General features: G+C 65.0%; 94 protein-coding genes, 1 tRNA gene, 1 other RNA gene and 4 pseudogenes (2 of these 100 cut by a window edge). 42 read left to right on the top strand and 58 right to left on the bottom strand.

The genetic code is table 11. From position 1 onward, the window contains the following. Positions 1 to 85: the 5' portion of a translation elongation factor 4 gene (gene lepA, locus XI08_RS38110; protein WP_271578355.1), read on the bottom strand. 1,727 nt of this gene lie to the left of the window's left edge; the window shows 85 of its 1,812 coding nt (coding positions 1-85); it begins with the start codon at positions 83 to 85; its stop codon lies beyond the left edge, outside the window. 114 nt (positions 86 to 199) lie between these two features. Between lepA and XI08_RS38105 the strand changes: the two genes are divergently transcribed. Further along, positions 200 to 1,825, top strand: coding sequence for a glycosyltransferase family 39 protein (locus tag XI08_RS38105; RefSeq protein ID WP_271578354.1), 1,626 nt, complete (start codon positions 200 to 202; stop codon positions 1,823 to 1,825). 115 nt (positions 1,826 to 1,940) lie between these two features. On the opposite strand, the gene XI08_RS38100 is transcribed toward XI08_RS38105, so the two are convergent. The 5 genes from XI08_RS38100 to XI08_RS38080 form a co-directional block, all read right to left on the bottom strand. Further along, positions 1,941 to 2,258 carry an HPr family phosphocarrier protein gene (locus XI08_RS38100; RefSeq protein ID WP_271578353.1) on the bottom strand — a complete coding sequence of 106 codons (318 nt, stop codon included), beginning with the start codon at positions 2,256 to 2,258 and terminating at the stop codon, positions 1,941 to 1,943. Continuing rightward, positions 2,255 to 2,656, bottom strand: coding sequence for a PTS sugar transporter subunit IIA (locus XI08_RS38095; RefSeq protein WP_011090868.1), 402 nt, complete (start codon positions 2,654 to 2,656; stop codon positions 2,255 to 2,257). Before XI08_RS38095 ends, XI08_RS38100 begins: the two co-directional genes overlap by 4 nt. Positions 2,657 to 2,789: 133 nt before the next feature. Then, the gene (locus XI08_RS38090) at positions 2,790 to 3,314 is read right to left on the bottom strand and encodes an HPr kinase/phosphorylase (protein WP_027547511.1); all 525 of its coding nucleotides are present in this window, start codon (positions 3,312 to 3,314) and stop codon (positions 2,790 to 2,792) included. Beyond that, positions 3,311 to 5,116, bottom strand: coding sequence for a sensor histidine kinase (locus XI08_RS38085; RefSeq protein ID WP_027547510.1), 1,806 nt, complete (start codon positions 5,114 to 5,116; stop codon positions 3,311 to 3,313). Before XI08_RS38085 ends, XI08_RS38090 begins: the two co-directional genes overlap by 4 nt. 116 nt (positions 5,117 to 5,232) lie before the next feature. Then, entirely contained in the window at positions 5,233 to 5,934 is a 702-nt protein-coding gene (locus XI08_RS38080; protein ID WP_008542552.1) for a response regulator transcription factor, read from the bottom strand. Between the two features lie 241 nt (positions 5,935 to 6,175). Between XI08_RS38080 and XI08_RS38075 the strand changes: the two genes are divergently transcribed. The 3 genes from XI08_RS38075 (at position 6,176) to XI08_RS38065 (ending at position 11,485) form a co-directional block, all read left to right on the top strand. Further along, positions 6,176 to 6,925 (top strand): HugZ family pyridoxamine 5'-phosphate oxidase, encoded by a 750-nt coding sequence (locus XI08_RS38075; protein ID WP_271578352.1) that lies wholly within the window; start codon positions 6,176 to 6,178, stop codon positions 6,923 to 6,925. A 64-nt stretch (positions 6,926 to 6,989) separates the two neighbouring features. Next, positions 6,990 to 9,584 carry a CHAT domain-containing tetratricopeptide repeat protein gene (locus XI08_RS38070; protein ID WP_271578351.1) on the top strand — a complete coding sequence of 865 codons (2,595 nt, stop codon included), beginning with the start codon at positions 6,990 to 6,992 and terminating at the stop codon, positions 9,582 to 9,584. A 284-nt stretch (positions 9,585 to 9,868) separates the two neighbouring features. Continuing rightward, positions 9,869 to 11,485: a phosphoenolpyruvate carboxykinase gene (locus XI08_RS38065; protein ID WP_271578350.1), complete on the top strand. Its 1,617-nt coding sequence runs from the start codon at positions 9,869 to 9,871 to the stop codon at positions 11,483 to 11,485. A gap of 252 nt (positions 11,486 to 11,737) precedes the next feature. On the opposite strand, the gene XI08_RS38060 is transcribed toward XI08_RS38065, so the two are convergent. Both XI08_RS38060 and XI08_RS38055 read right to left on the bottom strand, forming a co-directional pair. Further along, the gene (locus XI08_RS38060; protein ID WP_271578349.1) at positions 11,738 to 12,553 is read right to left on the bottom strand and encodes an acyl-CoA thioesterase; all 816 of its coding nucleotides are present in this window, start codon (positions 12,551 to 12,553) and stop codon (positions 11,738 to 11,740) included. A 223-nt stretch (positions 12,554 to 12,776) separates the two neighbouring features. Further along, complete coding sequence (locus XI08_RS38055) at positions 12,777 to 15,293, bottom strand: glycogen/starch/alpha-glucan phosphorylase (RefSeq protein WP_271578348.1); 2,517 nt, start codon at positions 15,291 to 15,293, stop codon at positions 12,777 to 12,779. Between the two features lie 207 nt (positions 15,294 to 15,500). Here XI08_RS38055 and XI08_RS38050 point away from each other — a divergent pair, with 207 nt between their 5' ends. Next, the gene (locus XI08_RS38050; RefSeq protein WP_027547504.1) at positions 15,501 to 15,734 is read left to right on the top strand and encodes a hypothetical protein; all 234 of its coding nucleotides are present in this window, start codon (positions 15,501 to 15,503) and stop codon (positions 15,732 to 15,734) included. Between the two features lie 64 nt (positions 15,735 to 15,798). Here the strand turns inward: XI08_RS38050 and XI08_RS38045 are convergent, their stop codons facing one another. Then, positions 15,799 to 16,092, bottom strand: a complete 294-nt coding sequence (locus XI08_RS38045; RefSeq protein WP_271578347.1) for a GIY-YIG nuclease family protein — start codon at positions 16,090 to 16,092, stop codon at positions 15,799 to 15,801. A 182-nt stretch (positions 16,093 to 16,274) separates the two neighbouring features. Between XI08_RS38045 and XI08_RS38040 the strand changes: the two genes are divergently transcribed. Next, positions 16,275 to 16,706, top strand: a complete 432-nt coding sequence (locus XI08_RS38040; RefSeq protein WP_271578346.1) for a hypothetical protein — start codon at positions 16,275 to 16,277, stop codon at positions 16,704 to 16,706. Between the two features lie 153 nt (positions 16,707 to 16,859). Here the strand turns inward: XI08_RS38040 and XI08_RS38035 are convergent, their stop codons facing one another. Continuing rightward, positions 16,860 to 17,636 (bottom strand): DUF2865 domain-containing protein, encoded by a 777-nt coding sequence (locus tag XI08_RS38035; RefSeq protein ID WP_271578345.1) that lies wholly within the window; start codon positions 17,634 to 17,636, stop codon positions 16,860 to 16,862. A gap of 248 nt (positions 17,637 to 17,884) precedes the next feature. Further along, positions 17,885 to 18,448: an orotate phosphoribosyltransferase gene (pyrE, locus tag XI08_RS38030; protein ID WP_027547500.1), complete on the bottom strand. Its 564-nt coding sequence runs from the start codon at positions 18,446 to 18,448 to the stop codon at positions 17,885 to 17,887. 184 nt (positions 18,449 to 18,632) lie between these two features. On the opposite strand from pyrE, the gene XI08_RS38025 reads away from it, so the two are divergent. Next, positions 18,633 to 19,259, top strand: coding sequence for a glutathione S-transferase family protein (locus XI08_RS38025; protein ID WP_135179291.1), 627 nt, complete (start codon positions 18,633 to 18,635; stop codon positions 19,257 to 19,259). 140 nt (positions 19,260 to 19,399) lie between these two features. On the opposite strand, the gene XI08_RS38020 is transcribed toward XI08_RS38025, so the two are convergent. The 3 genes from XI08_RS38020 to XI08_RS38010 all read right to left on the bottom strand — a co-directional run bounded on the left by XI08_RS38020 (position 19,400) and on the right by XI08_RS38010 (position 24,601). Next, complete coding sequence (locus XI08_RS38020) at positions 19,400 to 20,035, bottom strand: LysE family translocator (protein ID WP_271578344.1); 636 nt, start codon at positions 20,033 to 20,035, stop codon at positions 19,400 to 19,402. Positions 20,036 to 20,279: 244 nt separating this feature from the next. Continuing rightward, complete coding sequence (gene polA, locus XI08_RS38015; RefSeq protein ID WP_271578343.1) at positions 20,280 to 23,345, bottom strand: DNA polymerase I; 3,066 nt, start codon at positions 23,343 to 23,345, stop codon at positions 20,280 to 20,282. Positions 23,346 to 23,533: 188 nt separating this feature from the next. Beyond that, positions 23,534 to 24,601 carry an acyltransferase family protein gene (locus tag XI08_RS38010; RefSeq protein ID WP_271578342.1) on the bottom strand — a complete coding sequence of 356 codons (1,068 nt, stop codon included), beginning with the start codon at positions 24,599 to 24,601 and terminating at the stop codon, positions 23,534 to 23,536. 193 nt (positions 24,602 to 24,794) lie between these two features. Between XI08_RS38010 and XI08_RS38005 the strand changes: the two genes are divergently transcribed. The 4 genes from XI08_RS38005 (at position 24,795) to XI08_RS37990 (ending at position 31,041) form a co-directional block, all read left to right on the top strand. Next, positions 24,795 to 26,111, top strand: a complete 1,317-nt coding sequence (locus XI08_RS38005; RefSeq protein ID WP_271578341.1) for a UDP-glucose dehydrogenase family protein — start codon at positions 24,795 to 24,797, stop codon at positions 26,109 to 26,111. A 123-nt stretch (positions 26,112 to 26,234) separates the two neighbouring features. Next, positions 26,235 to 28,709 carry an ATP-dependent helicase HrpB gene (gene hrpB, locus XI08_RS38000; protein ID WP_271578340.1) on the top strand — a complete coding sequence of 825 codons (2,475 nt, stop codon included), beginning with the start codon at positions 26,235 to 26,237 and terminating at the stop codon, positions 28,707 to 28,709. Positions 28,710 to 28,838: 129 nt separating this feature from the next. Beyond that, complete coding sequence (locus XI08_RS37995; protein ID WP_027547491.1) at positions 28,839 to 29,351, top strand: TIGR02281 family clan AA aspartic protease; 513 nt, start codon at positions 28,839 to 28,841, stop codon at positions 29,349 to 29,351. Between the two features lie 190 nt (positions 29,352 to 29,541). Beyond that, positions 29,542 to 31,041, top strand: coding sequence for a phosphomannomutase/phosphoglucomutase (locus tag XI08_RS37990; RefSeq protein ID WP_271578339.1), 1,500 nt, complete (start codon positions 29,542 to 29,544; stop codon positions 31,039 to 31,041). Positions 31,042 to 31,217: 176 nt separating this feature from the next. On the opposite strand, the gene XI08_RS37985 is transcribed toward XI08_RS37990, so the two are convergent. From XI08_RS37985 to XI08_RS37945, 9 genes and pseudogenes are all read right to left on the bottom strand, one after another. Then, positions 31,218 to 31,727: an Lrp/AsnC family transcriptional regulator gene (locus tag XI08_RS37985; RefSeq protein WP_027547489.1), complete on the bottom strand. Its 510-nt coding sequence runs from the start codon at positions 31,725 to 31,727 to the stop codon at positions 31,218 to 31,220. A gap of 67 nt (positions 31,728 to 31,794) precedes the next feature. Then, positions 31,795 to 32,742: a sugar kinase gene (locus tag XI08_RS37980; RefSeq protein ID WP_271578338.1), complete on the bottom strand. Its 948-nt coding sequence runs from the start codon at positions 32,740 to 32,742 to the stop codon at positions 31,795 to 31,797. A gap of 13 nt (positions 32,743 to 32,755) precedes the next feature. Further along, the gene (gene nudC / locus XI08_RS37975; RefSeq protein WP_271578337.1) at positions 32,756 to 33,700 is read right to left on the bottom strand and encodes an NAD(+) diphosphatase; all 945 of its coding nucleotides are present in this window, start codon (positions 33,698 to 33,700) and stop codon (positions 32,756 to 32,758) included. Positions 33,701 to 33,711: 11 nt separating this feature from the next. Next, positions 33,712 to 34,131 (bottom strand): HIT domain-containing protein, encoded by a 420-nt coding sequence (locus tag XI08_RS37970; RefSeq protein WP_027547486.1) that lies wholly within the window; start codon positions 34,129 to 34,131, stop codon positions 33,712 to 33,714. A 293-nt stretch (positions 34,132 to 34,424) separates the two neighbouring features. Further along, a pseudogene (locus tag XI08_RS37965) lies at positions 34,425 to 35,550 on the bottom strand (muconate cycloisomerase family protein). Further along, a complete protein-coding gene (locus XI08_RS37960; RefSeq protein ID WP_271578335.1) occupies positions 35,547 to 36,302 on the bottom strand; it encodes an SDR family NAD(P)-dependent oxidoreductase in 756 nt (251 codons plus the stop codon). Before XI08_RS37960 ends, XI08_RS37965 begins: the two are co-directional and overlap by 4 nt. After that, entirely contained in the window at positions 36,302 to 37,096 is a 795-nt protein-coding gene (locus tag XI08_RS37955; RefSeq protein WP_271578334.1) for an amino acid ABC transporter ATP-binding protein, read from the bottom strand. Before XI08_RS37955 ends, XI08_RS37960 begins: the two co-directional genes overlap by 1 nt. Further along, on the bottom strand, positions 37,093 to 37,755 hold the full coding sequence (locus XI08_RS37950) for an amino acid ABC transporter permease (RefSeq protein ID WP_027547482.1): 663 nt from the start codon (positions 37,753 to 37,755) through the stop codon (positions 37,093 to 37,095). Before XI08_RS37950 ends, XI08_RS37955 begins: the two co-directional genes overlap by 4 nt. A gap of 148 nt (positions 37,756 to 37,903) precedes the next feature. After that, positions 37,904 to 38,758: a transporter substrate-binding domain-containing protein gene (locus tag XI08_RS37945; RefSeq protein ID WP_271578333.1), complete on the bottom strand. Its 855-nt coding sequence runs from the start codon at positions 38,756 to 38,758 to the stop codon at positions 37,904 to 37,906. Positions 38,759 to 38,942: 184 nt separating this feature from the next. On the opposite strand from XI08_RS37945, the gene ffs reads away from it, so the two are divergent. From ffs to XI08_RS37920, 5 genes are all read left to right on the top strand, one after another. Beyond that, positions 38,943 to 39,039: signal recognition particle sRNA small type (gene ffs, locus XI08_RS37940), an RNA gene on the top strand. Between the two features lie 94 nt (positions 39,040 to 39,133). Next, the gene (locus XI08_RS37935) at positions 39,134 to 40,966 is read left to right on the top strand and encodes a DNA polymerase III subunit gamma/tau (RefSeq protein ID WP_271578332.1); all 1,833 of its coding nucleotides are present in this window, start codon (positions 39,134 to 39,136) and stop codon (positions 40,964 to 40,966) included. Between the two features lie 27 nt (positions 40,967 to 40,993). Further along, the gene (locus tag XI08_RS37930) at positions 40,994 to 41,314 is read left to right on the top strand and encodes a YbaB/EbfC family nucleoid-associated protein (protein WP_092187187.1); all 321 of its coding nucleotides are present in this window, start codon (positions 40,994 to 40,996) and stop codon (positions 41,312 to 41,314) included. 1 nt (position 41,315) lies between these two features. Then, complete coding sequence (gene recR / locus XI08_RS37925) at positions 41,316 to 41,918, top strand: recombination mediator RecR (protein ID WP_025032504.1); 603 nt, start codon at positions 41,316 to 41,318, stop codon at positions 41,916 to 41,918. Between the two features lie 30 nt (positions 41,919 to 41,948). Beyond that, complete coding sequence (locus XI08_RS37920; RefSeq protein ID WP_027547478.1) at positions 41,949 to 42,386, top strand: hypothetical protein; 438 nt, start codon at positions 41,949 to 41,951, stop codon at positions 42,384 to 42,386. Between the two features lie 145 nt (positions 42,387 to 42,531). On the opposite strand, the gene XI08_RS37915 is transcribed toward XI08_RS37920, so the two are convergent. From XI08_RS37915 to XI08_RS37905, 3 genes are all read right to left on the bottom strand, one after another. Next, positions 42,532 to 43,896 carry an AmpG family muropeptide MFS transporter gene (locus tag XI08_RS37915; RefSeq protein ID WP_271578331.1) on the bottom strand — a complete coding sequence of 455 codons (1,365 nt, stop codon included), beginning with the start codon at positions 43,894 to 43,896 and terminating at the stop codon, positions 42,532 to 42,534. A 170-nt stretch (positions 43,897 to 44,066) separates the two neighbouring features. Beyond that, positions 44,067 to 44,369, bottom strand: coding sequence for a GIY-YIG nuclease family protein (locus tag XI08_RS37910; RefSeq protein ID WP_271578330.1), 303 nt, complete (start codon positions 44,367 to 44,369; stop codon positions 44,067 to 44,069). Positions 44,370 to 44,457: 88 nt separating this feature from the next. After that, complete coding sequence (locus XI08_RS37905) at positions 44,458 to 45,660, bottom strand: DNA recombination protein RmuC (protein WP_271578329.1); 1,203 nt, start codon at positions 45,658 to 45,660, stop codon at positions 44,458 to 44,460. Between the two features lie 171 nt (positions 45,661 to 45,831). Between XI08_RS37905 and def the strand changes: the two genes are divergently transcribed. The 3 genes from def to truA all read left to right on the top strand — a co-directional run bounded on the left by def (position 45,832) and on the right by truA (position 48,356). Then, a complete protein-coding gene (def, locus tag XI08_RS37900; RefSeq protein ID WP_027547474.1) occupies positions 45,832 to 46,356 on the top strand; it encodes a peptide deformylase in 525 nt (174 codons plus the stop codon). A gap of 206 nt (positions 46,357 to 46,562) precedes the next feature. Next, a complete protein-coding gene (gene fmt / locus XI08_RS37895; RefSeq protein ID WP_271578328.1) occupies positions 46,563 to 47,498 on the top strand; it encodes a methionyl-tRNA formyltransferase in 936 nt (311 codons plus the stop codon). 120 nt (positions 47,499 to 47,618) lie between these two features. Then, entirely contained in the window at positions 47,619 to 48,356 is a 738-nt protein-coding gene (gene truA, locus XI08_RS37890; RefSeq protein ID WP_271578327.1) for a tRNA pseudouridine(38-40) synthase TruA, read from the top strand. A 169-nt stretch (positions 48,357 to 48,525) separates the two neighbouring features. On the opposite strand, the gene dapE is transcribed toward truA, so the two are convergent. From dapE to rpmH, 11 genes are all read right to left on the bottom strand, one after another. Next, entirely contained in the window at positions 48,526 to 49,692 is a 1,167-nt protein-coding gene (gene dapE / locus XI08_RS37885; RefSeq protein WP_271578326.1) for a succinyl-diaminopimelate desuccinylase, read from the bottom strand. Next, positions 49,607 to 50,326, bottom strand: coding sequence for a DUF805 domain-containing protein (locus XI08_RS37880; protein WP_271578325.1), 720 nt, complete (start codon positions 50,324 to 50,326; stop codon positions 49,607 to 49,609). Before XI08_RS37880 ends, dapE begins: the two co-directional genes overlap by 86 nt. 223 nt (positions 50,327 to 50,549) lie before the next feature. Beyond that, complete coding sequence (gene dapD / locus XI08_RS37875) at positions 50,550 to 51,395, bottom strand: 2,3,4,5-tetrahydropyridine-2,6-dicarboxylate N-succinyltransferase (protein ID WP_092187195.1); 846 nt, start codon at positions 51,393 to 51,395, stop codon at positions 50,550 to 50,552. A 185-nt stretch (positions 51,396 to 51,580) separates the two neighbouring features. Further along, a complete protein-coding gene (locus tag XI08_RS37870) occupies positions 51,581 to 52,276 on the bottom strand; it encodes a pyrimidine 5'-nucleotidase (RefSeq protein WP_271578324.1) in 696 nt (231 codons plus the stop codon). 193 nt (positions 52,277 to 52,469) lie between these two features. Then, entirely contained in the window at positions 52,470 to 53,456 is a 987-nt protein-coding gene (locus tag XI08_RS37865; protein WP_271578364.1) for a DUF1036 domain-containing protein, read from the bottom strand. Between the two features lie 224 nt (positions 53,457 to 53,680). Next, positions 53,681 to 54,568, bottom strand: coding sequence for an acetylglutamate kinase (gene argB, locus XI08_RS37860; protein ID WP_011090823.1), 888 nt, complete (start codon positions 54,566 to 54,568; stop codon positions 53,681 to 53,683). Positions 54,569 to 54,730: 162 nt separating this feature from the next. Then, the gene (locus XI08_RS37855) at positions 54,731 to 55,096 is read right to left on the bottom strand and encodes a DUF423 domain-containing protein (protein WP_271578323.1); all 366 of its coding nucleotides are present in this window, start codon (positions 55,094 to 55,096) and stop codon (positions 54,731 to 54,733) included. Next, positions 55,096 to 55,749: a ribosome biogenesis GTP-binding protein YihA/YsxC gene (yihA, locus tag XI08_RS37850; protein ID WP_271578322.1), complete on the bottom strand. Its 654-nt coding sequence runs from the start codon at positions 55,747 to 55,749 to the stop codon at positions 55,096 to 55,098. Before yihA ends, XI08_RS37855 begins: the two co-directional genes overlap by 1 nt. A 174-nt stretch (positions 55,750 to 55,923) precedes the next feature. Continuing rightward, positions 55,924 to 57,780, bottom strand: a complete 1,857-nt coding sequence (gene yidC / locus XI08_RS37845) for a membrane protein insertase YidC (RefSeq protein ID WP_271578363.1) — start codon at positions 57,778 to 57,780, stop codon at positions 55,924 to 55,926. Between the two features lie 17 nt (positions 57,781 to 57,797). Continuing rightward, the gene (gene rnpA / locus XI08_RS37840; RefSeq protein ID WP_092187202.1) at positions 57,798 to 58,235 is read right to left on the bottom strand and encodes a ribonuclease P protein component; all 438 of its coding nucleotides are present in this window, start codon (positions 58,233 to 58,235) and stop codon (positions 57,798 to 57,800) included. Positions 58,236 to 58,262: 27 nt separating this feature from the next. Continuing rightward, positions 58,263 to 58,397 carry a 50S ribosomal protein L34 gene (gene rpmH, locus XI08_RS37835; RefSeq protein ID WP_008542748.1) on the bottom strand — a complete coding sequence of 45 codons (135 nt, stop codon included), beginning with the start codon at positions 58,395 to 58,397 and terminating at the stop codon, positions 58,263 to 58,265. Positions 58,398 to 58,762: 365 nt separating this feature from the next. On the opposite strand from rpmH, the gene XI08_RS37830 reads away from it, so the two are divergent. Together XI08_RS37830 and XI08_RS37825 are read left to right on the top strand one after the other, a co-directional pair. Continuing rightward, positions 58,763 to 60,262 (top strand): sensor histidine kinase, encoded by a 1,500-nt coding sequence (locus tag XI08_RS37830; protein ID WP_271578321.1) that lies wholly within the window; start codon positions 58,763 to 58,765, stop codon positions 60,260 to 60,262. A gap of 254 nt (positions 60,263 to 60,516) precedes the next feature. Continuing rightward, positions 60,517 to 60,593, top strand: a tRNA-Arg gene (locus XI08_RS37825). 80 nt (positions 60,594 to 60,673) lie between these two features. Here the strand turns inward: XI08_RS37825 and XI08_RS37820 are convergent. Continuing rightward, positions 60,674 to 63,301, bottom strand: coding sequence for a bifunctional diguanylate cyclase/phosphodiesterase (locus tag XI08_RS37820; protein WP_271578320.1), 2,628 nt, complete (start codon positions 63,299 to 63,301; stop codon positions 60,674 to 60,676). Between the two features lie 238 nt (positions 63,302 to 63,539). Between XI08_RS37820 and XI08_RS37815 the strand changes: the two genes are divergently transcribed. Beyond that, on the top strand, positions 63,540 to 64,343 hold the full coding sequence (locus XI08_RS37815) for a PstS family phosphate ABC transporter substrate-binding protein (protein WP_027543496.1): 804 nt from the start codon (positions 63,540 to 63,542) through the stop codon (positions 64,341 to 64,343). Positions 64,344 to 64,390: 47 nt separating this feature from the next. Here XI08_RS37815 and XI08_RS37810 read toward each other — a convergent pair whose 3' ends face one another. The 4 genes and pseudogenes from XI08_RS37810 to XI08_RS37800 all read right to left on the bottom strand — a co-directional run bounded on the left by XI08_RS37810 (position 64,391) and on the right by XI08_RS37800 (position 69,702). Continuing rightward, positions 64,391 to 65,401: a 2Fe-2S iron-sulfur cluster-binding protein gene (locus XI08_RS37810; RefSeq protein ID WP_271578319.1), complete on the bottom strand. Its 1,011-nt coding sequence runs from the start codon at positions 65,399 to 65,401 to the stop codon at positions 64,391 to 64,393. Between the two features lie 96 nt (positions 65,402 to 65,497). Beyond that, positions 65,498 to 67,204 carry an ethylbenzene dehydrogenase-related protein gene (locus tag XI08_RS37805; RefSeq protein WP_271578318.1) on the bottom strand — a complete coding sequence of 569 codons (1,707 nt, stop codon included), beginning with the start codon at positions 67,202 to 67,204 and terminating at the stop codon, positions 65,498 to 65,500. Positions 67,205 to 67,444: 240 nt separating this feature from the next. Next, positions 67,445 to 67,573: pseudogene (locus XI08_RS46485) on the bottom strand (IS91 family transposase); the annotation flags it as partial. A gap of 257 nt (positions 67,574 to 67,830) precedes the next feature. Further along, positions 67,831 to 69,702 (bottom strand): caspase family protein, encoded by a 1,872-nt coding sequence (locus XI08_RS37800; RefSeq protein ID WP_271578362.1) that lies wholly within the window; start codon positions 69,700 to 69,702, stop codon positions 67,831 to 67,833. A gap of 251 nt (positions 69,703 to 69,953) precedes the next feature. On the opposite strand from XI08_RS37800, the gene XI08_RS37795 reads away from it, so the two are divergent. Further along, positions 69,954 to 70,856, top strand: coding sequence for a hypothetical protein (locus XI08_RS37795; protein ID WP_271578317.1), 903 nt, complete (start codon positions 69,954 to 69,956; stop codon positions 70,854 to 70,856). 176 nt (positions 70,857 to 71,032) lie between these two features. On the opposite strand, the gene XI08_RS37790 is transcribed toward XI08_RS37795, so the two are convergent. From XI08_RS37790 to XI08_RS37775, 4 genes are all read right to left on the bottom strand, one after another. Further along, complete coding sequence (locus XI08_RS37790; RefSeq protein ID WP_271578316.1) at positions 71,033 to 71,353, bottom strand: hypothetical protein; 321 nt, start codon at positions 71,351 to 71,353, stop codon at positions 71,033 to 71,035. A 13-nt stretch (positions 71,354 to 71,366) separates the two neighbouring features. After that, complete coding sequence (locus XI08_RS37785; RefSeq protein ID WP_271578315.1) at positions 71,367 to 76,193, bottom strand: NAD-glutamate dehydrogenase; 4,827 nt, start codon at positions 76,191 to 76,193, stop codon at positions 71,367 to 71,369. Between the two features lie 280 nt (positions 76,194 to 76,473). Continuing rightward, positions 76,474 to 78,768, bottom strand: a complete 2,295-nt coding sequence (locus XI08_RS37780) for an MHYT domain-containing protein (protein WP_271578314.1) — start codon at positions 78,766 to 78,768, stop codon at positions 76,474 to 76,476. Between the two features lie 191 nt (positions 78,769 to 78,959). Next, positions 78,960 to 79,523, bottom strand: coding sequence for a TetR/AcrR family transcriptional regulator (locus XI08_RS37775; protein WP_271578313.1), 564 nt, complete (start codon positions 79,521 to 79,523; stop codon positions 78,960 to 78,962). 116 nt (positions 79,524 to 79,639) lie between these two features. Here XI08_RS37775 and XI08_RS37770 point away from each other — a divergent pair, with 116 nt between their 5' ends. From XI08_RS37770 to XI08_RS37760, 3 genes are all read left to right on the top strand, one after another. Continuing rightward, entirely contained in the window at positions 79,640 to 80,296 is a 657-nt protein-coding gene (locus tag XI08_RS37770) for a glutathione S-transferase (protein WP_271578312.1), read from the top strand. Positions 80,297 to 80,534: 238 nt separating this feature from the next. Next, complete coding sequence (locus tag XI08_RS37765) at positions 80,535 to 81,221, top strand: class I SAM-dependent methyltransferase (protein WP_271578311.1); 687 nt, start codon at positions 80,535 to 80,537, stop codon at positions 81,219 to 81,221. After that, positions 81,196 to 82,278, top strand: a complete 1,083-nt coding sequence (locus tag XI08_RS37760; protein ID WP_333929141.1) for a zinc-binding dehydrogenase — start codon at positions 81,196 to 81,198, stop codon at positions 82,276 to 82,278. Before XI08_RS37765 ends, XI08_RS37760 begins: the two co-directional genes overlap by 26 nt. A 278-nt stretch (positions 82,279 to 82,556) precedes the next feature. Here the strand turns inward: XI08_RS37760 and XI08_RS37755 are convergent, their stop codons facing one another. The 4 genes from XI08_RS37755 to XI08_RS37740 form a co-directional block, all read right to left on the bottom strand. Then, positions 82,557 to 83,585: an alpha/beta hydrolase gene (locus XI08_RS37755; protein WP_271578310.1), complete on the bottom strand. Its 1,029-nt coding sequence runs from the start codon at positions 83,583 to 83,585 to the stop codon at positions 82,557 to 82,559. A 265-nt stretch (positions 83,586 to 83,850) separates the two neighbouring features. Continuing rightward, on the bottom strand, positions 83,851 to 84,873 hold the full coding sequence (locus XI08_RS37750; RefSeq protein WP_271578309.1) for an LLM class flavin-dependent oxidoreductase: 1,023 nt from the start codon (positions 84,871 to 84,873) through the stop codon (positions 83,851 to 83,853). Positions 84,874 to 85,060: 187 nt separating this feature from the next. Next, positions 85,061 to 85,474: a hypothetical protein gene (locus tag XI08_RS37745; protein WP_271578308.1), complete on the bottom strand. Its 414-nt coding sequence runs from the start codon at positions 85,472 to 85,474 to the stop codon at positions 85,061 to 85,063. A 276-nt stretch (positions 85,475 to 85,750) separates the two neighbouring features. Further along, positions 85,751 to 86,716 carry a LysR family transcriptional regulator gene (locus tag XI08_RS37740; protein ID WP_271578307.1) on the bottom strand — a complete coding sequence of 322 codons (966 nt, stop codon included), beginning with the start codon at positions 86,714 to 86,716 and terminating at the stop codon, positions 85,751 to 85,753. Between the two features lie 119 nt (positions 86,717 to 86,835). Between XI08_RS37740 and styA the strand changes: the two genes are divergently transcribed. The 3 genes from styA (at position 86,836) to XI08_RS37725 (ending at position 89,258) form a co-directional block, all read left to right on the top strand. Next, a complete protein-coding gene (gene styA, locus XI08_RS37735; RefSeq protein WP_271578306.1) occupies positions 86,836 to 88,086 on the top strand; it encodes a styrene monooxygenase subunit StyA in 1,251 nt (416 codons plus the stop codon). Between the two features lie 24 nt (positions 88,087 to 88,110). Continuing rightward, positions 88,111 to 88,596: a styrene monooxygenase NADH-dependent flavin reductase subunit StyB gene (gene styB / locus XI08_RS37730; RefSeq protein WP_271578305.1), complete on the top strand. Its 486-nt coding sequence runs from the start codon at positions 88,111 to 88,113 to the stop codon at positions 88,594 to 88,596. Between the two features lie 245 nt (positions 88,597 to 88,841). After that, positions 88,842 to 89,258, top strand: a complete 417-nt coding sequence (locus XI08_RS37725) for a hypothetical protein (protein WP_271578304.1) — start codon at positions 88,842 to 88,844, stop codon at positions 89,256 to 89,258. A gap of 43 nt (positions 89,259 to 89,301) precedes the next feature. On the opposite strand, the gene XI08_RS37720 is transcribed toward XI08_RS37725, so the two are convergent. The 3 genes and pseudogenes from XI08_RS37720 to XI08_RS37710 all read right to left on the bottom strand — a co-directional run. After that, positions 89,302 to 90,270, bottom strand: a complete 969-nt coding sequence (locus XI08_RS37720; protein ID WP_245284212.1) for an AraC family transcriptional regulator — start codon at positions 90,268 to 90,270, stop codon at positions 89,302 to 89,304. Positions 90,271 to 90,473: 203 nt separating this feature from the next. Then, positions 90,474 to 90,587, bottom strand: a complete 114-nt coding sequence (locus XI08_RS37715; RefSeq protein ID WP_271578303.1) for an AraC family transcriptional regulator — start codon at positions 90,585 to 90,587, stop codon at positions 90,474 to 90,476. Between the two features lie 314 nt (positions 90,588 to 90,901). Next, positions 90,902 to 91,438 (bottom strand): annotated as a pseudogene (locus XI08_RS37710) (helix-turn-helix transcriptional regulator); the annotation flags it as partial. A gap of 429 nt (positions 91,439 to 91,867) precedes the next feature. Here XI08_RS37710 and XI08_RS37705 point away from each other — a divergent pair. The 4 genes and pseudogenes from XI08_RS37705 (at position 91,868) to XI08_RS37690 (ending at position 96,251) form a co-directional block, all read left to right on the top strand. Next, the gene (locus tag XI08_RS37705; RefSeq protein WP_271578302.1) at positions 91,868 to 92,560 is read left to right on the top strand and encodes a hypothetical protein; all 693 of its coding nucleotides are present in this window, start codon (positions 91,868 to 91,870) and stop codon (positions 92,558 to 92,560) included. Beyond that, positions 92,451 to 93,722 (top strand): annotated as a pseudogene (locus XI08_RS37700) (autotransporter outer membrane beta-barrel domain-containing protein); the annotation flags it as partial. The gene XI08_RS37705 and the pseudogene XI08_RS37700, both read left to right, overlap by 110 nt. A gap of 1,106 nt (positions 93,723 to 94,828) precedes the next feature. Then, positions 94,829 to 95,386, top strand: coding sequence for an autotransporter outer membrane beta-barrel domain-containing protein (locus XI08_RS37695; RefSeq protein ID WP_333929139.1), 558 nt, complete (start codon positions 94,829 to 94,831; stop codon positions 95,384 to 95,386). 49 nt (positions 95,387 to 95,435) lie between these two features. Then, positions 95,436 to 96,251 (top strand): outer membrane protein, encoded by an 816-nt coding sequence (locus XI08_RS37690; RefSeq protein ID WP_271578301.1) that lies wholly within the window; start codon positions 95,436 to 95,438, stop codon positions 96,249 to 96,251. Between the two features lie 470 nt (positions 96,252 to 96,721). Here the strand turns inward: XI08_RS37690 and XI08_RS37685 are convergent, their stop codons facing one another. Continuing rightward, a complete protein-coding gene (locus tag XI08_RS37685) occupies positions 96,722 to 98,743 on the bottom strand; it encodes a YgiQ family radical SAM protein (protein ID WP_271578300.1) in 2,022 nt (673 codons plus the stop codon). Between the two features lie 309 nt (positions 98,744 to 99,052). On the opposite strand from XI08_RS37685, the gene XI08_RS37680 reads away from it, so the two are divergent. Next, on the top strand, positions 99,053 to 99,217 hold the full coding sequence (locus XI08_RS37680; protein WP_271578299.1) for a hypothetical protein: 165 nt from the start codon (positions 99,053 to 99,055) through the stop codon (positions 99,215 to 99,217). Positions 99,218 to 99,223: 6 nt separating this feature from the next. Here the strand turns inward: XI08_RS37680 and XI08_RS37675 are convergent, their stop codons facing one another. Both XI08_RS37675 and XI08_RS37670 read right to left on the bottom strand, forming a co-directional pair. Continuing rightward, a complete protein-coding gene (locus XI08_RS37675; RefSeq protein ID WP_271578298.1) occupies positions 99,224 to 99,904 on the bottom strand; it encodes a GntR family transcriptional regulator in 681 nt (226 codons plus the stop codon). Between the two features lie 7 nt (positions 99,905 to 99,911). Next, the gene (locus XI08_RS37670; protein WP_271578297.1) at positions 99,912 to 101,324 is read right to left on the bottom strand and encodes an FAD-binding oxidoreductase; all 1,413 of its coding nucleotides are present in this window, start codon (positions 101,322 to 101,324) and stop codon (positions 99,912 to 99,914) included. A gap of 175 nt (positions 101,325 to 101,499) precedes the next feature. On the opposite strand from XI08_RS37670, the gene XI08_RS37665 reads away from it, so the two are divergent. The 3 genes from XI08_RS37665 (at position 101,500) to XI08_RS37655 (ending at position 106,182) form a co-directional block, all read left to right on the top strand. Continuing rightward, a complete protein-coding gene (locus XI08_RS37665; RefSeq protein WP_271578296.1) occupies positions 101,500 to 102,384 on the top strand; it encodes a dihydrodipicolinate synthase family protein in 885 nt (294 codons plus the stop codon). Between the two features lie 213 nt (positions 102,385 to 102,597). Further along, positions 102,598 to 104,925 carry a TonB-dependent siderophore receptor gene (locus XI08_RS37660; RefSeq protein ID WP_271578295.1) on the top strand — a complete coding sequence of 776 codons (2,328 nt, stop codon included), beginning with the start codon at positions 102,598 to 102,600 and terminating at the stop codon, positions 104,923 to 104,925. Between the two features lie 63 nt (positions 104,926 to 104,988). Then, on the top strand, positions 104,989 to 106,182 hold the full coding sequence (locus XI08_RS37655; RefSeq protein WP_271578359.1) for a PepSY-associated TM helix domain-containing protein: 1,194 nt from the start codon (positions 104,989 to 104,991) through the stop codon (positions 106,180 to 106,182). Between the two features lie 57 nt (positions 106,183 to 106,239). On the opposite strand, the gene XI08_RS37650 is transcribed toward XI08_RS37655, so the two are convergent. Beyond that, positions 106,240 to 106,857, bottom strand: coding sequence for a hypothetical protein (locus XI08_RS37650; protein ID WP_271578294.1), 618 nt, complete (start codon positions 106,855 to 106,857; stop codon positions 106,240 to 106,242). 237 nt (positions 106,858 to 107,094) lie between these two features. Here XI08_RS37650 and XI08_RS37645 point away from each other — a divergent pair, with 237 nt between their 5' ends. From XI08_RS37645 to XI08_RS37625, 5 genes are all read left to right on the top strand, one after another. Continuing rightward, positions 107,095 to 108,327: a rhodanese-like domain-containing protein gene (locus XI08_RS37645; protein WP_271578293.1), complete on the top strand. Its 1,233-nt coding sequence runs from the start codon at positions 107,095 to 107,097 to the stop codon at positions 108,325 to 108,327. A gap of 350 nt (positions 108,328 to 108,677) precedes the next feature. Further along, a complete protein-coding gene (serA, locus tag XI08_RS37640; RefSeq protein ID WP_271578292.1) occupies positions 108,678 to 109,922 on the top strand; it encodes a phosphoglycerate dehydrogenase in 1,245 nt (414 codons plus the stop codon). Between the two features lie 109 nt (positions 109,923 to 110,031). After that, on the top strand, positions 110,032 to 111,051 hold the full coding sequence (locus XI08_RS37635; RefSeq protein WP_271578291.1) for a patatin-like phospholipase family protein: 1,020 nt from the start codon (positions 110,032 to 110,034) through the stop codon (positions 111,049 to 111,051). A gap of 3 nt (positions 111,052 to 111,054) precedes the next feature. Continuing rightward, entirely contained in the window at positions 111,055 to 112,509 is a 1,455-nt protein-coding gene (locus tag XI08_RS37630) for a GntP family permease (protein ID WP_271578290.1), read from the top strand. A 98-nt stretch (positions 112,510 to 112,607) separates the two neighbouring features. After that, positions 112,608 to 114,269 (top strand): tannase/feruloyl esterase family alpha/beta hydrolase, encoded by a 1,662-nt coding sequence (locus XI08_RS37625; protein WP_271578289.1) that lies wholly within the window; start codon positions 112,608 to 112,610, stop codon positions 114,267 to 114,269. 45 nt (positions 114,270 to 114,314) lie between these two features. Here the strand turns inward: XI08_RS37625 and XI08_RS37620 are convergent, their stop codons facing one another. Further along, positions 114,315 to 115,343, bottom strand: partial view of an ATP-dependent Clp protease adaptor ClpS gene (locus tag XI08_RS37620; RefSeq protein ID WP_271578288.1) — the 3' portion only. The gene runs 681 nt beyond the window's last position; 1,029 of the gene's 1,710 nt are visible here — the last part of the coding sequence; its start codon lies off the right edge, out of view; its stop codon occupies positions 114,315 to 114,317.

Genomic DNA, 115,343 nt, shown 5'->3' with positions numbered 1-115,343 from the left:
GGCGGTCGGCCAGCGTCGATTTGCCATGGTCGATATGGGCGACGATGGAGAAATTGCGGATGTTGGAAATGGGGACGGTCGTCATGGGCGCGGGATACCACTCACATCCCCGTGCGGCAACCATATTGCTGTATTTTCAGGGCCTTTCTTCACGCCAAGCTGATTCCACGGTGGCCCAAAACGCGCTACGCAACGGCTGATGTCGACGACCTCAATCCCATCTGCCCGAGCCCGCGCGAAGACCCGGGTGAGTTTCAACCGCTTCCGGGCCTGGCTGGTTGCCAGCGCGGTCCGGCCGGAGGCCCGCCTGTGGCTGGTGATCCAGCTCGCGATCCTGCATGCGGTGCTCTGGACCTTCATCCTGATCAATCTCAAGGCAGCGCAGGACGTTCACATGGACGTCGCGGAAGCCTATGGCTGGGGCCAGAAATTCCTCTGGGGGTACGGCAAGCACCCGCCGCTGTCGGGCTGGATCGCCGGTCTCTGGTTCAAGGCGTTCCCGGCGACGGACTGGGCGACCTATGCGCTCGCCATGACGACGGTCGGCGTCGGCATGGTGATCTGCTGGCTGCTGAGCTTGCGCGTCGTGGATGCCCGGCGCGCGTTCCTGGTCGTGGTGATGGTCGCGCTCTACCCGATCTTCAATTTCAAGGGCTTCAAGTACAACCCGGACCTGCTCCAGCTCGTCACCCTGCCGCTGCTCGTGCTCGCCTATCTCAACGCCTTCGAGAAACGCAGCTGGCAGTCCGGCATCTGGTTCGGGCTCGCCGCCACGCTGGCGCTGATGACCAAATACTGGGTGCTGACCATGATCGGCGCCATCGGCCTTGCCGCGCTGATCCATCCCGACCGCTTGAAATTCCTGCTGTCGCCGGCGCCGTGGGTGGCGATCGCGACGCTTGTCGTGGCGATGATCCCGCACATCGTGTGGCTGGCGGACGTGCATTTCGTCCCGCTGAGCTATGCCGGCGACACCTACAGCCTCGAGGACGCAGGTCTCGTGCATCAGCTCGTGGCCGGCTACTTCCTGCATAATTTCGCGTTGCTGGCCCTTCCCGTAGCGCTCGCTGCGCTCGCCATGGCGCTGGTGCCGCATTGGTTCAGGCTGCTTTTGCGCGCGCCCTTGCGCATCGTCAAGCGCGCCTGGGCGCGTGGTCCCAATCCGGGGGTCAATTTTTCGCAGGCGCTGAATGTCTGGATCATCCAGACCATCGTCGCCGTCGGCCCGCCGCTCGGCGCGCTCGCCTTCAGCATCTACATGAAGACCGATTGGGGCATCTCGCTGTTCTTCCTGGTGCCCCTGGCGCTGGTCGCGATCCCGACGCTGCGGGTGCAGAGCGCGACCCTGGTCAACATCGCCGCGATCTGGCTCGTGCTGAGCGTCGCGACGCTCGCCGCCTCGCCCTGGATCGCCGCGCGCGAGATGGCCGCCAATGCCGGCAACACCGCGACCTATGGCGCGCGCTCGGACCTCGCACGCGAGCTGACGCAGGCCTGGCACGCGCGCTTCGCCTCGCGCTGGGCGGTTGTCGCCGGCACCATGGAATCGATCCAGCCGATGGTGTTCTACAGCCCGGACCACCCGGTCGCGCTCGTGCCGATCGAAGCCTGGGATTCCGGGCTGATCTCGCGCGATGACGTCAAGACATACGGCTTCATCGGCGTGTTCGATCCGGCCGACGGCCGCCTGCCGGCGTTCGAGAAATGGGTGTCGGAGACCGCGCCGAACGCCGAGCGCATGGTGATGACGACGCGCCGCTTCACCCATGGCAAGGCCGGCCCGTCGATGAGCTGGAACATCTACATCGCGCCGCCGGGGAAGTGACCGAAGGTCATTCCGGGGCGATGCGCAGCATCGAACCCGGAATCTCGAGATTCTCAGGTGCGCAATTGCGCACCATAGTTCGATGCTGCGCATCGCCCCGGAATGACAATCGGGCCTAAATCCCTTCCTCGTTGAACTTGCTTTCAACGAGCTCGGTGATCGCCGCGAGCGCGGCGTCGGCATCGTCACCCGCCGCAGCGACCGTGATCGTCGTGCCGGGTCCTGCGGCGAGCATCATCAGGCCCATGATCGAGGTGCCGCCGACGGTCTCGCCGGCGCGCGTCACCCACACCTGCGCGTTGAAGCGCTCGACCGCCTGGACGAACTTCGCCGAGGCGCGGGCGTGCAGGCCGCGCTTGTTGATGATCAGAAGCTCCTTCGAGATCGCGCCCGCGGGCACGCCCGTCCCGGCTTGCGGCGCGTCGTCGCTCATTTGCCGGCGAGCACGCGGCTGGCGATGGTGACGTATTTGCGACCCGCTTCCTGGGCCATCGCGATCGCGTCGGGCAGCGCGCGTTCCTCGCGCACCTTGGCGAGCTTCACCAGCATGGGAAGGTTGATGCCCGCGAGCACTTCGACCTTCGGCCGGCTCATGCAGGATATTGCCAGGTTGGATGGCGTGCCGCCGAACATGTCGGTGAGGATCGCAACGCCGTCGCCGGAATCGACGCGGTTAACCGCCTCGATGATGTCGCTTCGGCATAGATCGGAATCGTCTTCAGCGCCGATCGTAATCGCTTCGATTTGCTTTTGTGGGCCCATGACATGTTCAAGCGCTGCCTTGAATTCGTCGGCAAGGCGCCCGTGGGTCACAAGTACTAGACCAATCATCGGAAAACTCCTCGCGGGCGCTTTTGGTGCACCGCACGAACGCGCCACTTTGACCATCCAGAGCCCCTGCGCAAGAGGGGATGTTGCGTATCTCCCTGAACTTAGACGGATGGATAAGGGGAGCTGCGCCGGTCTATTCGGTCGCGATAGTGGGGTTCATATGGTTACCATTTCCCTTCAAACAATCGCCTGAGGGATTAACGGAAGATGAACTCTTGGTAGTGGTCAAGGCCGCGACAACCAGTGGGAGGGGCGAATAGTCGCGGCTAACCGGGATTCGCGGTATTTCGACACCTAAAATGCTTGTTTTCAGGGATTCGGCCGGCGGCAGCCGTTCCGCGTCGGCGGCGTCCAGGTCGACCACGAGGCCGACGGTCGCATGCTCCACGAAGTCGCAGCGGCGGATTCCGAGGCCCCGGATTTCGATCAGGCCGGCCAGCGGCGGCGCGGGGCGGACTTCAATTTCATCGCCGACTGTCGCCAGATGGACACGGTCGTCACCGACCAGAACGGCCCTTTCGACCACGCCCGCGCGGCCCGCCATGATCAAATCGAAGGCAAGGCGCGACTTGCCGGAGCCCGACGGGCCGCGGATCAGCACTGCCAGATTCCCGACCTTGACCGCGGAGGCGTGCACGCTGGGCCCGCCGTCGCTCATAGCGCCGGCAACCTCACCACGAAGCGCGCGCCGGCAAACGTCGGCTCGCCGTCGGCGTCCGTGGGGCCGGGGCGGTTCTCCGCCCAGATGCGCCCGCCATGGGCGTCGACGATCTGCTTGGAGATCGACAGGCCGAGCCCGGAGTTCTGGCCAAAGCCCTGATGCGGTCGGTCGGTGTAGAAGCGCTCGAAGATGCGCTCCAGCGCGTCATCGCGGATGCCGGGGCCGTCATCGTCGACCACGATCTCGATCTCGCCGCGCGCGCGGCGGCAGGTGAGGCGCACCTTGTTGCCGGCTTCCGAGAAGGATTGCGCGTTGGAAAGAAGGTTCGAGACCACCTGGCCGAGCCGTGAGTCGTGGCCGGTCACGGCGAACGTGTCGCTTGGCCCGCGGCCCTCGAAGCGCGCCTCGACCGCGACGTCGTGGCCGAGCTTGGTTTCGTTGGCCACGGAGACGAGCGTGCCGAGCAGGCGGCGCAGATCGACAGGAACCGCGTCCTGCCGCTGCAATTCGGCATCGAGCCGGCTGGCGTCGGAGATGTCCGAGATCAGGCGGTCGAGCCGCTTGACGTCGTGCTCGATCACCTCGAGCAGGCGGGCGCGGCTGTTCTCGTTGCGCGCCAGCGGCAGCGTTTCGACCGCGGAGCGCAGCGAGGTCAGCGGGTTCTTCAGCTCGTGCGCAACGTCGGCGGCGAACATCTCGATCGCCTCGATGCGGCTGTAGAGCGCATTGGTCATGTCGCGCAGCGCGCCGGACAGATGGCCGATCTCGTCGCGGCGGCGGGTGAAGTCGGGGATCTCGACACGGGTCTTGATGCGGCGGCGGACGCGCTCGGCGCTGTCGGCGAGGCGGCGCACGGGACCGGCGATCGTGCTGGCGAGCAGCAGCGACAGCATGATCATGACCGCGGCGGCGACGCCGCCGACTTTCAGGATGGCGAGGCGTTCGGCGGTGACCATCTGGTCGATGTCGTCGCCCTGGGTGGACAGCATCAGCGCGCCGTGGATGGCGCGCGAGCGCAGCACGGGGACCGCGACCGAGACGATCACCTCGCCGCGCGGATTGACCCGCACCATCGAGCGCTTCTCGCCATGGAGCGCATCGGCCACTTCCGCATAGCCATTGCCGTTCTCGGGCCCGAGCTCGCGATAGAGCGGCAGGTCGCCGCGGTTCAGCCAGGTCCGCACCGCGACCATGCCGCGCTCGACGATGCCGGGCTTCTCGGCGGAGAGCGACGGCAGGGGCAGGCGCACCACGGTATCGAGGCTGCGGCTGTCGACCAGCAGGCTGCCGTTCGGATCGTAGATGCGGGCGCGCGTCTTGGTCGGCGAGATCAGCGTGCGCAACACCGGCGCCACGCGCTCCGGATTGATCGGAAAATCCAGCGGCGAATAGTCGTCCGATCCGCCATAGGTCTCGCCCGGCTTGAGGTCGAGCAGCCGGTCGGGGTCGATGGTGATGGCGTTGGTCTGCACGGTCGCGGACGCTGCAATCGCGCCGGCGATGATCTCGGCCTGCACCAGGAGGCTCTGCGCGCGCGCGTCGATCAGGCCGGCGCGGAATTGCGACAGGTACAGGATGCTCGCCACCAGCGCGACGAGGCCGGCGAGGTTGAGCGAGACGATGCGGCGGGTCAGGCTCGAGAAGGACAGTGCGAAGAAGAATTGCCCGGCGCGCTTCAGCCAGTTCAGCGGCCGCCAGCCCTGCGCGGCCGGCTTGTCTTCGGCGACGTGCTCCGGAACGCCGTCGGATGCGATATCCTCGGCGCTCTGGTTCGGGTCAGGCTGCGTTCGGTCCAGCAATGCTTACGCCCGCGTTAGGACAGCTCGTGCGAAGGTCCCCGCATCCTAGAGCCATCCCGGTCCCGATGGAACGAGAACCGGCAATGCTCCGGACATTCGTGAAGGCGCCTGCTGCCTCAGGCTTCCTTGAAACGATAGCCGACGCCGTACAGCGTCTCGATCATCTCGAACTCGTTGTCGACCACCTTGAACTTCTTGCGCAGCCGCTTGATGTGGCTGTCGATGGTGCGGTCGTCGACATAGACCTGATCGTCATAGGCGGCGTCCATCAGCGCATTGCGGCTCTTCACCACGCCGGGCCGGGTCGCGAGCGCCTGGAGGATCAGGAATTCGGTGACGGTCAGCGTCACCGGCTCGTTCTTCCAGGTGCAGGTATGGCGTTCGGGATCCATGCGCAAAAGGCCGCGGTCGAGCGCCTTGGCGTCGTTCTCCTTCGGTGCGACGGTCGGGTCCTTCGGCGCCGAGCGGCGCAGCACCGCCTTGACGCGCTCGACCAGCAGCCGCTGCGAAAATGGTTTGCGGATGAAATCGTCGGCGCCCATCTTGAGGCCGAACAGCTCGTCGATCTCTTCGTCCTTGGAGGTCAGGAAGATCACCGGCAGGTCGGACTTCTGCCTGAGACGGCGCAGCGTCTCCATGCCGTCCATGCGCGGCATCTTGATGTCGAGGATGGCAAGGTCCGGTTGGGTGGTGCGAAAACCGTCGAGCGCGGAGGCGCCGTCGGTGTAGGTCATGATGCGGTAGCCTTCGGCTTCCAGCGCGATCGAGACGGATGTGAGAATATTGCGGTCGTCGTCGACCAAAGCGATTGTGGGCATGAGCCTCTGCTTTCTGCTTTCCGTTTGGGTCGTGGCTTGAAACGGCGAGCAATCCAGTGATGCGCCGCATACATGGGTCCCGAACTTGGCGTTCGAACTTTGTCACCGAGCAATGCAAGCTGGGCTGAAGTGTGACCAAGTTCCACGAAACACGGCAGATTCGCCGCATCCCGACCCATAACCGGATCCCCGTTTAGCCGAAAAAAGACCCCCTTTGCAACCACCTGACCAGAGAAAGCCCATGCAACCGACCCCCGATTTCGACCCCGGAAAGCTCGCCAAATCGCTGCTCAGGCGGTCGCGGCAGGGCGCTCTCGCGACGTTGATGGTGGGCAGCGGCGATCCCTATTGTTCCCTGGTCAATCTGGCGAGCCACCCGGATGGCTCGCCGATCCTGCTGATCTCGGGGTTGGCCGTGCACACCAGGAACATCCTGGCAGATGGCCGGGTCTCCTTGATGCTGGACGAGCGTGCCGCCGGCGATCCGCTGGAGGGCGCCCGGATCATGCTGTCCGGCCGGGCGGAGCAGGCCGGCGCCGAGACGGATCTGCTTCAGCGGCGGTATCTGAATGCCCACCCGTCGGCGGAAGCCTTTGTTTCGTTCAAGGATTTTTCGTTCTTCAAGATCCGGCCCACGGGAACCCATCTGGTGGCCGGCTTCGGCCGGATCGTCGACCTCAAGCCGGAGCAGTTCCTCACCGACCTCAGTGGTGCCGAGGACCTGCTGGCGGCGGAGGAGGGCGCGGTGGAGCACATGAATGCCGACCACCGCGACGCCATGGGCCTCTACGCGACCAGGCTGCTCGGCGCGGCCGCCGGCGACTGGCGCTGCACCGGCTGTGACCCTGAAGGCCTCGACATGCAGGACGGCCAGACCGCGCTGCGGCTGGAGTTTCCGGAGCGGGTGACCGATGGCACGGCGCTCCGCAAGATGCTGGTTCGCCTCGCTGGCGAAGCGCGCTTGAAGATGGACCAGAGCGCAACCATTTGAACGCCGCCGCCCATCGCTGCGACCCAAGACCGTGATGGTCTCAAGGCTGGCAGCGAGAGGGTTCATGACGCATCGTCGTTTGGCGTTGGCCGCGGGTCTGGCGCTCGCGATCACCACGTCGCTTGCCACACCCGGTCTTGCCCAGAAAGCGGATCTCGCTGCACAGGGCGCTCGGATCAACGCGCTCAACCAGGCCGGCAAATATGCGGAGGCGCTGCCCCTGGCGCAGGCCATGGTGGCGAGCCTGGAGAAGGGCAACGACGGCCGCGAACTCTCCGCCGCGCTCAACAATCTCGGCCAGGTCTATGCCGGCCAGGGTCGCGACGATCTGGCCGAGCCGATCTACAAGCGCGCCATCGCGCTGATGGAGAAGTCGCTCGGCCTCGACACCACCTTGATCGCGCCCGAGCTGAGCAACCTCGCCGCGCTGTATCAGCGGCAGGGCCGCTTCACTGAAGCCGAGCCGCTGTTCAAGCGCGCGCTCGCCATTCGCGAAAAGGCGCTGTCGCGCGAGCATCCCGATGTCGGCCAGGCCCTCAACAATCTCGCCACGCTCTACGTGAAGCAGGAGCATTTTGCCGACGCCGAGCCGCTGTTCCAGCGGGCGCTCGCGATCTATCAGAAGGCCGCCGGGCCCGAGCATCCCGCGGTCGCCACGGTGCTGAACAACATCGGTCAGGTCGATCGCGACCTCAACCGCGATGCCGAAGCCGAGGCGCCGATCAAGCGCTCGCTCGCGATCCGCGAAAAGGTGCTGGGGCCGGATCATCCCGACGTCGCGCGTTCGCTGAACAATCTCGCCGGGCTCTACGAGCACCAGCAGCGTTATGCCGATGCCGAGCCGCTCTACCGGCGCGCCCTTGCGATCCGCGAGCGTGCGCTCGGACCGGATCATCCTGACGTCGTGACCTCGACCAGCAACCTCGCCTATTTCCTCTACGTCTCCGGGCGCACGGCCGATGCCTTGCCGCTGGCGGAAAGGACGCTTCGCAGCGGCCGCGCACAGCTGCGTGTGGTGCTGCCGATCCTGTTTTCCGCGCGGCAGCAGCATCTCCTCTCCGACGACAAGGCGCTTGACGAGGCGCTGGCCGCGATCCAGCGCGGCACGCAATCTTCCGCCGCCTCGGCCGTGAACAAGCTCGCGGTGCGGCTTGCGGCCGGCAGCGACCGGCTCGCCGAGCTCGTGCGCAAGGAGCAGGATCTCGCGGCCGAGGCCGAGGCGCTCGACAAGGCGATCACCACGGCGGTGTCCAAGCAAGCCGCGCAACGCGACGTCGCGGCCGAGCAGCGCAGCCGCGCGCGGATCGCGGCGATCGCGAGCGAGCGCGCCGTGTTGCAGAAGACGCTCGCCGTCGAGTTTCCCGACTATGCCTCGCTCTCCAATCCACTGCCGCTCGCGGTGAAGGACATCCAGCCGTTGCTGTCGGCCGATGAAGCGATGACGATCTATTCCGTCGTGGACAAGCAGGGCTATGTCATCGCGATCACGCGCGAGGGCGTCGACTGGAAGGAGATTCCGCTCGGCGCGGACGCGCTGGCGCGGAAAGTGTCGGCGTTCCGCAAGGGGCTCGACGTCGGCAAGGCACACGATGCCTCCGGCAAATCCGGCCTGTTCGACCTCGCGCTCGCCAACGAGCTCTATGTCGCGCTGCTCGGCCCGGTCGAGGCGCTGACGAAAGACAAGCGCAGCCTGCTGGTAGTGCCGTCGGCCGCACTGACCGCGTTGCCGTTTCATCTGCTCGTCACGGAGAGGCCGCAAGCTGCGATCCCGGACAAGCTCGAAGGGTATCGCAACGCCGCCTGGCTGTTGCGGCGTCAGGCCGTCTCGGTGCTGCCGTCGGTGATCAGCCTGAAATCGCTGCGGGCCTTTGCGCGCAAGGATCAAGGCGTCAAGCCAATGACCGGCTTCGGCGATCCCGTGTTCAACCCCGCAGTCGAAGGGCCGGCCGATCGTCGCGCCGCGAGCGGCAAGGTCGCCGCGCGCAGCATCGCGACGATTGCCTATACCGACTTCTGGCGCGGCGCCGGCGTCGACCGTGCGCGGCTTGCGCAAGCGTTGCCGCAACTGCCTGACACTGCCGACGAACTCAACGCGGTGGCCAGGGATGTCGGCGCGGGCGAGGTCGACATCCATCTCGGCCGCGACGCCAGCGAAACGACGCTCAAGCGTGCAGCGCTTGCTCAATACAGCATCATCTACTTCGCCACCCACGGTCTTGTCGCCGGCGACGTCAAGGGACTGGGCGAGCCTTCGCTCGCGCTCTCCATTCCCGATCAGCCCTCCGAGCTCGACGACGGTCTTCTCACCGCGAGCGAAGTCGCCCAGCTCAAGCTCAATGCGGATTGGGTGGTGCTGTCGGCCTGCAACACCATCGCAGGCGACAAGCCCGGCGCAGAGGCCCTGTCGGGATTGGCGCGCTCGTTCTTCTATGCCGGCGCTCGCGCGCTGCTGGTCTCGCATTGGGCAGTGGATTCGGAAGCTGCCACCCGCTTGACCACGTCGACATTCGCTCTGCTCAAAAACGAACCAGGAATCGGTCGTGCCCAAGCGTTGCGCCGCGCCATGTTGACGTATCTCGACGACGCCTCGTCGCCGCGCAATGCCTATCCTGCGATGTGGGGACCGTTCGCACTGATCGGCGAGGGTGAGGTACGATAGACCGCCCAAGGGAATTGTGCGTCGCAATAACCCCCGATAACGTCGAAACGCGCATTTGGTTGCGCGATCATTCGTGATTTTTTGATGCGCCTGCTCAGAGCTGACATGCGCGACGTTTGGCGCGGTCCTTGAATAAACCAAATCCTGCGGGATCGGCTTGGCAACGCCAGCGTTCATCAGTATTAGGTCGCCCAACCTAGGCTGGATGGCCTATTATTCACGGTGACCGCGACGGCGCCAAAGCATGACCGCGCTAAGTGTCGCGGGTTCTAGGAGGATATTTCGTGCAAGAGACGGGCGTGCGCAACGGTGCCTTCGGTGCCGACAAATTCGGCTTAAAGAATCTCAAACAGGTTCACTGGAACCTCGGCGCACCGCAGCTTTATCAATACTCACTCTCCGCGGGCGAGGCGGTGCTGTCCGCCGACGGCGCGCTCTGCGCCGACACCGGCGAGTTCACGGGCCGCAGCCCCAAGGACAAGTTCACGGTCCGTGACGCCACCACCGACAAGAAGATGTGGTGGGCCGGCAACCAGTCGATCACCGCGGAGCAGTTCGAGACGCTCTATCAGGACTTCCTCAAGCACGCCGAAGGCAAGAGCCTGTTCGCGCAGGACCTCTACGGCGGCGCTGATCCGGCCTACCGGATCAAGACCCGCGTGTTCACCGAGCTCGCCTGGCATTCGCTGTTCATCCGCACGCTGCTGATCCGCCCCGAGGCGGGCGAGCTGTCGACCTTCACGCCCGAGCTCACCATCATCGACATGCCGAGCTTCCGCGCCGATCCGAAGCGCCACGGCTGCAAGTCGGAGAACGTCGTCGCGATCGACTTCGCCCGCAAGATCGTGCTGATCGGCGGCTCCTACTATGCCGGCGAGATGAAGAAGTCGGTCTTCACCACGCTGAACTACTATCTGCCCGAGCGCGGCGTGATGCCGATGCACTGCTCGGCCAATGTCGGCGCCAACGGCGATGCCGCGATCTTCTTCGGGCTATCAGGCACCGGCAAGACCACGCTGTCGGCCGACCCGAACCGCACCCTGATCGGTGACGACGAGCACGGCTGGGGACCCAACGGCGTCTTCAATTTCGAAGGCGGTTGCTATGCCAAGTGCATCAAGCTGTCGAAGGAAGCCGAGCCCGAGATCTACGCCGCCTCGACGCGCTTCGGCGCGGTGCTCGAGAACTGCGTGCTCGACGAGGACACCCGCGTTGTGGACTTCGACGACGGCTCCAAGACCGAGAACACCCGCTCGGCCTATCCGCTCGACTTCATCCCGAACGCTTCGCGCACCGGCCGCGCGCCGCAGCCGAAGAACGTGGTGATGCTCGCCGCCGACGCCTTCGGCGTGCTGCCGCCGATCGCAAAGCTGTCGCCGGCGCAGGCGATGTATCACTTCCTGTCCGGCTACACCGCCAAAGTCGCGGGCACCGAGCGCGGTCTCGGCAACGAGCCGCAGCCGGAATTCTCGACCTGCTTCGGCTCGCCCTTCCTGCCGCTCGATCCATCCGTCTACGGCAACATGCTGCGCGACCTGATCGCCCAGCACAATGTCGATTGCTGGCTGGTCAACACCGGTTGGACCGGCGGCAAATACGGTGTCGGCTCGCGCATGCCGATCAAGGTGACCCGCGCGCTGCTGACCGCAGCCCTCGACGGTTCGCTTCGCAACGTCGAATTCCGCACCGACAAGTATTTCGGCTTCGCAGTCCCGACCGCGCTGCCGGGCGTGCCGAGCGAAATCCTCAACCCGGTCAACACCTGGAAGGACAAGGACGAGTTCGACAAGACCGCCCGCGCGCTGGTCGGCATGTTCCAGAAGAACTTTGCCAAGTTCGAAGCCCAGGTCGACGCCGAAGTGCGCGCGGCCGCGCCGGACGTGAAGCTGGCGGCGGAGTAGGTTCGCCGCGTTTGAAATGCAAAAGGGCGGCCGCGAGGCCGCCCTTTTGTTGGTGGGGCTTGTGTGAGCCCCGGCGTAAGCCACACACTCGGTGTCGTCCCGGCGAAGGCCGGGACCCATACCGCGTGATCTCTCGAGGGAGTGCGGTGCGAGTACCGGCGAAGAAAACGTCACTACAAATCTTCGCCAAACTGCTCCCTGTGGTTATGGGTCCCGGCCTTCGCCGGGACGACGCGGTGGAGGTAGCCGTGCTCACGCCTTGAAATACGCAATCTGCGTCGTGGTCGCGAGCAGCCGTCCGTTCGGCGACCACAGCTCGGCGTTCTGGTCGGCGTAGCTCTTGTGCATGATCTTTGAATCGGCGGTCGCCAGCACGCGCGTGATGTCCTCGGCCGCGAGCTCTTCGCTGTCGGTGTGGAAATAGGTCGTCAGCGACACCGTGCCGAACGGCACCAGCTCGCGCCGCGCGTGGAAGATGCGGCCGAAGAAGGCGTCCGACATCGACATCAGCGACAGCATGTCGAGCCTGCGCGGGGTGCGGTCGCTGATCCAGATTTTCGAATAGGTGCTGGCAAGCTCGGCCTGCGGCGGGCCGATCCGCATCTCGCCCTCGACGAAGCGGAATTCATACTGGTTGGCCCAGGACGCCGAGAGTTTCGGGAATGGCAGCGTCTCTTCGAACGGCTTTGCGTCCGGGACCGTCGCCACCCTGTGCTCCCAGGACGGCCGCCGCTCGGCGAACACCGCGGTGGCGAGCGTCGCGACCTCGCCCCCGCCCTGCGACAGTTCGACGCTCCAGTGCTGGCTGGAACGGTTGGCCTTCACCAGCCGCAAATCGAGATCGAACGGCCCCTTGGCGATCGGGGCGCAGTAATTGACGGTGACGGCGAGCGGATCGCCGGCGGCTTGCGGATGCTCGATCAGCGCGCGCAAAATGGTCGCGGCGGTGGCGCCGCCGAACGGCCCGACGAAGGCCCAGTAATCGTCGCTGGTGTGCCCCTGCCAGCTGGAGTCACCGGCGGTGATGCGGGTGGCGTCGTCGAACGGGTGCGGGAGCTTGGCGTGCATCGGAGGTCCTCGGTGTCTCCCCGACCGTCATTGCGAGCGCAGCGAAGCAATCCAGAGTCTTTCCGCGGAGACAGTCTGGATTGCTTCGCTGCGCTCGCAATGACGGTGTGGTCACGGCGTCCGTATCGCTGGCGCCGCCTTGGGGATGATGACGATCATATCATCATCCCCGTCCCGAGATGCAATAACCTCGCAGGTAACGCCGATTTCACACTGCGGAAAATCAGCCCGCGACGTCGCGCAGGTTTGGCAGGAGCGGCGTGGTCGGATTGACCGGCACGTTCCAGATCTCCTCGGCATATTCGCGGATGGTGCGGTCGGAGGAGAACCACGCCATGCGCGCGACGTTGAGGATGGAGGCGCGCGTCCAGGCCGGCGCCACCTGCCAGCGCGCATCGACCGAACGCTGCGCCTCGTAATAGGAATCGAAATCGGCGCTGACCATGTAATGGTCGAGATAGCGCAGCGCGTGCGCGATGGATTCGAAGCGGCCGGGGTCGCCGGGCGAGAACTCGCCGGCGCCGACCGCATTGATGGCGCGCTGGAGCTTTGGCGAATTGCGGATCACGTCGGAGGCATCCAGCCCCTGCTTGCGCCGGATCATGACGTCGCCGGCCTCCATGCCGAAGATCGCGATGTTCTCGTTGCCGACGTGGTCGCGGATCTCGATATTGGCGCCGTCGAGGGTGCCGATGGTGATGGCGCCGTTGAGCGCCAGCTTCATGTTGCCGGTGCCGGACGCTTCCATGCCGGCGGTCGAGATCTGCTCGGACAGGTCGGCCGCGGGGATGATCACTTCCGCGAGGCTGACATTATAGTCGGGCAGGAAGACGACCTTCAGCTTGCCGCCGATCGCGGGATCGTTGTTGACGACATCCGCGACGTCGTTGATCAGCTTGATGATCAGCTTGGCGTATTTGTAGCTCGCCGCCGCCTTGCCGGCGAAGATCTTCACCCGCGGCACCCAATTGCCGTTGGGATCGTCCTTGATTGACTGGTACAGCGCGACCGTCTCGATGACGTTGAGCAGCTGGCGCTTGTATTCGTGGATGCGCTTGATCTGCACGTCGAACAACGCGCTGGGATCGACCTTGATGCCGAGCCGCTCGCCGATCAGCCGCGCCAGGGCCGTCTTGTTGTGATGCTTGACGGCACGGAATTTCTTCTGGAATTCCACGTCGCTGGCGCGCGCCTCGATCAGCGAGAGCTGCGTCGGATCGTCGAGCACGGCCTCGCCGCAGGTCTCGCGCAACAGGTCGGTCAGCTTCGGGTTTGCCAGCATCAGCCAGCGGCGGAAGGTGATGCCGTTGGTCTTGTTGGTGATGCGGCCGGGATAGAGATGGTTGAGATCGTGGAACACGGTCTCGCGCATCAGGTCCGAATGCATCGCCGAGACGCCGTTGATGCGGTGCGAGCCGACGAAGGCGAGCTGGCCCATGCGCACGCGGCGGCCGCTCTTCTCGTCGATCAGCGAGACCGAGGCGCGGAAGTCGATGTCACCGGGGGCGCGGGCCTCGGCGAGCGCCAGATGCTGGACGTTGATGCGGTAGATGATCTCCAGATGCCGCGGCAACAGGCGCTCGAACAGCTCGACCGGCCAGGTCTCCAGCGCTTCGGGCAGCAGCGTGTGATTGGTGTAGGAGAGCGTGGCGACCGTGATCTTCCACGCCTCGTCCCAGCGGAAATTGTGCAGGTCGACCAGGATCCGCATCAGCTCGGTGACGGCGAGGCTCGGATGGGTGTCGTTGAGCTGCACCGCGACCTTCGACGACAGGCTGCGGAGCTGGCCGTCGGACGACAGATGCCGCTTGACGAGATCCTGGAGCGAGGCCGAGACGAAGAAATATTCCTGGCGCAGCCGCAGCTCGCGGCCCGCCGGGCTCTCGTCGTTCGGATAGAGGAATTTGCAGATCGCTTCGGCGCGCGATTGCTCGGCGCTGGCGCTGACATAGTCGCCCTTGTTGAAGGCGTCGAGCTTCAGCGGATCGGGCGAGCGCGCCGACCACAGGCGGAGCGCATTGACGTGCTGGCCGCGCCAGCCGACGATCGGCGTGTCATAGGCGATCGCCTGCACGGTCTCGCCCGGATGCCAGATCGCGCGGTCGCGGCCCTTGTCGTCGACATGCTCGACGCCGCCGCCGAAATGAATGTTGTAGATCACTTCCGGCCGCTGCAATTCCCAGGGATTGCCGAAGCCGAGCCACTCGTCCGGATATTCCTGCTGCCAGCCTTGGTTGATGATCTGGCGGAACAGGCCGTAATCGTAGCGGATGCCGTAGCCGATTGCGGGGATCGAGAGCGTCGCCATGCTCTCCATGAAGCAGGCGGCGAGCCGCCCGAGGCCGCCATTGCCGAGCGCAGCGTCCGGCTCGCATTTGCGCAGTTCAGGCAGAGAGACGCCGAGATCGCCGAGCGCGACCTCGAAGATCTTGAGCAGCCCCATATTGTTGAGCGCATCGGTGAAGAGGCGGCCGATCAGGAATTCGAGCGAGAGATAATAGACGCGCTTGCGCCCCGCGTCGTAGCTGTGCTTCTCGGCCGTGAGCCAGCGATGCACGATGCGGTCGCGCAGCGCGAGCGCCGCGGCCTGGTACCAGTCGTGCCTGGTCGCCATGCCGGCGTCCTTGCCAATGGCAAGACGCAGCTTCGCCAGGATCGCGCCCTTGATCTCGGCCAGCGCGAGCTCGTCAATGGGCTGGCCGGAGGCGGCAAAATTGGGCTGGAACGATTGATCTTGCAAGGCCGTCACTTCCTGGTCGACAGAAACACCACTAACCCTACGCGTCTTGCCTCTGCACCGGAACTGTCGCCGGTGCGGCCGTGCACTGCGCCGGCGTAAATTTATGCAAGGAACGGGCCGATTTGGGAACCCGGACGAGCACGGAGAAGCGTGGATTTGGTGCTAGCATGGCGACCAATTCAGCCATCAGTGTGGAGGAGATGCGCCATGAGACTGCTGATCGAAATCGCCGCTGCGGCCCTGCTCGTCGTCTGCATCTCCGCCTCCAGCGCTGCGTTTGCTGCCGGCAAATCCAGCCGCAGCGCCGACGGTTTGAGCTGCGGCTTCACCGTCCCGCAAAACGCAACGCCAGCCGCCCGCTGCGCCGCGATCAAGCGCCAATGCGGCGGCAAGTTTTACGCCAATGCGTGCGGGGACAGGTTGATATCGGCGGCGAATTGAGGCGGCTGACTTGCTAAGAAGATGGTGTCGTCCCGGCGAAGGCCGGGACCCATAACCACCGCTGTCAGAGAAGATGCGAGAGATCGCGCCAATCCGGATTTTCTTGCTCGATCAAGCGAATCTTCCAGTCGCGTCGCCACTCCTTCAGCGCCTTCTCGCGCGCGATCGCTTCGGATGGCGAAGCATAGGTCTCAACGTAAACAAGTCGCGTCACGCCGTACTTGCTGACGAACTTTGAACCGCGTCCCGAGCGATGCAATGACAGGCGATTGCTGAGGTCGTTGCAGATGCCGACGTATAGCGTGCCGTAGCGCCGGCTCGCGAGGATGTAGACGTAGTACGCGTCTGGTGCATTCATTGCTGAGCGCCCATTTCCGAAACGTCGAACAGCGGTGGTTATGGGTCCCGGCCTTCGCCGGGACGACATTGTAGAGGCGTCGGAACAAATTAAGAACACTTTAACAAGTCTTTGATATATCATTGTGATTCGGCGCGTTGCCGATACAACATCTAGCGTCTGTCCGACTTTGCGAGGACTACATGTCCACCATTGCCTTCGACCAGTTTGCCCTCACCCGCATCGCCGATTTCGCGCGCTCGCTGTCGCGGCTGCATCAGGCGGCGCGGCGCCAGAGGATCGATGACGACCAGCTCGACCGCGAGTTCAACGCGGTGTGCCAGTCGATCTGGGGCTACACCATCGACGACATCAGCGACGATCTGTTCGCGGTCGAGGATCATCTGTTCCTCGACACGCTGGACGAAGCGCATGCGCGCATCTTCGCGGCCGAGCAGGGCTATGACCTCGTTGGCGATCAGGGCATGCTGACCGACTGGTGGGGTTTCTGCTGGATGATCCTGGCCGAGAAGCGCGGGCTGCTGACTCAGGAAAACCGCGCCGCCGCCCGCGCGGCGATCGAGGAGAAATATCTGGCGGCGCCGAATGTGATCGGGGTGATTATCGGGAGGTGACTCTCCATCCTCGTCATTGCGAGCCAACGGGTCCGCGCAAAGCGCGGCCCGATGACAGGCTCCGCGAAGCAATCCAGAATCCTTCCGCGGAGGGATTCTGGATTGCTTCGTCGCAAGTGCTCCTCGCAACGGCGGCTTGGTTACAGTCGGGTCCTAATCCAGCCCCGCCCGCTTCGCCGGCTTCGCCTGCGTCTTCGGCACGGTCACATCAGGCAGCGCTTCGCGCACGATCTCGGCCGACGCCGGCGCATCTGCCGCCACCGTCTCTGCGCGCACCGGTGCCACCTTCATCTCGCCGAGCCGCGCACGGACCTGTGCGGTGAGGCCGGGATAGGAGGCGACCGGGGTGAACTCCGCGGTCTGCTCCATGCCGAGGCGGACGCCGGTATAGGCGACGAGGCCATCGCTGGTCGCGATCACGTCGCCAGCTTTCAGCGAAGAATCCAGCGCGAGATCGACCGGGGCGAGGCCGACCGGCTCGCGGCCGTTGCAGGTGCAGTCCGCGCGCAGCGCCTTGCGATAGGCGAATGCGTTCTCGCTGTCGGCGTAACGCTCGCCGGTCTGCGAAGCGGCGCCGTCGATCGAGGAGCCGAAATAGACCTTTGTCGCGGTGGCAGGACAGAACGCCTGACACATCTGGGCGGGCGAGGTGAGGCCGCGCATCAGCGGAAAATATTTGCCGTCGCAGCTGCGCACGCAGAACGCCGGGCCCGAGCCGCCGGCGGCCGCCGCGCGTGTCGGCGGCACATACTGGGCTGCGGGATTCGGCTGGCCGGTGAAGGGATCGGCGTAGGAGTTCGTCTGCTGCGGCACCTCGCGCTGCGGCCGTTGCTGCTGCATGCCGCCGAAGAAGAAGTCGAACAGGCCTTCAGCCGAAACCGGGGCGGGAGCTGCAAGCAGCGGTGCTGCCAGGGTGGCGGCCACAAGCATCGCGCGACGCCGCCGGCGCGCATGGGGCATGACTGTACGCAATGCTGGCTCCACCCGACGCTACTGAACCGGCCGGGACCATCAGGTCTCAGCACATGATCCACCCTAATGCAGGATGGTAAATGAGCAGTTGAGCGGAGGCGGATTCAAGTCGAGGCCGTGACCTCTTCAAGGCCAGGCACAGCTTCCGGCGGATCGTTGCTTCCGGGCCACGCCCGGGCATGGACGGCCGGGACGGTTTCGCGGCCTCAAGCCTTCAAAAACTCCGACGCCTTGTACAGCGAGCGGAACGGCAGGCCGGCCGCGCCGAAGGTGTCGGTGGCGCCTTCCTCGCGGTCGACCATGGTCAGCACCAGCACCACCTCGGCACCGGTCTCGCGCACGGATTCCACCGCCTTCATCGCCGAGCCGCCGGTCGTGGTGACGTCCTCGACGATCACGACGCGCTTGCCTTGAAGCGTCTCGCCCCTGGGCAGGCCTTCGATCGCGAGCTTGGCGCCGTGCTCCTTCGGCTTCTTGCGCACGAAGAACGCCGCGATCGGATGGCCCTTGATCCATGAGATCTGCGCCAGCGCGCCGGCGAGCGGCACCGCACCCATCTCGAGCCCGCCGATGAAATCGAGATTGTCGTCCTTCAGCGCCTCATAGGTCAGCTCGGCGAGCAGCGTCGCGCCTTCGGGGTCGAGCATGGTCGGCTTGAGGTTGAAGTAGAAATCGCTCTTGCGGCCCGACGCGAGCGTCACCTCGCCGCGGCCGAAGGAGCGCCGGCGGATGATTTCGAACAGGCGGGCGCGGGAGGCTGATTTCGACACGGCGGTCCCTCGGGAGCGTTTTTGGAAGTGGCGGAATTTATCCGCGACGGCCGCGACATTCCAGAGGGGACCGGCCCAGTCAACAGGGATCGGCCGACGATCGGCCATCCCGGACCGCCGGTTGTGGGGGCGCAGCCTCCTGGAGTAGGTGAGGGCTCATGCCTTTTGGGGAAGGAAACGACGCATGACCATCGAGCTGCACACCTGGAACACGCCGAACGGCCGCAAGATCTCGGTTGCGCTGGAGGAAATGGGGCTGCCCTACAAGGTGATCCCGGTGAACATCACCAAGGGCGAGCAGATGGCGCCGGAGTTCCTGAAGCTCTCCCCCAACAACAAGATCCCTGCGATCGTCGATCCCGAGGGGCCGGACGGCAAGCCCGTCAGCATCTTCGAATCCGGCGCGATCCTGCTCTATCTGGGTGAAAAGACCGGCAAATTCCTGCCGAAATCGCTTACGGGTCGTATCCCGGTCTACGAATGGCTGATGTGGCAGATGGGCGGCTTCGGCCCGATGCCCGGCCAGGTGCACCATTTCATCGCGCTCGAGAACGAGCAGGACCGCGCCTACGGCCTGAAGCGCTTCATGGCCGAGACCCGCCGGCTCTACGGCGTGCTCGACCGCCGGCTGGCGGACCGCGACTTCGTCGCCGGCGACCTCTCGGTTGCCGATTTTGCCATCCTGGGCTGGGCCTGGCGCCACCCTCGCCACAAGGTTGAGCTGGCGGATTTCCCCAACGTCAAGCGCTGGTACGAGGCCCTGATGGCCCGGCCGGCGGTGAAGCGGGGAATGGACGCGAAGCTGGATTGATCGAGGAAGCTGTCATCGCCCGCCTTGTGCGCACTCGCGCACTGGGGCGGGCGATCCAGTATTCCAGAGGCGGCGGAGATTGAGCCGAGAAGTCTCGGCGTACTGGATGCCCCGGTCAAGCCGGGGCATGACAGTGTGCCTCACACCCTCTTCGCTTCCACCGCCATCCTGACCGCAAGCCCGGCCAGCACCGTGCCCATCAGCCAGCGCTGCACCAGCATCCAGCTCGGCCGGTTCGCCAGGAACAGCGCGATCGAACCTGCCGCGAGCGCGATCATCGCGTTGACGCTGACGCTGATCGCGATCTGGATCGCCCCCAGCACCACCGACTGCGTCAGCACGCTGCCGGCTGCGGGATCGATGAACTGCGGCAGCAGCGCCAGATACAGCATCGCGATCTTCGGGTTGAGCAGGTTGGTGACTAAGCCCATCGCGAACAATTTGCGCGGGCTGTCGATCGCGAGCGTCTTCACCTGGAACGGCGAGCGCCCGCCGGGCTTCACCGCCTGCCAGGCCAGCCAGAGCAGATAGCCGGCGCCGGCAAAGCGCAGCGCGTCATAGGCAAAGGGAATGGCGAGCAGGAGCGCCGTGATGCCGAACGCCGCGCACAGCATGTAGAACACGAAGCCGAGCGCCACGCCGCCGAGCGAGACGATACCCGCGGCGGGCCCCTGCGTGATCGAGCGCGAGATCAGGTAGATCATGTTCGGTCCCGGCGTGAGCACGAGGCCGAGGCAGACGAGGGCGAAGCCGAGCAGGGCTGGGGTGTGGGGCATGGGTGAACCGGTGCGGGAGACGGCACGGTTCTAATCCCCCCCCCCCCGGTGGTGCCATCGCGCAATTGCTCGGAGGACAATTGGATTCCGCCTCACCTCCGGTGTCGTCCCGGCGAAGGCCGGGACCCATAACCACGAAATCGAGTTGGGCGAGGACTGCCAACTAACATCTCGCGCCACAACTTCTCCCTGGGGGTATGGGTCCCGGCCTTCGCCGGGACGACACCTGAGATGAAAGCCGCCTCTAATGCGCCTCGTCCCAGTTGTTCGCCGCGCGCGCATCGACGTGCAGCGGCACCGACAGAAGCACGGCCGGGAACGGCGCGTCCTGCATAACGTGCTGCACAACCGGCAGCGTCGCCTCGACCTCGGCGTCCGGCACCTCGAAGATCAACTCGTCGTGCACCTGGAGCAGCATCTGCGCCGAGAGCTTCTTCTCGGCGAGTGCATCCTCCACGCGCGTCATGGCACGGCGGATGATGTCGGCGGCGGTACCCTGGAGCCGGGCGTTGATCGCGGCGCGCTCGTTGAAGGCGCGCACCGAGGCGTTCGAGGCCTTGATGTCGGGATAGTGGCACTTGCGGCCGAACAGCGTGGTGACATAGCCGTGGCTCCGGCAGAAATCCCGCGTCTCGTCCATATAGGCGCGGATGCCGGGGAAGCGTTCGAAGTACTTCTTGATGTAGGCCGAGGCCTCCTCGCGCGCGATGCCGAGCTGGTTGGCGAGGCCGAAGGCCGAGATGCCGTAGATGATGCCGAAATTGATCGCTTTCGCGCGGCGGCGGATCTCGCTCGGCATGCCCTTGATCGGCACGCCGAACATTTCCGACGCGGTCATGGCGTGAATGTCGAGACCGTCGCGGAACGCCTGCTTCAGCACGGGGATGTCGGCGATCTCCGCCAGCAGCCGCAGCTCGATCTGCGAATAGTCGGCGGAGACCAGCTTGTGCTCGGGCGTCGCGATGAAGGCGCGGCGAATCTTGCGGCCGTCCTCGGTGCGCACCGGGATGTTCTGCAAATTCGGCTCGTTCGACGACAGCCGGCCCGTCGTCGTCGCGGCCAGCGCGTAGGTCGTGTGCACGCGATGGGTGTGCGGATTGACGTAGGTCGGCAGCGCGTCGGTGTAGGTCGATTTCAGCTTGGAGACCTGGCGCCACTCCAGAATCTTCTTCGGGAGGTCGTGGCCCTGCTCGGCGAGCTCGTCGAGTACCTGCGCGGTGGTCGACCACGCGCCGGTCTTGGTCTTGGTGCCGCCCGGCAGGCTCATCTTGCCGAACAGGATGTCGCCGATCTGTTTGGGGCTGCCGACATTGACCGGCTCGCCCGCGATCTCCTGGATCTCGGCCTCGACGCGCGCCGCGGTCTGGGCGAAATCGCCCGACAGCCGCGACAGCACCTGACGGTCGATGGAGATGCCGCGCCGCTCCATGCGCGCGAGCACCGCGACCAGCGGCCGTTCCAGCGTCTCGTAGACCGCGGTCATGTGCTCTGCGATGAGGCGCGGCTTCAGCACGCGCCAGACGCGCAAGGCCATGTCGGCGCCTTCCGCCGACAGCGGCGCGGCCTTGTCGATCGGCACCTGGTCGAAGGTGATCTTGCCCTTGCCGCTGCCGAGCAGCTCGCCCTCCTTCAGCATGGCGTGGCCGAACCAGCGCTCGGCGAGCGATTCCAGCCCGTGCGAGCCGCGGCCGGCGTCGAGCACATAGGAGATCAGCTGAGCGTCGTCGGTGTTGCGCAAGGTAATGCCGTGCTGCGCCAGCATGACGGCGGTGAACTTGACGTCGAAGCCGATCTTGAGAATGCCTGATGATTCTAGCACCGGCCGCAACGCGTCGATCGCGTCGGCATGCTTGACCTGGTCGGGCGCGAGGCCGGCGTCGAACAGGCCGGCGCCGCCGCCGGACTGCTTGTGCGCCAGCGGCACGTAACAGGCATCGTTCGGCGCGAGCGCCAGTGCAACGCCGCAGAGATCGGCCTGCATCGGATCGATGGAGTTGGCACGGATCTCGATCGCGACATGGCCGGCATCGTGGATGCGCGCGATGAAGGCGTTCAATTCGGCGAGCGTCTTGATGGTCAGGTACTTGGCGCGGTCGACCGGAAGCTTGCGTAGCGCCTCCTCGCGCGCGGCGGCGAGCGAGATCGGCGCGCCCTTGACGCTGGCCGACTTGTCGCCTTTGTCGCCGCCCGTCGCCGTCGCGGCGGGGGTGGCGAAGAGATCGCCGGAGGCCTCGGACGGTTTTGCTTTCGCCGCGCCGTCGCCGCCCCTGGCGCCGCTGCTGTTCGACGCATCGGCATCGACATTCGCCGGATCGATCTGCGAATAGTCCGCGACGCGGCGCGTCAGCGTCGTGAATTCCATCGCCTTCAGGAAGGCGATCAGCTTGCGCGCATCGGGCTCGTGGACGGCGAGGTCGTCGAGCGGCACCTCCAGCTCGACCTTGTCGTCGAGCAGCACGAGTTTGCGGGAGATCCGCGCCTTCTCGGCGTTCTCGATCAGCGCCTCGCGGCGCTTGGGCTGCTTGATTTCGGTGGCCCGGAACAGGAGCTGCTCGAGGTCGCCATATTCGACGATCAGCTGCGCCGCGGTCTTGATGCCGATGCCGGGCACGCCGGGCACGTTGTCGGTGGAATCGCCGGCAAGCGCCTGCACCTCGACCACCTTCTCCGGCGGAACGCCGAACTTCTCGATCACCTCGGGAACGCCGATGCGGCGATCCTTCATGGTGTCGTACATCGTAATCTTGTCGTTCACGAGCTGCATCAGGTCCTTGTCGGAGGACACGATGGTCGTGGTGGCGCCGCGCTCGGTGGCCTGCCGCGCATAGGTCGCGATCAGATCGTCGGCCTCGAAGCCGCCCTGTTCCAGGCAGGGCAGGTCGAAGGCGCGCACGGCCTCGCGGATCAGCGCGAATTGCGGGATCAGATCGTCAGGCGCCGGTGGCCGGTGCGCCTTGTACTCGGGGTAGATCTTGTTGCGGAACGTGACCTCCGACTTGTCGAACACGATGGCCAGATGCGTCGGCCGGTTGTCGGCCGGCATGTCGCGCAAAAGCTTCCACAGCATGTTGCAGAAGCCGAGCACGGCGTTGACCTGAAGGCCATCCGACTTGCGGTTCAGTGGCGGCAGCGCGTGATAGGCGCGGAAGATGTAGCCGGAACCGTCGACCAGGAAGATGTGGTCGCCCTTGCCGGCCGCCTTGGCGGCGACCGGTTTGGCAGCAGCTGGCGCAGCGGCCTTGGTCTCGCCGGCTTTGGGCGCAGCCTTGGTGTCAGCTTTGGCGGTGGTCTTCGGGGATGTCTTGGGCATGGCCGCAATGTATGAATTTTTGCGAGCTTTGACAGCCTTGGGAGGGGGATTTTTGGGCTGATGGCGCCGCTATCCCCACCGTCATTCCCCGCGAAAGCGGGGGATCCAGTACGCCGCGGCTTCTCGGCTTAATCACTGGCGTCTCGGCGTACTGGGTCGCCCGGTCAAGCCCGGCGACGACAGCGTGGCTACTCCGCCGCCTGCAACCGCACGCCCGCCTTCTTCGGCGCGATCCAGAATGCATCCGGCCGTTCGAACAGGAAATTGGCACCGAGCCGCCGGGCCAGCTGCCAGATCGCGAGCGAACCGAACACGCCGGCGATGGTGACGATCAGCGACACCGTGCCGATGTCGGGAATGATTCCCGTGCGCAGCAGCAGCGTTCGCGTCGCCGCCATCGGCAGGAAGAAGGCGAGATAGATCACGATCGAATGCTCGCCGCAGAAGCGGAAGAAGTTCAGCCACTGCGCGCGCGCGAGCAGCGTGCCCATGGTGATGATGGCGCAGGCCCCTGCAAAGCCGAGCACGAGTGAGACGATCTTCCATTCGCTGGCGCCGACTGCGACGAGGCCGGCATTGACCAGCGCCCAGGTCGCGAGTGCTGCGAGTGCGGGCGCAGGATGGTTGCGCGCGCGATCCGACAGCGCGAACACGTAGGGCGCGAACAGGTAGCCGGAATAGAAATAGACGAAGCGTGCGCAGAACTCGTCGATCGCGGTCCAGCCGGTCGCGATGCGCGCCGTCTCCAGCGCGGCGGCGACGAGCCAGATCGCGAGCGGCGGGACGCGTCGTGTCAGTTTGGTGACGACGAAGAAGACCGGCAGCAGATAAATGAACCAGAGCGTGCCGAACGGCTCGATGAAGGATTCGAGGTATAAGAGGCCCACCTCGCGCCAGCTCGTCTCCGCCGCGAAGGCGGGCGCCTTGAAGCCGAACTGGATTGTCACCCAGACGACATAGAAATAGGCGAAATGCACCACCTTGCGGTCGAGATAGGTTCGCCAGTCGCGGTCGATCACCAATGACAGGAACAGGCCCGAAATCAGGAAGAAATCCGGCATCCGAAACGGCTTTGCAAAGGCCACGGCGACATGCATGAAACCGGTCCCGCCGGCGGCGAGCTCGACCCCCAGCACCGAATGCATCATCACGACCATGACGATGCAGATGCCCTTGGCATAGTCGACCCAGTCGACACGCGCGGCAGCCGGGGGCTTGAATCCCCCGCTCGCGGCGATTGTGCCGGTTGCTGCCATGGTGTCCCTTTTCGAGCCGTGTTCCGCCCGGTGCTGTCCGGGCGAGAGGCAGTGTGGAGCCTTGCGGCTTACGATTTCTTTACCGGTACAATTCGCGTGCCGGTTTTTGCGCGCGGACGGTTCCCTCGCCCCGGGAAAATGCTAAACCGCCCCATGTTGGGGTTTCGTTAACCAAGCCAAAACAGGGTTTTCCATGCGAATCGCGATGATCGGAACGGGCTATGTGGGACTGGTGTCCGGAGCCTGCTTTGCGGATTTCGGTCACGACGTCACCTGCGTCGACAAGGACGAGAAGAAGATCGCGGCACTCCATCGCGGCGAGATCCCGATCTACGAGCCCGGGCTCGACGAGCTGGTCGCGAGCAACGTCAAGGCCAAGCGGCTCGACTTCACCACCGACCTGTCGAAGCCGGTGGCGGATGCCGATGCCGTCTTCATCGCGGTCGGCACGCCGTCGCGCCGCGGCGACGGGCACGCCGATCTGTCCTATGTCTACGCCGCCGCGAAAGAGATCGCGCAGTCGCTGTCGGGCTTCACCGTCGTGGTGACGAAATCGACCGTGCCGGTCGGCACCGGCGACGAGGTCGAGCGCATCATCCGCGAGACCAACCCCAAGGCCGACGTCGTCGTTGCCTCGAACCCCGAATTCCTGCGCGAGGGCGCGGCGATCCGCGACTTCAAGTATCCCGATCGCGTCGTGGTCGGCACCTCCGACGAGCGCGGCCGCAAGGTGATGGGCGATATCTATCGCCCGCTGTCGCTGAACCAGGCGCCGCTGATGTTCACGGAGCGCCGCACCGCCGAGATGATCAAATACGCCGCCAACGCGTTCCTCGCGACCAAGATCACCTTCATCAACGAGATCGCGGATCTCTCCGAAAAGGTCGGCGCCAACGTGCAGGAGGTCGCGCGCGGCATTGGCCTGGACAACCGCATCGGCACCAAGTTCCTGCACGCAGGTCCCGGCTTCGGCGGCTCGTGCTTCCCGAAGGACACCAAGGCGCTGATCAAGATCGCGCAGGACTACGACGTGTCCCTGCGCATCGTCGAATCCGTGCTCGCCGTCAACGAGAACCGCAAGCGTGCGATGGCGCGCAAGGTCAGCCAGGCGCTCGGCGGCTCGCTGCGCGGCAAGACCATCGCCGTGCTCGGCCTCACCTTCAAGCCCGACACCGACGACATGCGCGACGCGCCGTCGATCCCGCTGGTGACCGGCCTGATCGACATGGGCGCCAAGGTCAAGGCCTTCGATCCCGTCGGGATGGAGCAGGCGAAGGGCGAACTGCCCAGCATCATTTATTGCGAGGACGCCTATTCCTGCGCGGAAGGCGCCGATGCGCTCGTCATCGTCACCGAATGGGTGCAGTTCCGCGCGCTGGATCTCGACCGGCTGAAGGCGACCATGGCGCAGGCCGTCATCGTCGATCTTCGCAACATCTACCGCCCCGAAGAGATGGAAGCGGCCGGCTTCACCTACGAGAGCATCGGCCGGCCGTCGGTGCAGGGCTGATAGCTACACATTGTTGTCATACCCCGCGAAGGCGGGGTATCCAGTAATCCGCGATCTTCGTGACAACCGGGATCCGAGTTTACTGGATCACCCGCATGCGCGGGTGATGACGGAAGCGAGATTTTGCCCCGCAACTTCGACACGCCCCTCCCGATCGATGCCGTGCTCGGCGATTTGTCGCGCACGCTCGAGGCACACAATGCTGCCGTGCTGGTGGCGCCGCCCGGCGCCGGCAAGACCACGCGCGTGCCGCTGGCGCTGCTCGATGCGCCCTGGGCCAAAGGCAAGAAGATCATCGTGCTGGAGCCGCGGCGCATCGCGGCGCGCGCCAGCGCCGACCGCATGGCCAAATCGCTCGGCGAGCGGGCAGGTGAGACCGTCGGTTATCGCGTCCGTTTCGGCTCGAAAATCTCGCGCGCGACACGCATCGAGGTCGTGACCGAAGGCATCTTCACCCGCCAGATCATGGACGATCCCGAGCTCTCCGGCGTTGCCGCCGTCCTGTTCGACGAATTCCACGAGCGTTCGCTCGACGCCGATCTCGGCCTTGCGCTGGCGCGCGACGCGCAAACCGGCCTGCGCGAGGATCTGCGCATTCTCGTGATGTCGGCAACGCTCGACGGCGCCCGCGTCGCAAGGCTGCTCGGCGAGGCCCCCGTCGTCGAAAGCGAGGGCCGCGCCTTTCCGGTCGAGACGCGTTATCTCGGCCGCAAGGCGGATGCGCCGATCGAGCGGCAGATGGCGGATGCGATCGCGTCTGCGCTGCGCGCCGACAGCGGTTCGGTGCTGGCGTTCCTGCCCGGCGCCGCCGAAATCCGCCGCACCCAGAATTTTCTGGCCGAGCGCGTGCAGGACGCCAGTATCGAGATCGTGCCGCTGTTCGGCGCGCTCGATGCCGCCGTGCAGGATCGCGCCATTGCGCCGGCGCCGAAGGGCACGCGCAAGGTGGTGCTGGCGACCTCGATCGCGGAGACCTCGCTCACCATCGAAGGCGTGCGCATCGTGGTCGATTCAGGGCTTGCCCGCGTGCCGCGCTACGAGCCCGATATCGGCCTGACGCGGCTCGAGACCGTTCGCGCCTCGCGCGCTGCGGTCGACCAGCGCCGCGGCCGCGCCGGCCGCACCGAGCCCGGCGTCTGCCACCGGCTCTGGGACGAGCCGCAGACGGCCTCGCTTGCGCCCTACACCCAGCCGGAAATCCTCAGCGCCGATCTGTCCTCGCTGGTGCTCGATCTGGCGCAATGGGGCGTGGCCGATCCCGCCGCGCTGTCGTTCCTCGACCCGCCGCCGCAGCCGGCCTGGAAGGAAGCGAAGAGCCTTCTCAGCGAGCTCAACGCGCTGGACGGCGACGGCCGCATCACCGCGGAAGGCAGGAGCCTGCGCGCGCTGGCATTGCCGCCGCGGCTGGCACGCATGATCGTGGACTCGCATCGCGCAGGCAGCGGCGAGGCCGCCGCCGAGATCGCTGCCATCCTCACCGAGCGCGGGCTCGGCGGCGACAGCGCCGATCTCGAGTACCGGCGCGATCAGTTCCGCCGCGACCGCTCGCCGCGCGCGTCGAGTGCGCGCGACCTCGCCCGGCGCTGGGCCTCGCAGGTCGCGGCGTCGGAGAAGGCGGGGCAGCAGGAAGATCTCTCGACCGGCCTGATGCTCGCCTATGCCTTTCCGGACCGTGTCGCCCGTAATCGCGGCAATGGCAGTTTCGTGCTTGCCAACGGCCGCGGCGCCGCCGTCGAGCAAACCTCGTCGCTCGCCCGCGCGCCCTATATCGCGATCGGCGAAATGACGGGCACGGCCGCGAGCGGACGCATCCTGCTCGCGGCGCAGATCACCGAGGACGACATCGAGCGGCATTTCGCCGAGCATATCGAGACCGTGGACGAGACCTCGTTCGACCGCGGCGCGATGGCGCTGCGCGCGCGGCGCAAGCGCGCGCTGCATGCGATCACGCTCTCTGAAGCGACGCTGGCCGTGTCGCCGTCGGAGGAGACTGCGCGCATCTTCGCCGATGGGCTGATCGCCGCGGGCCTCGACCGGTTGCCCTGGTCGAAGGCGGCCAAACAATGGCGCGACCGCGTGATGTTCCTGCGCAAGGCCGAAGGCGACAGCTGGCCCGATCTGTCCGACGACGGGCTGATCGCACGGCGCGACGACTGGCTGGTGCCCGCGCTCTACGACAAGATTGCGCTCAAGGATATCTCCGCCGGCGATCTCTCCGATGCGCTGATGGCGCTGTTGCCGTGGGAGATGCGCGCGCGGCTCGACCGCGAGGCGCCGACGCATTTCGAGGCGCCGACCGGCACCGTGCTCGCGATCGACTACGAGGCCGAGCAGGGCCCGACCATCGCGGTGCGGCTCCAGGAGCTGTTCGGGCTCAACACCCATCCGTCGATTGCGGCCGGCAAGGTGCCGCTGGTGCTGGAATTGCTGTCGCCGGCGCAACGCCCGGTGCAGGTGACGCGGGATCTCCCGGGCTTCTGGCGCGGCAGCTACGCCGCGGTGCGCTCCGACCTACGCGGCCGCTACCCGCGCCATCCCTGGCCGGAAGATCCGGCGAATGCACTGCCGACCCGGCGGGTCAAACCGCGCGGCACCTGAGAAATCACGAACCCGCATTAACCGTCCGCTCATCCTTTTCGTCAAAATGGCAATGGCCCGGCCGCAGCGTCACTCGCGGGCGGTCGTGTCGCGTGGTGAAATCGAGCTTTCCGGCTCGGAAGTGGTGTGATGCGTAACATAATGATCTTCGCGGCCATCATGATCGGTCTCGGCACCTTCATGGCGCAGATGGCGGACAGGATGAGCTCCGCCTCCGCCACGTCCGCGCCGCGCACGACGGTCGCGGTCGCAGCCACGGCCCCGGCCGGTGGCCGCAGCCTCGCCATTGGCCGCGACGGCCGCGGCCATTTCCAGACCGAGGGCCGGATCGATGGCCAGCGCATCGGCTTCATGGTCGACACCGGCGCCTCCGTGGTTGCGCTGAACGAGACCTCGGCCGCCCGCTTCGGCCTGCGTCCCTCGCGCAGCGAATACAACGCCACCGTCTCCACCGCCAACGGCACCATCAAGGCCGCGCGCACCCGCATCGCCATGCTGGAGGTCGGTGGCCTCGTCGTGCGCGACGTCGAGGCCATGGTGCTGCCGGACGAGGCGCTATCGGAAAACCTGCTCGGCCTCTCCTTCCTGTCCCGCCTGAAGCGTTTTGAGTACGCCAACGGCCAGATGGTGCTGGAGCAGTAAGGGCCTCCCAGGGCGCCTGCGACCGTATATTTCAAAAAACGTCTCTGTTTCGACCGCTGTCGCGGTCAGATTTTCCCTGTTACCAAACTGCCGCAATTATAAGCCACAAGCTGCCATTCCCGCCTTCCGCTGCGGCCTGGCATTCGCTAAGGCTGCATCAGATCCTGCCCCCATTCACGAGACCGTCTCAATGTTTCCCAAGCCGAAATCCGTCTTGTTGCCCAACACCTACGCCTTCGAATCCGAGCCGATGGTGAAACCCACGGGTTTTCGCGAATACGACGCGCGCTGGCTGTTCCAGAAGGAAATCAACCTGATGGGAATCCAGGCGCTCGGCATGGGGCTGGGCGCGCTGATCGCGGAACTCGGCGTCAAGCAGGAGATCGTCACCGGCCATGATTTCCGCGGCTATTCGGCCTCGATCAAATACGCGCTGATCTCCGGCCTGATGGCGGCGGGGTGCAAGGTGCACGACATCGGGCTGGCCGTGACGCCGATGGCCTATTTCGCGCAGTTCGACCTCGACGTGCCCTGCTGCGCGATGGTCACGGCCTCGCACAACGACAATGGCTGGACCGGCGTGAAGATGGGCGCCAACCGTCCGCTGACGTTCGGCCCGGACGAGATGACGCGGCTCAAGGAGATCGTGCTGGGCGCCGAGTTCAAGAACAAGGTTGGCGGCTCCTACCAGTTCCACGAGAATTATCCGGCGCGCTACATCGCCGATCTCACCAGCCGTCCGAAGCTGACGCGCAAGCTCAAGGTCGTCGCGGCCTGCGGCAACGGCACCGCCGGCGCATTCGCGCCGCAGGTGCTGGAGGCGATCGGCTGCGAGGTGATCCCGCTCGACACCGAGCTCGACCACACTTTCCCGAAATACAATCCGAATCCGGAAGACATGGAGATGCTGCACGCGATCCGCGACGCGGTGCTGCAGCACAAGGCCGATGTCGGGCTCGGCTTCGACGGCGACGGCGACCGCTGCGGCGTCGTCGACAACACCGGCGAGGAGATCTTCGCCGACAAGGTCGGCGTGATGCTGGCGCGCGACATGTCCGCGATTCACAAGGACGCGCAGTTCATCGTCGACGTGAAGTCGACCGGCCTCTTCATCACCGACCCGGTGCTCCAGAAGCAGGGCGCCAAGACCACCTATTGGAAGACCGGCCATTCCTACATGAAGCGTCGCACCCACGAGACGGGTGCGCTCGCCGGCTTCGAGAAGTCCGGGCACTTCTTCTTCAACAAGCCGTATGGACGCGGTTATGACGACGGCCTGGTGTCGGCGCTCGCGATCTGCGACATGCTCGATCGCGCGCCTGGCAAGTCGATGGCCGACCTGAAGAACGCGCTGCCAAAGACCTGGTCGTCGCCGACCATGTCGCCGCATTGCGCCGACGAGGTCAAATACGGCGTCATCGACAAGGTCGTGAAGCATTTCGAAGGCTTGCAGGCGAAGGGCGCCAGGATCGGCGGCCAGGCGATCCGCGACCTCGTCACCGTCAACGGCGTGCGCGTCACGGTCGAGGACGGCAGCTGGGGCCTGGTGCGCGCCTCCTCCAACAAGCCCGAGCTCGTGGTCGTGGTCGAGAGCCCGGTCTCCGAGCAGCGCATGCACGACATGTTCGAGATGGTGAACAGCGTGCTGCGCACGCATCCCGAAGTCGGCGAGTACAATCAGAAGATCTGAGAGGGGCCAGGGGAGCACAACCCGCGCCGCAAATCTCCGCTGTCATGCCCCGGCTTGACCGGGGCATCCAGTACGCCGCAGCTTCTCCGTATCCAATCGCCGTCTCTGGAATACTGGATCGCCCGGTCAAGCCGGGCGATGACAGCTTCCTTGTGGTGAGACGTGCGAACCAAGCCTTACGCCGCCACCACCGCCGGGATCGGCAGCGCGGTGACCGACTTGATCTTCTCCATCGCGAAGCGCGAGGTGACGTTCTTCAGCGGCACGGCGCTGATCAGCTTCTTGTAGAACACGTCATAGGCCTGCATGTCCGCGACCACGACGCGCAGCATGTAGTCGACGTCGCCGGCCATCCGGTAGAACTCCATCACCTCGGGCATGGCGCTGACGGCTTCGGCGAACTTCTTGAGCCAGGCGTCGGAATGGTCGGCGCTCTCCACCGAAACGAATACGGAGATGCCGAGCCCGATCTTGTTCTGGTCGACCAGGGCGACCCGCTTCAGGATCACGCCGTCGGCCTCCAGCCGCTGGATACGCTTCCAGCAGGGGGTCGAGGACAGGCCGACACGGTCGCCGATCTCGGCGACGGACAGGGAGGCATCCTCCTGGAGTACCATCAGGATCTTGCGGTCGATGGCGTCGAGGCGGCGGCTGGTCTCGGGGATCTGGACAGCGAGGTCAGTCATTTGAAGAACTTTGTTCCATTTCATGGGCAGATTTCCCTGATATAGAGAAAATCATTCCACGGCAAGCCTATAATCTCGCCGGCCCGCTGAGCGTCGCCGCCGGCGGCATGTGCAAAAGCTGTTCAACTTCAATACGTTGTGGGGCAGCCAGACCGCCACCATGGCGGGTACGTTTCAGCGCTGCAGCCGCCGCGGCGAATCGCAGCGCCTCGCGCACCCCCTCTCCCTCGGCGAGGCGGAGCGTGAAGGCGCCATGGAACACATCGCCCGCGCCGAGCGTATCGACCGCCTGGACCGGGAAGGCCGGCGTCTCCTCCAACTCGCCTGTCTCGCTCAGCCAGATCGTACCGAGGGGACCGCGGGTGGCGGCGAGGAAGGCCGGCGTCAGATTCGCCAGGTGCCTCAATGCCTCGCCGTCGTCGGCGATACCGGCCGTCTCCTGCACCTGTTCGCTGGCGAACAGCAGGTGCGAGGCGGCCGTGAGCAGGCTGTCCTGCAAAGACATCGCGCGGTCGACGCCGACGACGACGGGGATGCCGCGCCGGCGCGCCTCGGTGCAGAGGGGGGGCGCGAACGCAGCACAGCGGCTTTCGACGAGGATTGCCCGACAATCGGCGAGCAGAACGTCGGCGTCCGGCAGCTCCACGCTCCACAGGCCGGGATCGCGATAGATCGTGAGTGTCCGTTCGCCGGAGGGCTCGATCATGATCGCGGAGACGGGCGTGGTCACATCAGGCATGCGCACGATATGGCTTGTGTCGATGCCTTCCTTCGCCATCCGTTCGAGAATGAAACCGCTCGACGTCTCCCGCGCATCGCCCATGGGACCTGCGAACGCGACGCGGCCACCAAGCCGTGCCATCGCGATCGCGGCATTGAGCGCGTTGCCGCCGCAGATCTCGGCAAGATGCGTGGCGTTCGCCTTGCTGCCGCGCGCGGGCACGGCCTCCACGCGAAAGGTCAGGTCGCGCACGGGAATGCCGATGCAGAGGATGCGCGGTGCGATCCCGGCCATCGCTGGCCTCAGCTCAAGCGCCGCTCTTGTCGTGCACCCAGCGGCCGAGCAGATGATGGGCGATGGCGAAGGGATGCGGGCCGGCGAGCCCGTCGGGATGCGTCCGCGTCAGCATCAGGGCCGCCTCCTCGCGCGTGAACCAGCGCGCATCCTCGAGCTCGGAGTGGTCGACGACGATATCCTCGTTCAGCGCCCGCGCGCTGCAGCCGATCATCAGCGACGACGGGTAGGGCCACGGCTGCGTCATGTAATACTGCACGTCGGTGCAGCGGATGCCGGACTCTTCGAGGATCTCGCGGCGCACCGCGTCCTCGATGGTCTCGGCAGCCTCGACGAAGCCGGCAAGGCACGAAAACATGCCCGGCGGAAACTGCTTCTGGCGGCCGAGCAGGCATTTTTCTCCGGAGGCGACCAGCATGATCACGACCGGATCGGTGCGCGGAAAATGCTCGGCCTTGCAGGCAGGGCAATCGCGCTTCCAGCCGCCCTCCTTCATCGCGCTGCGCGTGCCGCAATTGGCACAATAGCCGTGGCGCTGGTGCCAGCTCACCATCGACTTCGCCATCGCGACCGCCGAGAGCTCGTCGGGGCGAATCGCGCCCTGCATGGCCATGCCGCGCACCTCGGTGAGGCTGTAGTCCTCGCGGCCGACCAGCTTCTCGGCGGCGGCTTGCGACAGGCCCATGCCGAATACAGCGGCGCCGTCGCGTAACCCTAAGAAGATCGTGCCGGGATTGGCACCGCATTTCAGCGCCTCGTCGATTCCCAGCAGCGCGCGCACCTTTTCGCCCTCGCGCTTCACCAGCAGCGAATCTCGGTGGACGACATAGGCGCGCGAGGTCGGCTTCTGCTCCAGCGCGAACAGCTTTTCGTCGTCGCGGCGCAGATGCGCGGCGCGGTCGAGGACGTTGGTGACGAAGGCCGGCTGCCCCAGCGGAAATGCGTCGAATGCTGACATTTCTTGTTCTTTCAACCCAACCAGATTTTTCGGCGAAGCGCGCTGATGAAATTCTGCACCTCGGTGGCGTCGTGCGCCAAGGGCTGCATCACGCCCCAGACCGGCCGCGGCCAGGCGGCGTCACCGGTGCGGCGGGCGATGATGTGGACGTGAAGCTGCGGCACGAGGTTGCCGAGCGCCGCGATATTGAGCTTGTCGCATTTGGTGATCTCCTTCAGCGCGCGCGAGACGCGGGAGATCTCGGTCATCAGCTGCGCCTGCTGCACCTCGTCGAGATCGATGATCTCGACCGCATCGGGGCGCCGCGGCACCAGTAGCAGCCAGGGATAATGCGCGTCCTTGATGACCAGCACCTTCGACAACGGCAGGTCGCCGATGTCGATGGTGTCCTCTTTCAGTCGGGAGTGCAGCGACCAGGCGGGTTCGGACATGAAGGTTTTCCGGATGGCCCGATGGGGGCGGGCTTGTTAGGTCCGACCATACGATACCGATTCCGATAGGGGAAGGATTCGGCCCCGCTGTCACCGCATACGCGGTCGTCGTCCCGGACAAGCGCGCCCCAAGCGCGCGCAGATCCGGGATCCATAACCACAGGGAGTGGTTATTGCGCGAGCTGGCAACCCGGAGTCTTCGTCAAACTCGATCCTGTGGTTATGGGTCCCGGGCCTGCGCTGACGCTTGCCCGGGACGACGACCGAGTTTGTGGAGGTGCTTGTCGGCTGCCTTACGCCTCCGCCAGCACCCGCGCGTTGGCGCGGACCGAGGCTTCGCTGACGCGAATGCCGAGACCGGGGCCGTCCGGCCACGACATGGCCGGCGCGGTTGGCGACGCGCTCTTCCAGCACGTCCTCGGTCAGCACATGATGCGGCATGTAGAATTCGCAGCCGAGCGAGATGCCGGGCGTGGCCGCGATCAGCTGCGTCCCGGCGGCAAGGCCGATGCCGCCCTCCCACAGCGTGCCGCCATAGCCGGGCAGGCCGGCGATGTCGGCGATCGCCATGATCGCCTGCGCCTCGAACAGGCCGCCGGCCTTCATCAGCTTGATCGAGACGGCATCGGCCGCCTCGCGGCGCACCACCTCCATCATGTCGCGGCGGTCGAAACAGCTTTCGTCGGCGAGCACGGGCGTTTCCAGCGCCGCGGTCAGTTGCGCCATCACGTCGAGATATTTGCGCGGCACCGGCTGCTCGATGAAGGTCGGCGCGAACTGCTCGACATCGCGCAGGATCTTGATGGCGCCGAACGGCGCGAGCGCCTGGTTGTAGTCGACGCGCAGGTCGACCTTGTCGCCGAATTCTTTCCGGATCGCCTCGAGGTGGTCGAGGTCCTCGCGATGCGGCTTCACGCCGGTCTTGACCTTGTAGATGACATTGCCGTCCGGAACCATTTTTCGCATGCGTTCGAGATCGGCGGAAAAGTCCGGATCGGCGATCGAGAAGGAGAGCGGGATGGTGTCGCGCACGCGGCCGCCGAGCAGGTCGGCGACCGACAGCCCCGACGATTTGCCGACGATGTCGAGCAGCGCCATCTCGATTGCGACCTTGGCCTCGGCATGGCCGACCAGTGCGCGGTCGAGCTCCGCCATCAGCGCGCGGATGCGGCGCACCGGCTTGCCGAGCAGGATCGGCCGCAGATAGATGTCGAGCGCGGAGAACGCCGCCTCCGGCGTTCCCGTGAATACCTCCCACGGCGCCGCCTCGCCCCAGCCGACCACGCCGTCGCTCGCAGTGAGCTCGAGGAGCACGCGCTTCACCGTGCCCTTGACGTTGCCGACGCCTTGCAGGCGCGCCATCTTGATCGGGCTTTCGATCAGGAACAGCCTGATACGTGCGATGGTCGCTTCGGTCATGTCAGGCCTCCATTGACGTGCCAGACCTGGCCGGTGACGTAGGACGCTTTCGGCGACGCCAGGAAGGCGATGATCTCGGCCACTTCCTCCGGCCGCCCGCGGCGGCGCATCGGGATCAGCGCCTCGGTCGCGGCGATCTGCTCGGGTGACAGCCGGCTTTCGCTTGGCTTGTCCTTGACGATGAGGCCCGGCGCCACCGCGTTGACGGTGATGCCGTCTTTCGCGAGCTCGACCGCAGTGAGCCGCACCAGTGCTTCAAGCGCGGAGCGGCTCGCAGCCGTTGCCGCGAACGGCGCGAATTCGGGGCGGATCGCGTGGGCCACGAAGGACGACACCGCCACGATCCGTGCGTCGCGGCCAGCCCGCAGCAGCGGCAGCGCGGCGTCGACCAGACGCGTGAACGCCAGCGCCGATTCGTCCATCGCCTGGCGGAATTGATCCGCCGGCGTCCCGATCGCGCTGCCGCGGCGGGCGTGGCCGCCCACCAGGATCAATCCATCCAGCCGACCGAAAGCGTTTTGGGTAGCGGCGATTGCATCGGTGGCCGCGACTTCCTCGGCGAGGTCGCCGAGGCACTTTGCGACCACGGCGCCTTGCGCTTCGGCTTCCGCCGCGGTGGCATCGAGGCCGGCTGCGTTGGAGCGCGTGTGCAGCAGCAGCGCGGTGCCGGGCGCCGCGAGCAGTCTTGCGGTGGCGCGGCCGATGCCGCTGGCGGCACCGGTGACGAGATAGGCGCGATCGATATTTGGCATCACGATGTAGCGTTGGCCGGCGGCAATGCGCCGGTGCGGTGGAAATGGCTGAGGAAGGCTCGCGTTGCGGCTTCCTGCGGATTGTCGATCACCTGCCGCGCCGGGCCTTCCTCGACGACGACACCGTCGCGCATGAAGATGAGGCGGTCGGCGACCTCGCGGGCGAAGGCGATCTCATGGGTCACGATCACCATGGTCATGCCTTCCGACGCCAGCCGCTGCATGACGGCGAGCACCTCGCCGACGAGTTCAGGATCGAGCGCCGAGGTGGCCTCGTCGAACAGCATCACGTCCGGCTCCATCGCCAGCGCGCGGGCGATCGCGACGCGCTGCTTCTGTCCGCCGGAGAGCGTCGCCGGATATTGGTCGGCCTTTTCCGCAAGGCCGACCTTGGCGAGCTGCGCACGCGCGAGCTTCTCGGCATCCGCCTTGGCCATGCGCCGCACCGTGACCGGGCCCTCCATCACGTTCTGGAGCGTGGTCATGTGCGGGAACAGGTTGAAGTGCTGGAACACCATGCCGGTGGTGGCGCGGAATCTTGCGAGTGTCTTCACGTCGGGCAGCTTTGTGCCTTCGCCGAACTGGAAGCGTGTATCGCCGACGCGAACGCTGCCGCCATCAGGCGTCACCAGAAGATTGATGCAGCGGAGCAGCGTCGACTTGCCCGAGCCGGACGGCCCGATCAGCGCCACTACGCCGCCCTTGGCGACGTCGAGACTGATGTTCTTCAGGACCTCGTTGCTGCCGAAGCTCTTGCGTAGGCTGCGGATCTCGATCTTCGAAGTGTCGTTCATTCGCCGACCGCCAGTCGCTTCTCGCCGCGCCGGACGATGATGGTGAGCGGAATCAGGATCGCAGCATAGGCAACCGCGACCGCCGTGTAGGTTTCCAGCGGCCGGTAGCTGTCATGGGCGGCGACCTGGCTTTGATAGACCAGATCGGGCACCGCCAGCACCGAGACCAGCGAGGTGTTCTTGAACTGGATGATCGACTGGTTCATCAGCGCCGGGATCATGCGCTTGATCGCCTGCGGCAGCACGATGCGCCGCATCGCCTGGCCAGGGGTCATGCCGAGTGCGGCACCCGCTTCGGACTGGCCCTTGTCGATCGAGACGATGCCGCCGCGGATGATCTCCGAATAGAACGAGCCGCCATAGAGCGAGAGCGCCAGCGCCGAGGCCGTGATCGGCGTCATCTCGACGCCGGCGAGAATCGGCAGCGCGTAATAGAACCAGATCAGCTGCACCAGGATCGGCGTGCAGCGGAACGCCTCGATGAAGGTGAGCGCGACGAGGCGCACCGCCTTGAAGCGCGACAGGCTGCCGAACGCCCCGAACAGGCCGAAGACGAGGCCGAGCACCACGATGACCACGGTGAAGCCGACGGTGACGCCGAGCCCGTTGAGAAAGAGCCAGCGATAGCTCCAGAGGATGCCGAAGTCCCAATGATACATGCGTGCGTTTACTCGTCGTGCGGCTAACCGCTTACACCGTCATTCCGGGGCGCCCGAAGGGCGAACCCGGAATCTCGAGATTCCGGGCTCGATGCTCTGGGCCGCGCTACGCGGTCCCGTCGCATCGCCCCGGAATGACAGTGGGAACTTACAGCGAAACGCCCGGCGGAATGTCCGCCTCGGTCACGCCCACCAGCTCCATGTTGGTGATGATCGCGTTGCGGATGAAGCCGAGGCCCTTGTTGAAGTCGATCCAGGTGTTGACGTAGTCGCGCCAGGTCTTGTCGGCCTCGCGGCGGAAGCCGGCGTTCGACGTGGTGGCGAAGATCGGGGTCGGCAGCACGAACTGGCCGAGCGAGGGGTTCTTCTTCAGCACGGTCAGCGACAGCATGGTGATCAGGCACTGCGCGTCGACGCGGCCGGTCTGGAGCGCGGCGGTGGCGTCGTCCGCGGTCTTCAGGCGCGAGATCTGCGCCTTCGGCGTCAGGCGGCTGACGACCTGATCGTGCGAGGAGCCCTGGTCGACCGCGATCTTGACGTCGGGCGAGTTCAGCTCGGCCCAGCTCTTCGGCTTGAAGTCCTTCTTGCAGAGGATGCCGAAGGCGTTGTTGAAGACCGGCACCGAGAAATCGATCACCAGCGCGCGCTTCGGGGTCGGGTTCAGGCCGAAGAAGATGTCGATCTTGTTGGACTGCAGGTCCAGCACCGAGTTGCCCCAGGTGGTCTCGGTGATCTCGAGTTCGGCTTCCATGTCGTCGGCGAGCGCCTTGGCGATGTCGACGTAAAAGCCCTTCCACTGGCCGCTGGCGAGATCCTTCATGTAATAGGGCGCGCCACCGGCGACCGCGCCGATCCGCATCTTCTTGGAGCGGCGGATACGGGCGAAGGTCGATTCGTTCGGATCGGCGGCCTGGGCCACGGCCGGGGACGCCAGTGCGCCCGCGGCCATCGCGCCAACGGCGCCAAGTCCGACAATCGATGCAACATCACGACGTGTAACCATTGGGATCAATCGCTTTTCTGGTTGGATGGAGTTCCGCCAAGCGTTCTTAGCAAGGTGGTCCCGGCAGCGAAAGCACAGCCTGTCGGCTGGGCAGACCGGGAATTGCCCGGATGCTGGGCAAACCCAACCTGTTCAAGCCGATACCCGCTTGCTTTCCCGACCTTTTGGCCCCAAATAGGGACCGGGAGATTGGCGGTGGACGAGCCACTCGCCAACCGGGTCAGGTCCGGAAGGAAGCAGCCCTAACGAGGTCCGGATCGGGTCGCTCGTCAGTCTCCTACCTGTTTCTTCGAGCGAATTGCGCCGGCGGGCTTCCCGCCAGCGCGCTCCTTTCCGCAAGAGCCGGCCGAGAGAGATTTCATTGCGGATCGACCGATGACCGACGCTGGCGCCCCTCCCAATTCCAATAGCGCCAGCCAGGCTGGCACGCCCTACCGGGTGCTGGCGCGCAAATACCGCCCCTCCTCTTTCGACGATCTGATCGGCCAGGAGGCCGTGGTCCGCACCGTCTCCAACGCGTTCGAGACCGGGCGCATCCCGCAGGCCTGGATCCTCACCGGCGTCCGCGGCGTCGGCAAGACCACCACTGCGCGCATCCTGGCCCGTGCACTCAACTACGAGATGCCGGATGGCTCGGTGAAGGGCCCGACCATCCACATGCCGACACTCGGCGTGCATTGCCAGGCGATCATGGAAAGCCGGCACATGGACGTGCTGGAGATGGACGCGGCCTCGCATACCGGCGTCGACGACGTCCGCCAAATCAATGACAGCGTGCGCTACGCGCCAGCCAGCGCCCGCTACAAGGTCTACATCATCGACGAAGTCCACATGCTGTCGACGGCGGCGTTCAACGCCTTCCTGAAGACGCTGGAGGAACCGCCGGAGCACGCCAAGTTCGTGTTCGCGACGACAGAGATCCGCAAGGTTCCCGTCACGGTGCTGTCGCGCTGCCAGCGCTTCGACCTGCGCCGGGTCGAGGCCGACGTGCTGATGAAACACCTTGCCAGCATCGCGGCGAAGGAAAGCGTCGAGATCGAGCCCGAGGCGCTCGGCATCATCGCGCGCGCCGCGGAAGGCTCCGTGCGCGATTCGCTGTCGCTGCTCGACCAGGCGATCGCGCATGCGGCAGGCACGGTGAAAGCCGATGCCGTCAGGCAGATGCTGGGCCTTGCCGATCGGACGCGTGTGATCGACCTGTTCGATTCGCTGGCACGCGGCGACATCGCGGCCGCCTTCAAGGAGTTCCGCGACCAGTACGACGTCGGCGCCGATCCGATCGTCGTGCTCTCGGACCTTGCCGAGTTCGTCAATTTCGTCACCCGCGTGAAGATCGTGCCGGCGACCGCCGACAACGTCGCCTATGGCGAGACCGAGCGGGTGCGCGCGCGGGATTTCGCTTCGAAAATCTCCATGCGCGTGCTGTCGCGGATGTGGCAGATGCTGCTCAAGGGCATCACCGAGGTGCAGGCCGCGACGCGGCCGGCCGCGGCCGCCGAGATGGTGCTGGTGCGCATCGCCTATGTCGCCGACCTGCCGACGCCGGACGAGGCGATCAGGATGCTGGAGCAGAACGGCGGTGGCTCGCCGGTCGTGAGCGGCGGCAGCGCGGCACGCAGTGCGCCGGCCGCGCCGATGGCTTCCGCAGCGCCTGTTGCCCAGGCGGCGCCCATGCGCGCGCCGAGTTCGCCGTCATCATTCGGCGGTGGCGCCCGGCCGCAGATGGCGGCACCAGCGCCCGATCCGCAAGCCGCAGCACCCCAGCTGCGTGTCACCAGCTTCACCCAGCTCGTCGCGCTCGCGGGCCAGAAGCGCGACCTCATGACCAAGAGCGCGCTCGAAGCCGACATGCGTCTCGTCCGTTTCGAGGAGGGCCGGCTGGAAGTCGCGCTCGAGCCCAACGCCTCCAAGACCATGATCACCGAGCTCGCGCGCAAGTTCGAGCTCTGGACCGGCCGCCGCTGGACCGTGATCGTCTCCAACGAGCAGGGCCAGCCGACATTGCGTTCGGTGAACCAGGCCGCCAAGCAGGAGCATGCGCGTACCGCGGAGGCCGATCCGCGCGTGCAGGAGGTGCTGTCGCGCTTCCCTGGATCGAAGGTCGTCGAGGTCCGCAGGCTTGCGCCCGAGACGCCGGAATCCAATATTAACGCGGACTATGGCAGTGACGATCCGCCCGACGGTTCCGACGGTGACGACGATCTCTGAGCCTATCTTTCCAAGGACACCCGACCTATGGCTGATTTTCTCGGCATGATGAAGCAGGCGGCGCAGCTGCAATCCAAGATGCAGGAGATGCAGGACGCGCTCGGCAATGTGGAGGTCGAAGGCATCTCCGGCGGCGGCCTCGTCGCGGTGCGCATGACCGCGAAGATGGACGTCAAGGGCGTGAAGATCGATCCCTCGCTGATGAAGGCAGAAGAGCGGGAGGTGCTTGAGGACCTGCTCGTGACCGCGCTCGGTGACGCCCGCCGCAAGGCGGAGGCCGCCGTGCAGGAGAAGATGCAATCGCTCACCGGCGGGCTCGGCCTGCCGCCGGGGCTGTTCGGCCAGTAACATGGGCGCGGTTGCAGGTCCTGAAATCGAGCGGCTGGTGCAGCTTCTCGCACGGCTGCCGGGCCTCGGTCCGCGCTCGGCGCGGCGCGCCGCGCTGCATCTGATCAAGAAGCGCGAAGCGCTGATGATGCCGCTGTCCTCGGCCCTCCAGGTCGCGCTCGACAAGGTTCAGGTCTGCAAGACCTGCGGCAACATCGACACGCAAAATCCCTGCACCGTCTGCACCGATCCGAAGCGCGATCCTTCGATCATCGTGGTCGTCGCCGACGTCGCCGACCTCTGGGCGCTGGAGCGGGCCAATGCGACTCAAGGGCGCTATCATGTGCTCGGTGCGACATTGTCGCCGCTCGACGGCGTCGGTCCGCAGGACCTGACCATCGACGCGCTGGTTGCGCGCGCGCATGCTGCCGAGGTGCACGAGATCATCCTGGCGCTGAACGCGACGGTGGACGGCCAGACCACGGCGCACTACATCACCGACCTGCTTCAGGACGCCAACGTAAAAGTAACGCGTCTCGCCCATGGTGTGCCGGTCGGCGGCGAGCTTGATTATCTCGATGAAGGTACGCTATCGGCCGCGATGCGGCAGCGAACCCTGTTCTAGCTATCCTACAGACCCTACGGAACGGACGACATGACGAAACTCTTCGCCACTCGATTGGCTTTGGTCGCGACGATGATGCTGCTGGTGACGCCGGCCATCTCCGCGCAGCAGGACGACGCGGCGCCGCCGCCGCCCAAGCCTGGCAAGCCGATCAACACCGGCGACGTGCTCTCGGGCGAGCTGAACGCGATGAAGGTGCGCGACGTCAAGAACGCCGGCAAGCGGATCGCGATGTATCAGATCACCTCCGAGCCGCGCCGCCTGCCGGCGCCGAACGGGCTGTGCAATCTCGAGACCGGTCCCGAGACCTTCCAGCTCGTCACCTCCAGCGACGCGCAGGCGACGCAGCTGAAATCGTTCGTCGGCAAGGAGATCTCGGTCAAGGTCGACGAAGTCGCCTGCGCCAGCGATCCTGGCCAGATGAGCGAAGCCGTGGTCACGAAATGGAGCATCATCAAGAAGCAGTAGGGGCGGCGCGGCACCTTCTCCACGATTCCGGTGTCATCGCCCGCGAAAGCGGGCGATCCAGTACGCCGCGGCTTCTCGGTCAATCAAAGCCGTCTCTGGAATACTGGATGCCCCGCCTTCGCGGGGCATGACGGCGAGCGCTGCGTCACACCCTTATCGGCCCCAGCTCTTCGAAATGCCCGCGCTTCTGCAACCATGTCAGCAGGACCAGGCTCGGGATCGCCACCAGCACGCAGATCACGAAGAACAGCGGCCAGCCGGTGGCCTTGGCGACATAGCCCGCAACCGACGAGAGATAGGTGCGTCCCACCGCGGCGAGCGCGGTCAGCAGCGCGTATTGGGTCGCCGTGTGCAGCGGGTTCTGGCACAGCGCGGAGAGATAGGCGACGAAGATCACGGTGCCGATGGCGCTGGTGAAGTTTTCGCAGGTGATGGCGAAGGCGAGCGCCCATTGGCTGGTGCCGACGAAGGCCAGCCAGGAGAACGACAGGTTGGCGAGCGCCTGCACCACGCCGCCGATCCACAGGCTCGTCGCCAGTGAATAGCGCCGCGCGACGAAGCCGCCGGCAAAGCCGCCGATCAGCGTGGCGGCGAGGCCGACGCCCTTCACGATCGCCGCATAGTCGTTGCGGGAGAAGCCGAGGTCGATCACGAACGGCGCCGTCATGGTGCCGGAAAAGGCGTCGGTGAACTTGAACAGCACGACGAAGGCGAGGACTGCGAGCGCGTCCTTGCGCGCCAGGAATTCCGAGAAGGCGCCGATCGCCGCGTGCAGCACGCGCGCGAACGCCGTCTCGGCCTGCGTCGCGGCTTCCGCCCGCACCGACTGCTCGGGCTCGGTCGCGGCCAGCGCCGTGATCGTGCCGATCAGCACCATCGCCGCCATCACCACATAGCCCCACATCCAGGCCGATGTGCGCGGAATGCCGGTGCTCTCGAACCCGGAGACGATGAACAGCGCGCCCGCGGTCGAGACCAGCATGCCGATGCGATAGGCCGCGACATAGGACGCCATGCCGGCGGCCTGCTCGCTCTCCGGCAGACTCTCGACGCGGAAGGCGTCGACCACGATGTCCTGCGTCGAGGACGTCGTTGCCACCAGCAGCGCGCCGAGCGCGACGTAGAACGGTGAGCGTGCGGGATCGGTCAGCGCCAGCAGCAGGATGGCGACGATCAGCAGCAGCTGCGAGAACAGCAGCCAGCCGCGCCGCCGTCCGAACGCGCGCGTGAACAGCGGCACGTGCAGCGCGTCCACCAGCGGCGCCCACAGGAATTTCAGCGTGTAGGGCGTGCCGACCAGCGCAAACAGCCCGATGGTTCCGAGATCGACCCCGGCCTCGCGCATCCACACCAGCAGCGTTGAGCCCGACAGCGCCAGCGGCAGCCCGGACGAGAAGCCGAGGAACAGCACGATCAGCACCCGCGGTTGCAGGTACACGGCAAGGCTGTCACGCCAGGAGGCGGCCGGGGCGGAAGTCGCGGCGGGGGAGGTCGCGTCGGGGGCGGTCATGGGGAGGTGTTAGCAGATTCTGGGGGCCACAAGGGAGCTGTCGTCGCCCTCTCCGCTGTCATCGTCCGCGAAGGCGGACGATCCAGTAACCGCCAGCGTCTCGATTCAATCACACCCGCCGCAGCGTACTGGATACCCCGCCTTCGCGGGGTATGACAGCGTCGACAGTGTCATGGTGGTCCGGCTATCCCGGGATAGAGATCATCCCAATTCGGGTTGTGCTGCTCGATCAAGCGGACCTTCCAGGCGCGCTTCCACTTCTTGAGCCGCTTCTCCCGTTTGATCGCATTCTCGGGGTCATCGAATTGCTCGAAATAGACTAGCTTCACCACGCCGTATTCCCTCGTGAAGCTCTCGACCAACTGCAATTTGTGTTCGGCCACGCGGCGGATGAGATCATTCGTCACGCCAATGTAGAGCGTTCCGCCGATCTTGCTGGCGAGGATGTACACGTAGCAGCAGCGTCCGCCCATCTGCCGCCTCTGGGATACTGGGTCGCCCGGTCAAGCCGGGCGACGACAGCGAAATTGTGGCGTCAGCGTACCGGATCTCAGGAGAGAATCACTCCCCCGCCTGGAGCTTCCTCGGGAACAGTTCGGGCGCGCCGGTTGCCACCAGGTGCGGGCCCTCCGCCGGCGCATCGGCCTTGCTGAAATCGAGCTCCTCGATTCGCCCGGCGCGCTTCTCGATCTTGTCGGCGGAGATCAGCACCTGGCGGACGTCCTCGTTGGCGTCGGCAAAATGCTTCTGCAGCTTCAGCACGCGGTCGCGCAGGCGGCCGAGATCGTCGCCGAGCTTGATGACCTCGGTGCGGATCTGGTCGGCGGCATCGCGCATGCGCGCGTCCTTCATGATCTGCTGCATCACCTGGATCGCGAGCATCAGCAGCGAGGGCGACACCAGCACGATTCGGGCGCGATAGGCCTTCTGGATCACGTCGTCGAAACCATCATGGATCTCGGCATAGACCGATTCCGACGGCACGAACATCAGCGCCATCTCCTGGGTCTCGCCGGTGACGAGATATTTTTCCGCGATGTCGCTGACATGCTTCATCACGTCGCCGCGCAGCCGCTGCGTGGCGATCCGCTTCTCCTCGTCGGTGCGGGCATCGTGCAGCGCGGTCATCGCCTCCAGCGGAAACTTTGCGTCGATGCAGAGCGGGCGCTGGTCGGGCAGGAACACGACGCAGTCCGGCCGCTTGCCGGTCGAAAGCGTGAACTGGAACTCGTAGGCGCCCTTCGGCAAGCCGTCCTGGACGATCGCCTCCATCCGCGCCTGGCCGAAGGCGCCGCGCGACTGCTTGTTGGCAAGCACGTCGCGCAAGGTCGTCACCTGCGTGGTGAGGTCGGTGAGATTCTTGTGCGCGTTGTCGATGATGCCGAGCCGCTCGTGCAGGGCGTGCAGGCTCTCCATGGTGTTGCGGGTCGAGTGCTCCATGGACTGGCCGACGCGATGGGTGACCGAATCCAGCCGCTCATTGACCGCGCGCGCCATCTCGGCCTGGCGGCCGGCCAGCGCCTGGGTCATGGCGTCGGCACGGCCGGCAGCTTCGCTCTGGGCATGCAGCATCTGGCTGATGCGCTCCTCGAGCTCGTCGGCGCGGATCGCATTCGCCATCGCGAGTTCCGCCCCGCGCCGCCCCGAGCGTGCAATCACCACGGCGATCACAACCAGCAGGATTAGGACCAGGACACCGAAGCCGATCAGCGCGTCGATCGTGCGCACCGGCCAGTCGCCGGCCACGAAAATGATCTCGTTCATGCCTGCCCTTCTAGCCGATTCGGCTGGCCGCACGAACGAATAGCGAACACTTTCGGTAAATGCCCCGTTAATTTTTATGGTTAACGAAATCTGAAGTTTTATGGTTAGCGGAGAGTTAACGGGGTTCCTGGCCGCATTGACCGCGTCCGGCGCCCGGCTTAAATCGCCGCCATGGCCCTCAGAGAAATCATCATCCTGCCCGACAAGCAGCTGCGTCTGGTCTCCAAGCCGATCGAGAAGGTCACGACGGAGATCCGCAAGCTTGCCGACGACATGTTCGAGACCATGTACGACGCGCCCGGCATTGGCCTCGCGGCGATCCAGATCGCGCAGCCGTTGCGGCTGATCACCATGGACCTCGCCAAGCGCGACGAGAACGGCGAGACCAAGCCGGAGCCGCGCGTCTTCATCAATCCGGAAGTCATCGCCTCGTCCGAGGAGCTGTCGGTCTACGAGGAAGGCTGCCTGTCGATCCCCGAATATTACGAGGAGGTCGAACGTCCCGCGAAGGTCCGCGTGCGCTTCACCGATCTCGACGGCAAGGTGCACGAGGAGGACGCCGAAGGCCTCTACGCCACCTGCATCCAGCACGAGATCGACCATCTCAACGGCGTCTTGTTCGTCGACTATCTGTCGAAGCTCAAGCGCGACCGCGTGATCAAGAAGTTCGAGAAAGCCGCCAAGCGCGCGGAGTAAGTAAGTTGTAAGCGACTGGTGCCGCCGCGAACGCCTCTGCGCTCCCTCCCCCATTGCGGGGGAGGGTGGGGGAGAGGGGTAGCCCAGGAAAAAGTCTAACCGGGGCCAAGAACTAGTCCGCGCTTACGCCGACAGAGCGCGCCGTGTGGCACCCCCCTCCCTAGCCCTCCCCCGCAAGGGGGGAGGGAACGCAGCGAGTTCTGTTGATGCCCCTCCGCCTGATCTTCATGGGCACGCCCGATTTCTCCGTGCCGACGCTGCTCGAGCTCGTCGCGCATGGCCATGAGATCGTGGCTGTCTATACGCGCGCGCCGAAGCCGGGCGGGCGGCGCGGCCTGCAATTGCAGCCGACGCCGGTGGAGGAAGCCGCGCGAAAACTCGGCGTGCCCGTGCTGACGCCGAAGACGCTGAAGACGGAGGAAGCGCTGGAGCAGTTTCGCGCCTTTGACGCCGACGCCGCCGTGGTCGTCGCCTACGGCATGATCCTGCCGCAGGCCATTCTCGATGCGCCAAAGCTCGGCTGCTACAATCTGCACGCTTCGCTGCTGCCGCGCTGGCGCGGTGCCGCGCCCATCAACCGCGCCATCATGGCTGGCGATGCCGAGAGCGGCGTCATGGTGATGAAGATGGACGTCGGCCTCGACACCGGCGACGTCGCCATGGCCGAGCGGCTGGCGATCACGGACACCATGACCGCGGCCGACCTGCACGATCGCCTTTCCCGGCTCGGCGCCGACCTGATGGTGCGCGCCATGGCCGCGCTCGGCCGCGGCGGGCTCCAGCTCAAGAAGCAGAGCGAGGACGGCGTCACCTATGCGGCCAAGATCGACAAGGCCGAGGCGCGCATCGACTGGAGCAAGCCGGCGCACACCGTGCTGCGCCACATCCACGGCCTGTCGCCGTTCCCCGGCGCCTGGGCCGAGCTCGCAGGCGTCAGCGAGAATGCGCGCGTAAAAATCCTGCGCTGCGAACTCGCCAAGAGCTCGGGCGCGCCGGGCGAGGTGCTCGACGACCAGCTCACCATCGCCTGCGGCGAGGGCGCAATCCGCATCATCGAGCTGCAGCGCGAAGGCAAGGCGCGGATGCAGGCGGTCGACTTCCTGCGCGGGGTACCGATGAAGGCGGGCGCGAAATTCACCTGACACTGTCATACCCCGCGAAGGCGGGGTATCCAGTACGCCGAGGCTTCTCGGTTGAACGGAGGGGCCGCGGCGTACTGGATCGCCCGGTCAAGCCGGGCGATGACGGCAGAATTGGAAACGATGCCCCGCTACAAGCTCATCATCGAATATGACGGCGCGCCGTTCTTCGGCTGGCAGGTGCAGGACACGCTGCCGTCGGTGCAGGGCGCATTGGAAGCGGCGGTGAAGGCGATGACCGGCGCGGATCTGCGGGTGCATGGCGCCGGCCGCACCGATGCCGGCGTGCATGCGCGCGGCCAGGTCGCGCATGTCGACATCGAGAAGCAGTTTCCGCCGGGCCGCTTTCGCGACGGGCTCAACGCGCATCTGCGCCCGCATCCGATTGCGGTGCTCGAGGCCGAGATCGTGCCTGATACCTTCGAGGCGCGCTTCTCCGCCGTGAAGCGCCACTATCGCTACCGCATCGTCAACACCCGCGCCAATCTTGCGCTCGACGTCGGCCACGCCTGGCGCGTGCCGCGCCGGCTCGACAGTGATGCGATGCATGCGGCCGCGCAACGCCTGCTCGGCAAGCACGATTTTACGACCTTTCGCGACACCGAGTGCCAGGCCAAGTCGCCGGAGAAGACGCTCGACCAGCTCGACGTGATGCGCGACGGGCGCGAGATCACCATCGTTACCTCGGCGCGCTCGTTCCTGCACAGCCAGGTGCGTTCGATGGTGGGATCGCTGGTCTGGGTCGGCGAGGGACGCTGGAGCGCCGACGATCTCTCCGCCGCGCTCAAAGCCCGCAACCGCGCCGCCTGCGGCATCGTCGCCCCGCCGGACGGGCTGTATCTGGTGAAGGTGGATTATTAGGGCGGGAGGGGGCAGAGAGCGCATTCTCTCGCCCCATCATCGGTGTCATGCCCCGCGAAGGCGGGGCATCCAGTACGCCGCAGCCTCTCGGCTCAATCTGCTGTCTCTGGAATACTGGATCGCCCGCCTTCGCGGGCGATGACAGCGGAGGACTTGGCGATAGTTGGACCTACCCAAAATACCGCGCCAAAATCCCCCGATACACCTTCGTCAGCTTCTCCAGGTCCACCACCGGCACGCGCTCGTTGACCTGGTGCATGGTCTGGCCGACCAGGCCGAACTCGATCACGGGGCAATAGCTGGAGATGAAGCGTGCGTCCGAGGTGCCGCCGGAGGTCGACAGCTCCGGCTTGCGGCCCGTCACCTCTTCGATCGCCGACACCGCGAGATCGGTGAACGGGCCGGGCTTGGTGACGAACACGTTGGAGTTCGACGGCTCCCAGACGATGCGGGCGCGGATGCGGTTGCCGCAGGCTTTTGTCAGCCGCGTCTCGACCAGCTCGCGCAAGGATGCCTGGGTGTGGTTGTCGTTGTAGCGGATGTTGAATTTGGCGCGGGCCTCGCCGGGGATGACGTTGTTGGCCTTGTTGCCGACGTCGACCGAGGTGAACTCGAGATTGGAGGCCTGGAATTGCGCGCTGCCATGGTCGAGCGGCTCGTCGGAGATGGCGACGATCAACCGCGAAATGTCCGGCACCGGATTGGAGGCGCGGTGCGGATAGGCGACATGGCCCTGCACGCCGTCGACATACAGCGTACCGGATTGCGAGCCGCGGCGGCCGACCTTGATGGTGTCGCCGAGCGACTCGACATTGGAGGGCTCGCCCAGCACGCAATGATCGAATTTTTCGCCGCGCTCGGCGGCCCATTTCAACAGCTTGATGGTGCCGTTGATGGAGACGTCTTCCTCGTCGCCGGTGATCAGGAACGAGATCGAACCCGTGCCGTCGGCGCGCGGCTTGCCGCCATTGGCGGCGAGATGCTCCAGCACCGCGGCGACCGAGCAGGCGATGCCGCCCTTCATGTCGACCGCGCCACGGCCGTGCAGGAAGCCGTCCTTCACCTCGCCGGAGAACGCGCCGACGCTCCACGCGCTCTCGTCGCCGGGCGGCACCACGTCGGTATGGCCGGCGAAGGTGATGTGCGGCCCTTCGCTGCCGATCCGCGCATAGAGATTGTCGACATCGGCGATGCCGGGCTCGCTGAACGTCACGCGGTGACAGGTGAAGCCGGCTGCGTTGAGGGCGTTTTCAAGCACCCCGAGCGCGCCGGCATCGGCCGGGGTTACCGAGGGGCAGCGAATGAGATCGCGGGCAATGGAGAGAGCATCGGTCATGCGCCCCGCTTAACATGCATGCCGCCGGGTGGGCTAGCGCTGGGCGGGACAAATTCGATCTCGCTCTGCTGGTCCCAGCTTTTCGCAGGGGAAGGGCCGTCCTCGGTCTTGGCCAATGGATCAGAACCGAACCGGTTATCGCCGACGCTGCCGGGCATAATGAACATCTCGACAAGCCCCACAGCCACAGGATGGATGCGACCAGCCAGAACGGAAGCATCCAGGTGGAGTTCGGCAGCAGGTCCGAGAACTGGCTGTATAGGCCTGGCAGGAAGAAGAACAGAACGAGCCACCAGCCGCGCCTGTCGCGATCATGCAGCCGCTTGATCGCAGTCGCGAGATAGATCCAGAGGAACAGCGACAAGCCGAACGCCTTCAGGATCAGGTTCGTGCGATCAAGGGACGAAAGCGAGCGATAGGCCCGGGGATCGACCAGCTTGAAGAGGTCGTCGAGGCCGAAGTCGAAATCGAGCTTCAGCGATAACTTCAATGCCCCCTCGGCGTCGATGAGATGGATCACCTGACCGATCACGCCGAGCAGGGCCGCCAGCAGCGCGACGATCAGCAGCGCCTGCCACAGCAGAGCGCGGTTGATGCGGCCGTCGAAGCGGAGGAGGTACCAGGTCCAGTCCATGGCAAAGGTTCCAGGCGGTAGTGGCCGCCTGGTGATTGGTCGCGATGGAGGGAGGGTGGGTTCGATCTGCGGTGTCGTCCCGGCGAAAGCCGGGACCCATACCGCGTGATCTATCGAAGGAGGAAGATAGCCGTACCGAACGACGGGTCTTCGTCAAACCTCTGCCTGGGGTAATGGGTCCCGGCCTTCGCCGGGACGACGATGCAGAGGCCGTGTGCGCTTATCAATCCCGCAGCAGCTCGTTGATGCTGGTCTTGGACCGCGTGCGCTCGTCGACGCGCTTGACGATCACCGCGCAGGCGGTGCTCGGGCCGATATGGCCGTTCTTCATCGGCCTGCCGGGCAGCGCGCCGGGCACCACCACCGAATATTCGGGCACTTCGCCGATGAAGACCTCGCCGGTCTCGCGGTCGACGATCTTGGTCGAGGCGCCCAGGAACACGCCCATGGCCAGCACCGCGCCCTTGCGCACGATCACGCCTTCGGCGACCTCGGAGCGCGCGCCGATGAAGCAATCGTCCTCGATGATCACGGGCTCGGCCTGGAGCGGCTCGAGCACGCCGCCGATGCCGGCGCCGCCGGAGATGTGCACGCGCTTGCCGATCTGCGCGCAGGAGCCGACGGTGGCCCAGGTGTCGACCATGGTGCTCTCATCGACATAGGCGCCGAGATTGACGAAGGACGGCATCAACACGACGTTCTTGGCGATGAAGGCCGAGCGGCGGACGACGGCGCCCGGCACTGCGCGAAAACCGGCATCGCGAAAACGGTTCTCGCCCCAGCCTTCGAACTTCGAGGGCACCTTGTCCCACCAGGTCGCCTTGCCGGGACCGCCGGGAATGACGCCCATGTCGTTGAGGCGGAAGGACAGCAGCACGGCCTTCTTCAGCCACTGATTGACCTTCCACTTGCCGTCGGCACCGCGCTCGGCAACGCGCGCCTCGCCCTTGTCCAGAGTCTCCAGCACCTGGTCCACGGCCTCGCGCACCTCGCCCTTGGTCGAGGTCGAGATGCCGTCACGCGCGTCGAAGGCGCTGTTGATGGTGGATTCGAGGGCGGACAGGGACATCGGGATTTCCTCTAGGGAATGGGAATTTTGATGGATTGGGCGCTTTTTCGGGATTTGGCGGGGGAGAGTCAAGCTAGGTTCGCTGTCATCACCCGCGAAAGCGGGTGATCCAGTACGCCGCGGCGGTCGTGATGAATCGAGACAGCAGTGATTACTGGATACCCCGCTTTCGCGGGGTATGACAGCTACCTGGGAGGCGACAGCCCCGCCAAAAACCCCGCCAGATCGTCCGTGACATGGTCCACATGGGCGGCATCGCGGCCCTCCAGCTCCCAGTCCTCGCGCACCACTTCCTTGGTGCCGTCGGGCACCACCAGCACCGTGGTCATGCCGAGCTCGTGGGGAACGGTGAGGTTGCGGGCGAGGTCCTCGAACATTGCGGCCCGGGTCGGATCGACCGCATGGTCGCCGAGGAATTTCCGGTAGGTCTGCGCCGCCGGCTTGGGCTCGAAGCCGGCCGCGATGATGTCGAACACGCCGTCGAAATGCGCGGCGAGGCCGAGCCGCGCCAGCACCGCCTCGACATGGTCGACCGAGCCGTTGGTCAGGATCAGCTTGCGCCCCGGCAGTTTTGCGATGGCTGCACCGAGCGCCGGATTCGGCTCCAGCGGCGAGTGGTCGATCTTGTGGACGTAGGCGAGATAGTCGTCGGCGTGCACGCCATGCAGGGTCATCATGCCGCGCATGGTGGTGCCGAAGCGCCGGTAATAGTCCTTCTGGATATTGCGCGCTTCCGCGGGCGTAACGTTCAGCCAGTTGCAGACGAACTCCCCGATCCGCGCATCGACCTGCTGCCACAGATTGACGTGATGCGGATACAGCGTGTTGTCGAGGTCGAATACCCAGGTATCGACATGGGCAAAGGTGCGGGGTGGGTTCATCTCAATTCTCTATCTGCTACACGGCAAACGCCGCCCATTATCCGCTGTCGTCCCGGCGAAGGCCGGGACCCATACCCCCAGGGAGTGGTTTTGCGAAGACTCGGAGTTGGCAGCTTCGCGCGACAACTTGCTCTTGTGGTTATGGGTCCCGGCCTTCGCCGGGACGACACCGGTGTTTGTGGCGTCGTCATACTCACGGCATCGCAAACCGCAGCGTCCTGCCGCCGCTCGACATGTCGACCGCGCCAAAACCCATCGCGGCAAACCCGCGCGCGCCGCAATCGGTCTGCTCAACGGTCTCGAACTTGGTCTCGCGCGTGCAGAGCTGCCGGTCGCCGCCCCAGTTCAGCGGCTTGTCCTTCAGCTTGATGGCGCGGTTGTCGGCATCGACGGCTTCCGCGAAGCTGAAGATCTGCTTCGGCTGGCCGCTCACGTCGGGGTGCAGGCATTTGCCGGGGTCGATGCGGTACCACCCGCGGCTCGTCACCGACTTGCCGTCGTCGGTGGCGATCGCCGCCATCACCTTGTGCGGGGTGTCGTTGCACCAGATCAGGCCGCTCGGCGACGGCGTCTGCGTCGCATCGACCATGGTCTTGAAGAAGTTCGGCGACGACACGGCGTCGGACGCGAGCCCGCGGCTCTTCAGGAACGCAGCGAGCGCTGCTTGCGTCTTCGGTCCGTCGACACCGTCGATCGCGCCGACGTCATAACCGATGATCACCAGCAGCCGCTGGATGCCGGCGAGGCGCGCCTGCTCGTCGTCATATTCGGAATCCTCGGCGAGATACGTCACCAGATTGCCGTCGTCGCCCCGCGTCGGCGTCACTTGCGTGAAGGCGGCCTGGGTCTGGCCGCTGCGGCATTGCCGTGCAGCCGCAATGACGAAATTGTCCTGAGCGACGCACAGCATGTCGCTGCCGTTCTGCGGGATCGGTGAGGCGCCATAGACGCCGAGCGCGCGGGCATTGAGCAGGATGCGGTCGGCGGTCAGCGTGCCCTGCACCACCACGCGGCAGGTGGCGGGATCGATCCGGAACCAGCCGCGCGTCGCGGTCGCCGCCTTGTCGTCGATGCCGATCGCGGCCTCGACGACATAGGACATGCGGTTGCAGATCTTGAGGTCGGCGAAGGCAGGGGCCGAGGAGAACAGGAACGAGACGGCCGCGGCGGGCAGCGTCATCAGGAAGCGGGTGAGGGGGGAGCGGCGATGCGGTCTCGCCCCTGTCATTCCGGGGCGATGCGAAGCATCGAACCCGGAATCTCGAGATTCCGGGTTCGCCCTGCGGGCGCCCCGGAATGACTCTGCGAGGCGAGAGCCGTGGATGCCCGGGTCATTTGAGCGAAGACGCGCTTCGCGCGGTTGCCCGGGCATGACGACCTTCTTCCGCTGCTCGCGTTCGCCCATCACTTGTGGATCAGCGTCCCCGTGCCCTGGTTGGTGAACAGCTCGAGCAGCACCGCGTGCTGCATCTTGCCGTCGATGATGACGACGCCCTCCACGCCCTGTTCGAGCGCGTAGATGCAGGTCTCGACCTTGGGAATCATGCCGCCGGAAATGGTGCCGTCGGCGATCAGTTTTCGCGCGTCCTTCACCGAAAGCTGCGGAATCAGCTTCTTGGACTTGTCGAGCACGCCGGGCACGTCGGTGAGCAGCAGCAGGCGCTTTGCCTTCAGCGCGCCGGCGACCGCACCGGCAAAGGTGTCGGCGTTGACGTTCAGCGTCTGGCCTTCCTTGGAGGTCGCGAGCGGCGCCAGCACCGGGATCAGCTCGTAGCCGATCAGCTGGTTGAGCAGCGTGAGGTCGACCTTCTCGGGGTCGCCGACGAAGCCGAGATCAATCGCCTTCTCGATGTTCGAGCCCGGATCGACGATGGTGCGCGTCGTCTTCGACGCCTTCACCATGTTGGCGTCCTTGCCCGAGAGTCCCACGGCCTTTCCGCCGGCTTCGTTGATGTAGCCGACGATCTGCTTGTTGACGGAGCCGGCCAGCACCATCTCGACGATCTCGATGGTCGCCGCATCGGTGATGCGCAGGCCTGCTGCGAACTCCGACTGGATGCCGAGGCGCTTGAGCATGGTCGCGATCTGCGGCCCGCCGCCATGCACGACCACCGGGTTGATCGCGGTCTGCTCCAGCAGCACGATGTCGCGGGCAAAGTTCTTCGCGGTCTCCTCGTCGCCCATGGCATGGCCGCCATATTTGATGACGATGGTTTCCTCGTCATACTGCTGCATGTGCGGCAGCGCTTCGGACAGGATGCGGGCCTGGTCGAGCGGGGAGATGTCGGTCATGAGGCGGATCTCGCTGGCGGGACTGTCGGGCCGCGTTCTATCCGATTGGCGGGGGCAGCGCAAAGTATGCCTGACATGTAGCCCGGATGGAGCGAAGCGTAATCCGGGTTCGTGCCGCAGACGCAGGCCCCGGATTACGCTGCGCTCCATCCGGGCTACGGGTCAGCGCTTGGCCACCACCGCCGCCAGCGTCACCGCCAGCCAGCTCGCGATCATCACCGTTCCGCCGGTCGGCGCGGCATAGGGAAACAGCGAGTGCCCGGCATATTGCCGCAAGGTGAGATCGCCCGCGAACAGCGCGGCGCCGCCTACGAAGCCGGTCGCGGCAATGAGGCCAATTCCGCCATGCAGAAGGCCGCGCGCGAGCAACGCGACCGCCGCAAGTATGGCAGTCGCATGAAACAGCAGCATGGCGCTGGCCGACGCAAGCCGGCTCGCGTCGCCGCCATGGGTGGAGGCGGCGGCCAGCGCGACGCCGGCGGCGCCCATCAAACCGGCAAGCCCAATCAACAGGCGGTGCACCGCCATCACGTGCTCCGCTCTTCCAGCAGCTTCGCCATCGCGGCGCGCAGCTCGGCCATGCCCGTCGCGCTCCGCGACGAGGTCGCGAGCACGTTCGGGAACGCGGCCGGATGCTTGGCCAGCGCGGCCTCGGTCTCGACAATGCGCGAGGCAAGCTCGGTGGGCTTCACCTGGTCGGCCTTGGTCAGCACGATCTGATAGCTCACGGCGGAGCGGTCGAGCGTCCCAAGGATCTCGAGATCGACGTCCTTCAGGCCGTGCCGCGCGTCGATCAGCACATAGACGCGCGCGAGGCTGGCGCGGCCCAGCAGGAATTTGTGAATGAGCTCGGTCCAGGACGCGACCTGGCTCTTCGGTGCCTTGGCGTAGCCATAGCCGGGCATGTCGACGAGGCGCAGGTCGGTTTTCCCGGGGACCTCGAAGAAGATCAGCTCTTGGGTGCGACCCGGCGTGTGCGAGGTGCGCGCCAGCGCGTTGCGGCCGGTGAGCGCGTTGATCAGGCTCGACTTGCCGACATTGGAGCGGCCGGCAAAGGCGATCTCCAGCCCGTCCATCGGCGGAAGCGTCTGGATCGAGGGCGAGGCCCAGATGAACTGCCAGTCGCGCGCGAACAGCTTTCGCCCGGCCTCGATCAGCTTCGCATCTTTGTCGTCGGTCATGCGAAGATCCACTCCTAATTATGATTATGGCCGGGCAAAAGCGCGAAGCGCGTCCTTCCCGACCAAATGTCCCGGCCATCCACGCCTGTCTGCGGGGCGCCCTCCTAAACGTGGATGCCCGGGACAAGCCCGGGCATGACGATGTGGAGGCAGTTTGCCTGGCAGTGTCGGAGGCTACGTCGCCTCAGTCGTCACTTTTTTTTTGAACAAACTTCGAATGTTGTCGAGCAACTCCACCTTCACGCCGTTGCGGCGCATGATGAAGCTCTGCTGGAGCACCGAGAGCGTGTTGTTCCAGGCCCAGTAGATCACGAGGCCCGCCGGGAAGCCCGCCAGCATGAAGGTGAAGATCAGCGGCATCCAGTTGAAGATCATCTGCTGGGTCGGATCCGGCGGCGTCGGGTTCAGCTTCATCTGGAACCACATCGTGATGCCCATGATGATCGGCCAGATGCCGAGCGCGAGGTAGTGGCCGAACACCGGAATCGTGGTCGGATCGAGCGGGATCAGCCCGAACAGGTTGAACAGATTGGTCGGGTCTGGCGCGGAGAGGTCCTTGATCCAGCCGTAGAACGGCGCGTGCCGCATCTCGATGGTGACGAACAGCACCTTGTAGAGCGAGAAGAACACCGGGATCTGGATCACGACGGGAAGACAGCCGGCGACTGGATTGATCTTCTCCTTGCGGTAGATCTCCATCATCTCCTGCTGCTGCTTCACCTTGTCATCGGGGTAGCGCTCTTTCAGCGCCTGAAGCTGCGGCTGGATCGACTTCATCTTCGCCATCGAGGCATAGGACTTGTTCGCCAGCGGGAAGAACAACAGCTTCACGATCACGGTCACGAGCAGGATCGAGATGCCGAAATTGCCGAAGAAGCGGTAGAAGAAGTCGAGGCCGAGGAACATCGGCTTGGTGATGAAATAGAACCAGCCCCAGTCGATCAACAGGTCGAAATGGTTGAGGCTGAGTTCCTTGTTGTAGCCGCCGTGGCCGGCGAGCGGGAAGTTGATGCCGACGACGCCGGCTTCCTTGGCGCCGGCAAACAGCCGCGCATTCGCCGTCGCACTGCCGCCGATCGCGACGGTGACGGGATCGAGCAGATAGTCGGTCTGGTAGGTGTGGACGTTGCCGCTCGGGTTCGACGAGAAGCGCGCCTGAAGCTGGGCGCTGGTGTCCGGCAGCAGCGCCGAGGCCCAGTACTTGTCGGTCATGCCGAGCCAGCCATTGGTGGCCTTGAAGTTCACCGACTTGGCTTCGTCGATCTTCTTGTAGGCGTATTCCTGCAGGCCATCGAGATAGCCGATCAGGCCTTCATGCAGGATGTAGTAGCCGGAGACCTGCGGGGTGCCGTGGCGCGAGATCAGCGCGAACGGATAGAGCGTGACCGGCGCGTTGCCGACATTGCTCACCTCGTCCTTGATGGTGAAGAGATAGTGGTCGTCGACCGAGATGGTGCGGCGGAAGGTGAGGCCCTCGCCGTTGTCCCATTTCAGCACCGCCGGCGTCGTCGGCGTCAGGCTGCCGCTGCCGTCCTGCTGCCAGGCGGTCTGCGCGTCCGGCAGTTTGGCCGTCACGCCCGTCGCGGGCACCCAGCCGAACTCGGCGTAATAGGGCTCCGCGGTGCCCGAGGGCGAATACAGGATGATCGGCGGCGACTTCGGATCGACCGTTTCGCGATACTGCACCAGCGCGAGATCGTCGATGCGGCCGCCCTTCAGCGAGATGCTGCCGGCGATCCGCGGCGTGTCGATCTTCACGCGCGGGCTGGCCGCAATCGCGGTGTCGCGGGCGACGACCGGCTGGGCCTGCTGGTTCGCTGCCGGCGTCGACGGCTGCGCGCCGCCGGATTGCGGTGTGGCGCCCGGCGTTGCGGAGGCCGTCGGCTGCGGCGTGGTCTTCTGGAGCTCGGCCTGCGCCTGCTGCTGGGCGCGCTGCTTCTCCATCGCCGGCACGTTGTAGAAATACTGCCAGGCGATCAGCACGAGGCCCGATAGAATGACGGCGAGGATGGTATTGCGATTGTCGGTCATCATCTAATGTCTCGTCATCAATCCGGTTTGCGGCTGGCAGCAGGAGCGGTGCCGGGCCCAATGCACTCGGTTCTTGGGCCGCGTCCCTTTGACTGTCCCTTGTGAGATCCCGTGTGAGATCCCTTGGCCGTATGCCGCGCGGGCTTCGAGAACGCTATGCGCAGATCGTCGAGCATGGTGGCGAAGGGACGCGAGAGCGCGTCCCTTCGGCCGACCAGTACATAGTCATGATGGGGCTGCATTGACACCGGATCGAGCCGCTTCACCAGTTCGCGAAGCCGGCGCCGGATGCGATTGCGCTCGGGGGCGTTGCCGTTCTTTTTGGTGACGGTGAAGCCTACTCGGATCGGGCCGCCGTCGTCGCGAGGGCGGCTTTGCAGGACGAACGCGGGACTATTCACCCGCGCGCCATTGGCAACGGCGAGGAAATCCGCCCGCTGCCTCAGCCGATCCATGATGAAATCCCAAAAAGGGGGTCTGGCTCAGGCGCTCAGACGCTTGCGGCCGCGGGCGCGGCGGGCGGCGAGAACCTTGCGGCCGCCGGCAGTGGCGAGACGGGCACGGAAACCGTGACGGCGCTTGCGCACCAGTTTGCTGGGTTGATAAGTCCGCTTCACGGGTTTTTCTCCGCTGACCGGGCAATTTGCCTGTAGAATTGATGGTAAAGTCCGGAAGATGCGGCCCAAAACGGGCCCTTTTTCGGCCCCAAGAGAGCCGCTCCCGGCGTTACACCGGGTCATCGCGGACAATTCGCGCGGCTTATATGCGAGCGCCCCCTTTTCGTCAACGCCACAAGAGCGCAGGATTGCGGTGAATATCGCTGTTTGTGCGGGGTTTTTAATCGGTGAGGTAGCGACTCGCCGTATCAGCGCTTACATCCCACATCGGGAGATTAGCGATCCGTAATTTGACCGGACCGGGGCGGGGCCGCATCCTTCTTCCGCCAGATCGTTCACCGGCCAAATCAGTGAGGACGAATTTCGTGGCAGCGACAGACCTCCAGCCGATCCAGGATACGGATCAGGGGGACCCGCCGGCGATCCGGCCGCGTGGGCCTGCCGGGCTTGGGCTGTCGGGCAAGCTGCTGCTGCTCACCGTCCCCCTGGTGATGATCGCGGCCATTCTGCTCTATGTGCCTGCCATCGCCAACTTCTGGGTCAACCGGCTGAACGACCGCGTGGCCGCGGCCAACACGGCGGCGCTGGTGCTCGACGCCGCGCCGCTCGGCATGGTTCCCGATTCGCTGTCGCGCGAGATCCTGAAAAGCATCAATGCCCGCGCCGTCGCCATCAAGATGGGCCAGCAGCGCCGGCTGCTCGCCAGCGACAATCTGCCGGCCGCGATCGAGCACGACGTTGACCTCCGCGACATGACCGTGTGGGAGGCGATCACCGGCTCGATCCAGATGATGCTGGAGACCGGCAACCAGGCCATCCGCATCGTCGGCCCCGGCGTCGGCAATGCCCAGTTCGTCGAGATCGTGACCGACGAATTGCCGCTGCGGCAGTCGATGTACCGATTCTCCCGCAATGTCGTCGTGGTCGCGCTGATCATCGGGGTGCTGACCGCGGGCCTCGTCTATCTCGCGCTCCACTATCTCTTCGTGCGGCCGATGCGGCGGCTGACCGCGAGCCTGGTCGGCTTCCACGAAAACCCCGAGAGCTCGGCGCGGATCATCGTGCCGAGCCAGCGCAGCGACGAGATCGGGGTCGCCGAACGCGAATTGTCCGACATGCAGCGCGATTTGATGTCGATGCTGCATCAGAAGAGCCGGCTTGCCGCGCTCGGCCTCGCCGTCTCCAAGATCAACCACGATCTGCGCAATTTGCTCGCGTCGGCGCAGCTTCTGTCGGACCAGCTCGCCAGCGTGCCGGATCCGCGGGTGCAGCGCTTTGCGCCCAAGCTCGTGCGCTCGCTCGAGCGCGCCATCGCCTTCTGCCAGTCGACGCTGTCCTACGGCCGCGCCCAGGAGGCCTCGCCCGACCGCCGCATGATCATGATCGAGCCGGTCGTGCTGGAAGTGCGCGAGACCGCGGGCCTTGCCAGCGATGCCTCGATCGCCTGGGTCGCCGCGATCGAGCGCGGGCTCGCGGTCGATGCCGACCCCGACCAGCTGTTCCGCGTGCTGCTCAACCTCGTCCGCAACGCCGCCCAGGCGCTGGAAAGCCATTCCTCCGGCGACGGTGGCGTGCAGCAGATCCGGATCACGGGCAAGCGCGAGGGCGCCGTCGCCATCCTGGAGGTCTCCGACACCGGCCCCGGCGTCCCCCAGAAGACGAGGGACCATCTATTCGAGGCGTTCCAGACCTCGGGGCGCCCCGGCGGCAGCGGGCTTGGCCTCGCTATCGCCGCCGAGCTCGTCCGCGCCCATGGCGGCGACATCCACCTGGTCGAAGGCACCATCGGCGCCACCTTCCGGATCGTCATCCCCGACCGCCCCGTGGAACTGCTCTCCATCCGCAACGAGCGGGCAAGGGCGTAAGGCTCATCGCTGTCATTCCGGGGCGGCGCAGCGCGCCGAACCCGGAATCCGGAGGTTTTGGCGCGAGATTCCAGGTTCGACGCTCCGCATCGGCCCGGAATGACAACGGAAACCGTCACCCCCCTGCAAAATCTCCCCATCCCGGACCTTGCCAACCGGGGCAAGAGCGGTTAGTCAGAGCGCTCTTTCGCACCCCTCCGGCGCTGTCCGGAGGCTGCGTGCGGGCCCCGCCCGCAAACGCTGTTCGCGAAAACGCGCCCGTAGCTCAGCTGGATAGAGCATCAGACTACGAATCTGAGGGTCGGACGTTCGAATCGTTCCGGGCGCGCCATTTTCCTGCCATCCAGAACAAAGCCGCGAACTGTTGCAGAGCTCCCGTCTGGATCGGTGGCCGGTGTCGTCGCCGACCCCTCAGCGGATCATGGTCTTCCGCTCCGCTCCGTCTCGCCTGGGCACCACTTCGACCGCCGAAGCCAAACGGCGCGGCTGGAGCAGGACGGCGAACTCTTCGAGCGGTAGCGGCGGAGAAAAAAGATAACCTTGCGCCATGGTCGCGCCGTTTTCGGCCGCGAACCGAAGGTCTTCTGCCGTTTCAACGCCTTCTACGACCGTTTCGAACCCCAATTCGTCCGCAAGTCCAAGCGCCAGGCGAAGGATCGTCTGCTTTTCGCGGTCTTCCGCGACACCCGCCACGAGCGTGCGATCGAGCTTCACGGCGTCGAAGGGGAGCCTCGCCATCGTCGAAAGATTCGAATAGCCGGCTCCGAAATCGTCCATTGCGAAGCGTATGCCCAATTGCCTGAGCAGGCTTATTCTCTCGCGCACGACGTCAGGATTGCGCATCGCGACCGACTCTGTGATCTCGATCTCGAGCTTGGGCGGCGGGAAGTCGGCCTCGCGAACGGTCGTGATGATATCCCTGATGAACAGCGGGTCTTCGATTTCCGTCGCCGCGACATTTACGGCGAGCACGAGGTTCGAGCCGGCCCGGATCAAGCCCCCGATTTCGGCGAGCGCGCGCCTGAGCACGAAGCGGTCGATCTCCATGATGAGGCCGATCTCTTCCGCGATCTTGATGAAGCGCTGAGGAGGAATGTCGCCCTCCTTCGGGTGATGCCAGCGCGCCAGCGCCTCCACCCCTAGGATGCGGCCATCCGTGCAGGACACCTTGGGCTGGTAATGGACGACGAGCTCTTCATTGCGGATCGCCAGGGCGAGGTCGGTTTCGAGCGCATGGCGGGCACGCGCGACCTCTGCGAGATCCGGAGTGAAGAACGCGTAGGTATTGCGTCCCGAGCTCTTCGCGACGTACATCGCAAGGTCGGCACGGATCAGGAGATCGTCATAGGTTGTGCCGTGGGTGGGCCAGATCGCAATGCCGATGCTGACGCCGATGGTCGCATGGTTGCTCTGGAGCTTGAAGGAAACCTGCAGCGTCTCGATCATCTCGCGGGCACTGAGGCTCGCGGCCTCGATCGTCTTCACCCCGGCGATGATGGCGACGAACTCGTCGCCCCCGACCCGGGCGAGCAGATATTTACCGGCAGCGCCCTTGGACGTCAGCAAATTGCTCAAGCGCTCGGCCACCATCCTGAGCAGCTCGTCGCCAGCCTTGTGCCCGAAAGTGTCGTTGATGGATTTGAAGCCATCCAGGTCGAGGAAGAACAGCGCTCCGCCCTCTTCCGCGCCGATGAGCGCCGGCGCATCGATGCGCATCTTCTCCCGATTGGGAATGCGGCTCACCGTGTCGTAGAAAGCGAGCTGACGAATTCTTCGAGTGCTGGCCCGCAAATGCGTCAGCATTCGCTCGAATGCGAGGCCGAGGCCGCGGACCTCGCCGATGCCCGTTGCGCGGAATTGAACGTCAAGATCGCCACCCGCGATTTCCTGGGCGGTCTTGGCGAGCGCTGAAAGTCCTTTCGTGAGGTGCCTCACGGCGGCCAATAGTGCGACGACCAAGGCACCGAGCGCCAGCGCCGCGGATGCCAGGAACTGCCACATCAGCGAACGCGTATGGGATGCGCCGATCTGGAACATCTGATCGCGTGTCGTCGTCACCAGCGATGCGCTCGCGAACGTACACACCTTGAGCGTCGCCTCGTAATCGACACAGCGCGCGACGTAGTTGCCGTCATCCGAGCGCTGCAGCCCGGCCAAACGCGTCCCGGCGCCGCTGAATCTCACCCCTTCAGGCCCCGCGGAAGACACGATCTCGTTGTCACCCGTGATGATGACCACGCCGGCATTGGCTAGCGAAGTGAAGTTCTCGAGAGTCCGTTCCGTGCGGCCGAGCGGTCGGACGGCGGCAAGCGCGCCGATGAGGTCGCCGAAGTCGTCGAACACGGGCTCGATCGCGGTGTGCGCTATGGTGTGGCGCTGCGGCAGGCCGAGCGCTGACAATTCACGCAATTTGAGCTCATAGGTGCCTTCCTCACCCCGCGGGTGCGAGCGGCTATTGTCCTTGAGGATCGCGTTGAGACTGACAGAGAGAGCGGTACCCTCGAACGCCCGGTTCAGCGCGAGGAGGTCGAGGGGCGTGTTGGCGCCGATCACGCGACCGGTTCCGTCGAAGGCGATCAGCCTTTCGAAGCCGGAGGTCGAAGCAACGACGCTGAGCAGCTCGCGGATAGTCACATCGTTGTTCGAGGCGACCGCCTTGGCGACATCGGCGCGCTGAGCGATCTGACGCAGGCCAGATGCGGTTTCTGCGCCCAGGACCTCGATTCGCGCTCGCGCCAACTGCGCCTCGCCGTCGAGGCGATGAGCGAGCTGGTCTTCCGAGAGTTCACCCAGTGCCGCAGCCTGATGCCTCAGTTGCTGCTGCAGGCGGAGCACCGTCAAGCCACCGATGACGCCGAGCCCGAGGACGCCGGTCGCGAGCACGACGGCAACAAGGCGCATGGCGATAGACGAGGGGAAACCCGGAATCCCGGACAGAACGGCCCAGCGACGCCAGCGGGGCGGCGCCCTCGATGCCTCTGCCATATCCGGGTCAGTCGCCACCACCGCCAGCACCTTGAGCTTACGGGGGCCGGTCAATGTCGCTCATTGAGGCCCCTTCCAGGCGCCAACCTTAGGCGAGTGAAATACCCAAAATCGTCAATTTGATCGTCTATTTGTGGCCGGTTAATTAGCAAATGGTTTTTCTTAACCATCAGATTTTGTGCTTTTTACTTTCTGTCCGCCACAGATGACTCCAAAAGGCACGGCGTTGCGACAACAGATGGTTTAGGTTTCTTTGCCAGATTGCGCACCTCGTCGTTCGAAGGGGTTTGCCATGGCATTTTCGAGGATAACGGCGGTAATTTTGGGCCTCTGCCTTGCGGGGGTGAATGCCGCTAGCGCCGAAACACGCAGGCTCGACATCGTCGGGACCGGAGACGGCATCGATGTCCTCCGCGTCGTCGCCGCGAGCTTCATGCAGCAGGAAGGATCGGCACGGATCGAGGTCCCGCCGAGCATCGGTTCTGGCGGAGGCATCGCGGCCGTGGGGTCCGGCAAGGCGATCTTAGGGCGCATCGCACGCCGCCTGACCGACGCCGAAGCGGCTTCCGGCATCGTCTACAAGGCGATCGCCCGCCTGCCCTCGGCTTTCATCGTCCATCCCGGCTGTGGAGTGAGTGCCGTCACAAGCGATCAGCTCGTTGCGATCTATTCGGGCCGACTCGCGAATTGGAAGGAGCTGGGCGGCACCGATATGCGCATCCGCGTCGTGCGGCGCGAGGACCAGGACAGCACTCTCACCGTGCTACGGGCCAGCATGCCCGGCTGGCATGATCTCGAGATCACCGAGAAATCGAAGACGGCGACGACCACACAGGAAGCGATCGAGACGGTTCGCGATGTCCAAGGCGCGATCGGCTTCGGCCCCTTCTCGCGGCCGTTGGAACAAGGGCTCACCGTGCTTCGCGTGGACGGCCACTACCCGACCGACGCGGATTATCCCTCGAGCGTGGTGCTGGCGCTGATCTATTTAAGCACGTTGCAGGATCCGGACGCCTTGGCCTTTCTACGCTTTGCCGATACGCAGAAGGCGGCCGACGTCATCACCAGCCTCGGGAGTCTGCCCGTCAAGCCGTGAGCCGCCGGGGCTCGCTGGCCGCCGGCGCTGCTGAGCACGGCATCGGCTCACAGGCCGGGGCGATGAGGCTGCTCCCGGCTTCGCCATAGACGGGTGACCTTGTCCATCAGCGATGAGGTTTGAGAGCTCGGCAGGAAAGGATCGGCGTAGCATTGCGCATTGGCCGAGCGCGCCTTGTTCTTCACGATATCGACGAGACCAGCGGGGCCGGCGACGTAGACCGTATCCTCCAGCCCGAGCAGGGGCAGGTAGTGCGATGGGCGCCCGGGCCTGATCGGCAGGGTAGATCCGACCTCCGTCGTCGCGATGACGTCGCGGACACCGTCGTCGATCAGCCACTGCAGCGAGGGAAGCATATAGAGGTTATCGGCATCCCGGCTGCCGGCCACGACCGCCATCTCGCGGTTGCGCTGGGTCGAGCGCGCCGAGCGGGCCAGCGCCCAGATCGGGGCCCAGCCTGCTCCGCCGGCGACCAGCACTAGCGGCCCCTGGCCCTGTCGTAGATAGGCTTGTCCGAAGGGGCCTTGCACATGCGCCGCATGGCCGGGCCTGATGGCCTTGCCGAACTGCCCCGACACGGTGCCGTCATGCAGGCGCCGGATGTGGAAGACGAGTTCGACTTGCTTGAAGGAACCATCGAGTCTGAAGGTCGGGCTGAACTCGCGCGCAGGATAGCCGGAAAACTTGACACGCACATATTGGCCCGGCCGAAACTCGAGCGGCGCCGAGGTCGTCAGCACGACTTCGGCGATCTCTGGCGAGAGTTCGTTGATCTCGGTAACGGCGCACGCCCGCTTCATCGGTAGCGGCAATTCTTCGAATTCGATCTCCGCATCGCCTGCGACCGCGGCCTGGCAGGCGAGCACAGTGCGGCCATGACCCGAGCCGCCGTCATCGACCGAGCCCGAAACGACCGTCACCCGGCAGCTCTGACATTGTCCCGATCTGCAGTCGTGTGGAATGAGGATCGAGCCGCCGAGCGCCGCGTCGATCAGGCTTTCGCCAGCGCGAGCTTCGACGGGCTTGCCGTTGAGGACGAGCCGACAATGCGTCTTCATCGCGAGCCCTCTGGGCGCCGCGAATTTCTGCGAGCAGGCCGCTGCTCGCCGCGCCGTAGTCGCCTCCGGTCGAGCACGCAGCCCCCCATGAGACGCCTAGTCCTGCGTGAGGACACGCACCGGGCGGTTATGGCTCGCATGCCGCGTCTGTGCATGGTCGAAGACAGCGACCCACATGTAGAGATCGCGGGCTGGCACGAAGGCTTTGTCATATCTGCCATCGCTTTTCATGTTGCGCGTCAGCTCGAGCGTCCAATGTCCGTTGCTCCATTTTGAAACCCCGGTGACATTGGCCCGCTCTCCTTCGGTGTCGCCGGCAATAATCACGCCAGGCAGGGTCGTGCCAACGGGAATCCTCGCGTCGGCCTCTGGAGTGTAGGGTTCGCTCTCCCAGTCGAACATGTACCAGCGCCCGTTCTCGTCGTCGCTGCTGTCGGGATTAAGATCGAATTTGCTGAGGGCGGCGACCTGCGCCTTCCAGTCCTTGGGAAGCCGCAGAACCGTGACGGGCCCCTTGTCGTTCCTGCGGATGAACTTGAAATTATACGAATAAAGAGTGCGACCAGGCTTGTTCCAATAGCCGCCCTGGTAGCGGGCATCGTAATTTTGCTCGTCCAGGGTCGGGGCGTAGGGCGGGCCGATATATTGGCTGTCGACACGCCCGAGCATGCCCCCGCGCGACGCCTTCCACTGCCACATGTCTATGTAGCTGCCATCCGTCGTGTAGTGGAAGCCCCGGCCGTTGATCGGCATCGGTTTGCCGGGCAGCGGGTTGGTGCCGAGATCCGTCGCGCCTGCGCCGCCGAGCGATGGATTATCAGAGAAAATGACCGCAAGTTTATCCTCGTAGAAGTCGACGGCGTCTTGCAGGCCCGCACGCTCGTCGAGGACGTGCCAGCCATCCTCCTTCTTGATGATCGGAATGCGGCGCAGGGAGCGCGTGGGATCTTCCCAGCGGAAGGCGAAATAGATCTTCTGCCCGTCGTGCAGGGCGCGCACCTCCACGAGCGATTCGCCCGATCCGCCGAGATTGGCACCCTGCTGCGTGCGGATGAAGACGGGGCGCGCGCGCGACCAGGCGGGATCGCCCATGGCGCCGTCCAGCTTGGGCGCGTCGCTCACCCGCGCGACGACGAGCGTATCGCGCGTCGCCCAGTCGAGCCCGGCGACGCCGCACGCGACTGCCACCCCGATTGCAGCGGCGACGAGAAGAGGCCTCGGCCGCAGGGCCTTCGTGATCGCGAGCGGGGCCGGCCGAAACACGCGGAAAATCTGCAGCCAGCCGCCATAGAGATAATGCGCGGCGACATGCGCGAAGATATAGGCGAGCGCAACGTAGGCGGCGGTCGAGTGGAGATAAGCCCACCAGCCGCCATAGCCGAGATACATCATGACGCCCGTCGCCGTGAGGAAGGTCACGAGCGCATAGACGAACCAGTGCAGGATGACGTTGACGGCCCCCCACTTGAGGCGAGCCGGAGCGCGCATCGCGAGGATCCGCGTCTTCTTGGGGCTGTTGCGCTCGACGAGGCCGCTGCGCGCGAGGTAGGCGACGTAGGCCGACCCGCAGAAGAAGACGGCGAGTCCCGCGAGGAAATGCCAGGAAAAGATCTCGCCCTGCGGCAGGACCGGAGCGAGCCATTTCGAGAAGGGGGCGCGCAGCGCGTCTGCTGCGATGCGTAGGCCGGTAACGAGGCTTACGACGAACGCGAACGCGGTCGCCCAATGGAGCGTTATCGTCCCGACATCCGTGCGTGGCGGGCCTTCGTGAGGCTTCGTTTGAGCGAGGCTTCTCTCGGTCAAGGCGTCGGCGTTCGTTCGAGCGGTGTCATTTTTCATTGCATAAAGCTTACCCACGGTAAACCGGCAGAGCCACAGCGTCCGCTTTTCGCTCTTCCGAGAAAAGCGGACAGCTGCGATCAAGCTACCTTCGCGATATCATAAGCAAGTTATCAAGTCTGGCGAGATTGCTCGTTTCGCGACAATTCGTCCCCGGTCGGCCGTCCCTTGGACATTCGAGAAGGCGCGAGCGTCACGAGGTTTATCGGGCCCGCCGAACGGCCGCTTTGCGTAGACGACCCGCTCCGCTTGCGCAGTGGCGCCAGAGAGGCCGCGAAGCATTGGGGATTTGGCGAGATGGGCGTGGTCGCCGAAGAAGCTAAGGCGGCCGGATCCCAGTCAAAGCGGTCGGCCAAGGAGCCGCCCTTGGGGCATACGCCGTTGGGGGCCGTAGGTAGCCTTCAGCGTGTCGATCCTCCCCAGGAACTTGAATTTATATAACAATTTCAATTATATATGAGTTCACGGTTTGTTCTGAAGGGCGCGCCAGTTTCCGAATGGCTTGCGCATAGACTTCCGCCGATCGATATTTTCGTGTCGCTTTGGAGAAGAATCCACGATGCAGCTCGGGTGATGAGCCTGCAGCAACGCTAGTTCGTCGCGATACATCGCTTTTGACGACGGATCCCGTGAGCCTGCGATCCTCCGATCAGTTCGAGGACTTGTCCCCGCGGGCAGGCGCTGCTTTGGACGATCATTCGCTGGCCGGTCGGAATTGATCCATCGGGCGGCTCACCCGGCAATCGGCGATTGGGAGAAAATTCGGTCGGCGGCAGAGACCTCTGCGGCTTCGAACTTCCCGCTGATGATTCGTCCGGAGCTCTCGAAGATATGTTCTTCCTGGGACGCGCACAGTTTCCATCATCCTGCAGCTCGAGGCCGCTCTTGCAGGTGATCTTCGTGCAAGCGTCTCCCTCTGCCCGGTAACCATGGTCACAGACAAGCGGGCATACCCTCGGCGCACGAGCCTTGATCGCATCGATGGTGTCGATGGATACGGCCTGCACGTCGAATTCGGTACCGGCATACTTATCGAACAGACTCAGCGAACGGCGTGACGATGCATTCCAGTCGCCATCCGCGGCAGTCGTCAAACATCCGACGCGGCGCAGCTCCAGCTGAGCGAGCTTCGCCATTTCTTGCGGCGACAGACTGGGTTGCGAGACCGTCGGCTGGACGGCGGCAATCTTCTGAGCGGCTTCATCAGCCGACTTCTTATCGGCAGCCTGCTTTACGGCCTGCTCCGCCGCAGCCTTTTCACTCGCAAGTCTGTCAGCGAGCGCCTTCTCGGCCGCTTGCTTTTCGGCTAGCGCCTTGACCACGGCGGCCTCCGCTTCTTTCCTTCGTTGCTCGGCCGCTTCTGCCTTTGCTTCCTCGATCTGCTTGGCCTTTTCCGCCGCAAGACGGTGCTCCTCGGCAGACTTGGCTGCGGCAGCTGCCCTGTCCTGATCGGCCTTCTTCGCACGCTCTGCGACCAACCTGGCTTTCTCCTCGTCGGCCTGCCGAGCCTTTTCTGCAGCCGCCGCGCGTGCCTCCTCGGCAGCGATCTTGTTCAGTTGGCCTTTGGCCAAATTGGCGTAAAACCCCTCCGGATATTGCGCGAGAAAAGCGGTCCAGCCATCCCTTGTACCGAGCTGCAATGAGAATTCGTAATCCTTGCGGACTGTTTCCAGCGGACTCGCCTGCGGGCCAGCTGCGACCGGCTTGGCCGGCACAAGCGTAACGTCATTGCCACCGAGCGAGCCATAGACATAAGGCTCCTGCTTGAAGCTCGTGTTCTTCAACACATCGTCACGGACAAACCCAAACGCCTTGCGCAGATCAAGGCCGGGCTTCGTTAGATGATCGGCGAGGGCCGAAGCAAACGGGCTGTTCTTCGAGTCGCCGTCCGACGCTGTCGATCCAGCCTTGGCCGCAAAGGCGATCATCGTGTTCGCGCTGTTTGGCTCAACCTTTGCCAGCCCCCGTCCAATCGCGCGCGAGGACAGCGTGCGCTTCATCGTTTTGGCGAAGGGATTATCGCGACAAGCATCCAGAATGACGAGACGAAGCTGCTTGGCAGGTTCGATCGTTACCAACACCCGATCCAGAGGAAAGGCTTCGTCATATACATCGGTATCAGTCTCGAGAACCGCGTCCGTGGGAATCAGGTAGTTGCTGCCGTCGACCTCGAGGCCATGGCCGGCATAGTAAACCACGGCCATCTCGGCATCGCGCGTTTTCGTGCCGAACTCGCGCATCTCCGCAGTATTAAGATCGAGCTTGACGTCCACCACATCGAAACCGGCAGTCTGGAACATCTTGCCGATCAGACCTGCATCGTTGATCGGGTTGCCGAGCCGCGGAACGGTCTTATAGGCGGAGTTGCCGATAACGAGGGCGACGCGCTTTTGGGCGAGCGCCGGTTCACACCCGAGCCAGGCAAGGAAAATGATTATGGAAAAGATGCGAAATACGCCGATCACAACCCCAAATCACTATGTGACCAGAGTATTCGCAGAATGGACAAACGCAACTGCCATTCTGTGACTTGCATCACTCTCATAGAGATGGGGTAAATGAGTGGACCCCTAGACTCCTGCTTAACAGCATGATCTCACCCCACCGGCCGACTGCCCATTTCCGCTCATGGTCCACCAAGATAGGGGCACGGCGAACGAATAGTGCCCATCTTCATCGAGCGCGGCGTGCCATTTCCATAGTAAGTTGTCCCATGCGTCCAATCGATCGTCTGTTCTCCTGCCTCGTCCTGTTTCTTGCAATCGCAGCCGTCCCGGTCCTTCCCGCGCGCGCGGCCGAAACCTGCCCGTTCATCAGCGCCCAGGAGCTCGCCGGCGCGATGCCGGCGCTCAAATGGTCGCTGATTTCAAATCAGGACGGCCGCGGCTGCATCTACCAGGCCGGCCGCGGCGACACGATGATGTTGAGCGTGTTCCGGAATCCCGACAAGGACCGCGCCAGGGAATTGTATGCGACCTTCGTCAAGACGCTCGGCGAGCGCATGCCGCTGAACGCGGTGTCCGGGATCGGCGACGAAGGCCAGGGCGGAACGAGCGCCGCCGGCGCGCAGCGCCAGGAGGCCTCGGTCGTCGCCTTGTCCGGTGATTACATCCTGCAGATCAGCGTCTATCCGATCGGCCGGCGTGCCGACGATGCGCTGCTCGGACCGATCACCGAAGCCGCGCGCGTTGCCATCGGGAAGGTGAGCAAGAGCAGCGAGCGGTTCGGCAATTGCGAGTGGCTCACGGCCGCGGATGCCGACGGCTTTCTCGACAAGGGCACGCTGACGGTCCAGCGGACCGGCGCGGGCAGCTGCATGATGTTCGATCGCGAGGCCAACACCATGACCGTCGCGGTGATCGCGATCTCGCGCGACACCGTCATCAGCATGATGAAGCGCACGGGCCCGTGCCAACACGTGGCGATACCCGAGTTCGGCAGTGAAGCGTTCGGCGAGCATTCCTGCACCAAGGGCAACGGCAACGCCGTCAACATCTATGTCTGGAAGAACGGCAGGCAGGCTTCGATCCTGTTCGCGCCGGTCAAGCCGCATCCTGAGTCCGGCTCGGTCGAGCGCCTGAAGGCGGTCGCCGGGCGAGTCTATGGAAAACTGTAACGGCGCCGCGTGACAGCGCCGGTGCACGCGCCCGTGGCTCGGCTGGATAGAGCGTCAGACTACGCAGAGTGGCACAGCGAAACAATAGTACCCATCTTCATCGGCGGTGGTGCGCCATTTCCGCTTCGCTTGCGATGCCGCCAATCAATGGTGGCCTTTGCTGTGCTTCCCGTGGCTTACGGGATGCTTGCCACGACGTTGGGCCGGTTTTTCTCGAGCCAGGCGACGGCCTCGGGTCCATCGACGACACATGCGAAGGTTTCCCAGGTCGGGTCCTCCAGGGATTCCGATTGCAGTCGCGTCGCCGCATACTCGACGAGGTCGTGCAAGCCTTCGTATCCTCGTCGATGCTCGAGAGACTCTGCGATCGCCGTGCTGGTCCATCCTCGTTGGGCCAAATCGATGATGCTCGGAGCAGCAGCCTCGTTGAACCACGGTGTGGCGTCGAACTCGATACAGCGGACATTGTCGGCGGTATGGCAAGTGGCGTGAATCATTGGCTTCCTCCCTCTAGGCCTTGACCAGATCCCCCAGCAAGTTCGCGGCCACCATGAGCTTGGCGAGCGTCAGGCCACCGGCGGCTATCTCTTCGACCGCACGGCGGATGCGCGTCGCCTCGGGGTGAGCTGCAAGCCAGGTCTCCGCGGCCTGCTGACCGGATTGGCCGGTTGCCAGCATAGCTGCGGTCAGGCGTCTTTCGGCTGCCGCGATCAGTTCGACGGCGCGGTCGATGGCCAGGCGTTCGAAATGATCGCTGGCAGCCACGCTGCGCGCGGCGGCCACGATGCGGTCGAGGCGGAAATTGGCCTCAGTGGCAAAGAACGTCGCAGTGGCATCGCGGATGCTGCGGCTGGTGCGCTCGGCGACCGTCACGATATCAGGCGCCGAGACCAGAGCGTCGAGGTCCGCCAATTCGCCGGCGAGGCCGGTCGGGACGCCGGCATCGGTCAGTTCCTGCCGGCGCTTGCCGCGCGCGGCTTGCAAGTCCGGTGGCAGGGCGTCGTCGAGGGAGGCTGCGATCTCGCGGACGGCAGGGCCAAACCGGGCGTTGATCGCGCTCAGCCCATCCTTGAAATCGACATTGCGCACATACCAGACCATGCGGGAGAGCAGGAGATCCTGGATCGCCGCGTAGAGGCTGAGCTGCAACTGCCCGTCGATACGTGTGTCGAGCGCGTCGATCGCGTCATTGAGTCGCCTGAGCTCGTAGATCGCGTCCACCGCCACCTGCGCCATGACGATGGTCGAGATATCAGCGTCGGTCTCGTCGGTCAGGCGCACGATGCAGGCCGGGCCCCCGCGGTTGATCACGGCATTGACGAGACTGGTCGCGATGATCTCGCGTCGGAGGCGATGGAGCTCGACCGCGGTCGGGAATTTGTCGAGAATCTCGCGCGGAAAATACAGGGACAGTCTGCGGGCGAGATAAGGATCATCCGGCACGCCGGTGAGGAGCAGGTCTTCGTAGAGTGTCAGCTTGGCGTAGGCGAGCAATACGGCAAGCTCCGGCCGTGTCAGGGCCTGGCCGCGCCTCGTGCGCTCGACGATCGCTGCATCGTCGGGCAGGAATTCCACGGCGCGGCTGAGCAGGTGACGCTGCTCGAGCGACTGCATCAGGCGGGTGAGGAAGCCGGTCTCGGCCACGCCCTTGCGTTCGGCAAGCGAGAGCGCCAGCGTCTGGAGGTAGTTGTTGCGCAGCACCAGCGTGCCGACTTCGTCGGTCATCGCGGCGAGCAGGGTGTTGCGGTCAGCCGGGCTGAGACGTCCCTCGCGCTCGGGACGCGCCAATGCAATCTTGATGTTGACCTCGACGTCGGACGTATTCACGCCGGCGGAATTGTCGATCGCGTCGGTGTTGAGCTTGACGCCCGCCTGCGCCGCTTCGATGCGGCCGCGCTGGGTGACGCCGAGATTGGCGCCTTCGCCGATCACCCTGGCGCGAACCTCGGTCCCGGTGATGCGGATCGGATCATTGGCGCGGTCGCCGGCCTGATCGTCGCTCTCCGCCGACGCCCGGATGTAGGTGCCGATGCCGCCGAACCACAGCAAGTCCGCGCGCGCCTTCAGGATCGCCGTCATCACCTCGAACGGCGTGGCCTGCTCCTTGTCGAGATCGAGCAGGGCGCGCACTTCCGGTGCGAGCGGTATAGCCTTGAGCGAGCGCGAGAACACGCCGCCGCCCTGCGAGATCAGCGTCTTGTTGTAGTCCTGCCAGCTCGATCGCGGCAGGTCGAACAGGCGCTTGCGTTCGGCGAAGCCGCTCGCCGGATCAGGCGAGGGATCGATGAAGATGTCGCGGTGATCGAAAGCCGCGACGAGCTTCGTCGCCGGCGAGAGCAGCATGCCGTTGCCGAAGACGTCGCCGGACATGTCGCCGACGCCGACCACGGTGAAAGGCATGGTCTGAATGTCGGTGCCGAGCTCGCGGAAGTGGCGCTTGACCGCCTCCCAGGCGCCGCGCGCCGTGATCCCCATCTTCTTGTGGTCGTAGCCCTGGCTGCCGCCGGAGGCGAAGGCATCGCTGAGCCAATGGTGCTTCTCGGCCGAAATCGCGTTGGCGACGTCGGAGAAGGTGGCGGTGCCCTTGTCGGCGGCGACGACGAGGTAGGGGTCGTCGCCGTCGTGCCGCACGGTCAAGTCGGGCGGCACGACGACGTCGCCGTCGAGATTGTCGGTGAGTTCGAGCAGCGAGCGAACGAAGATGCGATAGGCTTCGGTACCCTCCGCGAGCCACGCCTCGCGATCGGAGGGCGGCGGCAGGCGCTTGGGCACGAAGCCGCCCTTGGCGCCGACCGGCACGATCACGGCGTTCTTGACCTGCTGCGCTTTCACCAGGCCGAGGATCTCGGTGCGGAAATCCTGCGGCCGATCGGACCAGCGCAAGCCACCGCGCGCAACCTTGCCGAAGCGCAGGTGAATGCCTTCGACGCGGGGTGAATAGACGAAAATCTCATAGAGTGGTCGCGGAGCGGGCAGGTCATCGATCTTGCGCGCGTCGAACTTGAAGGAGATCACCGGACGCGGATGTCCGTCCTCGCCGACCTGCCACAAATTGGTGCGGATGGTCGACTGCACCAGATTGGTGAAACGGCGCAGGATGCGGTCTTCATCGAGCGAGGCGACGGATTTGAGCTGCTCCTCGATCTCGGCAAGCAGAGTTGTCTCGCGCGCCGAACGCTCGCGATCGGTAAGGACGAGGCGCGGATCGCGGCGGGCCTGGAACAGCGCGACGAGGTTGGCTGTGATCGCGGCGTTCTTGCGCAAGGTCTCCCACATATAGTCCTGGCTGAACGGCGCGCGGATCTGGTGTAGATAGCGGGATAGCGCCCGGATGGTCGAGACTTCCCGCCAGCCCAGGGCCGTGCGCAGGATCAGGGCGTTGTATCCGTCGGATTCGGCGCGATCGGTGACCACTGCCATGATCGAGGCTTCCAGCCGATGGCTGAATTCCCGGCTGATCTCGATTGGCTGGCCATCGCTGGTTTCGATCGTCATGTCGTGCAGCCAGACCGGCTCGGGCCTGTTACCGGGCACGATCTGATAGGTGCGTTCGTCGACCACGCGCAGGCCGTGATTTTCAATCACCGGTACGCGATAGGACAGCGACAACGGTGCCGCGTCCGAAAACACCTTCAGGCCGAAGCGCCTGGGATCATCCTCGCCCTTGTCGCGGTGGACCGAGATCGTCACCGGGCGGGCTGGGGTCAGCCTTTCGATGGTCGCGATATCGGCGATCGCCTGTTCCGCCGTGGACACCTCGGTATAGCCGCCGGTAAAGGCCTGGGCATAGCGATTGGCGAGCATGCGCGCCCGCATGCCATCGGTCGACGCAGCCAGCGCGGCCTTCAGCTTGTCGGCCCAGGTCGCGGCAATGGCGCTGATCCCGGCTTCCAGCGTGGCGCGCTCGACGGCGGGAGTCTTACCTTCATAGCGGCCGATGATGTAGTGGACGCGCGCCAATGCTCCTTCGGGGAAGGACACGTAGGAGGCCGACAGCGTCCCCTTGTAGATCTGCGCCAGGAAGGCGCCGACGCGCGTGCGCACGTCGGTGTCGTATTTGTCGCGCGGAATGAAGACGAGGATGGAGACGAAGCGATCGAACTTGTCGACCCGGGCCAGCGCCCGGACGCGGGGGCGCTCATACAGGATCAAGATCTCCATGACGAAATTGAAGAGAGTGTCGACGTCGACCTGGAAGAGCTCGTCGCGCGGATAATCCTCGAGCATATGCATCAAGGCCTTGCCCGAATGGCTGTTCGGGTCGAAGCCGGCGCGCTGGAGCACCCGTGTCACCTTGTGGCGAATATAGGGGATCTGTCGCGCCGAGCGCGTATACGCGCCCGAGGTGAACAGGCCGACGACACGCAATTCGCCCTCGAGCCAGCCGTCGGGCGCGTAGAGCTTGATGCCGACATAGTCCATCCGGATGCGGCGATGAACGCGGCTGCTCACATTGGCCTTGATGACGATCAGCAGGGTCGGCTCGCGCATGAACTCGCGAATTTCCGGCGTCATCACCACCATTTCGTTGCCGCGGCGCAGGACCTTCGCATCGGGATCGCGGAGGATGCCGAGGCCCTCGGCGGTCGTGATGTCATCCGATACGTCCTTCTCGGGCGAGAAGCGATATTCGCGCACGCCGAGAAAGGTGAAATTGTCCGCGCACAGCCATTGCAGGAACTGGTTGGCCTCGGCGACCTCGTCGATCGGCAGCGGCGGCGGATTGGACGAGAAAGTCTTGATCGCGTCCTCGACCCGGTCGCGCATGGCGCGCCAGTCGACGACGCAGGCGCGCACGTCGCCGAGCGTCCTGGTGAGGCCGTCAATCAGCCTGTCGCGGTCAGCGTCGGCGTCCAGGCGGGTGATGTGGAGGTGAATCAGGCTCTCTCGCGCGCCCTTTGATCCCTCCGGGAGGGCTTCGCCGTAGAAGTGCAGCAGCTTGCCCTGGTCATCGCGCTCCACCGCGATGATGGGGTGAGCGACGAGGGTGACTTCGATGCCCTGCTCGGCGATTTCAGCCATGGTGGAATCGAACAGGAAGGGCATGTTGTCGTTGAGGATTTCGAGCACGGAGATCTCGCGCCCATCCGGCATCATCGGATTGACGATGCGGATATCGGCACGACCGGCCGTGCGCCGCTGCACGTGCTCCCAGGCCTGCTCCGCCAGGAGGGCAAGCGAGGAGGCATCGTAGTTGGCGAGATCCTCGCTATTGGTGTAGCCGAACAGAAGCTCGGCAAAGGTCCGGGGGGCCTTGCCCGGCTGCACGCTTTCCGCCGCGTCGTGGATCAGAGTTGCCCGGGCCTTGTCGTCGCGCCATGCCATAGCGTCCTCCATATCCCGGCCGACGAATCGCAAATGCGGTCAGGCGTTGTTTTTGAAGTGCGTCTCTGCGCGCGCCATCGTCTCGACCGTATTTCAATCGCGTCGGTCTTGCGGCCTTCACGATACTAGCATCTCGAAGCCGCCATGGCGCGCAGAGTTATGAGGCGTGCTTAAGGCCGAAATCGGCGGCGAGGGTCGCTGCGCCGTGAGCACTTGCAACATCACAAGGAGTTTCAACTGTGTAGGAGTTCGTGGTTTTGTTCCGGACGGCGCGCCATTCATCATCAGGCATTCATGCGCTCTTCGGCCGGAACGCGACGACGGATCCGGCTTGCTCTTCCTCGCCCATCGCCGCCTCGATCGCCTTCGCAAGTGCGGCCTGGTCGAACGGCTTTGCCAGGCGCGGCAGGCTGGATCGGGCGTCGCTGGGGAGGTCCGCGTATCCCGTGCTGAGGAGGATGACCGTTTCCGGGCGCTCCGCAGCGATGGCGCCGGCAAGCTGCAAGCCGGTCATGCCGGGCATGGCATAGTCGGTCACGACCAGGTCGACGGTGCGCGTGCGGCGGAGCAAAGCCAGTGCCTCATCGCCCGAGCGCGCCTCGACCACGATGTGCCCGAGATCCTCCAGCATCGCTGCCGTGTTCTCGAGCACCAGGAGGTCGTCGTCGACGACGAGCACGGAAAGCTGCCGGCTGGCCCGGGCCACGGGGGCCGGAGCCGCGGTGCGCGGGTCCGGCTCCGCGGTCGCCTCGGCGATCGGCAGCCAGATGTCGGCCGTCGTGCCCTCGCCGGGACGGCTCTTCAGGACGAGCCTGCCGCCGGACTGCTCGGCAAGTCCGTGGACCATCGACAGGCCGAGCCCGGTGCCTTTGCCGACGCCCTTGGTCGTGAAGAACGGCTCCTGGGCGTGCTTGAGAATCTCCTCGCTCATGCCACAGCCCGTGTCGCTCACCGAGAGCACGACATAACCGCTGCTCGAGGGGCCGCCTTCGCCCTGCTCCTCGTGCGCGGAGATGGTGATCAGGCCGCCGTCCGGCATCGCATCACGCGCGTTGACCGCGAGGTTGAGGATCGCCAATTCGAGCTGGTTGGCGTCGACCTTCACCTTCGGCAGATGCATCGGGAACCGGGTCTCGACAGCAATTCCGGCTTCGAATTTCAGCAATGACGCCATGCCGCGCACCAGCTCGCCGACATCGACGACCGCCGGCTTGAGGTGCTGTTTACGCGCGAAAGCGAGCATGCGCTGGGTCAGGGAGGCGCCGCGCGCCGCGCCTTGCATCGCGTTCTCCACCAGGCGCTGGACCTTCGGATCGCCGGTCGGCAGGCGCTTCTTCAAGAGCTCGAGGCTGCCGAGAACGGCCGCCAGCAGGTTGTTGAAGTCGTGGGCCACGCCGCCGGTGAGCTGGCCGATGGTCTCCATCTTCTGCGACATCATCAGTGCTTCGCGCGCGCGATCCAGCGCTTCCTGCGCCCGTCTTCGTTCGCTGACGTCGCGCACGATCTTGGCAAAGCCGGCGATTGCGCCGCTTTCGTTCCGGATCGCGACGATCGTTGCCTCCGCCCAGAAGCGGCTGCCGTCCTTGCGCACCCGCCAGCCTTCGATGGCGGACTTGCCCTCCCGCTCGGCTTCAACGAGCGCACGCGCGGGCGCCTCGGCCGCGCAATCTTCCTCGGTGTGAAAAATGGCGTAGCTCGTCCCGACGATGTCGTCGCCATAGCCCATCAGCCGGCGCGCGCCGAGATTCCAGTTGCCGACGCGCCCGTCCGGATCGAGCATGAAGATCGCGTGGTCTACGATACCTTCGACCAGCAGCCGAAAGCGTTCTTCGCTGCGCCGCAGTGCGTCGGCCTCGCGTTGGGCGCGCTCCGCCGACGCCCTGTCATAGACGGCAGCCGCGATTCCGATGCTCAGGATCATGATGGTGATGCCGGCGAGCAGGAACGCGAGCGGCGCCTGACCGACGCCGAGATGTCCCGCCTGCCGGGCCATGGTGCTCGTCGGCACGAACATGGCGCCTTGCATCGCGGCGTAGTGCATGCCAGAGATCGCAAGGCCCATCACCAGGCCCGCGAACAGCCGCTGGACCGCGTTGGTGTTGCGAAAGGCGAGCCAGAGCGCCACGATCGAGGCGCTGATCGCGATCAGGATCGAGGCCACGACCCAGCGGGGATCATATTGGATGAGGGCCGCCATCCGCATCGCGGCCATGCCGGTATAGTGCATGCCGGAGATGCCAAGTCCCATCGCGAAGCCGGATGCGAGCAGCGCCTGCGGGCGTCGTCCGACAACGGTAAAGGCGGCAGCGGCGACGACGATCGGAATGACCAGCGAGAGCAGAGTCAGGAATGAATCGTAGGAGATCTCGATCCCAGGCAGGCTGAAGGCCAGCATGCCGACGAAATGCATCGACCAGATGCCGCCGCCCATGGCGATCGCCGCGGCTGCCAGCCAGGATCGGCGGGCCCTTCCCGAAGCAGCCCGCATTCGGGTCGCCAGGTCCAGCGCGGTATAGGAGGCGAGGGCCGCGATCAGAATCGATAACGCGACCAGAACGGGATCGTGAGAAGCCGCATGATGATGCATTTCGGCCAACGCTAGCCGAGCTTGCGTTCGGGCTTACGCATAAAGTCCTCCCCGACACCGAAATCGTCCGCGGCACCATGACGGGCGCCGCAGGCATCCCACGGAGTTCGAATCGGCCGTCATGGTGCACGCAATCGTGCGTTGCCGCCACTCTCATGGTGTGATCGGGGGCGGCCCGCGGGAACCATCCGTTATGCCGGCAGCAGACCGGCCGCGCGGTAGCTGTCGATCAAGGCGTCGTAGAGCGAGAGATCCGACCGGCTCCGCGCAAGGAGCTGGGCACCGGCGATGGCGGCGAAGATCGCGCGGGCGCGCCGATCGCTCTCCCCGGAACCGGCCAGCGCCGCAGCGGACAGAACCTGGCTCAGCCAGGCGACATTCACATCCGTAAAGGCCTGCACCTCCCGCTTCACCGCGTCCGGCAGGTCGTCATGCTCGGCAGCCATGAAGCTGCACAGGCACATGCGGTTGCCGTTCTCAAGCGCCTTGCGAAAGACGTCGGGATAGCGGTGCAGGCAGCGCAGGGGATCCGGAGTTTCGGCCAGCATGGCTTCGAGCGCCGCCGCGGTGTCCTCCCAGTAGCGCCTGGCGACTGCCGCGCCGAGATCGGCCTTGCTCGGGAAATGATAGTGGATGCTGGCGGCCTTGATGCCGACTTCAGCGGCGAGGTCGCGGAAGTTCAGGCCGCCATAGCCGTGCGCCTGTGCGGTGCGTTTGGCGGCCGCCAGGATGGCTTCCCGCGCGCTGGAACTCATGTCGACACCTCACCGCTTCGTTATCTACCAAGTGACAGATAGGCTTTGACCGCCAGATTTTGAAGGCTATAGTCGCCTACCAAGTGGCAGGTAGATGAAAGCGAAGAGGTTCAGCGATGAAGATTCATGATTGGGCCACCGGCCCTTATCCGGCCCGCGTCCGCATCGCCATCGCCGAGAAGAATCTGCGGCCGCGCGTCACGTTCGTGTCGGTCAACCTGCGCAAGGGCGAGCACAAGAAACCCGAGTTCCTCGCCAAGAACTACTCCGGCACGCTGCCGGTGCTTGAGCTCGAGGACGGCACCTTCATCGGCGAATGCACCGCCATCACCGAATATCTCGACGCGCTCGACGGCGCGCCAATGCTCACCGGCAGGACGCCGCGCGAAAAGGGCGTGATCCACATGATGAACAAGCGCGCCGAGCTGGAGCTGCTCGATGCGATCAGCGTGTACTTTCATCACGCGACGCCCGGGCTTGGGCCCGAGGTCGAGATCTATCAGAACGCCGAGTGGGGCTTGCGTCAGCGCGACAAGGCCTTCAGAGGCATGCACTACTTCGACGGCATTCTGAAACAGCAGCCATTCGTCGCCGGCGAGGCCTTCTCGATGGCCGACATCGCGGTCATCGGCGGCTTGATCTTTGCGGACCTCCTGAAGCTGCCGGTGCCTGCGGAGTGCGAGGCTCTTCGCGCCTGGTACGCCCGGATGCAGCAGCGTCCCAGCGTCAAGAACCGGGTGACGATGTCAGAGCCGGCCGACGCGTCCGCCTGACATCGGGGCAGCGCCACCGCGAAGGCCTGCAGAAGCAGGTGGTCCGAACTCGTCCCATCGATGAAGGAATCCTTCGATCCCTGACCGGCCGACGTCGGTCGTGCGCGTCGGCACGTTGTCGGCGGCGTCGCTGCGCGATCATTGATCTGAAACAATGACGACCTTCAGGCACAAATGCTAGGTCGAGTCGCAGGTCGCGACGCTGGGCTCCCCAGGCCGGTCAAGACAATCTCAGCGCGTGTTGGAATCCGAGGGCTCAATGGGACGACTACTGAATATTGTGACGCCACTGCATACCGCGACCAAGCGCGACTACATGGGCCGCATGAACGACGACAAGATCGGCTGCTCGCTGAAGGCGCGGGAATACGAGGCCGATTACTGGGATGGTGATCGTCGTTTCGGCTATGGCGGCTACCGCTTCATCGAAGGGCGCTGGGCGCCGGTCGCCAAGGCGCTGATCGAGACCTATGGCCTGAAGGACGGCTCCAGCGTGCTCGACGTCGGCTGCGGCAAGGGCTTCCTGCTGTACGAGATGCAAAAGATCCTGCCGGGCTTGAAGGTGGTCGGCTTCGATATCTCCAAACACGGTCTTGCGAATTCGCACGAGCAGGTGAGGCCGTATTTGTTCAATTATCGCGCCCAGGACGTCTATCCCTATGGCGACGACAGTTTCGACCTCGTCATCTCGCTCGGCACCCTACACAATCTCAGGCTCTATGAGCTCGATGCGGCGCTCAAGGAGATCGAGCGGGTCGGGAAGAACAAATACGTCATGGTCGAGGGCTACCGGACCGTTGCCGAGCTGCACAATCTCGAATGCTGGGCGCTGACGGCGGAGTCCATCCTGCACACCTCGGAATGGATCTGGCTCTACGGAAAGCTCGGCTACACCGGCGATTACGAATTCATCTATTTCGAGTGACCGGGCGCTGCTCATCGATATCAAGACTGCCAAGGCGGCGATTCTGGTCGAATCGGGCAAGCCGCTGATCGTCGACGAGTTCACCCTGCCTGATACGCTCGAGCACGGCCAGGTGCTTGCGCACGTGCATACGTCGAGCATCTGCGGCGCACAGATCAACGAGATCGACGCCGTCAAGGGCGTCGACAAATTCCTGCCGCACCTTCTGGGGCACGAAGCGCTGGCAACCATCGTCGAAACCGGGCCCGGCGTCGTCTCCTGCAAGCAGGGCGACACCGTCGTTATGCATTGGCGGCCGGGTAAGGGCATCCAGTCCAACACGCCGGTCTATTCCTGGCGCGGCAAGCGTCTCAACGCGGGCTGGGTCACCACCTTCAACGAATATGCAGTGGTGTCGGAAAATCGCGTCACGCCCGTTCCCCCCTCGATCGATCGCAGCAGCGCGCCGCTGCTTGGCTGCGCGGTGACGACCGCGCTCGGCGTCGTCAACAACGACGCGCAAATCGCCATCGGCGAAGCCGTCGTCGTGTTCGGCGTCGGCGGCGTCGGGTTGAACATCGTGCAATTTGCCGCGATGGTCGGCGCCTGGCCGGTCATCGCGATCGACCGCCTCGACAACAAGCTCGAGATGGCCCGGCAGTTCGGCGCCACCCACACCATCAACTCCGAGGCGGTGAAGGATGTGGCCGCCGAGGTTCGGTCCATCACGGGGGCCGACGGACCCGACAAGGTCGTCGAGACCACCGGCGTCAAGAACTTGATCGAGCTCGCCTACGAGATCACGGCGAAGAAGGGCCGCTGCATCCTCGTCGGTGTTCCCCGCGAGAAGGCCGAAATCTATACGCTGCCGCTGCACTTCGAGAAGGTGCTGAAGGGCTCGGAAGGCGGGCAATGCCAGCCCGCGCGCGATATTCCACGTCTGGTTCGTCTGAGCGATGCCGGCAAGGTGAGCTACCGCGGGATCGTGACCCACGAGTTCGCGCTCGATGACATCAACGACGCGCTGGATTTGATGCGCAGCGGCGAGTCGGGGCGGATCCTTCTGAACATCAGCTGAGCGCTGCGGCCGATGCCGATCACACCAACGACTGGTCCTACCCGGTCATCTGGTGGCGAGGCGCGGGTGGCGTTGACAGGGATGCGCTCAGCCGCTCTTTCCGAAAGTTGCGGCCGTCGCCTGAAGACTTGCGCATCCCCCGGACAATTCACGCTCACGCCGCGGCGAGCACGGGCTGCACCGGCCGCCGGCCGATCATCAGCGACAGCACGGCCGCGACATGAAGCCGGCGAAGAAGGCGGCGCAGGCGGCCCCTAATGCGCCGCAAGTGCACGCTCTTACGTGGCCGTACTGTCGATCGAACGGCGGATCTCCCGCTGCACTTCCGCGCTCGATAGAAACAGATCGTGATTGATGATGCTCCAGCCTTCCTGGGAAGCATCGACCACGCGCACGCCGAGCCGCTGGATGACAGCCTTCTCGGCGGCGCCGACCCTGGTCATTCCACCCGCGATTTGTCCCGACAGAGCCAGAGCGCGATCGTTCGTCGCGGCGATCACGGTGATCTTGCCGGCAAGCGGGCCGATGCGGTGGACCGCCGACGTGAACACGTCCATGTCGATGTCGGGTGCGGCAAACACGACCGTCCCGATCCTGCTCGTAACAGTGTCGCCGTATCGCGCATAGAGCTGACGCAGGCTCTCGAGCGTCAGCATGGTCCCCATGCTGTGCGCGACGATGTGCACGCGGCCGCCGCCTGACGTCGACACGAGGGACGAGAGCACGCGTTCGAAACCGTCGCGGGACCACATCGCACTGTCCCGGTCATAGGCATAGTCGAACAATCCTGCCTTGGAGGGCCAGGAGAACACCATGGTCCGGCCGCGGAACTTGATCCCATCGGAGAGATGGGCGGCGTCGAGTGCGGCCGTCTCGAATGTCTGCTTGAAGCCGTGCACATAGATCAGCACGTCTCCTCCCGCGCCGCCCTGTGCAAGGAGATCGCCAATTTCGGCTTGCACCGGTTCGACCTGATCAAGGCGCCAATCGCCCAGTCCGACCGAGGCGAGGGAAAGTCGGCTCTCGTCTGGCGCCACCAGCCTTGCCCGCGCGACCGTCATTGCGGTCGCGCGCTCCGGCCCGAACCAGGGTTTCGTGCGGCCGCCCTTCACGGGCTTTCGTGTGGTGGCGACGAGCAGCGTGGGATCAGCGGAAAGGGACGACGCGTCGTAGCGCGCGCCGGTCGCGCCCAAGCCTGCGCATCCGCCCAGCGCGAGAATACTGCCTGCCGAGACAAGCCCGCGCAGGAGCGCGCGGCGCGAAAGGGAATGATCAGAGTCGCGTTGTAGATGATGTCGGACGATCACACGGAACCTTTGGGAACTATGCCCACCATAGCGCCGCCCCGCCTAGCTCACTGAATGACAATGGGGGCGAGAAGACGGCGGAGGAGCGTCCTGGCAGGTCGCGTGTCATGGCGTCCGGTGCCGGTCTGCGAGCGATGCGACGAAGTTCCAACGCCTGGTGGCGGTTGCCTATCAATGATGGGCCGACACGCCCTTGACGCCTTGGGTCAACAGATCAACGGTGGCGAATTGGCCGACATGTGATGCAAGGCTTTCGCCAGATCTCTCAGCGCCAGCCGAGCGCAGGCGCAACGTGCGTCAAGATCGCCTCGATCGCATGCGCGCAGTAGGCCACGCCGAGCTGGTTCGGGATCGTCAACAGCAACGTATCCGCCTCCGCAATCGCCTCGTCCTGCCGAAGCTGCTCGATCAGCGCATCCGGCTCTGCCGCATAACTCCGGCCGAAGATCGCCCGCGTCTGCGGGTCGATGAAGCCGATCTGGTCTTCGCCGCCGCGCTCTCCGCCGAAATAGGCGCGGTCGCGATCGTTCATAAGCGCGAAGATGCTGCGGCTGACGGACACGCGCGGCTCGCGGGTGTGGCCGGCTTCTTTCCATGCGGCGCGAAAGCTACGGATCTGGGCGGCTTGTTGCACGTGAAAAGCTTCGCCTGTCTCGTCGTTCTTCAGCGTCGAGCTCTGCAAGTTCATGCCGAGCTTCGCCGCCCAAACCGCCGTGGCGTTCGACCCGGCGCCCCACCAGATCCGCTCGCGCAGGCCCTGCGCATGCGGCTCGAGGCGCAGCAGCCCCGGCGGGTTCGGAAACATCGGCTGCGGATTGGGTTCGGCAAAACCTTCGCCGCGCAACAGGTCCAAAAAGACCTCCGCGTGGCGGCGGCCCATGTCGGCATCGCTCTGGCCGTCGGCCGGCCGATAGCCGAAATAGCGCCAGCCGTCGATCACCTGCTCCGGCGAGCCGCGGCTGATGCCAAGCTGGAGCCGCCCGCCGGCGATCAGGTCAGCGGAGCCGGCGTCCTCCACCATGTAGAGCGGGTTCTCGTAGCGCATGTCGATCACAGCGGTGCCGATCTCGATCTTGCTGGTCCTGGCGCCGACCGCGGCCAGAAGTGGAAAGGGCGAGGCGAGCTGGCGCGCGAAGTGATGCACGCGGAAATAGGCGCCGTCCGCGCCGAGCTGTTCGGCCGCGACCGCAAGCTCGATCGATTGCAGCAGCGTGTCCGCCGCCGAGCGGGTCTGCGACTGCGGCGAGGGCGTCCAGTGTCCGAAGGACAGAAATCCGATCTTTTTCATGCGGGCAACATATGGATGATCGGAAGAGTTTGCGAGACGTCGATCGGAGGAAAGATGGCAAAACGGGGTGTGCACCCGTAAGCCCTCTTTTGGGGGAAAGCAGATTAGGTGCGGTTTGGACTGCTGCCCGACAGCAGGCCACGAACTCAGATCGCTCAACTTCAATCGGCCACGCCGAGAAGCGTCCTCAGATGTCGCAACCGGTCAAATTCAATGCCTTGCGCAAGCCACCAAACGCCTTGAGCCGACAGGGCTCCGCATTGCTTGCGGCCTTTGAGCGTTGGAAGTTGGCAGTTCGCTTGACAACGGGTGCCTTCGGCTTGGGACGTTCAGCGGTCGCGATCTTTTTCGGATTATGCCGATGACGGACGATCGGCTCCGGCTCGGACGAGCCGATATGGGCGTCTTCTGGCGGAGCAACGCGGTCTTCCACCGAAGCAGTCTGTGTCGGCATCGCGCTGCTCACGGCGGCAACGTCAAGGCGGTCAGCCTTCGCCAGGGCGTCGTGTGAAGTAGAAGTGCCGGCGTCTTGCTCGGCAAGCGGCTGCACGATCGCGGCCGCGCGACGCGGTGGCGCTCTCAGCTCCATTGCCGACAGCATTCCTACACTCAACAGGATGAGGAGGCCCAACAACGCCATTCTCAGCATAATGCGCCTCTGACCCAGATTCGTGCCGCTGAAAATTCTCCGCGCCAATGAGGCAACTTGTCGACGGCTGCCGACTTGCGACGAATCATTTGCCGACAGGGTTAACGTCGGTGATGCTCCCGCACGTGCGAAAACATCAGCCGCATCGGAGTGCTATAGCTGGCGAACTATGAAATGAGCCGTGTCCAGACTTCTTGACGCGCCGCTTTGGGTCAAAGGCTGCCCTTGTTAGCTGGCATGACGATGGGCGGGCAGGGGCGGCGTCAACCGTCTGCGCCGGCGGTGCGGGTATGCGACGGGGGCTGGCACGAAATGCTCGGCGCGTTCGACCAGGAGATCCAGGAAGCTTCGCGCGCGGAGCGACATCCACTGTGTCTCCGGATAGACCGCATGCAGAGGCAGCGCGGCGATGCTGTAGTCCGGCAGCACATGCTCGAGCTCGCCGCTGCGAAGACCCTCCGCCGCATTCCACTCGGGCAGGATGGCGATGCCGAGATGATGCATCGTCGCCTCCTGCATCGCATCGGCATCGTCGACGTGAATGGGCCCGTTGATCGATGCGACGTGACGGCCGTGTTCGGATTCGAAGGCCCATTGCTGCGCCGGCGACATGCGCGAATAGACGATGCACTGATGCGAGCCGAGATCGTCCGGCGTCCGCGGCAGCGGGCGGCCGTGCAGATAGGTCGGTGTCGCAACCAGGTAGCGCTGCACGATGCCGAGCCGGCGGGCGACGAGCGTGCTCGCCTCCAGGTTTCCGATCCTCAGCGCAAGCTCGATACCTTCTTCCACCAGATTGACGAACCGCTCGCTAAAGCGAATGTCGACCCGAACTTCCGGATAATTCCGCACATATTCGGCGATCACGGGCATCATGTAGCGCCGTCCGAACGACGACGGCAGGCCGATCCGGAGCGTGCCGGTCGGGCGCGGCGCCGCCTGTTCGACGCTCGACCGCGCCATGTCGAAGCTGTCGAGGATCTGCCGCGCGAGATCGTAGATCCGGTGTGCCTCGGCCGTCGGCTTCAGCGTGCGCGTCGTGCGCGAAAACAGCTGCGTGCCGAATTCGCTCTCGAGCATCGCGATGCGCTTGCTGATGGCGGGCTGGCCGATGCCGAGTTCCTTGGCCGCGGCCGAGAAGCTGCCGCCCTCGAGGGTGCGCACGAACGCGCGCAGGCAATCGATCCGGTCCATAATTCATTCCAATCTGGAATAAATTATATCCCATTTATTCCGTAGTGGGCAAGGCGGCGGGCCGCTAGGCTTCCTCAAAACAAGCAATCACAGGGCAAGGAAACAGGGGAGGGGACGACATGGCACGCAACATCGGAATTGTCGGCGCCGGAATCGCCGGCCTGCATCTCGCGCTTTACCTGCAGAAGCATGGCGTGGACGCCACCGTAATCACCGACCGGCCGCCGGAGGAGTATCGCAACATCCGGCTGCTCAATACCGTCGCGCACCACCACGTGACGATCGCCCGCGAGGACTATCTCGGCGTCAATCACTGGGCCGATCAGAAGGACCATTATTACTATCACGATCATGTCTTCAATTTTCCGCAGCCGCTGAGCTTTCGCGGTGATTTCTCGAAGCCGAGCCGCGCCGTCGACTACCGGCTATATCTCCCCGAGCTGATGCAGGACTTCATGAAGCGCGGCGGCAGGATCGAATACCGCCGCATCGAGGAGCGCGACATCCGTCCGCTGGTCGCGCGCTTCGATCTCCTGGTCGTCTCGACCGGCAAGGGGCCGCTGGGCCAGCTCTTTGCTTACAGGCCGGAGCACACGCCCTATTCGCAGCCGCAGCGCCGGCTGTGCGTCGGGCTCTACGCCGGTGTGCGGCAGCCCGATCCCATGAACGTCACGCTCTCGGTGTCACCGGGACATGGCGAGATGATCGTGATCCCGACCATCACCTTCGGCGGCATCGCCAACGCGCTGCTGATGGAGAACGTGCCGGGCGGCGACATGGAGGAGCTGGCAACGCTCAGCTACGACGACAACCCGAAGCACTTCCTGAAGGTGCTCTTGGGCAAGCTGGAGAAGCATCACCCGATCACCTACGATCGCATCGACACCGCGCGCTTCGATCTCGCGCAGCCGCAGGACCTGCTGCAAGGCGGCGTGGTCCCGACGGTGCGCAACACGGTGGTCGAGTTCGACGACGGCAAATGCGCGATCGCGCTCGGCGACGTTCATGCGATCGTCGATCCCATGATGGGGCAGGGCGCCAATGTCGCCTCCTATGCGGCGTTCGTGCTCGGCGAGGAGATCGTCAACGCCGCCGCACTAGACGCGCGCCTCTGCGAGAAGATCGATTTGAAGCGGCAGGATCGCGTGCTGGCGGCCTCGCGCTGGACCAACGTGATGCTCCAGCCGCCCACGGAAGCGCTGGGCATGCTGATCGGCGCGATGAGCCAGAATCCCGCGCTGGCCAACGAGTTCACAGAGAACTTCAACTATCCGGACCGGCAGTGGGATCGCATCGCCACGCCGCAGCGCATCCAGTCCTGGATCGAACGCATGTCGGCACCATCAGAGCCGGTCAGGGCGATTGCGTGAGGATCGATGCGGGCGAGGAGTGAGATGCCGCGCGTCAATCCCGCATCATTCCGCGAAGCCGCGTCGCGCTTTGCGACCGGCGTCGCGGTGTTGACCGCATTGGACGAGCACGGCCGCGTCTGCGGCATGACCGCGAACAGCTTCGTCACCGTCAGCCTGTCGCCGCCGACCGTGCTGGTCTCGGTCATGCCCGGCCGGATGCACCGCGCGATCACGGCGACCGGACGCTACTGCGTCAACGTCCTCCCCGAGCACGGCCGGGACCTGTCGCGGCATTTCGCGAGCCAGCCGAACACCGGCGCGGTGCCGGATTACGACATCGTCGACGGCCTGCCGCGCCTTCAGGGATGCATGGCCTATTTCGCCTGCGAGGTCACACGCCATGTCGACGTCAGCGACCACACGCTGATCATCGCCGAAGTCTCGAGCTGCGATTACAGCGACACCACGCCGCTGGTGTTCTTTTCAAGTCGGTATCATCTCGGGCCGGGCGTGCCGGTGGATCGGTGACGCTATAGCCTGATGAATCTTGATGTCATCGGCATCGTCCATTTACCAACGTGATTGCCTGACGTGGCCGGCTGAACGTTTGCCGTTCAATTCCAAGACAATGAAGGCCTCAGCCCGGTAGGAATTGTCAGCTTCGGAACGATTGAGCCCCGGCGGATCGCCTGGCCGATATCGTATCGCGATGCTGCTTAACTGGACCACGGCAACGGTGTGACGCAATGATTGTTAACATACGGGACGTTCTCATGCGCCTCGTCAGAAGGTTGGACGGGATTCGCTTCAAGCAGGTGGTGCGGTTGATGGTGTGCGACGTCGAGACGGAGTTTCTGTGCGTGGCCTCGATCGTCCGCTCGATCGACGACGCGCTCGTTATGGCAGAAGCCGAACGGTCGGGGGTCAATTCGCGAATTGACGATGTCCTGGCGCGCGCCGCGGTGACGAGTGGCAACGATTTCGACGAGTACCTGAGCCGCGATTCGCTCGACACCTATCACCAAGATCTGCTCGACACGGAAATCGCAAACGGCAGGCTCCGGTTGGAGCGGTTGTCGCAGAACATCAAGCATTTCCGCTTTTTGAAAGAGGCACTCCTGACCCGCTTTCCGGATTTCAGGATGGTGTCCGATACCGGTGCTGCGAACCCGTTGTTGCGGAGTCACTGATCCAGGACATCCAATCTTCCGACCGGACCCCAACGGCGGCATCTCAAGCGCCGCGCATGTCGGACGGTGTCACGCCGAAGCGCCGTCGAAACATGCGGTTGAAATAGGACACGTCGGGGAATCCGGCCGAATGGGCGAGGTCGCTGACCTTGCGCCATCGGTTGAGGGGATCGAGCAACTGCCCGCGCACCAGCAGCAGGCGCTGTTCAAGCAGGAATTCGGTGAACGTGGTTCCCGTCCGTTCGAACATCCGTTGGGCGTTGCGCGGGCTGAGGCCGGCATTCCGGGCGACCGAATAGATCGTCAGATCGCCTCGGCTCAGATTGGCGATGATGTCGGCGCGCATCAGGTCGACCCGTGCGGCGGAATACCCCCTCAAGTTCGCGAGCTCGTTGCGGTCGGCATCGGTCCCCAGCAGCAGTCCGATGAGATCGACCATGTGCTGCGCCATCAGGTGCTGGCCGACCGCGTCCGTGTGCGGGCCAAGGCTGGCGGCAAGTGCGTGATAGCGTGTGATCGCTTCTCGCATGGGCGCTTGATCGCCGAGAGCCAGCGCCAGCCGGTCCTCCGCCCTGGGGCAGATCGTCAGGAGCAGGGATCGCGGGATGCGGATGGTCTTGACCTCGCTGTCGCTGCTCATGCGCGTGCCGCAGAGCACGCTCATGTCCCCGAGACACATCTGCGATTCCGACAGTTCGATCGAATGTTCCTCGTGCGATATGAGCACGCGGCCGGACGTGGCGATGACAAGGCACATGCCGTCGTAGCCATCCTTCAGTGTGTCGGGGGTGCGCGAGAATTGAGCCGACGTTCCGTTGGAGGCACCTAACAGGATGCCACCCAGCAGGCTGACCTGCAATTTGCAGTCGATGCTGTCGCCGGCGCCGGGCTGGACGTCGACCCGGAGCGTGCACCGGTACAATTCCTCGCGCCATCTCTCGTAGTCCCGCCCTCGCGGCGGACCCGAGTAACGGTTGACGAAGAAATTTGGCGCGCCCGCTTGTTGCATCATGACTCCTTCGTTTGCGACAACCCACCATATTCGGAGACTGCGCAAGCGAAAGGCCGGGACCGGCGGTTATCGTTGTAATCTAAACGATTGACGCTGGAGTCCAATCGTGGCGAAGCCACGTAGACAGATTCAGTCTGCAGTGCAGACGGTCGGCTCCGGTTGGAGCAGTTGTCGCAGTCGAGCATTTTGGCTGCGGCGGCATCTCAAGCCCCGCGCATGTCGGACGGTGTTATGCCGAAGCGTCGCCGAAACACGCGGTTGAAATAGGATACGTCGGGGATCCCGCCGAATGAGCGAGGTCGCTGACCTTGCGCCATCGGTTGAGCGGATCGAGCAGCAGCTTGCGCACCAGCAGCAGGCGCTGTTCAAGCAGGAATTCGGTGAACGTGGTTCCGGTCTGTTCGAAAATGCGTTGGGCGTTGCGCGGGCTGAGGCCGGCATTCCGGGCGACCGAATAGATCGTCAGATCGCCTCGGCCCAGATTGGCCATGACGTCGGCGCGCATCAGGTCGAGCCGTGCCGCAGAGTGCCCTCTGTTGTTCGCGAGTTCAGTGCGGTCGGTATCCGTCCCCAGCAGCAGCCCGACGAGATCGACCATGTGTTGTGCCATCAGGTGCTGGCCGACCACGTCCGTATGCGGGCCGATATTGGCAGCAAGTGCGTGGTAGCGTGCGATCGCATCTCTGATGGGAGCTTGACTGCCAAGAACCAGCCACAGCCGGTCCTCGGCCCTGGGGCAGATCGTCAGGAGCAGGGATCGCGGGATACGTATGGCCTTGGCCTCGCAATCGTTGCTCATGCGCGTACCGCAGAGCACGCTCATGTCCCCGAGAGCCATTTGCGATTCCGACAGCTCCATCGACTGTTCCTCGTGCCGCAGAAGTATGCGGCCGGACGTGGCGATGACGAGGGACAGGCCGTCGTAACCGTCCTTCAGGGTTTCGTGCGTGCGCGAGATTTCAGCCGATGATCCGCTGGCGACAGCCATCATGATGCCACCCAGCAAGCTGCCTTGCATTTTGCAGTCGATGCTGTCGCCGGCGCCCGGCTGGATGTCGACCCGGAAATTGCACCGGCACAATTCCTCGCGCCATCTCTCGTAATCGCGCCCACGCGGCGGGCCGGTGTAACGGCTGACAAAGAAATTCGGCACGCCCGCTTGTTGCATCATGACTCCTTCGCTTGCGACAGCGACCATATTCGGAGACTGCCGAAGTGAAAGGCCGGGATCAGCGGATATCGCGTCAATCTACACGACTGGCGCTGGAGTCCAATCGTGGTGAAACCGGTGTCTCGACGTTTCGACCGCGCTGCTATCGGGCGGCGAGCGATGCGCACAGGTTCAGTCAGCAGTTGCGGTAAAGTCCCATCTTGTGGGCGCTACCGCCCGTGGCCGTTCTGCACCAGGCAGCCGCCGACGCGGCCGCAGCGCGCTGAAGGTGAAGCGATTGGCGCTGCGTTCCAAGACAGAAAACACCGCATACCTCACTGATGCCAGACGCAGTTTCAGCGCGATTCAGTCCCGCAATGTGACCGGGACTGATCGCCTGACCGGTGTCCGCACCGGGATTGATATTGGTTTCGCACGAGGTCATGCATGCCGAAGGGCCCACGTCTTTCATTCACCCCCAAGGCAGGTATGGACCGGGCTCTTGCGCGGAGCGGCTTTGCGTCACGCGCGGCCTCGCTGATGGCACTGCTGGTCGCCTCCACTGCGCTGACCGCCATCGCGTTGGCGCCCTCGGCCCATGCCGGCACGCCGCAATGGCTCGGCACCGCGTCGAGCAACTGGTTCATCGCGGGAAACTGGAGCGGGAGTCCGCCGTCAGTGCCGAGCGCGGCCGACATTAGCACGACCATCGACACGACGACGCCGAATACGGCCGTCATCAATGGCGGAGCGGCGGCCACCCAGCAGCTTGTCATCGGCAACTCCGGCAACGGCAATCTCGCGATCACGAACGGCGGCGGCCTCACCACCAGCGGCTTCGGCTATCTCGGATTTTTTGCAAACAGCACCGGCACGGTCTCCGTCGACGGCGCCGGCTCGAACTGGGACATCAGCTCCGGACTTACTGTCGGCCACTCCGGCACCGGCGCTGACGATCACCCATGGCGGCCTCGTGACGAGCACAGGGGCTATCAATATCGGTGCCAATGCCGGCGCAACAGGCAGTGTTCTGGTCGATGGGGCAGGCTCGGCCCTGAGCCTGAACTCGACCGCTACCTTATCTGTCGGCCAGTCCGGAAACGGTACACTCACCATCGCCAATGGCGGCACCGTCGTTAACGCCAACGCGCCTGTCGGCACGGCGGCCGGCGAGACCGGTTCAATTCTCGTCGACGGCGGCGGATCGAGCTGGACCACCACCAATACGATGGCGCTCGGGGGCGCCGGCAAGGGAACGCTGACGATCTCCAACGGCGGCACAGTGACGACCGGCACTGCTGTGATGGGCGTGAGTCCCGGCGCGCGTGGCGGATCGGCCGTGATCGACGGCGCTGGGTCGTCATGGGCACTCAACACCCTCGATGTCGGCTACAATACCACCGGCTCGGTTGCGATCAGGAATGGCGGCCTCGTGACGAGCACGGGGCCTATCACTATCGGTACCAATGGCGGCGCAACAGGCAGTGTTCTGGTCGATGGAGCAGGCTCGGCTCTGGGCCTAACCTCGAACGCTACCTTACACGTCGGCGACGCCGGAACCGGTACACTCACCATCACCAATGGCGGCACTGTCGCTAGCGCCAACGCGTCTGTCGGCACGGCATCCGGCTCGACCGGTTCAGTGCTCGTCGACGGCGCCGGGTCGAGCTGGATCACCGCCGGTGTGATGGCGCTCGGGGGCGCCGGCAAGGGAACGCTGACGATCTCCAACGGCGGTCTAGTCTCAACCGACACTGCTGTGATGAGCGTGAGTCCCGGCGCGCGTGGCGGATCGGCCGTGATCGACGGCGCTGGCTCATCATGGCAAGTCAGCAACCTCTCTGTCGGCTACAATACCACCGGCTCGGTCGCTGTCGCGCATGGCGGCAGCATGGTCAACATCAACGCGGTGATCGGACAGAACGGCGGCTCAAACGGCAGCGTCACCGTCGACGGCGCGGGATCGTCCTGGATCAATCAGGCGTTTATTCGGATCGGTGACGCAGGCACAGGCTCGCTCACGATCGCCAATGGCGGCGCGGTTTCCGCCAATGGCCAGCTCGTGATCGCCAATCAGGCTGGCTCCATCGGCAATCTCAACATCGGTGCGGCGCCGGGCTCGGCGGCGGCGGCGCCTGGCACATTGACGGCAGCCGCGGTTCAGTTCGGCGCCGGCACTGGCGCGATCAATTTCAATCATGCCTCGGCGAATTATGTTTTCGCGCCTGATATCGTCGGCAACGGCGCCGTCAACCAATTGTCGGGCACCACGATCCTGACCGGAAACAACACCTATACCGGGCCGACCACCGTGAACGGCGGCACGCTGTTGGTGAACGGCTCGATCGCGAGCTCCACCGCCACTGTGAACACCGGCGGCACGCTGGGCGGCATCGGCACCGTCGGCGACACCACGGTGAATGCGGACGGCATGCTGGCGCCGGGCAGCAACTCGGTCGGCACGCTCACCGTGCAGGGCAATCTGGTGCTGACCTCCGCCGCGACCTACATGGTCCAGGTCTCTGGCGCATCTGCCAGCCAGACCGTGGTGTTCGGCGCGGCGCAGCTCGCCGGCATAGTCGCGGTGAACCTGACCGGCCGCGTCTCGGCGACCACGACCTATACCATCCTCACATCGGCGAACACGATCGGGACGTTCGGATCTGTCTCGATGACCAACTCGGCCTACGCGCGCAACGCGCGGGTGAGCTATTCGGGCAACAACGTGCTGCTGACGCTCGATGCCGGCCTGCTGTCGCCGTCGTTGCCCGGCTTCGCCAACATTAACCAGAAGAGTGTCGCCGCGGCGATCGACAACGGTCTGATCGGGGGTGGCTCGATGACGACCGGCTTCAACAAGCTGTTCAACGCGACCGGCCAGAACCTCCTCAACGGACTGACGCAGGCCTCCGGCGAAGCCGCCACCGGCACGCAGCAAGGCACCTTCAGTGCCATGGGCCAGTTCCTCAACGCGATGCTCGATCCGTTCTTCGGCAACCGGAACGCCACGGACGCGCCGGCGGGCGGCGTTTCGCGCTATGCCGAGGACGGCGCGGCCACGCGCGCGAGCGCGGGTCGCGACGCCTATGCGGCGATCGACAAGGCGCGCGGAGGTTTGTTCGCACAGCGCTGGAACGTGTGGGCGGCCGGCTATGGCGGCTCGCAGACCACTGACGGCAATGCGGTGGTCGGCTCGAACACCGCAACCAGCCGCATCGCCGGCGTGGCCGCGGGCGCCGATTATCAGCTGTCGCCGAACACGGTGGTCGGCTTCGCGCTCGGCGGCGGCGGCACCAGTTTCAGCGTGGCCAACGGGCTCGGCGGCGGAAGCTCCGACCTGTTCCAGGCCGGCGCGTATGCCCGCCACACCATGGGCAATGCCTATGTTGCCGGTGCGCTCGCCTATGGCTGGCAGGACGTCACGACGGATCGCACGGTGACCATCGCAGGCAACGATCATCTGCGGGCCGGTTCAATGCCAACGCGCTGTCGGGCCGCGTCGAAGGCGGTTATCGTTACGTCACGCCGTGGATGGGGATCACGCCGTATGCGGCGGCGCAGTTCACGAGCCTGTACCTGCCGGGCTATGGCGAGCAGGCGATCTCCGGCGCCAACACCTTCGCGCTGAATTATGCGGGCAGGGACGTCACCGCTACGCGCAGCGAGCTCGGCCTGCGCACCGATCGCTCCTATGCGCTGGAGACGGCCGTTCTCACGCTGCGCGGCCGTGCCGCGTGGGCGCACGATTTCAATCCGGATCGCGCGATTTCGGCCACCTTCCAGACCCTGCCGGGCGCGAGCTTCGTGGTGAACGGCGCGGCCTCCGCGCACGATGCCGCGCTGCTCACCGGCGCTGCCGAGCTGAAATGGCTGAACGGTATCTCGCTGTCCGGCACCTTCGAAGGTGAATTCTCGAACGTCACCCGCAGCTACGCCGGCAAGGGCATCGCACGGTATCAGTGGTGAGGCGGCACCAGACTAACGGCTTTCAGGAATTCGTGCTGAGGGGTTTTCGATGAACCGGATTGTGATTGGAGTGGCAGCGGCGGTGTCGCTGCTTGCAACGGGCGCGATGGCTGCTGACCTGGCGCCGAGGCCCTACGTCAAGGCGCCGCCGATGGTCGATCCCGGTTTTAATTGGACGGGGTTTTATGCGGGGTTCAACGGCGGCTATAGTTGGGGCCGCTCCAACGCCACGGTCCTGGCGACCACCCCACTTGCTGTGAGCATCGGACAGAACGTTGATGGGGGGCTTGGCGGCGGTCAGATCGGCTACAACTGGCAGGTCGATCCGAAATGGGTCCTGGGTGTCGAGGCCGATATTCAAGGAACCGGCGAGCGCGGCCGTTCGATTGACACGCTGGCGGCGGTAAGGATCGGTTTCGCTGCCATTGCCGGCACTGCCAACAGCAGCACTGATTTTCCGTGGTTTGCAACCTTCCGCGGTCGCGCTGGACTTTTGGCCGATCCCAGCCTGCTGCTCTATGCGACCGGGGGTCTGGCGGTCGGAGAGGTCAAGTTCGGAACTCAGGCGACGCTGACCGCGCAACTGTTCGATGGCGCCAACGCGCCTGTCGGAGCGCCGGTGACGGTTGTCGGTGCGGCGGTCTCTGAGAGCCAGACGCGCTGGGGCTGGACCGCAGGCGCCGGCATCGAAAAGAAATTCAACCGCAACTGGTCGGCCAAACTCGAATACCTCTATCTCGATCTGGGGTCGGCGACCTATTTCGGTGGGACTGCCAACGAGACTGCAGTCAAGTTCCACGATCATGTCCTGCGGGCTGGCTTCAATTACCAGTTCACGCCCGGACCGGTGGTCGCCAAGTATTGATTCAAGGGCGATGCGAAGACCACGGAGACCATCGGTGCCGCAGCCGCCGCATTCTCCAACGCCGACCTTCGCGTCGGTTATGCGGTTGACGCGGGCGCTCAGGGCGTGATCAGCGGAAACTGGACAGCCAAGCTCGAATATCTCTGGGTGGATCTTGGTCGCAGCAAGGGTTCATTCGCGACAGTCGTTCCGGCGCTTGGCGGCGGCTCGAACAGGCACGGAATAGCCTGCGCGCGGGACGCGGTGTGAAGCTTGAGGATATCGATACTGAGTAGCGCCGGGGGCTCGCCGATCCCACACGCCGCGATCATGCCATCCTGCTCCTGTCTTGCCCGACGGGTCAACGTCGGCGCAAAGCGCGTAAGCTATTGATCCCGCTCATGCCGTCTACTGTGCATGGGGTTGTTTTCGACATTTTTGTTTTGGGGCGCGACAGCCGCAGGCCGAACCGGATCTTATCCGGCTCTTGCCTACTTCATCACCCGCAGGCCCTTGGTCGTGAACCGCTGCGTCTTGCCGCCGGGGCGCACGGGGCGCCTTGTGCCGGCGGCCTTGCCGGTGCCGGGCGGCTGGTGCGCAGGCACGAGCTGGTCGGGACGCGAGCCGATCAGGTCGGCGCGGCCCATCGCCTTCAGCGCCTCGCGCAGCACCGGCCAGTTGTCGGGGTCGTGATAGCGCAGGAAGGCCTTGTGCAGGCGGCGCTGGCGCAGGCCCTTGATCGCCTCGACCTTGTCGCTGCCGCCGTGGCGCACGCCGCGCAGCGGATTGACGCCGGTGTGGTACATCGCGGTTGCGGTTGCCATCGGCGAGGGCAGGAAGGTCTGCACCTGGTCGGCGCGGTAGCGGTTCTTCTTGAGCCACAGCGCGAGGTTCATCATGTCCTCGTCGGTCGTGCCCGGATGCGCCGCGATGAAGTACGGGATCAGGTAATATTTCTTGCCGGCCTGCTCGGCGGCGGCATCGAACATCCGCTTGAACTGGTTGTAGGCGCCGATGCCCGGCTTCATCATCTTGTCGAGCGGGCCGCGCTCGGTGTGCTCGGGGGCGATCTTCAAGTAGCCGCCGACGTGATGGGTGACGAGCTCCTTGATATATTCCGGGCTCTCCACCGCGAGGTCGTAGCGCACGCCGGAGGCGACCATCACCTTCTTGATGCCCTTGGTCTCGCGCACCTTGCGATAGAGCCGGATCAGATCGTCATGCGAGGTGTTGAGGTTCGGGCAGATCTCCGGGAAGACGCAGGACGGCCGCCGGCACGCGGCCTCGACCTTCGGGTCCTTGCACGCCATCCGGTACATGTTGGCGGTGGGGCCGCCGATGTCGGAGATCACGCCGGTGAAGCCCGGCGTCTTGTCGCGGATCTTCTCGATCTCGCGCAGGATCGAGCCTTCCGAGCGGTTCTGGATGATGCGGCCCTCGTGCTCGGTGATCGAGCAGAAGGTGCAGCCGCCGAAACAGCCGCGCATGATCGTCACCGAGAATTTGATCATGTCCCACGCCGGGATCTTGGCGTCGCCGTAGGACGGATGCGGGGCGCGCGCATAGGGCAGGTCGTAGACCGCATCCATCTCGTCGCTGGTCAGCGGGATCGGCGGCGGGTTCAGCCACAGGTCGCGGTCGCCATGACGCTGCACCAGCGGCCGCGCATTGCCGGGATTGCTCTCCCGGTGCAGCACGCGTGACGCGCGCGCATAAGCCTCGCGGTCCTGCTCGACCTGCTCCAGCGCCGGCAGACGGATGACGGTGGCGCCCTTCTGGCGCGTTGCGCCCTCATCGGCGGAATCGAGATCGTCGGCGTGCAGCTCGCTGTAATCTTCGGGCACGCGGCGAAACAGCGCGACGCCCCTGATGTCGTCGAGCTCGCGCGGCGCTTCGCCGGCGGCAAGACGGTTCGCCACCTCGACGACGGCGCGCTCGGCATTGCCGTAGAGCAGCAGGTCCGCCTTGGCATCGGCCAGCACCGAGCGGCGCACCTTGTCGGACCAGTAGTCGTAATGTGCGATCCGGCGCAGCGAGGCTTCGATGCCGCCGAGCACGACGGGGACGTCCTTGAACGCCTCGCGGCAGCGCTGGGCGTAGACGATGGTGCAGCGGTCCGGCCGCTTGCCGCCTTCGCCGCCCGCCGTATAGGCGTCGTCATGGCGCAGGCGGCGGTCCGCGGTGTAGCGGTTGACCATGGAATCCATGTTGCCGCCGGTGACGCCGAAGAACACCTTTGGCTTGCCTAACGCCCTGAACGGCTCGGCCGAGTGCCAGTCCGGCTGCGCGATGATGCCGACCCGAAAACCCTGCGCCTCCAGCAGCCGGCCGATGATCGCCATGCCGAAGCTTGGATGGTCGACATAGGCGTCCCCGGTCACCAGCACGATGTCGCAGGCATCCCAGCCGAGCGCGTCCATCTCGGTGCGGCTCATGGGCAGGAACGGCGCCGGCTTGCGCGGGCGGGCCTGGGCCATCAGGGGTTTTTCGGCAGCGATGATCTGGGTATCCATGGCGCCTACGCATAGGACTCCGGAGGCGCGAATACAACCGATCGATGGGCGTCTTCGCCGATTCCGGTTCCCGCGTGGCGCGCAATTCGGCAGCGCCAATCGCGCGCGGGGCCACGGACTGTGACACGGTCCACATACGGGCCGACGGCTCAGCGTTGTGGTTCATTTGCAGGAACCAACCGCCCTTCGCGAGCATTCTGACCCGGGCACCGGCGCGAGCTCTGCTCGCGCGCGCCTCGGACCATCCCGGCGCCAGTGCCCGCAACCGGATTTTTGCCTTGCTGCTCGCTTCGGGGTGATGGGGGACTTGTGAGTACGGTCATAGAGAACTTGCTGGCGCGGAAGCAGAAGCTCGTAGAGGAACTCGAGGTGGCGCAAACCGTCGAGGACCGCGACAGGATCGAGCATCAGCTCGAGCAGATCAACACCGCGCTGGATTTTCTGGACAGGCCGGGTCCGGAGGACGGGCGATAGAATCGCTCAATCCACTTTCAGCGCCTCGACTTTCAAGGCCTTGGCATAGACCACGCCCGATTTGGTGATGTGCGTGGTCATCAGTGCTTCGAACGCCGCAAACTCGCCGCGCGCGAACAGATCCAGCAGCTTGCGGTGCTCGTCGAAGGACGAGCGGGTCCGCACGTCGATCGGCGAGGTCAGGTTGGTGCGCAGCGCGGCGACGCGGCCGGAGACGAGCTGGTAGGATTCGACGAGGTAGCGGTTGCCGCAATGGGCGAACAGCGCCTCGTGAAAAGCGGCATCGGCGCGGCCATAGGCGATGTTGTTGCGTGCCGCAATCGCCGGCTCCATCGCCGCGATCGCGGCGCTCATCGTCGCGACGGCACCATCGCGATCATGACGGAAGGCGAGCTCGGCGGCCTTGGGCTCGAGCGCGATCCTGAAGGTGCAGAGCGCAGCGATGTCCTCGTCGCTCGGGGTGAAGACAAAACTGCCGACCTGCGGGCGGATCACCACGAGCCCCTGCGCCTGCAGCTGGCCCATCGCCTCGCGCACCGGCGTCCGGCTGACGCCGAAGGAATTCGCCACCATCTCCTCGGAGATCGCAGCGCCGAGCGCGAACTCGCCGTCGATGATCGCCTGCCGCAGCCGCTGCAACACCCGCTGCGACAGCGATTTTGGCGTATCGAGCTTGAGCGATCGCATTGCTCTCTCAGATCACCTTGCCGGGATTGAGCAGATGATCGGGATCGAGCGCGGCCTTCAGCGTCCGCATCAGCGCGATCTCGGCCTCGCTCCTGGCATGACCAAGCCACTTCTTCTTCAGCGTGCCGATGCCGTGCTCGGCGGAGACGCTGCCGCCCATCTCGCGCACGAGACCGTAGATGACCGTGTCCATCTCTTCCTTCGGCTGTTGCGCGACCGTGAGGCCCGTGACCCAGGACACGAGGTGCAGATTGCCGTCGCCGATATGGCCGTAATAGACGCTCTCGCAGCCCTTGATGCCGTCGGCGAGCGCGGCCTTGCAGCGCGTGACGAACTCGTCCATCCGCGCCACGGCAAGTCCGATGTCGTAGGAGATGTGCGGGCCCAGCACCTGGCCGAACTCGGCGCAGATGTCGCGCACCCGCCAGAAGGCTTGCGTCTGCGCCAGCGATTGCGCCACCGCGGCATCGGCCAGCAGCCCGCGCTCCATCAGCTCTTCGAGCCAGGCCTGGAAGCGCGGCGCATCCAGGCTCTCGTCGGTGCCCTGCGCCTCCACCAGCACGTAGAGGCCGTGGCCCGCGGCGACCGGCGGTTTCACGCCGGCGCGCGTCGTGATCACGTCCCAGTAATCCGGCCACATCACCTCGAACGCCGACAGCAGCGGGCCGAGCCCGCTGCGCGCGGCATCGAGCAGTGCGATCACCGCGGCATAGTCCTTCAAGGCGCACAGCGCGGCCATGGTCGAGCGCGGCTTCGGGAACAGCTTCAGCACCACGCGGGTGATGATCCCGAGCGTGCCTTCCGAGCCGATGAAGAGATGCTTCAGGTCGTAGCCGGCATTGTTCTTCATCAGCTTGTTGAGATTGGTGATGATGGTGCCATCCGGCAGCACCACTTCGAGACCGAGCACCAGCTCGCGCGTCATGCCGTAGCGGATCACGCGATTGCCGCCGGCATTGGTGGAGAGATTGCCGCCGATCGCGCAGGAGCCGCGCGAGCCGAGGTCGAGCGGAAAGAAGAAGCCGGCCTCATCCGCGGCCTTCTGGATCGTCTCCAGCGGCGTGCCCGCCTTCACCGTCATCGTCGCGGACGCGCGATCGATCTCCTCGATGCCGGTCATGCGCTCCAGCGAGATCGCGACCCAGCCTGCTTCAGGCGAGGCGCCGCGGCACAGCCCGGTCAGTCCGCCCTGCGGCACGAACGGCAGATGCGCCTGCCGGCAGGTGGCGATCGCGTCGGCAACGCCCTGCGCGTCGAGCGGACGGATCACCGCACGCGGCGTTTGCGGCAGGCTCGCGCTCCAGTCGTTGCAATTGCGCGCCGGCACATCAGCGCCGATCAGCACGGCGGCGCCGCCGAGCTTGTCGCGCAAGGCGGCGAGCAATTGGTCGGGACGCTCCACGGGGGTCACCATGTCCATGCAAGACCTCCTCAAAATCCGGCCGCGTCTGTCGCGCGTCTGCTGCGATGGGATTTGCGTCCGTCTTGTATGTAAGGTACAAGGTGAAAAGTAAAGCAAAAACGAGGCTTCGCTAGGCGCAGAAGATCATTATGGATCAGTGGCTTAGTCCGAGACCGCAGCAAAGGGTGGTGTGATGACGGAGGCGATTCGCGGGTTCTGGGTGGCGTCGGCGACGCCGCTGGCGACCGACGGCGGTGTGGATCACGGCCGGCTCGCCGCCCACGCCAAGCAGCTCTTCAGCAAAGGCGTCGACGGCGTCGTGCTGTTCGGCACCACGGGCGAAGGTACTTCCTTCAACGTCGCCGAACGCGTCGCGACCATAGAGGCCATGCTCAAGGCCGGTGTCGCGCCGGAGCGCATCGGAATCGGCGGCGGCTTCCCCGCCATCAGCGACAGCATCGCGCTGACGCGCGCCGTGCTCGGCCTCGGCCTGCGCCACGTGCTGCTGCTGCCGCCTTACTTCGACCGCGGCGTCACGCCCGAAGGTATCGAGGACGCCTTCGCCGCGATCATCGACGGCGTTGCCGACGATCGCCTGCGTGCCTATCTCTATCACATCCCGCAGATCTCAGGCGTTGCGATCCCGACCACGGTCGCCGCGAGCCTGCGCAAGCGTTACGGCAAGCTGGTTGCGGGCCTGAAAGACTCCAGCGGCGACTTCAAGCAGTTCGAGGCGTTCCGCGCAGCCAGCCCCGAGCTCGCCATCACCGTCGGCAACGAAGCCGACATCGCCCGCGCCATCGCCGCCGGCGGTGCCGGCACCATCTGCGGCATGGCCAACATCGCGCCGGAGCTGGTCAAGGCGATGATCGACGGCAAGAATGTCGAAGCACGCATGCAAGCGGCGATCGACATCGTGGTGAAGACGCCATCCTTCCTCGCAACGCTGAAGGCCATTCTCGCCGCGCAGACCGGCGATGCAGCGTGGCTGCGGGTGCGTCCACCGCTGCGGGCCTTGTCCGACGGCACCGCGCTCAAGCGGAAGCTCGACGAGCTGACGAGCCCTGCCATCGCATGAAATCCCGCAATGTCGCGACACGCCGCCGCGAATTTCGCGCGCAGCGTGTCGCGATCGGCGCGAGAACAATCCATGATTGCTGGTTCGCATTGATCCGCGCTTAGAACCATTCAACACTAGAGCGATTCAATTCCGCCTACGGTTCTCTTCACCCGCAACGGCTGTTAGACGCGCCAGCTGCAATGCTGTGTCTGACCTGGAAGTGAATCGAAAGTGCGTGCTCATCTGGATGACCGCGTCAGCGGTCATCGAATTCGTGCCGGCGGGAGTCGTGCAGGTCTTCTCATCGGAGCAGCCGTGCTGCTCGCCGAATGCCCCTCCAACACGACGACCGCACAGGCGCAATCGGCGCTGCCAGCGGTGACGGTGGAAGCGCCGGCGCAGCGGCCGAAACCGGCGCGCGCATCGGAGCAGTCCTCACGCCGCACCCAGGCCGCCGCGCGCCAGCGCAATCGCAATGCCGCGCCGGCAGCGCCGACGCCATCGGAGCGCGCCGCCGCGGAGGCCGCCGCGCAGCAAGCCGCCAAGCTCGGCTACCGTGCGATGCCGAGCGCGACCACGCTGCGTTCGGGCGCATCGCCGCTCGACACCTCGCAGACCGTCAACGTCGTGCCCGCGCAGGTCCTGAAGGACCAGTTGCCGCGCAACATCGACGATGCGCTGGTCAACATCAGCGGGATCACCCAGACCAACACGCTCGCCGGCACCCAGGACGCCGTGATCCGCCGCGGCTTCGGCGATAACCGCGACGGCTCGATCATGCGCAACGGCATGCCGCTGGTGCAGGGCCGCAGCCTGAACGCCGCTGTCGAGAGCGTCGAGGTGCTGAAGGGACCGGCCTCGCTGCTCTATGGCATCATGGATCCCGGCGGCATCGTCAACACGATCAGCAAGCGTCCGGAGCTCTACCAGCACGGCTCGGTCACGCTGCTCGGTTCGACCTATGCGAACAATCGGAGCGGTGCTGACGGCACGCTCGACATCACCGGTCCGATCGGCGACGGCGGTCTTGCCTATCGCTTCATCGGCTACGGGGTCAGCGAGGACTATTGGCGCAATTTCGGTCGCCACCGGGAAATGCTGGTGAACCCGTCGCTTGCCTGGTACGGCGACACCACGACGGTCCAGCTCACCTATGAGCACCGCGAGTTCATCTCCCCGTTCGACCGCGGCACGGCCTTCAACGGCGCTCCGCTGGCGATCCCGAAGACGCGCCGGCTCGACGAGCCCTTCAACAACATGTGGGGCACCTCCGACCTGGTGCAGGGCTCGGTCGAGCAGAAGCTCGACGACAATTGGAAGGTCACGGCGGCCTACAGCTACAACACCGAGACCTTCAGCGCCAATCAGCTTCGCATCACCAACGTCAACGCCAAGACCGGCGTCGAAACCCGCAGCAATGACGGCACCCGCAACTCGCTGAGCAACGCGAGTTACGGCACCTCCTATCTGCAGGGTGACGTCTGGGTGGGCGGCTTCCGCAACGAGATCCTGTTCGGTGGCGAGGCGTTGTATCGCACCATCGACCGCCACGACCTGATTCGCCAGGCGACCCCGAGCTTCAATTTCTACAATCCGGTCTACGGGCTGATCGTGCCAGGCACGACCGTTTCGGCAACAGACAGCGAACAGACCGACAAGCTCGGCACCCGCGGCTTCTTCGCCCAGGACACGTTCCACCTGACCAACTGGTTGTCCGTGGTTGGCGGCGTGCGCTGGATGGAATACGAGCAACTCGCCGGAAAGGGCCGGCCTCTCTTCGTCACGAACACCAATCTGGCGGGCGACAAGGTGCTGCCGCTCGGCGGCGTCATCTTCAAGCTGAACGATCAGCTCTCGTATTACGTGAGCTATACGCAGTCGCTGAAACCGACCTCGACGATTGCGCTTTTCACCGGTGCTCCCGTCGGCTTCGTCGTCGACTCCACCATTGCGCCCGAAGAGGGAACCCAGTGGGAGACCGGCCTGAAGTTCGACGTCAACAAGCGGCTGTCGGGCACCCTGGCGGTCTACGACATCGAGAAGAAGAACGTGTTGGTGCGGGATGATCTCGGCAACAACAACATCGCAATACGGACGTCTGCGAAGGCTCGGTCGCGCGGCGTTGAGTTGGACGTGACGGGCAAGCTGACGGACCATTGGAGCATGATCGGTAGTTACGGCTATACCGACGCACGCCTGATCAACGATCCCGTCAACGGCAACGCCAAGCTGCTGAACGCCGCGATGAACACGGCTTCGCTCTATCTCGTCTACGATTTCGGCGACGCGCTTCCGGGACGGCTGCGGCTCGGCGGCGGCGCGCACTATGTCGGCGACCGGCCGGGCGACTCCGCCAACAACTTCTTTCTGCCGGCATATACCGTCGCGGACGTCTTTGCGACCTACGACACGAAAATCGACAACCTGCCGGTGACCTACCAGTTCAACGTCAAGAACCTGTTCGACAAGCTCTACTATACCTCCACCACCGGGAGCGCCTTGAACGTCGCGATCGGTGACGCGCGGCGCTTCTCGCTGTCGGCGACGGTGAAGTTCTAGCCGTGCGCGCGCCACGCACGGATCGGGAATCGCAGGCGGCGCCGACCGGAAGGGGCCATGCCGATGCGTGAGCCTGGCCGCGCGATCAAGGCCGTCCTGCTCCAGGTCCACTCCATCGCGGGCCTCGTGCTCGCGCTGCTGCTTGCCGTGATCGCGCTGACCGGCGCGATCATGAGTTTCGAGAACGAGGTCGTCGACCATCTCAACGCCGGCATCATGCAGGTCGCGCCGCGGACCGCGCCGGCGCTGATGCCGGACGAGTTGGTCGCGCGGCTGAAGGCGGCGCAGGATTTCGGCAAGGTCTCGGCTCTCACGCTATCGAGCGATCCGGCCGCGGCGGTGCGTGTCCGCTTCGGCCGCGACGAGCAGGGCGGGCGGCCGGCTTCGCTCTATGTCGATCCCTATGACGCACGCGTGCTGGGCTCGCCGCGCGGCGAAGAGTTTTTCGCGACCGTTCGCAGGTTGCATCGCTGGCTGCTCATCCCCGGCGATGCCAAGGGTTGGGGGCGCCAGATCACCGGTGTCGCCGCGCTCGGCCTGATCGTCATGCTGGTTTCGGGCCTCGTGCTGCGCTGGCCACGCCGTGCCGGCAGCGTGAAGATGTGGCTGAAGCCGAATCTCGGGCTCAGCGGCCGCGGGCTGCACCGGTCGCTGCATGCGGTGATCGGCACCTGGGTCCTGCCCGTCTATCTGGTGATGACGCTCACCGGACTGTGGTACTCGTTCGACTGGTACAAGGACGGAGTCGTCTGGCTGCTGTCGCGCCCGGAGGTCGTCGCCGCGAAAATGCAGCCCAAGATGCCCGCAAAGGCGCCGCGCGTGGCGGCCGCTTCCGAGCCGGCCCAGCCGATCGGATTCGACCGTGCCTGGGCGACGTTCCAGCGCGAGGAGGGTGACCGCTTCGCCAGGGCCTTCCTGACGCTGCCGGCCGGCCCCGCCACGGCGATCCGGATCAGGTCGTGGAGGAAGAACTCGACGCTCGATACCACGCGCGACGAATTCCGCGTCGATGCCGTCACCGGCCAGCTGGTTTCGGCGGAGCGTTACGCCGACAAGACGTTCGGCGAGAAGATCATCGCCAACGTGCTCGACATCCATCGCGGCGCGGTCCTCGGCTGGCCCGGCAAGCTCGCGTTCATGATTGCCGCAGCCCTGATGCCGCTGTTCTCGGTCACCGGCATCCTGCTCTATTTGTCGCGTCGCAAGCTGCGGCGCCCCGCGCAGCCGCCGCTCGGGCGCCTCGTTCCGGGCGAGTGATCCGACAAGCCGCTGTTCAAATCCGCCTGGATCGAGTCACGATATTTGCTCGACACGTCACTTCGGCTGCATGTGCCGTTCGCCGATGATGACGTCGTTGTTGGCGGCGTAGACAAAGCAGCCGCCATCCCGGCCATTTCGCGTGGGATCGCTGTTGCATTTTGCCAGTGCAGAGGCCTCGGCATCTTTCAAGCTCGCATCGCCCGCCGAGATGAACAGCTTCCCCCAGGGGTGGATGGCCATCGCTTTCGGCTCCATGGCCTTATCGTAATTCTGTACGTCGGGGCGCTGTCGCGTCACCCGCCGGATGATCGGAATCTGGGACAGATCATACTTGCCCGCATAATGCAGACGCGGCATGTCCCGCGCTGTCAGTTCACCCTCCGCGACGATCTCCTTGTTCACCGCTAGCAGGGCGCACGGCTTGCCATAGCGCAACTGGCACGCTTCCAGTGAGCGCTCGCCGGTGGCCGACGCGTCCTCGTGTTCACAGGACCGAAAATAGCTCGCGCTGATGAGCTCCACGGCCTGCCCCTTGTTGGGTTTGCAGGCGACGTAGTCCTTGATCAGCGTGTCGCGGACAAAGCCGAACACGGTCGGTGTGGTCGCTGCTATGATCGACGCCATCGCCCGCTCGAATTGGGACTTGCGTTCCGCATTGGTCAGCGCGGCCATGGCCGCACCCGGAAGCACCAGAAACACCACCAGGAATTTTATGGTTCGCATGCTGCCCCTCCCCCCACGCACGAATCGGAACTTTACCCGCCCCGCGCTCTCGGACAACATGCTTCTTTTCAGCGGCTCCACGGGATTGCACGCCGCAGAGCGGGAGGGCATGCCCCCGTCGGGCTGGTCAAGCGGTCCGCAATCGGCCAAAAGCGCCCTGTTCAAACTTCGAAGGCTGCATGTCCGATGACGATCCCGACCGTCACCCCCGCCGATATCCGCCGCGCGCTGCTGCTGCGCGAGGAGATCGCGCTGCTCGATCTCAGATACGAGGCCGCGTTCGCCACCGGTCATCCCTTGTTCGCTGCCAACATGGCCGCGAACCGGATTGCGGTCGAAGCCGAGGTGAGGCTGCCGCGCAAGGACGTGCCGGTCGTGCTCTATGATGACGGTGAGGGGCTGGTCGCGGCCGGAGCAGAACGCCTGACTGCGCTCGGCTACAGCAATGTCCGCGCGCTCGATGGCGGGCTGAAGGCCTGGCGCGATGCGGGCTATCAGGTGTTCGAGGACGTCAACTCCTATTCGAAAGCGTTCGGCGAGCTGGTCGAGGCGCGCCGGCACACGCCGTCATTCAGTGCTGACGAGGTCGCCAAGCTTATCGCGGACAAGGCCAACATCGCCATCCTCGACGTCCGCCGCTTCGACGAATATGCGACCATGAACATTCCGGGCTCGGTCAGCGTGCCCGGCGCGGAGTTGGTGCTGCGGGCAGGCCAAGCCGCGCCCGATCCCGACACCACCATCATCGTCAATTGTGCCGGGCGGACGCGCTCGATCATCGGCACCCAGTCGCTGATCAATGCCGGCGTGCCCAACAAGGTGCGGGCGCTGCGCAACGGCACCATCGGCTGGACGCTGGCGCGGCACGCGCTCAACCATGGCGCCGACCGGCGCGGGGCGATCGGACCATTCGAAGGCGGTCCGGCCAATGCCCGCGACGTCGCTTATCGCGCCGGCGTCCGCCACATCGGCGCAGGCGAGGCGGCGGCGCTCGCGGCGCAGACCGATCGCACGCTCTACCGCTTCGACGTGCGCGATGCGGAGGACTATGCGGCTGGCCACCTTCCGGGCTTTCGCCACTATCCCGGCGGTCAGCTCGTCCAGGAGACCGACATGGCCGCACCGGTGCGCGGCGCGCGCATTCTGTTGACCGACGACAAGGGCGTGCGCGCCGACATGACGGCGTCCTGGCTCGCGCAGATGGGCTGGGAGGTGTACGTGCTCGAGGGCGGCTATGACGGCGCGCTGGAGGTCGGTCCGCCGCTCGTGCTGCCGAAGCCGGATCCGGCGCACCGCTACCGCCGTCCCTATGAGGGGACCGATGTCGCCGAAGGTGCGATGCAGGCCTACCTCGATTGGGAGCACGGATTGGTCGAGCAGCTCCGGCTCGACGGGACGCACGGGTTTTATGTGATTTGACGCGCGTGGCCCGCGCGCTCCGCATCAGCGCAATACTCTGTCACCGTCACCCCCGCGCAACGGCGAAGCCGTTGTCGCTGGAGGTGGCCGCTCCTTGGCGGCCCTCGAAGGGCGACGGCCCGGCTGCATCGGGGCCGTTCCTCTTTCGAGGCTCCCGGCGCGATGCCAAGCATCGCGCCACTCGCACCTCAGGGTGACGGGGCGTCTATTGTGCGTGCTGGGATGCCGGGGCTGGTGGGATGCCAAGCACACCCGCACCCCGCCATCTTGTTCCCGTATCCAAACCCTATTGTGCTGCGCCTCGTCCGCGGTTTATGAGCTGCGGCAAAGCCGCCATTCATGGAGATTCTATGCCAGCCCCAGGCCAAAGCCCTGAGCGGAGCGCGAAGGCGCTGCTGCTCGAAGGCGTCAATGACAGTGCCGTGGACCTGTTCCGGAGCGCGGGCTTCACCAATGTCGAGCGTCTGACCAAGGCGCTGGACGGCGAGGCGCTGCGCCAGGCGCTCAAGGGCGTGTCGTTGCTCGGCATCCGCTCGCGCACCCAGATTACCGACGACGTGCTGGCGGCCGCCGATCAGCTCCTTGCGGTCGGCTGCTTCAGCGTTGGCACCAACCAGGTCGATCTGCTGGCGGCGCGCAAGCGCGGTATTCCCGTCTTCAACGCGCCGTTCTCCAACACGCGCAGCGTCGCCGAGCTCGTGATCGGCGAGATCGTGATGCTGTTGCGGCAGATTTTTCCACGCTCGGTCTCGGCCCATGACGGCGGCTGGGACAAGTCCGCGACCGGTAGCCGCGAGGTGCGCGGCCGCACCCTCGGCATCATCGGCTACGGCAATATCGGCTCGCAGCTCTCGACCTTGGCCGAGGCCATGGGCATGCGCGTGATCTATTACGACCGCACCGACAAGCTCCGCCACGGCAACACCGAGCCGGTCGAGAAGCTCGAAGAGCTGCTGGCGCAGAGCGACATCGTCAGTCTGCACGTGCCGGAGACGCCGGAGACATCAGGCATGATCGGCGAGAAGGAACTGCGGGCGATGAAGCCGGGCTCGTTCCTGATCAACAACAGCCGCGGCACCGTGGTCGATCTCGATGCGCTGGCTCGCGCCTTACGCGACGGTCACATCGCAGGGGCCGCCATCGACGTGTTTCCGGTCGAGCCGTCCTCGAACTCCGATCGTTTCAAGAGCCCGGTGCAGGGCCTCGACAACGTCATCCTCACCCCGCATATCGGCGGCTCGACCGAAGAGGCGCAGGAGCGCATCGGCGGCGAGGTCGCGCGCAAGCTGGTCGACTATTTCATCACCGGCTCGACCATGGGCGCGGTGAACTTCCCGGAGGTGCAGCTGCATCTGCGTCCCTCCGGCGCGCGCTTCAGCCATGTCCATCGCAACGTACCGGGCATGCTGCGGCGGCTGAACGAGGTCTTCCTCCAGCGCGACATCAACATCGCCGCGCAATATCTGGAGACCGCCGGCGACCTCGGCTACGTCGTGCTCGACGCCGATCTCGCCGGTCAGGATTCGGCCACGCTGCTCCAGCAGATCCGCGCCCTCGACGGCACGGTCGGCGCAAGGCTGGTATTCGAACACTAAATCGCCCACGTTCTGGTTGCATTCTACGGCGATGGCTCTCTAAACTGCCGCCATCTTCGGCGCGTTACAAATCGCGTCGAATTTGAGCTTCAGTTGCGTCGGTGCCGCCATGGAACGGGACGTCGTACTGATTGACCTCGCGCTGCAGGGTGGCGGTTCGCACGGCGCCTTCTCCTGGGGCGTGCTCGACCGTCTTCTGGAAGAGAGATGGCTCACGATCGCCGCGATCTCCGGAACATCCGCAGGCGCGATGAATGCGGCGGTCCTGGCGGACGGCTGGACGGCCGGCGGCGCCGAGGGCGCACGTGATGCGCTCGAACAATACTGGCGCCGCGTCTCCAGGGCCGCGGCCTTCAGTCCGCTCCAACGCTCGCCGCTCGACCGGCTGATGGGGCGCTGGACCCTCGATACGTCGCCCTTCTACATCCTCACCGATCTGATGTCGCGCGTGTTGTCGCCCTACGACCTCAATCCAACCGGCTACAACCCGCTACGCGCAGTGCTAGCCGAGAGCATTGATTTCGAACGCCTCGTGCGCTCGCCGATCCAGCTGTTCATCACCGCGACGCGGGTGCGCACCGGACGCGGCCGAATCTTCCGCAACGCGGAGATCACGGCGGATGTGCTGCTGGCATCCGCCTGCCTGCCGACCATGTTCCGTGCCATCGAGATCGACGGCGAGCCCTATTGGGACGGCGGCTTCGCCGGCAACCCGACAATCACGCCGCTGGTTCGCGAGAGCGACGCGCACGACACCATTCTCGTCCAGATCAATCCGACCGAGCGGCTGGAGGAACCGCGGACAGCGGCTGAAATCCTCAACAGGCTGAACGAGATCTCGTTCAACTCGCCGCTGATGAAGGAACTGCGCATGATCGCGCTGCTGCGCCAGGCGGCCGACCCCGGCAGCGGCGAGGGCGCGCGCTGGGCGAAGATGCGGACGCACCGGATCAAGAGCGACATGCTGACGAAGTTCGGCGCGTCCTCGAAACTCAACGCGGAATGGGAATTCGTCTCGATGCTGCGCGCCGAGGGGCGCATGGCCGCTGACGCGTTTCTCGCCGAGCATGGTGCCGACATCGGCCGGCAATCGACCGCTGATCTCGACGTCCTGCTGACGGAGTGCTGAGACATGGGTCTCCTCGGCCTTCTCGTCGGGCTCGGCCTGCTTGTCCTGTTTGCCTTTCGCGGCTGGAGCGTGCTTCTGCTCGCGCCGTTCGCGGCACTCGTTGCTGCCCTGTTCGGCGGCGAACCGTTGCTTGCGAACCTGACCCAGGTGTTCATGGTGAATGCGGCGGGATTTCTGGCGCAGTTCTTCCCGATCTTTCTGCTTGGCGCTGTCTTCGGCAAGTTGATGGATGACAGCGGCGCGGTGACGTCGGTCGCCGGCTTCATGGCGGAGCGCCTTGGCGAGCGGCGCGTGATCCTGGCGGTCGTTCTCGCCGGCGCGCTGGTCACCTATGGCGGCGTGAGCCTGTTCGTCGCGTTCTTCGTCATCGTTCCCATGGCCCGTTCGCTGTTTCGCGCGGCCTCGATTCCGCGTCGTTTGATCCCGGCCGCGATCGTGCTGGGAACGTCGACCTTCACGATGTCGGCCCTGCCAGGCACGCCGTCGATCCAGAACGCGATCCCGATGCCGTTCTTCGGGACGACGCCGTTCGCCGCGCCGGGCCTCGGCATCATTGCCTCCCTCATCATGCTCGTGACAGGATTGTGGTGGCTGCATCGCGCCGAGGCAGCAGCCCGCCGCGCCGGAGAAGGCTATGGCGACGATGCCGACGGCTTGATCGAGCAGGCTGCCGCCGACGAACTCGTGCGCGAGCGCGCAACGACCGCGCGCGAGTTCGATCCGGCTGAACTGCAACACGGTCATCGCAGCGACCGGCCTTCGCCCGTGCCGAACGCCATCGCGCCGCTGGCCGTCGTCGTCACCGTGAATCTGGTGATGTCGCTCGTGGTGCTGCCGCGGCTCGATGTCAGCTATCTCGCCGAGCAGCGTTTTGGCGAAACGTCGCTCGCGGCCGTCGCGGGCGTGTGGTCGGTCGCGGTGGCGCTGGCGGCGGCCATCGTCACGACCATCGCGCTGAACCGGGCCCGCCTGCCGGCGCTTCGCCGGACCATGGACGCGGGGGCCAATGCGTCGGTCCTGCCCGCGTTCAGCGTCGCCAGCCTCGTCGGATTCGGCGCAGTCGTCGCCTCGCTGCCGGCGTTCACGATCGTGCGCGACTGGGTGCTGGCGATCGAGGGCGGACCGCTGGTCTCGCTCGCCGTCGCGACCAACGTCCTGGCGGCGCTGACCGGTTCGGCCTCCGGCGGCCTGACCATCGCGCTCGAAGCGCTCGGCCCGACCTATGTCGAGCTCGCCGCACGCACCGGGATCGACCTCTCGCTGATGCATCGCGTCGCGGTGATCGGCTCTGGGACGCTCGACATCCTGCCGCACAATGGCGCGGTGGTCAGCCTGCTCGCGATCTGCGGCCTGACGCACCGTGACAGCTATTTCGACATCGTGATGGTCGGCATCGTGACGTCGCTGCTGGCGCTGGTGGTCGTGATCGTGCTGGGCAGCGCGTTAGGATCGTTCTGATCAAAATGCGAACGTGAGCGATTGACGGAACGTTGAAGGTTGCATTCAATGCGGCCAACTGTCCAATGCAACAAAACAGCGAACGCCGGGTGGAAACGATGACGCAAAAGAGAGCGAAGCTCTGTGCATGGCTCGTGGGCGCGGCGGCCGCAATGAGCGCGAGCAGCGTCTCGGCGGTGACGCTGGTGGAGGATGCCGACACGATCTGCAAGGGGCTCGTCGGCGGCGCTGACGCCGTGAAGATCGATTCCGCGACGTTGCAGGCGCCATCGCAACTCGCTGTTGCGGAGCGCGGCCCGACACCGTCGGGGCGCATCACGCCGGCTAATCCCGGCTTCTGCAAGGTGCTCGGCCACATCGATCCCGTCGATCCCAAGGCGCCGCCGATCAAATTCCAGGTCAACCTTCCCGTCGAATGGAACGGGCGGTCGGTGCAATATGGCGGCGGCGGCTTCAACGGCGTGCTGATCACCGGTCTTGCGCTGCCGCCGGCCTATCCGTTCGACAAGCCGTCGCCGCTCGCGCGCGGCTTCGTCACCTATGGCACCGATTCCGGCCACGAATCCAAGCCGGGCGAGCCGCCGCAATTGTTCGCGCTCAATGACGAAGCCTTCGAGAACTTCGCCCATCGCGCCTACAAGAAGGTTCGCGACGTTGCCGTCGCGCTGATGCAGCGCGCCTACGGCAAGAAGCCCGAGAAGATGTACTTCATGGGCTCGTCCGAGGGCGGTCGCGAAGGCCTCACCATGGCGCAGCGTTATCCCGACGATTTCGACGGCATTTTCGCCCGCGTGCCCGTCATCAACTGGGTCGGCCTGCAGCATGCTGGCACGCGTTCGGGCCTCGTGACCATGGGCGACGGCTGGATCAACCCGGCGCAGGTGAAGCTGGTCGGCGATGCCGTGCGGGCGGCTTGCGACAAGGCCGACGGCTCCAACGATGCACTGGTGCAGGATCCCGTCACCTGCAAGGCGGCGTTCAAGGTCGAGACGCTGCGCTGCGCCAGCGGGAAGACGGGCGATCAGTGCTTGACCGATGTGCAGATCAAGGCGATCGACACGCTGCATGCGACCTACAAATTCCCGTTCGCGCTCGCCAACGGCCTCGACGACTATCCGGGCTGGGGCGTCTCGGGCGAAGACACGCCCGCGATCGGTCCGACCGGCGGCTGGGTCGCGTGGTGGCTCGGCACCGCGCCGCCCGCACAGCCGCCTGCGCCCAACAACGGCATCGCCTGGATCTACGGCGCTGGCGGCATTCAATACGTGTTCGCGCGCGATCCCAAGCTCGACGTCCCCACCTACAAGGTGGAGGAGCACAAGGCGCGGATACTCGAGGTCTCGAACCTCATGGACTCGACCAATCCCGACCTCAGTCGCTTTCGCGAGCGCAAGGGCAAGCTGATCATCCTTGAGCACATGGCCGACTATGCCCAAAGCCCCTATGCCGGCATCCGTTATTTCGAGAGCGTTGAGCGCCTGATGGGCTCGGCGACGACGGAGTTGTTCGCAAGGCTCTACACGGCGCCCGGCGTCGACCATGTCGGTTCCGGCGCGCCGGCCAATGTCGACATGCTGAGCGTGCTGGTCGACTGGGTCGAGAACGGCAAGGCGCCCCGCGATCTTGAGGTCAGCGAGCAGAAGGTCGAGGCGCCGTCCTTCGCGGCCGTCCGCACGCTGCCGTTGTGTCGCTGGCCGGCCTGGCCGCATTACAAAGGCGGCCCGGTGACGGAAGCTGCGAGCTTCTTCTGCGCGCCGTAACGGTTCACCTCTCCCCGCAAGCGGGGCGAGGCAGACACGCTCCGCTCATCCCGCTGCCATCGCCTGCGCGCCTCCGAGCAACTGCGCATTGAGCCGGCCGCCGGAGAACAGCATGTCGTCGAGCGCCTCATCGATGTCGGCCGACACGACGGAATTGCCGCCGTCGCGCGCGAGGCTTGCTTGCGCCAGTCGTCGCCTCAATTCCTTGATGAACGCGCAACTCGTGCCCTCGCTGCGGCGGGCCGCTTCAGCGATGACCGCGTCCTCGTTCGGCAGTCCTCTGCCGTAAAGCCTGACCAGCTTGCCGCGGCCGATCTCATCAGGAAGGGGCACTTCGATGGCCTGATCGATGCGGCCCGGGCGACCGGCGAGGGCGCCTTCAAGGTCCTCCGGCCGGTTCGTGGTCAGGACGAATAGGATGTCCGCGTCCTCTTTCAGCCCGTCCATTTCGTTGAGCAACCTGTTCAGCATGGATTCTTCGCACGGTCCCATGTCATCGCGGTCGCGGGCGATGAGATCGACATCTTCGATCACGACCATCGATGGCTGGAGCAGCCGCGCCAGGCTCATATAGGCCCCGAGAAGACCGATCTGTTCGGCGGTAATGATCAGCGTCGTATGCCCGGGCAGATGTGTCGCAAGATAACGGATCGTGTGGGTCTTGCCGGTGCCCGGCGGCCCGTACAGCAAGATGCCCTTGCGCGTCGACTGACCGAGCCGGCGCAACTGTTCGCGGGTGTTGACGAAAGTCAGCACATTGCGATCGAGCAGCCGCAAGGTCTGCTCCGGCAGGATCACCTCGGTCCGTGAGACCGGCGGCAATCGGTGCACGGTGATGCCGCGCGAGCGCCCGCGATAGTCCGAGTCGGCATCGAGCGACAGGATCTTGCCGCGATAGGTCCGCGCGGTTTGCACGGCCTCTTCCAGTTCACTGAAGCATTGCTGGACGAGCTCTGCGCCCGCCGTGCCTGACGGCACCAGGATCTCGATCCGAATTCCGGGCTCGCGGCTGTATTCGCGGTGTGCGCACGGCAAAACCGCATAGCGGAGACTATCCTGCTCGCACAGCCATAG

The sequence above is a fragment of the Bradyrhizobium sp. CCBAU 11361 genome, assembly GCF_028128935.1.
Taxonomy (GTDB): domain Bacteria; phylum Pseudomonadota; class Alphaproteobacteria; order Rhizobiales; family Xanthobacteraceae; genus Bradyrhizobium; species Bradyrhizobium niftali.
The sequence above is the reverse complement of the archived record's forward strand: the minus strand, read 5'-3'. Positions and strand labels throughout refer to the sequence as shown.

Bases quoted from the DNA above. Each gene is read 5' to 3' on its own strand.
- XI08_RS38105 (WP_271578354.1), top strand. From the start codon at position 200: ATGTCGACGACCTCAATCCCATCTGCCCGAGCCCGCGCGAAGACCCGG.
- XI08_RS38100 (WP_271578353.1), bottom strand. From the start codon at position 2,258: ATGAGCGACGACGCGCCGCAAGCCGGGACGGGCGTGCCCGCGGGCGCG.
- XI08_RS38095 (WP_011090868.1), bottom strand. From the start codon at position 2,656: ATGATTGGTCTAGTACTTGTGACCCACGGGCGCCTTGCCGACGAATTC.
- XI08_RS38090 (WP_027547511.1), bottom strand. From the start codon at position 3,314: ATGAGCGACGGCGGGCCCAGCGTGCACGCCTCCGCGGTCAAGGTCGGG.
- XI08_RS38080 (WP_008542552.1), bottom strand. From the start codon at position 5,934: ATGCCCACAATCGCTTTGGTCGACGACGACCGCAATATTCTCACATCC.
- XI08_RS38075 (WP_271578352.1), top strand. From the start codon at position 6,176: ATGCAACCGACCCCCGATTTCGACCCCGGAAAGCTCGCCAAATCGCTG.
- XI08_RS38070 (WP_271578351.1), top strand. From the start codon at position 6,990: ATGACGCATCGTCGTTTGGCGTTGGCCGCGGGTCTGGCGCTCGCGATC.
- XI08_RS38060 (WP_271578349.1), bottom strand. From the start codon at position 12,553: ATGCACGCCAAGCTCCCGCACCCGTTCGACGACGCCACCCGCATCACC.
- XI08_RS38050 (WP_027547504.1), top strand. From the start codon at position 15,501: ATGAGACTGCTGATCGAAATCGCCGCTGCGGCCCTGCTCGTCGTCTGC.
- XI08_RS38045 (WP_271578347.1), bottom strand. From the start codon at position 16,092: ATGAATGCACCAGACGCGTACTACGTCTACATCCTCGCGAGCCGGCGC.
- XI08_RS38040 (WP_271578346.1), top strand. From the start codon at position 16,275: ATGTCCACCATTGCCTTCGACCAGTTTGCCCTCACCCGCATCGCCGAT.
- XI08_RS38035 (WP_271578345.1), bottom strand. From the start codon at position 17,636: ATGCTTGTGGCCGCCACCCTGGCAGCACCGCTGCTTGCAGCTCCCGCC.
- XI08_RS38025 (WP_135179291.1), top strand. From the start codon at position 18,633: ATGACCATCGAGCTGCACACCTGGAACACGCCGAACGGCCGCAAGATC.
- XI08_RS38020 (WP_271578344.1), bottom strand. From the start codon at position 20,035: ATGCCCCACACCCCAGCCCTGCTCGGCTTCGCCCTCGTCTGCCTCGGC.
- polA (WP_271578343.1), bottom strand. From the start codon at position 23,345: ATGCCCAAGACATCCCCGAAGACCACCGCCAAAGCTGACACCAAGGCT.
- XI08_RS38010 (WP_271578342.1), bottom strand. From the start codon at position 24,601: ATGGCAGCAACCGGCACAATCGCCGCGAGCGGGGGATTCAAGCCCCCG.
- XI08_RS38005 (WP_271578341.1), top strand. From the start codon at position 24,795: ATGCGAATCGCGATGATCGGAACGGGCTATGTGGGACTGGTGTCCGGA.
- XI08_RS37995 (WP_027547491.1), top strand. From the start codon at position 28,839: ATGCGTAACATAATGATCTTCGCGGCCATCATGATCGGTCTCGGCACC.
- XI08_RS37990 (WP_271578339.1), top strand. From the start codon at position 29,542: ATGTTTCCCAAGCCGAAATCCGTCTTGTTGCCCAACACCTACGCCTTC.
- XI08_RS37985 (WP_027547489.1), bottom strand. From the start codon at position 31,727: ATGACTGACCTCGCTGTCCAGATCCCCGAGACCAGCCGCCGCCTCGAC.
- XI08_RS37980 (WP_271578338.1), bottom strand. From the start codon at position 32,742: ATGGCCGGGATCGCACCGCGCATCCTCTGCATCGGCATTCCCGTGCGC.
- nudC (WP_271578337.1), bottom strand. From the start codon at position 33,700: ATGTCAGCATTCGACGCATTTCCGCTGGGGCAGCCGGCCTTCGTCACC.
- XI08_RS37970 (WP_027547486.1), bottom strand. From the start codon at position 34,131: ATGTCCGAACCCGCCTGGTCGCTGCACTCCCGACTGAAAGAGGACACC.
- XI08_RS37960 (WP_271578335.1), bottom strand. From the start codon at position 36,302: ATGCCAAATATCGATCGCGCCTATCTCGTCACCGGTGCCGCCAGCGGC.
- XI08_RS37955 (WP_271578334.1), bottom strand. From the start codon at position 37,096: ATGAACGACACTTCGAAGATCGAGATCCGCAGCCTACGCAAGAGCTTC.
- XI08_RS37950 (WP_027547482.1), bottom strand. From the start codon at position 37,755: ATGTATCATTGGGACTTCGGCATCCTCTGGAGCTATCGCTGGCTCTTT.
- XI08_RS37945 (WP_271578333.1), bottom strand. From the start codon at position 38,758: ATGGTTACACGTCGTGATGTTGCATCGATTGTCGGACTTGGCGCCGTT.
- XI08_RS37935 (WP_271578332.1), top strand. From the start codon at position 39,134: ATGACCGACGCTGGCGCCCCTCCCAATTCCAATAGCGCCAGCCAGGCT.
- XI08_RS37930 (WP_092187187.1), top strand. From the start codon at position 40,994: ATGGCTGATTTTCTCGGCATGATGAAGCAGGCGGCGCAGCTGCAATCC.
- recR (WP_025032504.1), top strand. From the start codon at position 41,316: ATGGGCGCGGTTGCAGGTCCTGAAATCGAGCGGCTGGTGCAGCTTCTC.
- XI08_RS37920 (WP_027547478.1), top strand. From the start codon at position 41,949: ATGACGAAACTCTTCGCCACTCGATTGGCTTTGGTCGCGACGATGATG.
- XI08_RS37915 (WP_271578331.1), bottom strand. From the start codon at position 43,896: ATGACCGCCCCCGACGCGACCTCCCCCGCCGCGACTTCCGCCCCGGCC.
- XI08_RS37910 (WP_271578330.1), bottom strand. From the start codon at position 44,369: ATGGGCGGACGCTGCTGCTACGTGTACATCCTCGCCAGCAAGATCGGC.
- XI08_RS37905 (WP_271578329.1), bottom strand. From the start codon at position 45,660: ATGAACGAGATCATTTTCGTGGCCGGCGACTGGCCGGTGCGCACGATC.
- def (WP_027547474.1), top strand. From the start codon at position 45,832: ATGGCCCTCAGAGAAATCATCATCCTGCCCGACAAGCAGCTGCGTCTG.
- fmt (WP_271578328.1), top strand. From the start codon at position 46,563: ATGCCCCTCCGCCTGATCTTCATGGGCACGCCCGATTTCTCCGTGCCG.
- truA (WP_271578327.1), top strand. From the start codon at position 47,619: ATGCCCCGCTACAAGCTCATCATCGAATATGACGGCGCGCCGTTCTTC.
- dapE (WP_271578326.1), bottom strand. From the start codon at position 49,692: ATGACCGATGCTCTCTCCATTGCCCGCGATCTCATTCGCTGCCCCTCG.
- XI08_RS37880 (WP_271578325.1), bottom strand. From the start codon at position 50,326: ATGGACTGGACCTGGTACCTCCTCCGCTTCGACGGCCGCATCAACCGC.
- dapD (WP_092187195.1), bottom strand. From the start codon at position 51,395: ATGTCCCTGTCCGCCCTCGAATCCACCATCAACAGCGCCTTCGACGCG.
- XI08_RS37870 (WP_271578324.1), bottom strand. From the start codon at position 52,276: ATGAACCCACCCCGCACCTTTGCCCATGTCGATACCTGGGTATTCGAC.
- XI08_RS37865 (WP_271578364.1), bottom strand. From the start codon at position 53,456: ATGACGCTGCCCGCCGCGGCCGTCTCGTTCCTGTTCTCCTCGGCCCCT.
- argB (WP_011090823.1), bottom strand. From the start codon at position 54,568: ATGACCGACATCTCCCCGCTCGACCAGGCCCGCATCCTGTCCGAAGCG.
- XI08_RS37855 (WP_271578323.1), bottom strand. From the start codon at position 55,096: ATGGCGGTGCACCGCCTGTTGATTGGGCTTGCCGGTTTGATGGGCGCC.
- yihA (WP_271578322.1), bottom strand. From the start codon at position 55,749: ATGACCGACGACAAAGATGCGAAGCTGATCGAGGCCGGGCGAAAGCTG.
- yidC (WP_271578363.1), bottom strand. From the start codon at position 57,780: ATGACCGACAATCGCAATACCATCCTCGCCGTCATTCTATCGGGCCTC.
- rnpA (WP_092187202.1), bottom strand. From the start codon at position 58,235: ATGGATCGGCTGAGGCAGCGGGCGGATTTCCTCGCCGTTGCCAATGGC.
- XI08_RS37815 (WP_027543496.1), top strand. From the start codon at position 63,540: ATGGCATTTTCGAGGATAACGGCGGTAATTTTGGGCCTCTGCCTTGCG.
- XI08_RS37810 (WP_271578319.1), bottom strand. From the start codon at position 65,401: ATGAAGACGCATTGTCGGCTCGTCCTCAACGGCAAGCCCGTCGAAGCT.
- XI08_RS37795 (WP_271578317.1), top strand. From the start codon at position 69,954: ATGCGTCCAATCGATCGTCTGTTCTCCTGCCTCGTCCTGTTTCTTGCA.
- XI08_RS37790 (WP_271578316.1), bottom strand. From the start codon at position 71,353: ATGATTCACGCCACTTGCCATACCGCCGACAATGTCCGCTGTATCGAG.
- XI08_RS37785 (WP_271578315.1), bottom strand. From the start codon at position 76,193: ATGGAGGACGCTATGGCATGGCGCGACGACAAGGCCCGGGCAACTCTG.
- XI08_RS37780 (WP_271578314.1), bottom strand. From the start codon at position 78,768: ATGCATCATCATGCGGCTTCTCACGATCCCGTTCTGGTCGCGTTATCG.
- XI08_RS37775 (WP_271578313.1), bottom strand. From the start codon at position 79,523: ATGAGTTCCAGCGCGCGGGAAGCCATCCTGGCGGCCGCCAAACGCACC.
- XI08_RS37770 (WP_271578312.1), top strand. From the start codon at position 79,640: ATGAAGATTCATGATTGGGCCACCGGCCCTTATCCGGCCCGCGTCCGC.
- XI08_RS37750 (WP_271578309.1), bottom strand. From the start codon at position 84,873: ATGAAAAAGATCGGATTTCTGTCCTTCGGACACTGGACGCCCTCGCCG.
- XI08_RS37745 (WP_271578308.1), bottom strand. From the start codon at position 85,474: ATGCTGTCGGCAATGGAGCTGAGAGCGCCACCGCGTCGCGCGGCCGCG.
- XI08_RS37740 (WP_271578307.1), bottom strand. From the start codon at position 86,716: ATGGACCGGATCGATTGCCTGCGCGCGTTCGTGCGCACCCTCGAGGGC.
- styA (WP_271578306.1), top strand. From the start codon at position 86,836: ATGGCACGCAACATCGGAATTGTCGGCGCCGGAATCGCCGGCCTGCAT.
- styB (WP_271578305.1), top strand. From the start codon at position 88,111: ATGCCGCGCGTCAATCCCGCATCATTCCGCGAAGCCGCGTCGCGCTTT.
- XI08_RS37725 (WP_271578304.1), top strand. From the start codon at position 88,842: ATGCGCCTCGTCAGAAGGTTGGACGGGATTCGCTTCAAGCAGGTGGTG.
- XI08_RS37720 (WP_245284212.1), bottom strand. From the start codon at position 90,270: ATGATGCAACAAGCGGGCGCGCCAAATTTCTTCGTCAACCGTTACTCG.
- XI08_RS37715 (WP_271578303.1), bottom strand. From the start codon at position 90,587: ATGGCGCAAGGTCAGCGACCTCGCTCATTCGGCGGGATCCCCGACGTA.
- XI08_RS37705 (WP_271578302.1), top strand. From the start codon at position 91,868: ATGCCGAAGGGCCCACGTCTTTCATTCACCCCCAAGGCAGGTATGGAC.
- XI08_RS37690 (WP_271578301.1), top strand. From the start codon at position 95,436: ATGAACCGGATTGTGATTGGAGTGGCAGCGGCGGTGTCGCTGCTTGCA.
- XI08_RS37685 (WP_271578300.1), bottom strand. From the start codon at position 98,743: ATGGATACCCAGATCATCGCTGCCGAAAAACCCCTGATGGCCCAGGCC.
- XI08_RS37675 (WP_271578298.1), bottom strand. From the start codon at position 99,904: ATGCGATCGCTCAAGCTCGATACGCCAAAATCGCTGTCGCAGCGGGTG.
- XI08_RS37670 (WP_271578297.1), bottom strand. From the start codon at position 101,324: ATGGACATGGTGACCCCCGTGGAGCGTCCCGACCAATTGCTCGCCGCC.
- XI08_RS37665 (WP_271578296.1), top strand. From the start codon at position 101,500: ATGACGGAGGCGATTCGCGGGTTCTGGGTGGCGTCGGCGACGCCGCTG.
- XI08_RS37655 (WP_271578359.1), top strand. From the start codon at position 104,989: ATGCGTGAGCCTGGCCGCGCGATCAAGGCCGTCCTGCTCCAGGTCCAC.
- XI08_RS37650 (WP_271578294.1), bottom strand. From the start codon at position 106,857: ATGGCCGCGCTGACCAATGCGGAACGCAAGTCCCAATTCGAGCGGGCG.
- XI08_RS37645 (WP_271578293.1), top strand. From the start codon at position 107,095: ATGACGATCCCGACCGTCACCCCCGCCGATATCCGCCGCGCGCTGCTG.
- serA (WP_271578292.1), top strand. From the start codon at position 108,678: ATGCCAGCCCCAGGCCAAAGCCCTGAGCGGAGCGCGAAGGCGCTGCTG.
- XI08_RS37635 (WP_271578291.1), top strand. From the start codon at position 110,032: ATGGAACGGGACGTCGTACTGATTGACCTCGCGCTGCAGGGTGGCGGT.
- XI08_RS37630 (WP_271578290.1), top strand. From the start codon at position 111,055: ATGGGTCTCCTCGGCCTTCTCGTCGGGCTCGGCCTGCTTGTCCTGTTT.
- XI08_RS37625 (WP_271578289.1), top strand. From the start codon at position 112,608: ATGACGCAAAAGAGAGCGAAGCTCTGTGCATGGCTCGTGGGCGCGGCG.